At 68.1% G+C, this 111,535-nt stretch carries 103 protein-coding genes, 1 tRNA gene and 4 pseudogenes (2 of these 108 cut by a window edge); 47 read left to right on the top strand and 61 right to left on the bottom strand.

Translation table 11 applies throughout. From position 1 onward, the window contains the following. The 12 genes from CLV01_RS08465 to acs form a co-directional block, all read left to right on the top strand. A protein-coding gene (locus CLV01_RS08465; RefSeq protein WP_099734546.1) for a sigma 54-interacting transcriptional regulator crosses the window boundary here: on the top strand, nt 1–755 show its 3' portion. 394 nt of this gene lie to the left of the window's left edge; 755 of the gene's 1,149 nt are visible here — the last part of the coding sequence; its start codon lies beyond the left edge, outside the window; the stop codon is at nt 753–755. Next, nucleotides 752–1,906, top strand: coding sequence for an FMNH2-dependent alkanesulfonate monooxygenase (gene ssuD, locus CLV01_RS08460; RefSeq protein ID WP_012203698.1), 1,155 nt, complete (start codon nt 752–754; stop codon nt 1,904–1,906). Before CLV01_RS08465 ends, ssuD begins: the two co-directional genes overlap by 4 nt. Nucleotides 1,907–2,007: 101 nt before the next feature. Continuing rightward, entirely contained in the window at nt 2,008–2,922 is a 915-nt protein-coding gene (locus tag CLV01_RS08455; RefSeq protein WP_012203697.1) for a LysR family transcriptional regulator, read from the top strand. 167 nt (nt 2,923–3,089) lie between these two features. After that, complete coding sequence (locus tag CLV01_RS08450; RefSeq protein ID WP_012203696.1) at nt 3,090–4,463, top strand: SLC13 family permease; 1,374 nt, start codon at nt 3,090–3,092, stop codon at nt 4,461–4,463. Nucleotides 4,464–4,528: 65 nt separating this feature from the next. Then, nucleotides 4,529–6,211 carry a malonate decarboxylase subunit alpha gene (gene mdcA / locus CLV01_RS08445; protein ID WP_013803961.1) on the top strand — a complete coding sequence of 561 codons (1,683 nt, stop codon included), beginning with the start codon at nt 4,529–4,531 and terminating at the stop codon, nt 6,209–6,211. Nucleotides 6,212–6,221: 10 nt separating this feature from the next. Then, entirely contained in the window at nt 6,222–6,554 is a 333-nt protein-coding gene (gene mdcC / locus CLV01_RS08440; protein WP_012203694.1) for a malonate decarboxylase acyl carrier protein, read from the top strand. Then, nucleotides 6,551–7,468 carry a biotin-independent malonate decarboxylase subunit beta gene (locus CLV01_RS08435; RefSeq protein ID WP_099734547.1) on the top strand — a complete coding sequence of 306 codons (918 nt, stop codon included), beginning with the start codon at nt 6,551–6,553 and terminating at the stop codon, nt 7,466–7,468. The genes mdcC and CLV01_RS08435 overlap by 4 nt, the downstream gene beginning before the upstream one ends. A gap of 5 nt (nt 7,469–7,473) precedes the next feature. Continuing rightward, nucleotides 7,474–8,175, top strand: coding sequence for a biotin-independent malonate decarboxylase subunit gamma (locus CLV01_RS08430; RefSeq protein WP_097203377.1), 702 nt, complete (start codon nt 7,474–7,476; stop codon nt 8,173–8,175). Nucleotides 8,176–8,189: 14 nt separating this feature from the next. Next, nucleotides 8,190–8,885 (top strand): malonate decarboxylase holo-[acyl-carrier-protein] synthase, encoded by a 696-nt coding sequence (gene mdcG, locus CLV01_RS08425; RefSeq protein WP_257221237.1) that lies wholly within the window; start codon nt 8,190–8,192, stop codon nt 8,883–8,885. Beyond that, nucleotides 8,882–9,742, top strand: a complete 861-nt coding sequence (locus CLV01_RS08420) for a triphosphoribosyl-dephospho-CoA synthase (RefSeq protein ID WP_099734549.1) — start codon at nt 8,882–8,884, stop codon at nt 9,740–9,742. Before mdcG ends, CLV01_RS08420 begins: the two co-directional genes overlap by 4 nt. Beyond that, nucleotides 9,739–10,650, top strand: coding sequence for an acyltransferase domain-containing protein (locus CLV01_RS08415; RefSeq protein WP_063327119.1), 912 nt, complete (start codon nt 9,739–9,741; stop codon nt 10,648–10,650). The genes CLV01_RS08420 and CLV01_RS08415 overlap by 4 nt, the downstream gene beginning before the upstream one ends. 106 nt (nt 10,651–10,756) lie before the next feature. Further along, complete coding sequence (gene acs / locus CLV01_RS08410) at nt 10,757–12,739, top strand: acetate--CoA ligase (RefSeq protein ID WP_099734550.1); 1,983 nt, start codon at nt 10,757–10,759, stop codon at nt 12,737–12,739. Between the two features lie 35 nt (nt 12,740–12,774). Here acs and CLV01_RS08405 read toward each other — a convergent pair whose 3' ends face one another. From CLV01_RS08405 to CLV01_RS08390, 4 genes are all read right to left on the bottom strand, one after another. Continuing rightward, nucleotides 12,775–14,112 (bottom strand): MmgE/PrpD family protein, encoded by a 1,338-nt coding sequence (locus CLV01_RS08405; protein WP_099734551.1) that lies wholly within the window; start codon nt 14,110–14,112, stop codon nt 12,775–12,777. A gap of 72 nt (nt 14,113–14,184) precedes the next feature. Further along, the gene (locus tag CLV01_RS08400) at nt 14,185–16,287 is read right to left on the bottom strand and encodes an acetate--CoA ligase family protein (protein WP_099734552.1); all 2,103 of its coding nucleotides are present in this window, start codon (nt 16,285–16,287) and stop codon (nt 14,185–14,187) included. Between the two features lie 4 nt (nt 16,288–16,291). Then, nucleotides 16,292–17,083 (bottom strand): enoyl-CoA hydratase/isomerase family protein, encoded by a 792-nt coding sequence (locus CLV01_RS08395; RefSeq protein WP_099734553.1) that lies wholly within the window; start codon nt 17,081–17,083, stop codon nt 16,292–16,294. Nucleotides 17,084–17,116: 33 nt separating this feature from the next. Continuing rightward, on the bottom strand, nt 17,117–18,094 hold the full coding sequence (locus CLV01_RS08390; RefSeq protein WP_099734554.1) for a tripartite tricarboxylate transporter substrate binding protein: 978 nt from the start codon (nt 18,092–18,094) through the stop codon (nt 17,117–17,119). A gap of 276 nt (nt 18,095–18,370) precedes the next feature. Between CLV01_RS08390 and CLV01_RS08385 the strand changes: the two genes are divergently transcribed. From CLV01_RS08385 to CLV01_RS08350, 8 genes and pseudogenes are all read left to right on the top strand, one after another. Continuing rightward, complete coding sequence (locus tag CLV01_RS08385) at nt 18,371–19,159, top strand: IclR family transcriptional regulator (protein WP_099734555.1); 789 nt, start codon at nt 18,371–18,373, stop codon at nt 19,157–19,159. 186 nt (nt 19,160–19,345) lie between these two features. After that, complete coding sequence (gene rpoH, locus CLV01_RS08380; RefSeq protein WP_012203622.1) at nt 19,346–20,290, top strand: RNA polymerase sigma factor RpoH; 945 nt, start codon at nt 19,346–19,348, stop codon at nt 20,288–20,290. A gap of 89 nt (nt 20,291–20,379) precedes the next feature. Continuing rightward, nucleotides 20,380–21,371, top strand: a pseudogene (locus tag CLV01_RS08375) (Bug family tripartite tricarboxylate transporter substrate binding protein). A 19-nt stretch (nt 21,372–21,390) separates the two neighbouring features. Continuing rightward, entirely contained in the window at nt 21,391–22,137 is a 747-nt protein-coding gene (locus tag CLV01_RS08370) for a sterol desaturase family protein (protein ID WP_099734557.1), read from the top strand. Beyond that, nucleotides 22,134–23,069, top strand: a complete 936-nt coding sequence (locus CLV01_RS08365) for a fatty acid desaturase (protein WP_099734558.1) — start codon at nt 22,134–22,136, stop codon at nt 23,067–23,069. Before CLV01_RS08370 ends, CLV01_RS08365 begins: the two co-directional genes overlap by 4 nt. Before the next feature lie 15 nt (nt 23,070–23,084). Then, nucleotides 23,085–25,037 carry a StlD/DarB family beta-ketosynthase gene (locus CLV01_RS08360; RefSeq protein WP_099734559.1) on the top strand — a complete coding sequence of 651 codons (1,953 nt, stop codon included), beginning with the start codon at nt 23,085–23,087 and terminating at the stop codon, nt 25,035–25,037. Further along, complete coding sequence (locus CLV01_RS08355) at nt 25,037–26,014, top strand: DUF6999 family protein (protein ID WP_043824665.1); 978 nt, start codon at nt 25,037–25,039, stop codon at nt 26,012–26,014. Before CLV01_RS08360 ends, CLV01_RS08355 begins: the two co-directional genes overlap by 1 nt. Before the next feature lie 235 nt (nt 26,015–26,249). Beyond that, on the top strand, nt 26,250–26,915 hold the full coding sequence (locus tag CLV01_RS08350) for a Crp/Fnr family transcriptional regulator (protein ID WP_099734560.1): 666 nt from the start codon (nt 26,250–26,252) through the stop codon (nt 26,913–26,915). Between the two features lie 148 nt (nt 26,916–27,063). Here the strand turns inward: CLV01_RS08350 and CLV01_RS08345 are convergent, their stop codons facing one another. From CLV01_RS08345 to CLV01_RS08325, 5 genes are all read right to left on the bottom strand, one after another. Continuing rightward, a complete protein-coding gene (locus tag CLV01_RS08345; protein ID WP_257221236.1) occupies nt 27,064–28,824 on the bottom strand; it encodes a putative bifunctional diguanylate cyclase/phosphodiesterase in 1,761 nt (586 codons plus the stop codon). Nucleotides 28,825–28,841: 17 nt separating this feature from the next. After that, nucleotides 28,842–30,419 carry a methyl-accepting chemotaxis protein gene (locus CLV01_RS08340; protein WP_099734562.1) on the bottom strand — a complete coding sequence of 526 codons (1,578 nt, stop codon included), beginning with the start codon at nt 30,417–30,419 and terminating at the stop codon, nt 28,842–28,844. A gap of 161 nt (nt 30,420–30,580) precedes the next feature. After that, nucleotides 30,581–31,195: an SCO family protein gene (locus CLV01_RS08335; RefSeq protein ID WP_034390671.1), complete on the bottom strand. Its 615-nt coding sequence runs from the start codon at nt 31,193–31,195 to the stop codon at nt 30,581–30,583. A 178-nt stretch (nt 31,196–31,373) separates the two neighbouring features. Further along, a complete protein-coding gene (locus CLV01_RS08330) occupies nt 31,374–32,063 on the bottom strand; it encodes an SCO family protein (protein WP_063328002.1) in 690 nt (229 codons plus the stop codon). Beyond that, nucleotides 32,050–32,823 carry an SURF1 family protein gene (locus CLV01_RS08325; protein WP_099734563.1) on the bottom strand — a complete coding sequence of 258 codons (774 nt, stop codon included), beginning with the start codon at nt 32,821–32,823 and terminating at the stop codon, nt 32,050–32,052. Before CLV01_RS08325 ends, CLV01_RS08330 begins: the two co-directional genes overlap by 14 nt. A gap of 29 nt (nt 32,824–32,852) precedes the next feature. Between CLV01_RS08325 and CLV01_RS08320 the strand changes: the two genes are divergently transcribed. Further along, on the top strand, nt 32,853–33,095 hold the full coding sequence (locus CLV01_RS08320) for a twin transmembrane helix small protein (protein ID WP_013803982.1): 243 nt from the start codon (nt 32,853–32,855) through the stop codon (nt 33,093–33,095). A 70-nt stretch (nt 33,096–33,165) separates the two neighbouring features. Here the strand turns inward: CLV01_RS08320 and CLV01_RS08315 are convergent, their stop codons facing one another. From CLV01_RS08315 to CLV01_RS08285, 7 genes are all read right to left on the bottom strand, one after another. Further along, a complete protein-coding gene (locus CLV01_RS08315) occupies nt 33,166–34,047 on the bottom strand; it encodes a cytochrome c oxidase subunit 3 (protein ID WP_012203607.1) in 882 nt (293 codons plus the stop codon). A gap of 70 nt (nt 34,048–34,117) precedes the next feature. After that, nucleotides 34,118–34,330: a DUF2970 domain-containing protein gene (locus CLV01_RS08310; protein WP_013803984.1), complete on the bottom strand. Its 213-nt coding sequence runs from the start codon at nt 34,328–34,330 to the stop codon at nt 34,118–34,120. After that, nucleotides 34,327–34,947: a cytochrome c oxidase assembly protein gene (locus CLV01_RS08305; protein ID WP_013803985.1), complete on the bottom strand. Its 621-nt coding sequence runs from the start codon at nt 34,945–34,947 to the stop codon at nt 34,327–34,329. Before CLV01_RS08305 ends, CLV01_RS08310 begins: the two co-directional genes overlap by 4 nt. 24 nt (nt 34,948–34,971) lie before the next feature. Further along, a complete protein-coding gene (locus tag CLV01_RS29295) occupies nt 34,972–35,079 on the bottom strand; it encodes a cytochrome oxidase small assembly protein (RefSeq protein WP_012203604.1) in 108 nt (35 codons plus the stop codon). Nucleotides 35,080–35,102: 23 nt separating this feature from the next. Further along, nucleotides 35,103–36,773, bottom strand: coding sequence for a cytochrome c oxidase subunit I (ctaD, locus tag CLV01_RS08300; protein ID WP_012203603.1), 1,671 nt, complete (start codon nt 36,771–36,773; stop codon nt 35,103–35,105). Between the two features lie 35 nt (nt 36,774–36,808). Next, nucleotides 36,809–37,990 carry a cytochrome c oxidase subunit II gene (coxB, locus tag CLV01_RS08295; RefSeq protein ID WP_013803986.1) on the bottom strand — a complete coding sequence of 394 codons (1,182 nt, stop codon included), beginning with the start codon at nt 37,988–37,990 and terminating at the stop codon, nt 36,809–36,811. A gap of 664 nt (nt 37,991–38,654) precedes the next feature. After that, complete coding sequence (locus CLV01_RS08285; RefSeq protein ID WP_099734565.1) at nt 38,655–39,557, bottom strand: class I SAM-dependent methyltransferase; 903 nt, start codon at nt 39,555–39,557, stop codon at nt 38,655–38,657. A gap of 89 nt (nt 39,558–39,646) precedes the next feature. On the opposite strand from CLV01_RS08285, the gene CLV01_RS08280 reads away from it, so the two are divergent. The 3 genes from CLV01_RS08280 (at nt 39,647) to CLV01_RS08270 (ending at nt 41,419) form a co-directional block, all read left to right on the top strand. Further along, entirely contained in the window at nt 39,647–40,381 is a 735-nt protein-coding gene (locus tag CLV01_RS08280) for a phosphoribosyltransferase family protein (RefSeq protein ID WP_099734566.1), read from the top strand. A 51-nt stretch (nt 40,382–40,432) separates the two neighbouring features. Next, the gene (trmL, locus tag CLV01_RS08275) at nt 40,433–40,930 is read left to right on the top strand and encodes a tRNA (uridine(34)/cytosine(34)/5-carboxymethylaminomethyluridine(34)-2'-O)-methyltransferase TrmL (protein ID WP_043824427.1); all 498 of its coding nucleotides are present in this window, start codon (nt 40,433–40,435) and stop codon (nt 40,928–40,930) included. A 183-nt stretch (nt 40,931–41,113) separates the two neighbouring features. Next, nucleotides 41,114–41,419 carry a DUF4148 domain-containing protein gene (locus tag CLV01_RS08270; protein WP_013803990.1) on the top strand — a complete coding sequence of 102 codons (306 nt, stop codon included), beginning with the start codon at nt 41,114–41,116 and terminating at the stop codon, nt 41,417–41,419. Nucleotides 41,420–41,577: 158 nt separating this feature from the next. Here the strand turns inward: CLV01_RS08270 and CLV01_RS08265 are convergent, their stop codons facing one another. Continuing rightward, nucleotides 41,578–42,042, bottom strand: coding sequence for a MaoC family dehydratase (locus tag CLV01_RS08265; RefSeq protein ID WP_034390662.1), 465 nt, complete (start codon nt 42,040–42,042; stop codon nt 41,578–41,580). 76 nt (nt 42,043–42,118) lie between these two features. After that, a complete protein-coding gene (locus CLV01_RS08260) occupies nt 42,119–42,748 on the bottom strand; it encodes a LysE family transporter (RefSeq protein ID WP_012203595.1) in 630 nt (209 codons plus the stop codon). 297 nt (nt 42,749–43,045) lie between these two features. Between CLV01_RS08260 and kefC the strand changes: the two genes are divergently transcribed. Next, nucleotides 43,046–44,929 carry a glutathione-regulated potassium-efflux system protein KefC gene (gene kefC / locus CLV01_RS08255; protein ID WP_099734567.1) on the top strand — a complete coding sequence of 628 codons (1,884 nt, stop codon included), beginning with the start codon at nt 43,046–43,048 and terminating at the stop codon, nt 44,927–44,929. 10 nt (nt 44,930–44,939) lie between these two features. Here the strand turns inward: kefC and CLV01_RS08250 are convergent, their stop codons facing one another. Continuing rightward, entirely contained in the window at nt 44,940–45,830 is an 891-nt protein-coding gene (locus CLV01_RS08250) for a LysR family transcriptional regulator (protein ID WP_099734568.1), read from the bottom strand. Between the two features lie 106 nt (nt 45,831–45,936). On the opposite strand from CLV01_RS08250, the gene CLV01_RS08245 reads away from it, so the two are divergent. After that, a complete protein-coding gene (locus CLV01_RS08245; protein WP_012203592.1) occupies nt 45,937–46,536 on the top strand; it encodes a short chain dehydrogenase in 600 nt (199 codons plus the stop codon). A 77-nt stretch (nt 46,537–46,613) separates the two neighbouring features. Next, complete coding sequence (locus tag CLV01_RS08240; RefSeq protein WP_099734569.1) at nt 46,614–47,072, top strand: DUF1841 family protein; 459 nt, start codon at nt 46,614–46,616, stop codon at nt 47,070–47,072. Nucleotides 47,073–47,176: 104 nt separating this feature from the next. On the opposite strand, the gene CLV01_RS08235 is transcribed toward CLV01_RS08240, so the two are convergent. Further along, on the bottom strand, nt 47,177–47,851 hold the full coding sequence (locus CLV01_RS08235; RefSeq protein ID WP_012203590.1) for a c-type cytochrome: 675 nt from the start codon (nt 47,849–47,851) through the stop codon (nt 47,177–47,179). Nucleotides 47,852–47,967: 116 nt separating this feature from the next. Here CLV01_RS08235 and CLV01_RS08230 point away from each other — a divergent pair, with 116 nt between their 5' ends. The 6 genes from CLV01_RS08230 to CLV01_RS08205 all read left to right on the top strand — a co-directional run bounded on the left by CLV01_RS08230 (nt 47,968) and on the right by CLV01_RS08205 (nt 57,179). After that, nucleotides 47,968–48,822 (top strand): AAA family ATPase, encoded by an 855-nt coding sequence (locus tag CLV01_RS08230; RefSeq protein WP_012203589.1) that lies wholly within the window; start codon nt 47,968–47,970, stop codon nt 48,820–48,822. Between the two features lie 11 nt (nt 48,823–48,833). Beyond that, nucleotides 48,834–49,544, top strand: a complete 711-nt coding sequence (locus tag CLV01_RS08225; protein ID WP_099734570.1) for a GNAT family N-acetyltransferase — start codon at nt 48,834–48,836, stop codon at nt 49,542–49,544. 31 nt (nt 49,545–49,575) lie between these two features. Continuing rightward, nucleotides 49,576–50,763, top strand: a complete 1,188-nt coding sequence (locus CLV01_RS08220; protein ID WP_012203587.1) for a vWA domain-containing protein — start codon at nt 49,576–49,578, stop codon at nt 50,761–50,763. A gap of 75 nt (nt 50,764–50,838) precedes the next feature. Further along, the gene (locus CLV01_RS08215; protein WP_043824435.1) at nt 50,839–52,689 is read left to right on the top strand and encodes an autotransporter assembly complex protein TamA; all 1,851 of its coding nucleotides are present in this window, start codon (nt 50,839–50,841) and stop codon (nt 52,687–52,689) included. A gap of 2 nt (nt 52,690–52,691) precedes the next feature. Then, a complete protein-coding gene (locus CLV01_RS08210; protein ID WP_099734571.1) occupies nt 52,692–57,026 on the top strand; it encodes a translocation/assembly module TamB domain-containing protein in 4,335 nt (1,444 codons plus the stop codon). A gap of 78 nt (nt 57,027–57,104) precedes the next feature. Continuing rightward, nucleotides 57,105–57,179 (top strand) — tRNA-Arg (locus tag CLV01_RS08205). Nucleotides 57,180–57,467: 288 nt separating this feature from the next. On the opposite strand, the gene CLV01_RS08200 is transcribed toward CLV01_RS08205, so the two are convergent. The 3 genes from CLV01_RS08200 to CLV01_RS08190 form a co-directional block, all read right to left on the bottom strand. Then, nucleotides 57,468–57,812: a type II toxin-antitoxin system VapC family toxin gene (locus tag CLV01_RS08200; protein WP_257221235.1), complete on the bottom strand. Its 345-nt coding sequence runs from the start codon at nt 57,810–57,812 to the stop codon at nt 57,468–57,470. 52 nt (nt 57,813–57,864) lie between these two features. Continuing rightward, nucleotides 57,865–58,098, bottom strand: coding sequence for an antitoxin (locus CLV01_RS08195; RefSeq protein ID WP_043824440.1), 234 nt, complete (start codon nt 58,096–58,098; stop codon nt 57,865–57,867). Nucleotides 58,099–58,254: 156 nt separating this feature from the next. Next, entirely contained in the window at nt 58,255–58,797 is a 543-nt protein-coding gene (locus tag CLV01_RS08190) for a helix-turn-helix domain-containing protein (RefSeq protein WP_099734572.1), read from the bottom strand. Nucleotides 58,798–58,930: 133 nt separating this feature from the next. Here CLV01_RS08190 and CLV01_RS08185 point away from each other — a divergent pair, with 133 nt between their 5' ends. Then, nucleotides 58,931–59,590, top strand: coding sequence for a hypothetical protein (locus CLV01_RS08185; protein WP_099734573.1), 660 nt, complete (start codon nt 58,931–58,933; stop codon nt 59,588–59,590). Between the two features lie 12 nt (nt 59,591–59,602). Here the strand turns inward: CLV01_RS08185 and CLV01_RS08180 are convergent, their stop codons facing one another. Next, complete coding sequence (locus CLV01_RS08180; RefSeq protein ID WP_257221234.1) at nt 59,603–60,661, bottom strand: methyl-accepting chemotaxis protein; 1,059 nt, start codon at nt 60,659–60,661, stop codon at nt 59,603–59,605. Between the two features lie 11 nt (nt 60,662–60,672). Continuing rightward, nucleotides 60,673–60,939, bottom strand: a pseudogene (locus CLV01_RS29460) (PAS domain-containing protein); the annotation flags it as partial. An 813-nt stretch (nt 60,940–61,752) separates the two neighbouring features. On the opposite strand from CLV01_RS29460, the gene CLV01_RS29455 reads away from it, so the two are divergent. From CLV01_RS29455 to CLV01_RS08165, 3 genes are all read left to right on the top strand, one after another. Then, complete coding sequence (locus tag CLV01_RS29455) at nt 61,753–62,091, top strand: hypothetical protein (protein WP_017405441.1); 339 nt, start codon at nt 61,753–61,755, stop codon at nt 62,089–62,091. Between the two features lie 109 nt (nt 62,092–62,200). Next, nucleotides 62,201–62,824: a glutathione transferase gene (yfcF, locus tag CLV01_RS08170; protein WP_099735198.1), complete on the top strand. Its 624-nt coding sequence runs from the start codon at nt 62,201–62,203 to the stop codon at nt 62,822–62,824. Between the two features lie 21 nt (nt 62,825–62,845). Continuing rightward, on the top strand, nt 62,846–63,070 hold the full coding sequence (locus CLV01_RS08165; RefSeq protein WP_099734575.1) for a hypothetical protein: 225 nt from the start codon (nt 62,846–62,848) through the stop codon (nt 63,068–63,070). A gap of 33 nt (nt 63,071–63,103) precedes the next feature. Here the strand turns inward: CLV01_RS08165 and CLV01_RS29450 are convergent, their stop codons facing one another. Then, on the bottom strand, nt 63,104–63,316 hold the full coding sequence (locus tag CLV01_RS29450) for a hypothetical protein (protein WP_257221604.1): 213 nt from the start codon (nt 63,314–63,316) through the stop codon (nt 63,104–63,106). Between the two features lie 125 nt (nt 63,317–63,441). Then, nucleotides 63,442–63,636, bottom strand: a pseudogene (locus CLV01_RS29445) (DUF2939 domain-containing protein); the annotation flags it as partial. Between the two features lie 465 nt (nt 63,637–64,101). Between CLV01_RS29445 and CLV01_RS08155 the strand changes: the two are divergent. Continuing rightward, nucleotides 64,102–65,709 (top strand): methyl-accepting chemotaxis protein, encoded by a 1,608-nt coding sequence (locus tag CLV01_RS08155; protein WP_097203441.1) that lies wholly within the window; start codon nt 64,102–64,104, stop codon nt 65,707–65,709. 95 nt (nt 65,710–65,804) lie between these two features. Here CLV01_RS08155 and CLV01_RS08150 read toward each other — a convergent pair whose 3' ends face one another. The 11 genes from CLV01_RS08150 to CLV01_RS08100 all read right to left on the bottom strand — a co-directional run bounded on the left by CLV01_RS08150 (nt 65,805) and on the right by CLV01_RS08100 (nt 79,130). Further along, nucleotides 65,805–66,836: a GGDEF domain-containing protein gene (locus CLV01_RS08150; protein ID WP_088166170.1), complete on the bottom strand. Its 1,032-nt coding sequence runs from the start codon at nt 66,834–66,836 to the stop codon at nt 65,805–65,807. A gap of 170 nt (nt 66,837–67,006) precedes the next feature. Further along, on the bottom strand, nt 67,007–68,479 hold the full coding sequence (locus tag CLV01_RS08145) for an ATP-binding protein (RefSeq protein ID WP_099734576.1): 1,473 nt from the start codon (nt 68,477–68,479) through the stop codon (nt 67,007–67,009). Next, nucleotides 68,476–69,150: a response regulator gene (locus tag CLV01_RS08140; RefSeq protein WP_099734577.1), complete on the bottom strand. Its 675-nt coding sequence runs from the start codon at nt 69,148–69,150 to the stop codon at nt 68,476–68,478. Before CLV01_RS08140 ends, CLV01_RS08145 begins: the two co-directional genes overlap by 4 nt. A gap of 60 nt (nt 69,151–69,210) precedes the next feature. Beyond that, on the bottom strand, nt 69,211–69,615 hold the full coding sequence (locus CLV01_RS08135) for a hypothetical protein (RefSeq protein ID WP_012203525.1): 405 nt from the start codon (nt 69,613–69,615) through the stop codon (nt 69,211–69,213). A gap of 36 nt (nt 69,616–69,651) precedes the next feature. Beyond that, nucleotides 69,652–71,139 carry a phosphatase domain-containing putative toxin gene (locus tag CLV01_RS08130; protein WP_099734578.1) on the bottom strand — a complete coding sequence of 496 codons (1,488 nt, stop codon included), beginning with the start codon at nt 71,137–71,139 and terminating at the stop codon, nt 69,652–69,654. Nucleotides 71,140–71,447: 308 nt separating this feature from the next. Beyond that, a complete protein-coding gene (locus tag CLV01_RS08125) occupies nt 71,448–73,001 on the bottom strand; it encodes a Do family serine endopeptidase (protein WP_099734579.1) in 1,554 nt (517 codons plus the stop codon). A gap of 95 nt (nt 73,002–73,096) precedes the next feature. Then, complete coding sequence (gene arsC / locus CLV01_RS08120) at nt 73,097–73,465, bottom strand: arsenate reductase (glutaredoxin) (protein ID WP_099734580.1); 369 nt, start codon at nt 73,463–73,465, stop codon at nt 73,097–73,099. A gap of 31 nt (nt 73,466–73,496) precedes the next feature. Beyond that, on the bottom strand, nt 73,497–74,813 hold the full coding sequence (locus CLV01_RS08115) for a nucleobase:cation symporter-2 family protein (protein ID WP_099734581.1): 1,317 nt from the start codon (nt 74,811–74,813) through the stop codon (nt 73,497–73,499). 206 nt (nt 74,814–75,019) lie between these two features. Continuing rightward, nucleotides 75,020–76,405: an 8-oxoguanine deaminase gene (locus CLV01_RS08110; protein WP_013804017.1), complete on the bottom strand. Its 1,386-nt coding sequence runs from the start codon at nt 76,403–76,405 to the stop codon at nt 75,020–75,022. Between the two features lie 112 nt (nt 76,406–76,517). Continuing rightward, nucleotides 76,518–77,426, bottom strand: coding sequence for a LysR family transcriptional regulator (locus CLV01_RS08105; RefSeq protein ID WP_099734582.1), 909 nt, complete (start codon nt 77,424–77,426; stop codon nt 76,518–76,520). A gap of 57 nt (nt 77,427–77,483) precedes the next feature. Further along, entirely contained in the window at nt 77,484–79,130 is a 1,647-nt protein-coding gene (locus tag CLV01_RS08100; protein WP_099734583.1) for an ABC transporter permease, read from the bottom strand. Nucleotides 79,131–79,342: 212 nt separating this feature from the next. On the opposite strand from CLV01_RS08100, the gene CLV01_RS08095 reads away from it, so the two are divergent. From CLV01_RS08095 to CLV01_RS08080, 4 genes are all read left to right on the top strand, one after another. Continuing rightward, nucleotides 79,343–80,440: an ABC transporter ATP-binding protein gene (locus tag CLV01_RS08095; RefSeq protein WP_099735199.1), complete on the top strand. Its 1,098-nt coding sequence runs from the start codon at nt 79,343–79,345 to the stop codon at nt 80,438–80,440. Between the two features lie 97 nt (nt 80,441–80,537). Beyond that, nucleotides 80,538–81,917 (top strand): SpoIIE family protein phosphatase, encoded by a 1,380-nt coding sequence (locus tag CLV01_RS08090; RefSeq protein ID WP_099734584.1) that lies wholly within the window; start codon nt 80,538–80,540, stop codon nt 81,915–81,917. Next, complete coding sequence (locus CLV01_RS08085; RefSeq protein ID WP_034390625.1) at nt 81,914–82,546, top strand: DUF6272 family protein; 633 nt, start codon at nt 81,914–81,916, stop codon at nt 82,544–82,546. Before CLV01_RS08090 ends, CLV01_RS08085 begins: the two co-directional genes overlap by 4 nt. Before the next feature lie 37 nt (nt 82,547–82,583). Further along, nucleotides 82,584–82,970: a DUF1987 domain-containing protein gene (locus tag CLV01_RS08080; RefSeq protein ID WP_099734585.1), complete on the top strand. Its 387-nt coding sequence runs from the start codon at nt 82,584–82,586 to the stop codon at nt 82,968–82,970. A 25-nt stretch (nt 82,971–82,995) separates the two neighbouring features. Here CLV01_RS08080 and CLV01_RS08075 read toward each other — a convergent pair whose 3' ends face one another. The 7 genes and pseudogenes from CLV01_RS08075 to CLV01_RS08045 all read right to left on the bottom strand — a co-directional run bounded on the left by CLV01_RS08075 (nt 82,996) and on the right by CLV01_RS08045 (nt 88,146). Next, nucleotides 82,996–83,472 carry a GNAT family N-acetyltransferase gene (locus tag CLV01_RS08075; protein WP_099734586.1) on the bottom strand — a complete coding sequence of 159 codons (477 nt, stop codon included), beginning with the start codon at nt 83,470–83,472 and terminating at the stop codon, nt 82,996–82,998. 14 nt (nt 83,473–83,486) lie between these two features. Further along, the gene (locus CLV01_RS08070) at nt 83,487–84,236 is read right to left on the bottom strand and encodes a lysophospholipid acyltransferase family protein (protein WP_099734587.1); all 750 of its coding nucleotides are present in this window, start codon (nt 84,234–84,236) and stop codon (nt 83,487–83,489) included. 2 nt (nt 84,237–84,238) lie between these two features. After that, entirely contained in the window at nt 84,239–85,534 is a 1,296-nt protein-coding gene (locus tag CLV01_RS08065; protein WP_034390617.1) for a dihydroorotase, read from the bottom strand. 78 nt (nt 85,535–85,612) lie between these two features. Beyond that, nucleotides 85,613–86,575 carry an aspartate carbamoyltransferase catalytic subunit gene (locus tag CLV01_RS08060; protein WP_012203510.1) on the bottom strand — a complete coding sequence of 321 codons (963 nt, stop codon included), beginning with the start codon at nt 86,573–86,575 and terminating at the stop codon, nt 85,613–85,615. A gap of 2 nt (nt 86,576–86,577) precedes the next feature. Further along, nucleotides 86,578–87,096 (bottom strand): bifunctional pyr operon transcriptional regulator/uracil phosphoribosyltransferase PyrR, encoded by a 519-nt coding sequence (gene pyrR, locus CLV01_RS08055; RefSeq protein ID WP_013804027.1) that lies wholly within the window; start codon nt 87,094–87,096, stop codon nt 86,578–86,580. Then, nucleotides 87,093–87,550, bottom strand: a pseudogene (gene ruvX, locus CLV01_RS08050) (Holliday junction resolvase RuvX). The gene pyrR and the pseudogene ruvX overlap by 4 nt, the downstream one beginning before the upstream one ends. After that, nucleotides 87,547–88,146 (bottom strand): YqgE/AlgH family protein, encoded by a 600-nt coding sequence (locus CLV01_RS08045; protein WP_012203507.1) that lies wholly within the window; start codon nt 88,144–88,146, stop codon nt 87,547–87,549. The pseudogene ruvX and the gene CLV01_RS08045 overlap by 4 nt, the downstream one beginning before the upstream one ends. 24 nt (nt 88,147–88,170) lie before the next feature. Between CLV01_RS08045 and CLV01_RS08040 the strand changes: the two genes are divergently transcribed. Further along, a complete protein-coding gene (locus CLV01_RS08040) occupies nt 88,171–89,664 on the top strand; it encodes a cryptochrome/photolyase family protein (protein ID WP_099734589.1) in 1,494 nt (497 codons plus the stop codon). Between the two features lie 15 nt (nt 89,665–89,679). Here the strand turns inward: CLV01_RS08040 and CLV01_RS08035 are convergent, their stop codons facing one another. The 8 genes from CLV01_RS08035 to CLV01_RS08000 form a co-directional block, all read right to left on the bottom strand. Further along, nucleotides 89,680–90,072 (bottom strand): type II toxin-antitoxin system RelE/ParE family toxin, encoded by a 393-nt coding sequence (locus CLV01_RS08035; RefSeq protein WP_043824195.1) that lies wholly within the window; start codon nt 90,070–90,072, stop codon nt 89,680–89,682. A 32-nt stretch (nt 90,073–90,104) separates the two neighbouring features. Next, nucleotides 90,105–90,407, bottom strand: a complete 303-nt coding sequence (locus CLV01_RS08030; RefSeq protein WP_099734590.1) for a type II toxin-antitoxin system Phd/YefM family antitoxin — start codon at nt 90,405–90,407, stop codon at nt 90,105–90,107. 129 nt (nt 90,408–90,536) lie between these two features. Beyond that, a complete protein-coding gene (locus CLV01_RS08025) occupies nt 90,537–96,947 on the bottom strand; it encodes an Hpt domain-containing protein (protein WP_099734591.1) in 6,411 nt (2,136 codons plus the stop codon). 50 nt (nt 96,948–96,997) lie between these two features. Then, nucleotides 96,998–99,247 (bottom strand): methyl-accepting chemotaxis protein, encoded by a 2,250-nt coding sequence (locus CLV01_RS08020; RefSeq protein WP_012203504.1) that lies wholly within the window; start codon nt 99,245–99,247, stop codon nt 96,998–97,000. A gap of 18 nt (nt 99,248–99,265) precedes the next feature. Further along, on the bottom strand, nt 99,266–99,793 hold the full coding sequence (locus CLV01_RS08015; protein WP_012203503.1) for a chemotaxis protein CheW: 528 nt from the start codon (nt 99,791–99,793) through the stop codon (nt 99,266–99,268). A 15-nt stretch (nt 99,794–99,808) separates the two neighbouring features. Beyond that, nucleotides 99,809–100,174, bottom strand: coding sequence for a response regulator (locus CLV01_RS08010; protein WP_013804030.1), 366 nt, complete (start codon nt 100,172–100,174; stop codon nt 99,809–99,811). Beyond that, nucleotides 100,174–100,572 (bottom strand): response regulator, encoded by a 399-nt coding sequence (locus CLV01_RS08005; RefSeq protein ID WP_012203501.1) that lies wholly within the window; start codon nt 100,570–100,572, stop codon nt 100,174–100,176. Before CLV01_RS08005 ends, CLV01_RS08010 begins: the two co-directional genes overlap by 1 nt. Before the next feature lie 47 nt (nt 100,573–100,619). Then, nucleotides 100,620–100,772 carry a rubredoxin gene (locus CLV01_RS08000; RefSeq protein ID WP_013804031.1) on the bottom strand — a complete coding sequence of 51 codons (153 nt, stop codon included), beginning with the start codon at nt 100,770–100,772 and terminating at the stop codon, nt 100,620–100,622. Between the two features lie 115 nt (nt 100,773–100,887). Between CLV01_RS08000 and thiD the strand changes: the two genes are divergently transcribed. Both thiD and hemL read left to right on the top strand, forming a co-directional pair. Beyond that, nucleotides 100,888–101,844 carry a bifunctional hydroxymethylpyrimidine kinase/phosphomethylpyrimidine kinase gene (gene thiD, locus CLV01_RS07995; RefSeq protein WP_012203499.1) on the top strand — a complete coding sequence of 319 codons (957 nt, stop codon included), beginning with the start codon at nt 100,888–100,890 and terminating at the stop codon, nt 101,842–101,844. A 60-nt stretch (nt 101,845–101,904) separates the two neighbouring features. Continuing rightward, complete coding sequence (gene hemL / locus CLV01_RS07990; RefSeq protein WP_373681038.1) at nt 101,905–103,221, top strand: glutamate-1-semialdehyde 2,1-aminomutase; 1,317 nt, start codon at nt 101,905–101,907, stop codon at nt 103,219–103,221. A gap of 71 nt (nt 103,222–103,292) precedes the next feature. On the opposite strand, the gene CLV01_RS07985 is transcribed toward hemL, so the two are convergent. The 7 genes from CLV01_RS07985 to CLV01_RS07955 form a co-directional block, all read right to left on the bottom strand. Then, complete coding sequence (locus CLV01_RS07985; RefSeq protein WP_099734592.1) at nt 103,293–103,691, bottom strand: hypothetical protein; 399 nt, start codon at nt 103,689–103,691, stop codon at nt 103,293–103,295. Nucleotides 103,692–104,337: 646 nt separating this feature from the next. Continuing rightward, the gene (locus tag CLV01_RS07980; protein ID WP_099734593.1) at nt 104,338–104,940 is read right to left on the bottom strand and encodes a DNA-3-methyladenine glycosylase I; all 603 of its coding nucleotides are present in this window, start codon (nt 104,938–104,940) and stop codon (nt 104,338–104,340) included. 2 nt (nt 104,941–104,942) lie between these two features. Then, nucleotides 104,943–105,464 carry a c-type cytochrome gene (locus CLV01_RS07975; protein ID WP_099734594.1) on the bottom strand — a complete coding sequence of 174 codons (522 nt, stop codon included), beginning with the start codon at nt 105,462–105,464 and terminating at the stop codon, nt 104,943–104,945. Next, nucleotides 105,464–107,062, bottom strand: a complete 1,599-nt coding sequence (purH, locus tag CLV01_RS07970) for a bifunctional phosphoribosylaminoimidazolecarboxamide formyltransferase/IMP cyclohydrolase (RefSeq protein ID WP_034390602.1) — start codon at nt 107,060–107,062, stop codon at nt 105,464–105,466. The genes CLV01_RS07975 and purH overlap by 1 nt, the downstream gene beginning before the upstream one ends. A gap of 48 nt (nt 107,063–107,110) precedes the next feature. Next, nucleotides 107,111–107,344 (bottom strand): Fis family transcriptional regulator, encoded by a 234-nt coding sequence (locus CLV01_RS07965; protein WP_013804037.1) that lies wholly within the window; start codon nt 107,342–107,344, stop codon nt 107,111–107,113. After that, entirely contained in the window at nt 107,341–108,411 is a 1,071-nt protein-coding gene (dusB, locus tag CLV01_RS07960) for a tRNA dihydrouridine synthase DusB (RefSeq protein ID WP_013804038.1), read from the bottom strand. Before dusB ends, CLV01_RS07965 begins: the two co-directional genes overlap by 4 nt. A 143-nt stretch (nt 108,412–108,554) precedes the next feature. Next, complete coding sequence (locus CLV01_RS07955; protein WP_099734595.1) at nt 108,555–109,160, bottom strand: hypothetical protein; 606 nt, start codon at nt 109,158–109,160, stop codon at nt 108,555–108,557. Nucleotides 109,161–109,265: 105 nt separating this feature from the next. Here CLV01_RS07955 and CLV01_RS07950 point away from each other — a divergent pair, with 105 nt between their 5' ends. Next, nucleotides 109,266–109,790 carry a YqaA family protein gene (locus tag CLV01_RS07950; RefSeq protein WP_013804040.1) on the top strand — a complete coding sequence of 175 codons (525 nt, stop codon included), beginning with the start codon at nt 109,266–109,268 and terminating at the stop codon, nt 109,788–109,790. Between the two features lie 39 nt (nt 109,791–109,829). Here the strand turns inward: CLV01_RS07950 and CLV01_RS07945 are convergent, their stop codons facing one another. Next, nucleotides 109,830–110,753 (bottom strand): LysR family transcriptional regulator, encoded by a 924-nt coding sequence (locus tag CLV01_RS07945; protein WP_099734596.1) that lies wholly within the window; start codon nt 110,751–110,753, stop codon nt 109,830–109,832. 102 nt (nt 110,754–110,855) lie between these two features. Between CLV01_RS07945 and CLV01_RS07940 the strand changes: the two genes are divergently transcribed. Further along, on the top strand, nt 110,856–111,535 hold the 5' portion of the coding sequence (locus tag CLV01_RS07940) for a pirin family protein (protein WP_012203489.1). It continues 25 nt past the right edge of the window; 680 of the gene's 705 nt are visible here — the first part of the coding sequence; the start codon lies at nt 110,856–110,858; its stop codon lies off the right edge, out of view.

Genomic DNA, 111,535 nt, shown 5'->3' with positions numbered 1-111,535 from the left:
TGCTGCTGGACGAGATCGACGACCTGCCCCTGCACATCCAGAGCAAGCTGGTGCGCGTGCTGCAGGACAAGGCGGTCACCCGCATCGGCGCCAGCCAGCGCACGCCGGCCGATGTGCGCGTGCTCGCGGCCAGCAGCGCGCCGCTGCACACCAAGGTGGCGGCGCGGCGCTTTCGCGAAGACCTGTACTACCTGCTCGATGTCGTCACCCTCACCGTGCTGCCGCTGCGCCAGCGCCCGGCCGACATCCTGCCGCTGGCGCGCCACTTCATCGCAAGCTACTGCCAGCGCATGCGCTACGCGCCAATGGCACTCAGCCAGGACGCGCAGCGCAAGCTGCTGGAGCACGACTGGCCCGGCAACAGCCGCGAGCTGGAGAACGTCATCCACCGCAGCCTGCTGCTGACCCAGGGCATGCACATCGGCGCGGGCGACCTGCACATCGCCAGCAGCCAGGGCGAGCCCGATCCCGTCCCCACACGCGAGGCCGAACACGGCGCCCAGGCCGCCGCCGCCGAACTGGCCCTGGGCGAAGCGCTGGACAGCCTGTGCGACGTGCATGCCGAAGGCCTGGAGCAGCACGTGCTGGGCGCCCTGCTGCTCAAGGCCTGGCAGCGCAACCGCGGCAACCAGGTGCAGACCGCGCGCCAGCTGGGCATCAGCCGCAGCGTGGTGCGCGCGCGGCTGCAGCGCCTGGGCCAGGTGCCGGGCGAGGCCGCGCCACCGTCTTTTCCATCGTCCCCGGAGATCCCATGAGCCAAGACCCCCACGCATCGCCAGACATCTTCTGGTTCCTGCCCACCTCGGGCGACACGCGCTACCTCGGCACCTCCGACTTCGGCCGCGCCCCCACCAACGCCTACATGCGCCAGATCGCCGTCACTGCCGAGGAGCTGGGCTACGACGGCCTGCTGATCCCCACCGGCAGCTCCTGCCTGGACCCCTGGGTGGTCGCCTCCAGCCTGGTGCCCGTCACGCAGCGCATCAAGCTGCTGGTGGCCCTGCGCACCTCGCTGGGCGCGCCCGTGTCCAGCGCGCGCCAGGCCGCCACGCTGGACCAGGCCCTGGGCGGGCGCCTGCTGCTCAACGTGGTGCCCGGGGGCGATGCCACCGAGCTGGAGGCCGACGGCATCTTCCTGGCCCACGACGAACGCTATGCCTATGCCGATGAATTCCTGACCATCTGGCGCCGCCTGCTCGCCGGCGAGGCCGTGGATTTCGACGGCAAATACTTCAAGGTCAAGCAGGGCCGCAACTTCTTTCCCCCGGTGCAAAAGCCGCATCCGCCGCTGTACTTCGGCGGCTCCTCGGACGCCGCCCACGACCTGGCCGCGCGCCAGGTGGACGCCTACCTCACCTGGGGCGAGCCCCCCGCCGCCGTGGCCGAAAAGTTCGCCGACATTCGCCGCCGCGCCGCGCAGCAGGGCCGCCAGGTCCGCCTGGGCGTGCGGCTGCACGTCATCGTGCGCGAGACCAACGAGGAGGCCTGGGCCGATGCCGAGCGCCTGATCAGCAAGCTCACCGACGAGGACATCGCCCGCGCCCAGGCCGGCTATGCGCGCATGGACTCCGTGGGCCAGTCGCGCATGGCCGCGCTGCACGGCGGGCGGCGCGACCGGCTGGAGGTGGCGCCCAACCTCTGGGCCGGCGTGGGCCTGGTGCGCGGCGGCGCGGGCACGGCCCTGGTCGGCGATGCGGCCACCGTGGCCGAGCGCCTGCGCGAGTACGCCGCGCTGGGTGCGGACAGCTTCGTGCTCTCGGGCTACCCGCACCTGGAAGAATCCATCCGCTTTGCCGAGCTGGTCTTCCCCCTGCTCGGCAAGCGGGCGGTCACCACCAGCGACCAGGCCCAGACCGGCGGCGCCTTCGACATCCGCAGCATCCAGCGCAGCCAATCCGCATCGTGAGCCACCCGGGGCCCCGGCCCCCGCACAGACCGGAGTCTGTGCATGCAACGCGATCAACGCCACAATCCGCCCGTCCCCCACGATGAGAGCGTGACGTTGCCATGAGCCTGAGAATCGATGACGAAATAACCTTCCGCAGACTGGAGGTGCTGCTCGCCTTCCTGGAGACAGGCAATCTCGCCAAGACGGCGGAACGGCTGGAGACCAGCTCGGTCAGCGTGCACCGCGCCCTGCACGCGCTGGAGGCCGGCATGCGCTGCGCCCTGTTCCGGCACGAGGGGCGCAACCTCAAGCCCACCGAGGCAGCGCAGACCCTGGCCGATGTCGCCAGGGAGGTGCTGGCCACCATGTCCGAGGGCATACGCGCCACGCGCGAGGTGGCAGGCTACTCGGCGGACCGCATCCGCATCGGCTCGCTGTACTCCCTGACCAACCGCACCGTGCCGGCGCTGGTGATGGCGCTGAAGCTGCGCCGCCCCGATCTGCAGACCGAACTGGTGCTGGGCTCGAACGCCGGCCTGCTGGAGCGGCTGCGCAACGGAACGCTGGACGCGGCGCTGATGGCCATGCCGGACAACGCCGCCGACATGCAGACGCAGCTGCTGTTCGAGGACGACATTTTCTTTGCCGCGCCCGTGGGCTCGCCCTATGCGCATCTGGCCGAGGTCGATCTGGGCGCCATGGCGCGCGAGAACTTCGTGAGCCTGGGCGAAGGCTTTGCGACCTATGGCGGCTTCATCGAGTCCTTCCGGGTGGCCGGCTTCACGCCCAACGTGGTGATGAAGACGGATGACATCTTCTCGCTGATGAACCTGGTCAGCGGCGGCGTCGGCTACACGCTGCTGCCCGGGCGGGTGCGCGGCGTGATGCCGCAGAAGGTGCAGCTGATACCGCTGCAGGCCAGGTACCTGATGCGCCAGACCATCGTGCTGACCTTTTTGCGCTCCCGCGAACGCGACCCCAACCTGCTGGCCCTGCTCAGCGTGTGCCGCCTCGCGGACGGGCAGCTCGGCTGACCCGGCACGCCGGGGGAGACGGCCCCGCTTCGCCGGGTTAACCCTTCATTGTTTCTCTCTGCGTAATTGTTGGCGCTCGCGCTTTATTGATGCGCTCCGGGCTGCCGCGTACCGTGCATACCAGCATGCACACGTATTGCAGGCGCATAAAAAACCGGAGACATCGCATGAATTCCCATTGGATATCGATTGGCGCGTTGATAGGCATGTTCGTCCTGGCGACGGCACTGCCCATCAACATGGGCCTGCTGGCCTTTGTCGGGGCCTTCCTGGTCGGCACCCTGGTGGCCGGCATGGGAACCAAGGCCATCATTGGCGGTTTTCCCGCCGACCTGTTTCTGACGCTGGCGGGCATCACCTACCTGTTCGCGCTGGCGCAGAACAACGGAACCATCGACTGGCTGGTCCGCATGGCGGTGCGCGCCGTGCGCGGGCGCATTGCCGCCATACCGTGGATCATGTTCTTCATTGCGGCCCTGCTGACGGCGGTGGGCGCCGTCAGCCCTGCGGCCGTGGCCATCATCGCGCCCATTGCCCTGGGCTTTGCCGCCAAGTACGGCATCAATCCGCTGATGATGGGTCTGCTGGTGATCCATGGCGCGCAGGGCGGCGGCTTCTCGCCCATCAGCATCTACGGCGGCATCACCAACAAGATCGTGGCCAAGGCGGGCCTGCCGCTCAACGAGATGGCCACCATGCTGGCCAGCATGGGCGTCAACCTGGCCGTGGCCGTGCTGCTGTTCTTCCTGATGGGCGGCGCCCGGCTGATGCGCATGAAGGCCGATGCCGATGGCAGCGTGCCCGCCACGCCGCGCGTCTCGCATGCCCAGGGCGGCGCCCAGGTGTATGGCGACGCCGAAGGCGAGGCCCTGTCCGAGGAGCGCAACACGGCTGCACGCTCCAGCGACTCGCTGATGCGCGCCGCCCCTGAACAGGACGCCGCCCCGCAATCGCGCAGCTACCAGGTGGCCACCGTGGTCGGCCTGCTGGCGCTTGCGGTCCTCACCCTGTTCTTCAAGCAGGACATCGGCTTTGTCTCCATCACCATCGGCCTGGTGCTGACGCTGATGGCGCCCAACCTGCAAAAGCGCGCGCTGGGCCAGGTGTCCTGGCCCGAGATCATGCTCATCGTGGGTGTCAGCACCTATGTGGGCGTGATGGACAAGATGGGCACCATCGACTTCGTAGGCCACAGCGTGGCGCAGCTGACCTCGCCCCTGGTGGCGGCCTTGCTGCTGTGCTTCGTGGGCGCCGTGGTGTCGGCCTTCGCCTCCTCGACGGCGGTGCTGGGCTCGCTGATTCCGCTGGCCGTGCCCTTCCTGCAGGGCGGCTCCGATGTGAGCGCCGTCGGCTTCATCGCGGCCATGGCCGTGTCCTCGACCATCGTGGATGTCAGCCCCTTCTCGACCAACGGCGCCCTCGTCCTGGCCAATGCCAAGGGCGTGGACCGCGACCGCTTCTTCCGCCAGCTGATGGTCTACGGCGGCCTTGTCACCCTGGTGGCGCCGCTGCTCGTGTGGCTGCTGTTCGTTGTCCTCTAGCCAGGCACTTCGACCGGGACGCCCGCCCCCTGCCCCCTCCATGTCACGCCAACCCCTGATATCCCATGACTGACCCCTCCTGGAACCTCAAAGCCGGGGAGCGCGCCGCCAGGCTGGCGCGCGCCCGGGCCGCCCTCGGGCCGCGCCTGGCCGGCAAGCGCGTCGATGCCGGCGCCATCACCGAGCTGCTGCACGCCGTGCTGGCGCCCGGCGACCGCGTCTGCCTCGAAGGCAACAACCAGAAGCAGGCCGACTTCCTGGCCCGCGCCCTGGTCCAGCTCGATCCGCAGCAGGTGCACGACCTGCACATGGTGCAGTCGGTGCTGGCGCTGCCGGAGCACCTGGATGTGTTTGAAAACGGCATCGCGCGGCGGCTGGACTTCAGCTTCTCCGGCCCGCAAGGGGCGCGGCTGGCCAAGCTGGTCTCGGCCCGGCAGCTGGAGATCGGGGCCATCCACACCTACCTGGAGCTGTTCGCGCGCTACTTCGTGGACCTGACGCCCAAGGTGGCCCTGGTGGCGGCCCACGCGGCCGATGCCCAGGGCAACCTGTACACCGGCCCCAACACCGAGGACACGCCGGCCATCGTCGAGGCCACGGCCTTTTCGGGCGGCATCGTCATCGCCCAGGTCAACGAGATGGTGGATGGCACCACCACGGCGCTGCCGCGCGTGGACATTCCCTCGGACTGGGTGCATTTCGTCGTGCAGGCGCCCCGGCCCAACGTCATCGAGCCGCTGTTCACGCGCGACCCGGCCCAGATCAGCGAAATCCAGGTGCTGATGGCCATGATGGCCATCAAGGGCATCTACGCCGAGTACGAGGTCCAGCGCCTGAACCATGGCATCGGCTTCGACACGGCGGCCATCGAGCTGCTGCTGCCGACCTACGGCGAATCGCTGGGGCTGAAGGGCCGCATTGCGCGGCACTGGGCGCTGAACCCGCATCCGGCGCTGATACCGGCCATCGAGGCCGGCTGGGTGGAGTCCATCCATTCGTTCGGCTCCGAGCTGGGCATGGAGGACTACATCCGGGCGCGCTCGGACGTGTTCTTCACCGGCGCCGACGGCAGCCTGCGCAGCAACCGCGCCTTCTGCCAGGCGGCGGGCCACTATGCCTGCGACCTGTTCATCGGCTCGACGCTGCAGATCGACCTGGACGGCAACAGCTCCACCGCGACACTGGGGCGCATTGCCGGCTTCGGCGGCGCCCCCAACATGGGCGCGGACGCGCGCGGCCGGCGCCATGCCAGCGCCGCCTGGCTCAAGGCCGGGCGCGAGGCGCGGGCGGGCCGCAGCGGCGCGGCAGGCACGCCGCGCGGGCAAAAGCTGGTGGTGCAGATGGTGGAGACCTTCCGCGAGCACATGCAGCCCGCCTTCGTGGAGCGGCTCGATGCCTGGACGCTGCAGGAGCAGGCCGGCATGGACCTGCCGCCCATCATGATCTACGGCGAGGACGTGACCCACATCCTGACGGAGGAAGGCATTGCCAACCTGCTGCTGTGCCGCAGCGACGAAGAGCGCGAGCAGGCCATCCGCGGCGTGGCCGGCTACACGGCCGTGGGCCTGGCGCGCGACCGTCGCATGGTGGAGAACCTGCGCGACCGCGGGGTGATCCGCCGTCCGCAGGACCTGGGCATCGACCCGCGCCAGGCCACGCGCAATCTGCTGGCCGCGCGCAGCATGCGCGATCTGGCCCAGGCCTCGGGCGGGCTGTACCAGCCTCCCCGCCGATTCAGGAACTGGTAGGAGAGACGATATGAGCGAGATACCCGCAGGGCTGGAGTCCCTGAGCTATTGCTTCGCAGGCGGCCGGCCGGCCGGCGCCTTTGCCCCCGTCCTGGTCGGCGTGGTCGGCTCGGGCAACCTGGAGGTGATGCTGGAGAGCACGGGCGGCGATGGCTGCGAAGTGCAGGTGCAGACCTCGGCACACGGCTTCGGCGCCATCTGGCAGGCCGTGGTGGAGGATTTCCGCGAGCGCCACCCCGTGGGCGGCGTGCGCGTGTCCATCAACGACATGGGGGCCACGCCGGCCGTGGTCAGCCTGCGGCTGGACCAGGCCCTGGCCGAACTGCAGGGAGGCCAGCCATGATCAGCTACGCGGAATGCACGGCGCGCGAGCGCCTGGCGAAGTTGCTGGATGCCGGCAGCTTCCATGAATGGCTGCCGCCCTCCGAGCGTCTGACCAGCCCGCATCTGGCACAACTGGGCGTGCCCAGCGCCTTTGACGACGGCGTGGCCATCGGCCGGGGCCTGCTGGGCGGGCGCACGGTGTTCGTGGCCGCGCAGGAGGGCGAATTCATGGGCGGCGGCGTGGGCGAGGTGCATGGCGCCAAGCTCGTGGGCCTGCTGCGCCGCGCCCTGCTGGAGCGGCCCGCGGCCGTGCTGCTGCTGGCCGAGTCGGGCGGCGTTCGGCTGCATGAGGCCAATGCCGGGCTGATCGCGGTGTCGGAGGTCATGCGCGCCCTGCTGGACGTGCGCGCCTCGGGCATCCCTGTGGTGGTCCTCATCGGCGGGGCCAACGGCTGCTTCGGCGGCATGGGCATCGTGGCGCGCTGCGCCGACCAGGTGGTGATGAGCGACATCGGCCGCCTGGCCATGTCGGGACCGGAAGTGATCGAGGCCTCGCACGGCGTCGATGAATTCGATGCGCGCGACCGCGCCCTGGTCTGGCGCACCACGGGCGGCAAGCACCGCTGGCTGTGCGGCGACTGCGATGCGCTGGTGGCCGACGATGTCGAGGCCTTCCGCGCCGCCGCCATCGCCGCGCTGGACCACTCCCGTCCGGTGAGTCTTGAAGGGCTGCTGCAGGAGCATGCGCTGCTGCGCGCGCGGCTGGACACCCTGGACGCCCTCAAGGCGAGCAGCGCCATCGGCCCGCAGGACGAGGCCATGCGCCTGTGGCAGGCCCTGGGCGTGCCCGACGCCTGGCGCGTGCCCGACCTGGACACCGCCGCCGTGCGTGCCTTGCGCACGACGCCCGCCACGGGCATTTCACAGGAGTAGCCGCCATGCAATGGAACACACTTGCCGAGCACCTGTTCGGCCCGGGCCACCAGATTCACGCCAACGGCGATTTCCTCGAAGGCCACGCCGTGTTCGATGGCCAGCCCCTCACCATCGTCGGCACCACGGGCCACGCGCCCATCGGCGTGCGGCTGGCCCTGGCCCAGGCCCGGGTGGTGCTGGAGACGGTCGGCGCGCACCCTGGCCGCCCCATCGTGCTGCTGATCGACACGCAGGGCCAGCAACTGCGCCGCCATGACGAGCTGCTGGGCATCAACCGCGCCATGGCCCACCTGGGCACCTGCATCGACCTGGCACGGCGCCGGGGCCACCGCGTCATCGGCCTGGTCTATGACCAGGCGCTGTCGGGCGGCTTCATCACCTCGGGCCTGATCGCCGATGCCTGCTACGCCCTGCCCGAGGCCGAGATCCGCGTGATGCGCATCCCCGCCATGTCGCGCATCACCAAGCTGCCCGAGTCCCTGCTCAATGCCCTGTCCGAGTCCAACCCGGTGTTCGCGCCCGGCGTGGGCAACTACGTGGCCATGGGCGGCGTGCGCGGCCTGTGGCAAGGCGATCTGCAGGCGGCGCTGCGCGACGCCCTGGCCCACAGCCCGCGCGAGGACATGCGCGCTCTGGACGGCGCCGAGCGCGGCGGCCGCAAGCTGGCCGCCGAGGTGGTGCAGCGCGTCCTGGCCGCTGGATGAAGGCAGGCCGCAGCATGCTGGACACCCTGCACCGCCACCAGCTGGTGGACCTGGGCCCGCAGGCCTGGGCGGACCTGCTGGAACGCCCCTGGGATGCGCAGGCGCGCGAGATCCTCACGCACTGGCGCGACCATGCACTGCCGCTGGTGGTCGCGCGGCAGTCGGCCGACCATGCCGCCGCCGGCCTGATGGCGCTGGGCCTGCCTGCGCCCGGGCGCTGGCAGCGGCGGCGCATGGGCTTCGATGTGGCGCGCGGCGCGGCCATCGGTACCCGCGAATTTCCCTCGCTGGACGAGCTGATGGCCGCGCCCCTGGCGGTGTCCGGCGCCCTGCGGGACGCGCTGGACTCCTTGAAGCAGCGATTGCACATGGCCGGGGCGACGGGTTTTGTCTTCGGCAGCCACGGGTGGCAGTGCATCACGGGCCTGCCCTATCTGCGGCCCGGCTCGGACATCGACCTCTGGGTTCCGGTCGATGGCGCCGAACAGGGCGATCGGCTGGCCCGCCTGCTGCAGGCCGTGCCGCAGGACGGCCCGCGCGTGGATGCCGAGCTGGTGTTTCCCGGCGGCTGGGCCGTGGCCTGGCGCGAATGGGCCGCCTGGCGTGCAGGCAGGGTGCGATCGGTCCTGGTCAAGGGCCTGCACGGGGTGGCACTGCGTGAAGACCATGACTGGTGTGCGTCGGCTGCGGCGCCTGGAGTTCCTGCATGAAACCTGCCCTTCTCCGCCCGGCCCGGGCGTTGCCATCGACCGGGCATATCGGCCGCGCGGCCACGCTGGCCCTCTACGACGAACTGTCGCTGACACCCAAGCCCGGCCTGGTGACCCTGGTGGACCGCGGCAGCCATGACGACATGGATGCCCACAGCTTCATGCGCAGCCTGTTCGCGCTGCGCAGCTACTTCCCCAAAATGGCCCAGGCAGGCAGCCAGGGCGCATCGTTTCCCGTGCTGGAGCGCCTGGGCATCGAGGCGGAGCAGCGCATGCTGGCCGCCACCGGCGGCATCAACACCCACCGTGGCGCCGTCTTCATGCTGGGCCTGCTGTGCGCGGCCGGCGGCGCGGTGCTGGCCGAGCAGGCCTGCATTCCCGGCGCCGCATGGCTGCGCGAGGCCCTGTGCCGCCACTGGGGGGAAGCGCTGCAGCAGCGCAGCTTGCGGACCTCCGCCCTGCCCGGCGGCATCGCCGCGCGCCGCCACGGCCTGCGGGGCGCCTCGCAGGAGGCGGCCCTGGGTTTCCCCGTCCTGTTCGACACCGCCGTGCCGGCGCTGGCCAGAGCGCATGCCAGCGGGCTGCCCGCCCCCTTGGCGCGGCTGGAGGCCCTGTTCCACATCATGGCGGTGCTGGACGACTGCAACATGGCCCACCGCGCGGGCATGCAGGGGCTGCGCCATGGCCAGGATGCCGCGCGCCGCTTTCTCCAGGCCGGCGGATGCGCGCATCCCGAAGGCCTGTCCAGGGCGCAGGCCATTTGCGACGATTTCGTGGCGCGCCGCCTTTCGCCGGGCGGCGCGGCCGATACCCTGGCGGCGGCCTGCTGGGTGCTGCGTGTCTGCGAGCGGCCATGAGCTTTGCACTGCTGTTTTCGGGCCAGGGTACGCAGCATCCCGCCATGCTTGCCTGGCTGGCGGACGATGCATGGACACAGGCAGTCTGCGAACAGCTGCAGGTTTCGCACTGGCGCGACAGGTTGGCCGATGCGCCGTGGGCCGAGTCCAACGCCGTGGCCCAGCCCCTGCTGGCGGGCCTGGCCATGGCCGCGTGGATGCAGCTGTCCCCGCAACTGCCCGCGCCTTCGGCCGTGGCGGGCTACAGCGTGGGGGAACTGCCCGCATTCGGTGCCGCGGGCGCGCTGGATGCCTGCGACATCGTTGCCCTGGCCGCGCGCCGCGCGGCGGCCATGGACCGCTGCGCCCAGCAGATGCCCGGCGGCGGGCTGCTGGCCGTCAGCGGCCTGCCGCCCGCACGCATGGCCGCCCTGCTGGAGACGACCGGGCTGGCCGTGGCCATACGCAATGGCCCCGAGAACCTCATCCTGGGCGGCCCCCATGCGGCGCTGGAGCAGGCGCAGGCGCTGGCGGCCCGCCAGGGCGCGCATGCCACCCGGCTGCGCGTGCAGGTGGCGTCCCACACCCCGTGGATGCGACAGGCCGCACAGGCCTTCGCACAGGACCTGGGCCAGGTGGCCGTGCACGCGCCCGCCGTGGCGCTGTTCAGCAACACGGCCCGGCGGGTGCGTGACGCCGCAGGCGCCCGGACGGCGCTGTCAGAGCAGATAGCGGGCACGGTGCACTGGGACGACTGCATGGACAGCATTGCCGCACGCCAGGTGCGGTGCGTTCTGGAAATCGGCCCCGGCCAGGCGCTGGCACGCCTGTGGAACCAGCGCCATCCGGACATTCCGGCCCGCTCCTGCGACGACTTCCGCAGCGCGGCGGCCATTGCCGGCTGGATAGGCCGGCACTGCGGGGACTGACGCCCCGGGGCCTTGCGCCTGAGCCTTTGCGCCGGAGTTTTTGCGCCTGAGCTTTTTGCACCGGCTTCGTGACCCCCTTGATTTCTAGACCCTGAAGACAACCACCATGAGCCAAGACCTTGCACCGTCCCTTGCACCGTCCTATCCCCCATCTGCAGAGCTGGCCCGCAATGCGCGCGTGAGCGGGCGCGCCGCCTATGACCGGCTCGTCGCGGAGGCGGACGCCGACCCCCAGGCGTTCTGGGGCCGGCTCGCGCGCGAGTTCGTCGCGTGGAAGCGCCCGTTCACGCGCGTGCTCGATGAAAGCCGCGCCCCGTTCTACGAATGGTTCAATGACGGCACGCTCAACGCCAGCTGGAACTGCCTGGAGCGCAACATCCAGCGGGGGCTGGGCGAGCGCACGGCCCTCATCTTCGAAGCCGATGACGGCGCGGTGACGCAGGTGACCTATGCGCAGCTTCTTGTGCGGGTCAATCGCCTGGCCAACGCCCTGCGCAGCCTGGGTGTCGGCAAGGGCGACCGCGTCGTCATCTACATGGCCATGTCGATTGACGGCGTGGCCGCCATGCAGGCCTGTGCACGCATAGGTGCCATTCACTGCGTGGTGTTCGGCGGCTTCTCCGCCACGGCGCTGCGCGACCGCATCGCGGACACGGGGGCCTGCGCCGTCATCACGGCAGACCAGCAAGTGCGGGGAGGACGGCAATTGCCCCTCAAGAGCATCGTGGACGAGGCCCTGGCCCAGCCCGGCTGCGAGCAGGTCCGCCACGTGCTGGTGGCACGGCGCACGGGCGGCGCCATCGCCATGCACCCGCCCCGGGACCTGTGGCTTGAAGAAATCACCGCAGCCCAGAGCGATGTCTGCGAACCGGAATGGGTGCCGGCCGAGCATCCGCTGTTCCTGCTCTACACCTCGGGCTCCACCGGAACCCCCAAGGGCGTCCAGCACGCCACGGGAGGCTATCTGCTGCATGCGGCCGTGACCTGCGCCTGGACCTTCGACCTGCAGCCCTCCGATGTCTTCTGGTGTACGGCGGACATCGGATGGGTGACCGGCCATACCTATATCGCCTACGGCCCGCTGGCGCTGGGCGCCACGCAGGTGGTGTTCGAGGGCGTGCCCACCTACCCGGACGCGGGACGCTTCTGGAAAATGATCGAGGCCCATGGGGTGACGGTCTTCTACACGGCGCCCACGGCCATTCGCTCGCTGATCAAGGCCGCCGACGCCGATGCGCAGGTCCATCCCGCGCGCTACGACCTGGGCAGCCTGCGCATCCTGGGGTCCGTGGGCGAGCCGATCAATCCCGCCGCCTGGCACTGGTACCACGAGCAGGTGGGCGGGGGCCGCTGCCCCATCGTCGATACGTTCTGGCAGACGGAGACGGGCGGGCACATGATCACGCCGCTGCCCGGAGCCACGGACCTGGTGCCCGGCTCCTGCACGCTGGCCTTCCCGGGCATTGCCGCCGCCGTGGTGGACGAGGCCGGCAACGAGCTGCCCTGGGGCGACAGCGGCATCCTGGTGATCAAGCGCCCCTGGCCCTCCATGATCAGGAACATCTGGGGCCATCCCGAGCGGTTTGTCGCCAGCTACTTCCCCGAAGAATTCAAGGGCCGCTACTACCTGGCGGGAGACGGCGCGGTCCGCGATGCGCGCACCGGCTACTTCACCATCACCGGCCGCATCGACGATGTGCTCAACGTCAGCGGCCACCGCATGGGCACGATGGAGATCGAGTCCGCCCTGGTGGCCATGACCGACCTGGTGGCGGAGGCCGCCGTCGTGGGGCGGCCCGATGACACGACGGGAGAGGCCATATGCGCCTTCGTCGTCCTCAGGCGTTCACGGCCCAGCGGCGCCGAGGCCGCCGACATCGCCAGGCTGCTGCGGGAGTGGGTGGCCAAGGAGATCGGGCCGATCGCCAAGCCCAGGGACATCCGGTTCGGCGACAACCTGCCCAAGACCCGCAGCGGCAAGATCATGCGGCGATTGCTGCGCAGCATTGCACGCGGCGAGCCCATCGTGCAGGACACCTCCACCCTGGAGAACCCGGCGATCCTGGAGCAGCTGTCACAGGCCTGCTGAAGGCCAGGCTGCAATCCACAAGCGATGCAGCCCTGTCAGGCCGCGAGGCCTGCAAGGCAGCCCGCCCGTTCAAGCTCCCAGATGTTGGAAAGCAGCTGCCGGGCACATCCCTCGCCGGCGACGGGCGCGGCAAGCTCGATGAACTTGTCCTCCAGCTCTCCATCCGACAGAGGCAGCTCGGGATCGCCCTTGCGGTCCGGCTGGAACCAGACATGGCGGCGGCCATCCCTGGTGACGATCTCCACGCGCGCCGATCTCTTGCCAGGGAAGGCCCGGTCGATTTGCGGGTCCACGGCCACCTGGACACGCCCAAGCATTGCGCGAACGGCGGGATCGGCCAGGCGCTCCGGGGTGTACGCCGAAAGCCGCACGCTGCCATGGACCAGGGCCGTGGCCACCACGAAACGAAGACTGAAGCGGGCTTCGTTTTCCGTCGCAGGATCGGTGTAGCAGGCGATATCCAGGGCCGGGCCATAGGTGGCCACGGCCACGCTGCAGATGTCGTCCGCCCGCAGGGCATGCTGGCTGCGCAAGGCCAGCGCGGCGTCGATGGCGGCGAACGCATGGCCGCAGCCGACGTGGTTCTTGAAGGTGAGCCGGGTGATGTGGAAGTCCCTGCCCAACGTCGCACCGATGTCTGACCAGTCGGGTCCGTCGCTGACTGCGCGGCCCAGGCCCAGCTCTCCATCCAGCACGTCCAGCGATCCCGTCACCCCCTGGTGCGCAAGCTGCGCGGCCAGCAGGCCGGCCTCCGCTGCGCGCCCGGCATGCAGGGGCTTGGACATCGAATCCATGCGAAATGCCTGCTGCAACCCGGCAGAGAAGGTGGCCGCCGTGGCCAGTGCATGGGCGAATTGCCCCGCATCCAGCCGCAGCGCATACCCTGCGGCCGCCGCTGCCCCGAAGACGCCCACGGTGCCGGTGTTGTGCCAGAAGCGGTAGTGGGCCCGGCCCAGGGTCACGCCGATGCGGGTGGAGACCTCATAGCCCAGCACCACGGCACGCAGGAAGTCCAGGCCACTGGCCCCTGCCTGCTGGCTTGCCGCCAGCGCCGCCGCAATGGTTGCGGCCCCGGGGTGGTACATGGCATCGCGGAAGCTGTCGTCCACCTCGGCAGCATGGGCCGCCGAACCGTTGAACAGTGCCGCCGCCCGCGCCGTGGCCATGCGGCCGTTTCCAAGCCGGCAGGAGCCGCGGTCCAGGTCCTCGGCAAGCACCTGCTCCAACTGTGCAAGAGGGGCCGCGCCCAGCCCCGGGAACAAAGCGGCATACCAGTCGATCACGGCACGCTTGGCATGGTGGATGACGGTTTCGGGAAGCTCGGTGCGGTGGTATTGAGCGGCAAACTGCCCGAACACTTCGGTCGCATGCATGTGTGGTCTCCTTGGCTTGGCCCTCAATGAGGCCGTCTTTTTTTTGGAAGAAATGTGCAGTACCTGGCACCCTCAGGCCAGAACCAGCACACCATCGGCAGCGCACACGCCCTGGCCCTGCGGCAGCACGAACACCGGGTTGATCTCCGCTTCGATCACGCGGTCGCCCAGCCGGGCGGCCATTGCAGAGAACGCGACGATGGCATGGGCCAGCGCATCGACATCGGCCCTGGGCCGGCCGCGAAAGCCGTCCAGCAGCGGCCAGGTCTTGAGCTCCCTGGCCATCTCCAGGGCGTCAGACAGGCTCAGCACCCCCAGCTGTGAGCCGTCGTCCGGCAGCAACCGCAGCGTGGTGTCCTGGAACAGCTCGGCCGTCACGCCTCCCATGCCCAGCATCACGGCGGTGCCCAGCGCATCCTTGTGCAGGCCAAGAATCAGCTCGGTGCCACCGGCCACCATCTGCTGCACCAGGAACCGGTCCGGGCGCACGCCCGCCCTGGCCTGCACGTCGGCCACCATTGCGCCCAACCGGGCACCTATGGTTTGCGCAGTCAGGCCGACGGCGACACCGCCGACATCGCTCTTGTGCGTGATCCGGGACGAAAGGATCTTGAGCACCACCCGGCCGCCCAGTTCGCGCGCGGCGGCTTCGGCCTCTTCGGCGGTGCGCACCACACGCTCGGCCGCGCACGGCACGCCGAAACGGCGGAAAACGGCCTTGGCCTGCGCTTCATCGAGGCAGCCGACGGGCAGGTCTTGGTCATGCAGTGAGCCTTTTCCTACGACCGGCTCGGCAGGCGCACCCTGGAAGCCGTTGACGCGCAGCATGCCCGCCAGCGCGGCGGTGCAGCTTTCCGCCGCAGCGAAGGCCGGCACGCCGCGTTGCGTGAGCAGCGCGCCGATTTCCGGCGCATGCGGGCTGACGTAGGCCAGCACCGGCTTGTCGGAGTGAGGCAGGCAGTCCTGGATGGCACCGGCCAGCAGCTCGGGCATGGCCAGGCTGGAGGAGCCGACGATGATCACCAGCGCGTCGTAGCTGGGGCTTGCCAGCAAGGCATTGATGGCGCCGCGCAGCAGGTCGGGACGCAGGCCCGCAAGGGTCACGTCGATGGGGTTGCGGTCCAGCACGGCCTCGCTGCCGGTCTGCAGCGCGCGCAGTGCGTCGGCCGTCGCCTGGTCAGGGGCCGGCGTGTCGAATCCGGCCACGCCCAGATCGTCCGACACCAGGGTGCCCGCACCGCCGGTGGACGTCAGGATGGCGATGCGCCTGCCGCGCAGCCTGCGGCCCGTGGCCAGCGCAGCGGGCACGTCCAGCAGGTCGGCAAAGCTGTGCGCACGGATCACGCCGACCTGGCGGAACAGCGCGTCGTACATGCGATCGGCTCCGGCCATGGCGCCCGTGTGCGATACGGCGGCCTTGGCGCCGGCCTCGGAGCGGCCGATCTTGAAGGCCACCACGGGCTTGCCGGCACGCGCGGCCTTCAGGCAGGCGGCACGGAACCTGGCGGGATGGCGCACCGTCTCCACATACAGCGCGATCACCTTGGTGGCCGGGTCATCGGCCAGGTGGTCTATGAAGTCGGCCAGTTCCAGATCCACTTCGTTGCTGGTGGAGATGAGCTTGGACAGGCCGATGCCACGCGCGGCGGCGCGCGACAGCAGCGAACCCAGGATGCCGCCGCTTTGCGAAACGACGCCGATGCCTCCGACGGGGAACTCCTCCATCTCCAGCGCGCCCGAGGGCGACAGCACGATCCGGTCGGTCAGGTTGACCAGCCCGATGGTGTTGGGGCCCAGCAGGCGCATGCTGCCGGCCGCCTCGATCAGTTGCCGCTGGCGGTGCGCCCCGTCCTCGCCCGTTTCCGTATAGCCGCTGGCCAGCACGATGGCTGCCGCGCAGCCCAGCGCCGACAGCTCCCTGACGGCCTGGTGCGCACGCTCGGCGCCCAGCAGCACCACGGCCACATCAGGCACTTCAGGCAGCGAGGCCACATCGGGATAGCAGGCCAGATCGCCGATGCGCTCCACGCGCGGATTGACGGGAAGAATGCGGCCGGCAAACCCGTGCTTTTGCAGGTAGGCCACCGGGCGGCCCGTGGTCTTTTTCAGGTCGGCAGAGGCGCCTATGACGGCAACGCTGCGCGGCGACAGCAGCTTGGCAATGGCTTCGCTCATGGCATCACTCCTTGCCGGCCGTCTTGGCCAGGAAGGCCTCCACCGATGCGCGGTGTTCACTGCTGGTGTAGCAGATGCCCTGGGCCTGGCTGCCCTGGGCGAAGACATCGTGCGAAGACAGCTCGAAGCTCTGGTTCAGGATGGTCTTGGTCAATGCCAGCGCGGTGGAAGAAGCCGAGGACAGCTCGCGCGCCCAGGCCTGGGCGTCTGCCACCAAGGTCTCGGCACTGGCCTGGCGGTCCACGATGCCCAGGGCCAGGGCTTCCGGCAGCTTGACCTGGCGGCCCGTGAAGATCAGCTCCTTGGCCTTGGCCAGGCCCACACGGCGCGGCAGGAAGTACATGCCCCCGCCGTCCGGGATGATGCCGCGCAGCACATAGCTCCACGCGAAGGTGGCCCATTCGCTGGCGATCACGAAGTCGCAGGCCAGCGCCGTGTCTGCCCCCAGTCCCGACGCTGCGCCGTTGACGGCGGCGATCACGGGCTTGGGCATGGTGTGCAGCAGGGCCTGGACATGGTGCACGCGCTGCTGGCGTTGCCAGCCGTTGAAGCCCACCTCGCCCGCGGGAGCATTCATGCGCCTTTGCATTCCGGCAATGTCACCGCCTGCGCAAAATCCCTTGCCCGCGCCTGTCAGCACCAGGGCCTTGATGGCCTTGTCTGCCGCCACGCGCTCCAGGGCATCGATGAACTCGGTGCGCATGTCGTCACTCATGGCGTTGCGCTTGTCGGGGCGGTTCAGGGTCAGGGTCGCCACCGCATCGGAGACATTCAGTTGGATCAGTTCGTAGTTCATGGCGTGCTTTGAAAGCGATCGCAGGCCGTGCGATCAATCGGGATGGATGTTGTTTTGCCTGACGATCTGCGCCCAGCGCTTTTCCTCGGCCTGCACATAGGTGTCCAGTTCCGCCGCGGGTCCGGCATTGACCATCAGGCCCTCGTGCTCCAGCTTGCGAACGAAGTCCGGCGAGCGGGCCGCCTTGCGGGCTGCGGCGTTCAGGCGATCGATCACGGCGGCGGGTGTGGCTGCCGGCGCGTACAGGCCGTACCAGCTCTCGACGCGGTAGCCCGGGACGGTGACGGCGATGGGTGGCACGTTCTTGAAGGCCGCAGACGGCTCGGCCGTGGTGACACCCAGCACGCGCAGCTTGCCGTTGTCGATGAAGGTGGATACCGCCGCCGCCGTGGCGAACATCATGTCCACCTGCCCGCCCATGAGATCGGTGAGCGCCGGGCCTGCGCCGCGGTAGGGCACATGGGTGAGCCTGACCTTGGCAAGGTTGGCAAACAGCTCACCCGCCAGATGCGCCGAAGTCCCGGCGCCCTGCGAGGCATAGGTCAGCTTGTCGGGACTGGCCTTGGCGGCGGCCATCACGTCCGCCACCGTCTTGTAGGGGCTGGCGGCGGGCACCACCAGCACGTTGGGGCCGCGGCCGATCAGGATCACCGGGGCAAAGGCCTTGTTGCTCCCGTACGGCAGCTTGGCCTGCAACGCCGGATTGACGGCGTGCGCGAACGAAGCCACGACCACGGAGTAACCGTCCGGCGCACTCTTGGCAACGTTGTCGGTGCCGATGATCGTGCCGGCACCGGGCTTGTTGTCCACGATGACGGGCTGGCCCAGGTCCTTGGCCATCTCGGCCCCCAGCGTGCGGGCGATCAGGTCCGTTCCACCGCCTGGCGCAAAGGGCACGACGAGGCGCACGGGCTTTTCAGGGAATGCTGCAGATGCTGCGCTGCAGACAGTCGCGAGCACGGCAATGAACGCAATGGCCCTTGCACAACGGCGGGCGGCGAAACTGGGCATGGTGTGTCTCCTGGTTCTATGGACAGAGGTCTGGTCACTGCGCCAGCGTTGCGATGACGCTGGCGACTGGCTTGTGAAAGCTTAGGGAAACGCACCGCGCTTGTGACCCCCCATATTCCAACCAGTGAAATTCCAAAGCGGGCGCGCCAGAGCCTGCGGCTGCATTTCCCTTGCATTCGGTGGAATACTTGGCTTCCATCAGGCGCCCGTACCCGGGCAGTAAGAACACAGCTTTCGACACCGGGGCAAGCGCGTCCTCCCACCAGCGGCAGCAGCATGACGAACAGGCGATCCCCCATCCTCCATGACAAGCCGGGACAGTCCCCGAGCAACCGCTCCCTGGAAAGAGGCGTCGAAATACTGCGTGCGTTCAGGCCCGGCTCGGAACTGCTGGGAAACAGCGACCTGGCGGAACGCACCGGCCTGTCCAAGGCCACGGTCACCCGGCTGACGCAGACCCTGGTGGGCTGCGGCATGCTGCAGGCCGACCAACCAAGCCGGGCCTTTCGCCTGGCCCCGGCGGTCCTGAGCCTGGCGCACGCCATGCGCACGGGCTCGACGGTGCTGTCGATTGCGGCGCCCCTGATGCGCACCCTCGCCGAGACACGCCGGATCAACGTGGGCCTGGCATGTCCCGACCGGGACGAGATGGTCTACCTGGAATCCATCCGCTACAACCGCCGGATCGTGCTCAGGCATGTGGTCTCGGGCCAGCGCGTTCCCATGGAACTGACGTCGCTGGGGCGCGCCTACCTGGCAGCGGCGCCAGCGGCCAGGCGCAAGGCCTTGCTCGACAGCTTCAGGCTCAAGAGGGGCGCCCAATGGCCTGCGCTGGAGCAGCAGATCCAGGCGGCGATCAAGTCCGTGAAAAGCCAAGGCTTCTGCGCCGCATCGTGGCAGCCGGAAGTGGTTGCACTGGCCACGCCGCTGGTGACACCCGATGCCATCTATGTCCTGAACTGCAGCGTCTCCACCACGGAGCCTTTGCCGGCCATCGTGCAGGAGCTGCACCCGGCCTTGCTGCAACTGGGCCGGCAGATTGAAAGCCTGCTGGAAAAACTGTAATGCTCTCCCAGCAATATGCGCCCACCGCTGGCAAGCAGGGTTTCCAAAAATCGCTCAGACTAGGCACAAACGACTTTTGGCACTCCAAAAATGAGTGCAACCGTCTGAAAAACCCACGGAACTTTGGCTTTAGCACTCGGTCATAACGAGTGCTAATATGAAGGAATGGAAGAAAGGAACTCTGCAATGACAAACGCCTCCGGCTCCATTGCGACCACCTTGGCACCCGCTAACCCCTGGGCCCTGGTGCCGCCTCTGGGCAATTTGGATGCCTACATTTCCGCGGTCAACCGCCTGCCCATGCTCACCCTTGAGGAAGAGCAGGACTACGCCCGCAAGCTCAAAGAACACAGCGATCTGGACGCCGCAGGGCGTCTGGTGATGTCCCACCTGCGCCTGGTGGTGTCCATCTCGCGCCAGTACCTGGGTTACGGCCTGCCGCACGGCGACCTGATCCAGGAAGGCAACGTGGGCCTGATGAAGGCCGTCAAGCGCTTCGACCCCGATCAGAACGTGCGCCTGGTGAGCTACGCCATGCACTGGATCAAGGCCGAGATCCACGAGTACATCCTGAAGAACTGGCGCATGGTCAAGGTCGCCACGACCAAGGCCCAGCGCAAGCTGTTCTTCAACCTGCGTTCCATGAAGCAGGGCCTGAAGTCTGACGCCGCCATGGCCGAGGACGGCGCCATGCTGCGTGACACGCTGACCTCGGGCGAGATCGACGCCGTGGCAGAGAAGCTCAACGTCAAGCGCGAAGAAGTCATGGAGATGGAAACGCGCCTGGCCGGTGGCGACGTGCTGCTGGACCCCTCGCCCAGCGACGATGGCGAGCAGGCCTTCGGCCCCATCGCCTACCTGGCCGATGGCGCACACGAACCCACGGCCATGATCGAGTCGCGCCAGCGCGACCACCTGGCCACCGACGGCATTGCCATGGCACTGGATTCGCTGGACGACCGCAGCCGCCGCATCGTCGAGGAGCGCTGGCTCAAGGTCAACGACGACGGCTCGGGCGGCATGACGCTGCATGAGCTGGCCGCCGTGTACGGTGTCAGCGCTGAGCGCATCCGCCAGATCGAGGTGGCTGCCATGAAGAAGATGAAGAAGGCCCTGGCCGAGTTCGCCTGATGGCCTGGGCTGACAGGCCGCTTCACGACAAACCCGGATAATCTCCGGGTTTTTTATTGCCCGCAGCCTTTGCGGCCCCCACGTACCCCATGCCCGCCAGCGCCATCTCGCCACTACGCCGCCTCTTCGCCAATGCCTTGGCCACCGCCTTGGCCTCGGCCCTGCTGCCTTGCGCTGCCGTGGCGGGCGACAACTGGCCCAGCAAGCCGCTGCACCTGATCGTCGGCTTTCCCGCAGGATCTTCCCCGGACCTCACGGCGCGCGCACTGGCCGAGCCGCTGGAAAAGCGCCTGGGCCAGCCCGTCGTCGTCGAGAACAAGGTGGGCGCCGGCGGCAACATCGCAGGCGAGCAGGTGGCCCGTGCGCGCGACGGCCATACCTTCAGCGTGATGATCAACGGCAACCTGACGATTGCCCGCCTGCTCAACCCCGCCGTGCGCTACGACCCTGTGAAGGACCTGCAGCCCGTCAGCCTGATCGGCGTGGCGCCCCTGGTGCTGGTGGCTCCGGCCGGCGCGCCCGAGGGCCGCGCCTTCCTGGAGGCCGCTGCACAGGCCGGCAGCCGCTGGAGCTACGGCTCCCCTGGCGTGGGCACGGTGGGCCACCTGGGCATGGAGCTGCTCAAGAGCCGCTCCGCGCTCAGGCCCGAACACATCCCCTACCCCGGCTATCCGCAGGTGTTCAACGCCATCCAGGGGGCGACCTGCAGCTGTCCATGCTGCCGCCCGCACTGGCCATGGCCCAGGTGCAGGCCGGCAAGCTGCGCGGCGTGGCCGTGACCTCGGCCGCGCGCAGCCCGCTGGCGCCGGGACTGCCCAGCCTCAAGGAGCTGGGCGTGGGGGATTTCGATCTGGAGATCTGGAACGCCGTGGCCGCGCCCAAGGCCATGCCCGCCGCCCATGTGCAGAAGCTGGCCGAAGCGGTCAGCGAGATCGTGCGCTCGCCCGAGATGCGTGCACGCCTGGCCGCCCAGGGCTGGCAGGCTGTCGGCAGCTCGCCCGAGGGCCTGGCCCTGCGCATACGCCAGGACGTGACGGCACTGGGCCGCATCATCCGCGAACAGGGAATCCACGCGCAATGACGTGCTCGATCACACTGCCATGACCGCTGCCCAAGCCTTCACCGAACTCAACGCCTGGCAGGTCATGGCCTGGGGCCTGCTCTTCTTCGGCGTGCTGTACACGGCCGGCGGCTGGGGCATGACGGCGCTCACGCGCTGGCTGCAGCGGCGCGGCGTGGGCCGCGTGCTGGACACGCGCCCGCTCAAGCCCGACCAGTTGCGCCGCGAATGGCGCCAGTCGCTGCATTCGGTGCTGATCTTCGGCATCGGCATGATCGTGCCCTGGGGCCTTCTGCAACTGGGTTGGGCGCGGCTGGAGCCCGATGCAGGCCCCTGGCGCATTGCCATCGAAATCGCGGTGCTGCTGATCTGGAACGATGTGCATTTCTGGATCAACCACCGCCTGCTGCATACGCGGCTGCTGGGGCGCTTTCATGGCGACCACCACCGCTCCATCGTCACCACGCCGTGGTCCACCTACAGCTTCCATCCCATCGAGGCGCTGATGCTGGGCAACGTCATCCTGCTGCCCATGGTGGTGCATGACTTCAGTTTCTGGTCGCTGGCCTCGGTGCCGGTACTCAGCCTGCTGCTGAACGTCATAGGCCACTCCAACTATGACTTCTTTCCCGGGGTGTCCGACACGCATGCGCTGGCCGCCAGCCGGCGCCACCATCTGCACCATGCCCGGCCCAATGGCAACTACGGCTTTGCGCTGGCCTTCATGGACCGGCTGATGCGCACGCGCGTGGCACTGCCCGCCACGGCCCGGCCCAGGACGGAATGAGCCGACCGCCTGCTCGCCACGTCCAGCCACGGCTGCCCCGGCTGCGCCACTGGCGCGACCTGCAGTCGCTGGCCTATCTGGTGGCGCTGCCGCTGATCGTGTGGTGGCAGTGGCAGCATGGCTGGAACCTGTGGCTCTACGGGATCGAGCTGTTCCTCACGCTGGGCGTGGGCGTCATCCACCACAACCACACGCATTTGCGCATGTGGCGCGGGCGCTGGGCCAACCGCATCACCGACTACTGGCTGACCCTGCTGCAGGGCCACCCGACCTTTGTGTTCTGGCCCGCCCATGTGGCCAACCACCACCGCTTCCGCCACGGCCCGCGCGACATGGCACGCACCTACCGCTTCGGCGGCGACCACAACCATCTGCTGGGCTACCTGCTCCACCCGCTGCAGGCCGGCTGGGTGCTGTACCCGCTGTTCCTGCGCTGGCTGGGCCAGCTGCGGCGGCATTGGCCCGGCGCCTTTCGCTACTGCATGGGCCAGTACCTGCTGTGGCTGGGCAGTTGGGCACTGCTGCTGTCGCTGGATTGGCAAAAGGCCTTGCTGCTGGTGATCGTTCCCCAGCTGCATGGCCTGCACTGGCTGCTGGCCACCAACTACCTGCAGCACGCCCATGCCGATGGCCGGCCGCTGACGCGCGGCCAGCGGCTGGACAGCGCCACGCCACTGAACTACGCGCGCAATTTCGAGGGCTGGGTCAATCCGCTGCTGTTCAACATCGGCCTGCACACGGCCCACCACGAGCGGCCCCAGGCCCACTGGTCCGAGCTCACGCGCCTGCACAGCGAACACTATCGCCAGCGCGTGGCACCTGCGCTCAACGAAGGCGGACTGCTACCCTACATGGCCCGCGTCTTCGTGCTCGGCACGGTCTGGCCGCCGGCGCGCACGCGTGCGCAAATGCCTCCCGGAACATACGACTGATACGACCCTGAACCCATGCCCGTCGCCTATTCCAACGTCTATCTGCATGCCGCAGGCATGTTCCTGCCCGGTGAACCCGTGGACAACGCAGGCATGGATGCCTACGTGGCGCCGCTCAACCGCCTGTCCGAGCGCCTCAAGCGCCGCATCCTGGCCGAGAACGGCATTGTCCAGCGCCACTACGCCATAGACGCCGAAGGCCGCACCGTCCACAGCAACACGGCCATGGCCGCCCAGGCCATCCATGACTGCCTGGCGCAGGCCGGGCGTGCGCTGGGCGATGTCGGCTTCCTGGCCAGCGGCTCGTCGGGCGGCGATGCGCTCATGCCCGGCTTTGCCAACATGATCCAGGGCGAGATGGCTGCGCCGCCCATGGAGACCCTGTCCGTGCACGGCGTCTGCGCCGCCAGCGTGGGCGCGCTGCAGGCGGCGGCCCAGGCCGTGGACCGCGCGCCCGACTCGCTGGCCCTGGCCGTGGCCAGCGAAATGCCCTCGCGCCTGTTCAAGCGCTCGCGCTTCGCGGCCCAGGGATACAACACGGATTTCGACGCCCACTTCCTGCGCTGGATGCTGTCCGATGGCGCGGGCGCCGTGCTGCTGGGCGGCCCGCAGGCCCTGCCCCAGGCGCCCGGCCTGCGCCTGAAGCTGCGCTGGACGCACCTGCGCAGCTTTGCGGGCGACTACCCGGTCTGCATGCAGCTGGGCCTGACGCCCGACCGCGCCACCAGCCACCTGGACTTTGCCGCCTGGGGCGATGCCGAGGCCGCAGGCGCGCTGTCGCTGCGCCAAGACATCCGCCTGCTGCCGCATCTGTTCGATGTCTGCATCCACGAATACGCCCACCTGGCGCACACGGGCTGGGTGCCCGAGCGCGGCATCGACCATTTCCTGTGCCACTACTCGTCCGAGCGCTTCATCCCCGTGGTCGATGAGCTGCTGGGCAAGGCCCAGCTCGGCATCCCGCGCGAGCGCTGGTGGAGCAACCTGGCCTGGCGTGGCAACACGGGCGCGGCCTCCATCTTCGTGATGCTGTCCGAGTTCCTGCGCACGGAATCGGCACGCCTGAAGCACGGCGACACCGTGCTGTGCTTCATTCCCGAATCGGGCCGCTTCACGGCCGGCTACATGCTGCTGGAAGTGGAGGATGCGGCCCAGGCACCCACCGCCACCCCGGCCACGGCCGCAGCACGCAGTGCCACCGCCGAAGCTCCCGCTGCTCCGGACCTGCTGCCCGATGTCTCCACCATCGCCCCGCCCCACGACCCGAACCAGGCCCCGGCCACGCTGGCGCCGCTGCTGACCGAACTGGCCAGCCTCTGGCAGGACTACCGCTCGCGCGTGTGGCGCACGCCGCTGCTGCAGCGCATACGCACAGGCAGGCTGCAGACGGCGGACTACGTGCGGTGGATGAGCCACTGGGTTCCCCAGGTGCGCGAGGGCAGCCTGTGGATGCGCGAGGGCGCGGCCTCGCTGACCGGCGAACATGCGGCGCTGGCTGCGCTGATCGACGTGCATGCGGGCGAGGAGCAGAACGACTTCCGCATCCTGCACGAGGACTACCTCAAGGCCGGCGGCACCGAGACCGACCTCACCCGCCTGCGCCGCAACCCCGGCGGCGAGGCGCTCAACGCCTACCTGCACGGCCTGGCCGCCACGCCCAATCCGGTCGGCCTGCTGGGCGCCATCTACATCATCGAAGGCACGGGCCAGCGCATCGTGCCCAGCCTGCTGCCGCTGCTGCGCGCCAGCCTGCCGCTGCCGCCCGATGCCTTCCGCTTCCTGGAATACCACGGCGCCAACGACGAACACCACCTGGAGCGCTGGCTCATGGCCGTGCAGATGGTGATGGCGCTGGACGACACAGACAGTGCCGGGGGCACGGCGGCGCAGGCCATCGTGCGCACCGCGCGCCACACGGCGGCGCTGTACCTGATGCAGTTCGAGCATGTCCTGCCCGAGGAGCACTGATGCAACCACCAGACTTCATCGAACCGCCCCACGACGAGCGCGACCCCAGCCCCTGGCGCGCGCTGTACCTGGACCAGAGCACGCCGCTGCCCGACGACGTCAAGGCCGCCTGGCTGCGTGACTGCAGCAGCGGCTCGCGCCAGTACCTGCTGCCCTTCCTGCGGCCACTTGCACGCACCAGCATCGTGCTCATCCAGATCCTCAAGGTGCTGCTGCCGCGCAATTGGGCGCACTCCAGGCTGCTGCACCGGCTGCTGGCCTTCAGCATGAACCGCTTCGTCTCGCCCGAGGCCAACTGGCTCATCCTGCGCCATTTCCACCTGGGCTCGCAGATCCTGGCCTTTGTCGCGGCCAATGCGCCCACGCCCGTGTCCACCACACCGCTGGAGCCGGACAGCATCGACGACATCAAGGACGACCTGTTCCTCAGGCACGACCTGAACCTGTTCAACTTCGTCATCCGCCTGAACAACGCGCTGCGCGCCGCAGGCCAGGAACTGCAGCCCGTGGCCGAGCCCGACTTCGCCATGCTGCGCAACCCGCCCCTGCGCCTTGAGGACATGCCGCGCGGGCGCCTGAACCTGCTGGACCTGCAAAGCGCCATCGAGGTCTACACGCCCGTCTACCAGCTGCTGCTGACCGACAACGACTTCTGGCGCGCCAGCAACTCGCTGCAGCTGGACGAGACCGTGGCCATCTATGCGGCCAAGATCCTCGCCTCGCCCGAGCATCTGGTCATGCTCAACAACAAGCACCCGCTGGTGCCGCTGTCCACCCTGCGGGCCGGCCACCGCCTGGTGCTGCACGGCCTGTCCACCGAAATGCTGCACTGCCTGCTGATGAAGGTCGCCAGCGGCGACATCCCGCTGCCAGCCCGCGAGCTGGCACGCATGCGCGAGGCGGCCCGCGCCCACGGCAGTGGCAGCAGTGACAGCAGTGGGAGCGCCAACAACGCCGACAGCACCGCCGCCGTCTGACCCAGGTCAAGAAACAGCGGCAGATGGCCGCCATCCCGCGCGAAACGCGTTACATCGCGTTGCATTCAACGGTATAGCCCGCTAGCCTGCACGGCTTCTCCCGGGGCGCGCCGCCCGGGTCCACTGCCGGTGCCCTGGGTGGCTGTCTGCCCGTCCGGGCTGCGGCGCATCCTAGCTTGCGTGCCCCATGCCATCGTCGTCCTCCACGCCTTCAGCGGTTCGCTGCAGCGAATGCATGCGTTCGTCCCATTGCCTGCTGGGCCAATTGCCCGAGCCCGCATTCCAGCAATGGCTGCCGCACATCCGCGAACGCGGCCTGGCCAAGGGCCAGAAGCTCCAGGCGCAGGGCAGCGTCGCCCATGAATTCCAGGTGATCAAGATCGGCTTCGTCCTGGCCATCCGCCGTGGCGGCGACGGCGTGCAGCGGCCCGTGGCACTGTTCGGCAACGGCCACGCACTGGGCAGCGCGGGCTGGCTGCAGCAGCCCTCGGCCATGCACTTCGAGGCTTTGGGCCCGGGGCGCATCTGCTGCGTGGACATCGCCACCATCACGCGCCGCGGCCTGGTCGATGCCGCCTTCGTGCGCGCGCTGGCCACCAGCTACACCCGCAACAACGCCCTGCTGGCGGAATGGGCCCACATCGTCCGCATCCCCGGCGTGCTGCGCCAGTTGGCCGCCACCCTGATGCAACTGGCCGCGCTGCAGTCAAGCATGCTCGTGCGCCTGCCCAGCCAGGGCGCACTGGCCGCCCTGCTGGCCACCACGCGCGAAACCATCGCGCGCAGCCTTGTGCGCCTGGTGCAACTGGGCGCGCTGGAGCGGCCCGACCGATGGCACTGCGTGCTGCAGCCTGCGGTGTTGTTGAAGATCAGTGGGGGTGGGGTGAAGGAGGTGGAGTGAAGGAGGTGGGGTGCGAGGGGCGTGGCGGTTGATCGGGCGGACCGGAAGGCTTGCCGACCTGTTGCAACATCAAGCGCCAGGTTTGGCAGAACCGCCGCCCCTGCTCACCATCGCTGCCCTCCCATCGCCACAGTCCGCAGTTTGATGCTCAAGCGCCTCTTGCCTCTTCCTCCTGCTGCGCCAGCAAGGTCGCCACGGGCTTGTGAATCAGCGCGGGGATCTGCTCGGCCGGCATCGCGCGGGCGAAGAGCCAGCCCTGGTAGGCGTCGCAGTCCAGGATGCGCAGCAGGCGCAGCTGCTCGGCGGTTTCCACGCCTTCGGCAACCACCTGCAGGCCCAGGGTGCGGGCCAGCGCGATCACGGCCTTGACGATCTTGGCGTCGGCCGGGCTGTCGAGCATGGGGCCGATGAAGGTGCGGTCTATCTTCACGCGCGAGACGGGCAGATCGCGCAGGTGGGCCAGCGAGGAGTAGCCGGTGCCGAAATCGTCCAGCACCACGCAGACGCCGGCCGCCAGCAGGCTGCCCAGCAGCTCGCGCGCCTGCAGAGGGTCGGTCATGGCGGCGGACTCGGTGACCTCCAGCTCCAGCAGGTGCGGCGGCACGCCATGCCGGGCCAGGCTGGCCATGAGGCGCTGCTGCAGGTCGGCCTGGCGCAGTTGCTGGGCCGAGAGGTTGACCGCCACGCGCAGCGGCATGCCTGCGCGCAGCCAGTCGCCGGCCTGGCGGCAGGCAGCATCGATCACCCATTCCCCCAGGGCCAGGATCAGGCCCGTGGATTCGGCCACGGGCACGAAGCGTTCGGGCGAGACCCAGCCCATCTGCTCGTCGTTCCAGCGCAGCAGGGCTTCCACGCCCTGGACCTGGCCGCCCAGCACCTGCACCTGGGGCTGGAAGTGCAGGCTCAGCAGACCCCGGTCCAGGGCACGCTTGAGGCGTTCGTGCAGCAGCACTTTCTCGGCCATGGCCTCGCCCATGGCGCTGGCATAGCGCGCATAGGACGAGCGGCTGCGCTGCTTGGCGTCGTACATGGCCATGTCGGCATAGCGCATGAGGGTGGCCGCATCGCCCGCGTCCTGCGGATAGAAGGCTGCGCCCACGCTGGCACCGAAGTTCAGCGCGTAGTGGCCTATGGTGCAGGGCCGGCACAGCTCGTGCAGCAGCGCGTCGATGCGCTGGCGCAGATCGGGCTCGTTGCAGGGCTGCAGCAGGGCGGTGAACTCGTCACCGCCCATGCGCGCCAGCGTGGCCGAGCCGCCCAGCGCGACCTGCAGGCGGCGCGCCACCTCCTTGAGGACCTGGTCGCCCACGTCGTGGCCATAACCGTCGTTGATGGCCTTGAAGTTGTCGAGGTCGAGCAGCAGCAGCGCAAAGGACGCGGGGCCGGCGCCCGATTCAGACTGCGCCTGCGCTTGCGAGATCGCCTGTTCCACCTGCAGCCCGAACTGCCAGCGGTTGAGCAGGCCGGTCAACGTGTCGTGGGTGGCGTGGTAGTGCATGCAGGCTTCCATCTGGCGCAGCTGCGACAGGTCGCGCACGAAGGCCACGGCCACGCCGCTGCCGTGCGGCGAGTGGCCCAGGGCGATGTCCACCGACAGGCGCTTGCCGTCCTTACGCAGCAGCCACAGATCGCGCCCCTGGCCCATGGGCCGGCGCGCGGGCTGGGCGAAGTAGGACTGCAGTTGCGGCCCGTGGGCCGCCTGCGCCTCGGCCGGCAGCAGCATGTGCAGCGAGTGGCCCAGCAATTCGGCGGCGCCATAGCCGCTCATGGCCTGCATGGCGGGATTGGCCAGCAGGATGCGGCCGCTGCGGTCCACAAGCAGGATGCCGTCGGGCGCGGCCTCCATGGCCACGCGCTTGAGGTCTTCGTCCAGCGCCTCGCCCGGTGCGGCGGGATCGCAGGCAACCATGCTCCAGCCCGCCGCCATCATGCGGACGCCCCGTTGCCGTGAAAGACCGATGCCGCAGCCTCCAGCGCCTGCGCCTGTCCGGCCAGCAGCTGTGCGTGCCCGATGGTGTCGCGCGCCAGGGCGGCATTGTGCTGGGTCATCTGTTCGAGCTGCTGCACGGCGGCCTGCACCTGCTGCACGCCACCGGCCTGGGCCTGGCTGGCGGCCTGCATGCCTTCGGCCAGCACCAGTTGCTCGCGCATATCGGCCTGCACGGCCAGCATGGCCTCGCCCACTTCACGCGCCATGGCGCAGCTTTGCGCCACCTGCTGCTGCGATGCCTCGATCAACGCCTTGATCTGCCGCGCGGCGTGGGCGCTGCGCTGGGACAGGCCGCGCACCTCGTCGGCCACCACGGCAAAGCCCTTGCCGTGTTCCCCCGCGCGTGCCGCCTCCACGGCGGCGTTGAGCGCCAGCAGGTTGGTCTGGAAGGCGATACCGTCGATGAGCGAGCTGATCTGCCCCACCTGGTCGCTGGTCTGGGCCACTCCGCGCATGCCCTGGTCCAGTTGCACGACCATGCGGCTGCTCTGCCCTGCCATGTCCACGCCGTGCCGCGCGCGGGCGGCGGCCTCGCCGGCCTGGGCGCTGCTGCGCTCGATGGCGCTGGCCAGGGCCTGCATGGCCTGGGCCGACTGCTCCAGGCTTGCGGCCGCGGCCTCGGTGCGGTCGCTCAGTTCGGTACTGCCCTGCTGCACGGCCAGCGCGCAGCGGCGCACCTGGTCGCTCTTGCCCTGGATGTCGCCGACCAGGGAGACCAGGTTGAGCCCGGTCTGCCGCACGGCGCTGCCGATGGCACCGATCTCGTCCGTGCGCTGCAGGAACCGTGCATCGGTCTGCTGCCCGCTGGCCACGGCCTGGGCCTGACCGCGCAGCGCCGCCAGGGGCATGAGCAGCCGGCTGCGCAGCCATTGCCCGGCCGCCACGCAGGCCAGGCTCCAGATCAGCCAGGCCGGCCAGACCTGCGCCAGCGGCACGGCCGATGCCTGCAGCACGGAAGACCACAGCCCGGCCGACCCCAGCAGCCACAGGCCGGCCACCACGGCCTGCACGCGCCAGGCCAGTGGCCGAAAGCGCCACCACCGCTGCAGTGCGCCCACGGCGCCACGCCCCACGGGAAAGCCCCGGTGCAGGCCAAGCGAGCGCCCGCCGGCATTGATCTGTTCATAGAGCGCCGCATGCTGCTGCACCTCGCGCGGCTCGGGCCGGGTGCGCACGGACAGGTAGCCGACCACGGCGCCCGCATGGCGTATGGGACTGGCGTTGGCGCGCACCCAGTAGTGGTCGCCGTTCTTGCGCCGGTTCTTGACCAGGGCGCTCCAGGGCAGCCCGCGCTGGATGGTGGACCACATGTCGGCAAAGGCGGCGGCCGGCATGTCGGGATGGCGCACGATGCTGTGGGCCTTGCCGTAGAGCTCGGCGGCCTCGAAGCCGCTGACGCGGATGAAGGCATCGTTGGCATAGACGATGCGCCCCTTCAGGTCGGTGACGGAAAGAAGCGTCTCTCCTTCGCTCAGAGGGTACTCACGCTGGGTGACGTACACGTTTCGCCGCATGGATCAGGTCTCTCGGAGATGGGTGGGGCGTCGGCATGACACCCCCAGGCGGGGCCCACTCTAAGCAGTCCTGAGGCGATGCACATCAGGGATGGTGTGCTGCAGCGCACCTAAACGCAGTCAATGTGACGGGGGTCACATTGATTGCAGCGCGCGCAGGATCAGGAACGTTTTTCCTGCAGCAGGGCCTTGACGTCGGCGCCCAGCACCTGCGGGCCGCCGCCGTATCGCTCATACACGCGCAGGCGGCCGGCCGTGTCATAGACATAGCTGCCGGCCGAATGGTCCAGCGTGTAGGTGCCTTCGGTCTTGCCGGGCACTTTCTTGTAGAAGAGCTTGAAGTCCTTGGCCACGGCCGCCGTCTCGTCCGGCGTGCCGTGCAGGCCGACGAAGCCGGGGTCGAAGTTGCCCAGGTAGGCCTTGAGCACCTCGGGCGTGTCGCGCTCGGGATCCAGGGTGACGAAGACGCCCTGCAGCCTGTCGCCATCGGCGCCCAGTTGCTGCTTGACCTCGACCAGCTCCTGCAGGGTGGTGGGGCAGACATCGGGGCATTGCGTGTAGCCGAAGAAGACCACGACGACCTTGCCCGCAAAGTCCTTGATGCTGCGCTGCTTGCCGTCCACATCGCGCAGGGGAATGTCCTTGGCGTATTCGGCGCCCGTGACATCGACACCCTGGAAACTGGTCTTTGCCTCGCGCGAGCATCCGCTCAGCGCCAGGGCGCCCCATGCCATGGCGGTCAAGCCCAGAACGCGCAGCGCTGTCCGTTTGTTCATGCTTCCTCAACAAGGTAGTTGCCGCAGGCTGCGTGGCCGCAAAGGCTGCGCGCCGGCCCGGGCTGGAAAGGGAAAAGGCGAAAGCGTCCGCTGAAGGCGCTTTCGCACAGCCGCAAACCATAACCCATAACCGCAAGACCCCGGCGCTGCGGGGCCTGCCGGGGCCTACTGGCCAGCCTTACTCGCCATCGCCCGGGCGCCCTGCCGTGTCCCAGGAAGCCGATGCACGCAGCAGCCGGTCCAGGTCGCGCTTGGCCTTGCCGGCATCGGCCATGCCCAGGCCTGCGGGCATGCGCATCATCCAGTGGCCCTGCGGGTCCACCACGTACAGGTGGTCCTGCAGCGCATGGCCGGGCGCCGGCTGCAGCCAGCCGCGCAGCACGGCCTCGGGCACGCGCAGCACCGTGGCCTGGGCCAGCGCGGGGCGCAGGTGCGCGGGCACGGGTGCGTCGTCGGAGATGAGCCAGACCCGGTCCAGCCGGTCCTTTTCGCGGCCCAGGGTTTCGCGCAGCTGGCGCTGCAGATAGAGATGGCTTTCGCAGGCGCTGCCGCAGGCCCCGCCCGCCACGCTGAGAAGCAGCCACTGGCCCTTGAGCGACTGCAGCGGCAGCGGCGCGCCGTCCAGCGTGGTGGCCGTGGCCGAAGGCAGGGCCGGCTGGGCGGCGATCAGCTCGCCAAAGCTGCGCTGCTGGCCAGGCCGCAGCACGTAGTAGGTGAAATAGGAGGCCACCACGGGCGCGGCGCAGACCGCGAACACGGCCAGCATCTTCCAGCGGCCGCTGCGCGTGCGCTGCGCGCCTGCAAGGCCCGGCTGCAAGGGTGGCAGGCCATGGACGGTCATCTCCAGGGGAGTCTCAGGAGCGGGCATGGCGCGGGCGGACAAAGCGTCGGACGATTTGGAACCAGACATACAAAAGCGTGATCAGGGCCGCAAGTCCAAACCATTGGAACGCATAGCCATGGTGTTTCTCGACACCGGCCGTCACAACGGGCCAGTCGCGCCGCAGGCCTTCGCTGGCTTCGCCGGTCTGCAGCAGGCTCCATTCGCGCAGCGGCAGCCCGGAGGCCACGGCCCATTCGGCAATGTCCACATTCTGTCGGATGCGCGACTTTTGCCCATCAGGGTCTGCCCCTGCACGGCCGAATTCGTAGAGCCGGGACGGCGCGGCCTCCATGCGCCCCTCAACGGTCACCAGGCCTTCGGGCGTCTGCACCTCGGGCAAGGCCGTGCGGTCCAGAAAGTTGCGCGGCACCCAGCCGCGCTGCACGGCAATCACCACATCCTCATGCGGCGCGGCCAGCCGCAGCGGCGTGAGCACAAAGAAGCCCGGCTGGCCCTTCATCTGGCGGTTGTCCAGGTACAGCGACTGCCCGGCAATCCAGTGGCCCTGCAGTCGCACGGGCCGGTGCAGCCAGGGCGCCGCCTCGGTGTTCAGGGCAGCACCGGGTTGCATGGGCGCCAGTTGCGCGTTGTCCAACGGCGGCAGGCCCTGCTGGCGCTGCACGGCATCGAACAATTGCTGCTTGTAGGCCGCGCGCTGCAGTTGCCAGCGGCCCAGGGACAGTGTGATGGCCACGCCGATCAGCGCGGCCAAGGTGATCAGTACAAACCGCCAGCGGTCTGGCATTCTGGAAACACGCACCGGATAATCCACCCATGAAATTCGTGATCGTTCTCGCCCTGCTGGCCATTGTCGCCAGTCTGGGCAGCGCCTTGTTCTTCATGATGCGCCGCAATCCCGAAGACCAGGAGGGTCCGGGCGACGACAGGCGCCGCAGCCGCGCCATGTTCCGCGCACTGGCGCTGCGCGTGGGCCTGTCCATCACGCTGTTCCTGTGCGTGCTGCTGGCGGCCAAGCTGGGCTACATCCATCCCACCGGCTGGACCGCCGGGCAATAGACAAGCCCCCTGCCCCCGCAAACAAAAAGAAGCGCCCAGGCGCTTCTTTTTGCATGGGGCGGGCAGACCCTCACATCCAGTACACAAGGACGTAGAGGAACAGCCAGACCACGTCCACGAAGTGCCAGTACCAGGCCGCGCCCTCGAAGCCGAAATGCCGCTCGGAGGTGAAGTGCCCCGCATGCAGGCGCATGGTGATGAAGAACAGCATCAGCATGCCCACGAAGACGTGGAAGCCGTGGAATCCCGTGAGAAGGAAGAAGGTCGAGCCGAACACGCCCGAGGACAGCTTGAGGTTCAGCTCGGTGTACAGGTGGTAGTACTCGTAGCCCTGCACGCACAGGAAGACGAAGCCCAGGACCACCGTCATCCACATGAAGGCGATGGTGCGGGCGCGGTGGCCGGCCTGCAGCGCATGGTGGGCGATGGTCAGCGTCACGCCCGAGGTCAGCAGCAGCGCCGTGTTGATGGTGGGCAGCCAGAACGGGCCCACGGTCTGGAAGGGCTCGACGCTGTTGGCCGGCGAGGCCGTGGCACCGGCCGCCATGCTGGGCCAGACGGCCTTGAAGTCGGGCCACAGCAAGGCGTTGTCCAGGCTGCCCAGCGCGGGCACCGAATGCGAGCGCGCCCACCACAGGGCGGTGAAGAAGGCGCCGAAGAACATCACCTCGGAGAAGATGAACCAGCTCATGCTCCAGCGGAAGGACAGGTCGATCTTGCGCCCGTACTTGCCCGACTCGCTTTCATGCGCGGCTTCCCGGAACCAGAAAAAGAGCACGGCCAGCCACCAGACCAGGCCAAGGCCCAGGCTGTACATGCCCCATTCATGCCCATTGATCCAGTTGCCCGCGCCCAGGATCACGAAGAACAGCCCCGCCGCCGCCATGACGGGGTGGCTGGACTCGGCCGGCACGTAGTAGTAAGGCGTTTTGCCGTGGGTGGTTGCACTCATTGCTCAGCTCCTGAAATTCTTGGTTCTCGGTTTCCCGTCTATCACTCTCTGTCCCCGATGGCCGCGCCGCTCAGACCACGAGCTTGACCAGCGCGATCAATCCCAGCACCAGCACGAAGATGGCCGCCAGCCCCACCGCAATTACATGCAGCGGCGTGATGCGCTCCCCGTCCTGCTGGTACTCGCTTCCCCTGCGCACGCCGAAGAGCGACCAGGCCACGGCGCGCACCGTGCGCCACACGCTGGGCGGGCGGCGCGGCTCCCGTGGCTGCGGCGCATTCATGAGGCGGGCTCCTGCTTCGGCCCTGCCGCCACCGGCGCCTCGCCCGTGGGTGCGGCCGGCGTCCTGCCTCCCACCTCGAAGAAGGTATAGGACAGCGTGATCGTGGTCACATCCTTGGAGATGCGCGGATCGATCACGAAGGCCACCGGCCATTCGCGCTTTTCTCCGGGCTCCAGCGTGTACTGCGAAAAGCAAAAGCACTCCAGCTTGTTGAAATGCGCGGCCGCCTGGCGTGGCGCATAGCTCGGTATCGCCTGGGCCGCCATGCGGCGGTCCTGCACATTCTGGAACTCGTACATGACCGTGGCCAGCTCGCCCGGATGGACCTGGATGGAGCGCTGCGCCGGCTTGAAGTCCCAGGGCCCGCGCGCATTGGCGTCGAACTCCACGGTGATGGTGCGGCTCTTGTCCACCTGCGAGTTGGCGGGCAGCTTCACATCGCGCCCGGCCGTGCCGTTGCCCGGCACCTGGCGCTCGGACAGCGACAGGATGTTGATGCCCGTGAGCTCGCAGATGTGCTTGTAGATGGGAATCAGCACGTAGCCGAAGGCAAACATGCCCAGCGCCACCACGGCCAGCTTGCCCACCATCTTCGCGTTTTCACTGCGCACGCTCACGGACGTCCCTCCTGTTGCCTGCCCTCAATGGAGCACGGTGATCTTGATCACGAAGCCGGCCAGAAAGACCAGCGCCACCGATACCAGGATCAGCGCCAGCCTCAGGTTGGCTTTTCGTTGCTGTGCGTCCATGTGCATCTCCCTCGGGGCTTGCATCAACCGATGATGCGGGTGGCGGTGGCATCGAGCTTGGGCGGCGTCTCGAAGGTATGGAACGGCGCCGGCGAAGGCACTTCCCACTCCAGGCCCTCGGCGGCCTCCCAGGGCTTTTGCGGCGCCTTCTCGCCCTTGCCGCGCATGGCGGGCACGACGACGAAGAGGAAGAAATACACCTGCATCAGGCCGAAGCCCAGCGCGCCCAGCGAGGCCACCATGTTGAAGTCGGCGAACTGCATGGGGTAGTCGGCATAGCGGCGCGGCATGCCGGCCAGGCCCAGGAAGTGCATGGGGAAGAAGGTGACGTTGAAGAAGATCAGCGAGCCCCAGAAGTGGATCTGGCCGCGCGTCTCCGAATACATCACGCCGGTCCACTTGGGGGCCCAGTAGTAGTAGGCCGCGAACATGGAGAACAGCGATCCGGCCACCAGCACGTAGTGGAAGTGGGCCACCACGTAGTAGGTGTCCTGCAGCTGGATGTCGATGGGCGCCATCGACAGGATCAGGCCCGTGAAGCCGCCCATGGTGAACACGAAGATGAAGCCCACCGAGAACAGCATGGGCGTCTCGAAGGTCATGGAGCCGCGCCACATGGTGGCCACCCAGTTGAAGATCTTCACGGCCGTGGGCACCGAGATCAGCATGGTGGCGTACATGAAGAACAGCTGGCCCGTGACGGGCATGCCGGTCGTGAACATGTGGTGCGCCCACACGATGAAGGACAGGATGGCGATGGACGAGGTCGCATACACCATGGAGGCATAGCCGAACAGCTTCTTGCGGCTGAAGGCCGGCACGATCTGGCTGATGATGCCGAAGGCCGGCAAGATCATGATATAGACCTCGGGGTGGCCGAAGAACCAGAAGATGTGCTGGTACATCACCGGGTCGCCGCCGCCTGCGGGGTTGAAGAAGCTGGTGCCGAAATGGCGGTCCGTCAGCGTCATGGTGATGGCGCCGGCCAGCACGGGCATGACGGCGATCAGCAGGTAGGCCGTGATCAGCCAGGTCCAGGCGAACATGGGCATCTTCATCAGCGTCATGCCGGGCGCGCGCATGTTCAGCACGGTGACGATGATGTTGATGGCGCCCATGATGGAGCTGGCGCCCATGATGTGCATGGCCAGGATGGAGGTGTCCATGGACGGGCCCATCTGCAGCGTCAGCGGCGCATACAGCGTCCAGCCCGCGGCGGGGGCGCCGCCGGGCATGAAGAACGAGCCCACCAGCATCAGGCCGGCCGGGATCAGCAGCCAGAAGCTGAAGTTGTTCATGCGCGCGAAGGCCATGTCGGAGGCGCCGATCTGCAGCGGCAGCATCCAGTTCGCAAAGCCCACGAAGGCCGGCATGATGGCGCCGAACACCATGATCAGGCCGTGCATGGTGGTCAGCTGGTTGAACAGCTCGGGGTTGACGATCTGCAGCCCGGGCTGGAACAGCTCGGCGCGGATCAGCAGCGCCAGCACCCCGCCCACCATCAGCATGGTGAACGAGAACAGCAGGTACAGCGTGCCGATGTCCTTGTGGTTGGTGGCGAACATCCAGCGCCGCCAGCCCGTGGGCGTGGCGTGGTGGTGATGGTCGTCATGCCCGTGTCCATGCTCGTGCTCATGCGCATGTTCGTGGCCCTCGCCCGCAGGGCTGTGGATGGGGGGAAGTACGGCGCTCATGCTGTTATCTCCAATCGCTCATCTGTCTTGCGGGCTCACTGGCCGGGGAACTTGCCGGTGCGGGCGGCCACGAACTCGGCCGGCTGCACCAGCTGGCCGGTCTTGTTGGACCAGTGGTTCTTTGCAAAGGTGACCACGGCGGCCAGCTCGGTATCGCTCAGCTGTTTCCAGGCGGGCATGGCGCCGTTGGCACGGCCTTCCAGCACCACATGCATCATCTCGGCCGTGGGTCCCAGGACGATGGGACTGCCGTCCAGCGGCTTGATGGGACCGGCGCCCTTGCCGTTGGCCTGGTGGCAGGCCGCGCAGTTGGCCGCATAGACCTTCTCGCCGCGTGCCATCAGGTCGGGCAGGCTCCAGACCTTGCTGGGGTCGTCCTTCTTGGCGGCGGCGATCTTCTTTTGCTCGTCCACCCAGGCCTTGTAGCCGTCGCTCGACAGCACCTTCACGTGGATGGGCATGTAGGCATGCTCCTTGCCGCACAGCTCGGCGCACTGGCCGTAGTAGTCGCCGGTCTTTTCGGCACGGAACCAGGTGTCGCGCACAAAGCCCGGGATCGCGTCCTGCTTGATGCCGAAGGAAGGCACCATGAAGGAGTGGATCACGTCATTGGCCGTGGTGATGATGCGCACCTTGCGGTCCACGGGCACGACCAGCGGGTTGTCCACCTTGAGCAGGTAGTCGTTGGGTGCCTTGGAGACATCGCCGCTGTCGGACAGCGCGCGGTGGCTGCTGTCCAGCGTGGAGATGAAGCTCAGTCCCTCGCCTTCGCCGTTGATGTAGTCGTAGCCCCATTTCCACTGGTAGCCCGTGGCCTTGATGGTGACATCGGCGTTGGTGGTGTCCTTCTGCGCCACCAGCACCTTGGTGGCCGGCAGCGCCATGAGCACGACGATGATGAAAGGCACGATGGTCCAGACCACCTCGACCGTGGCCGATTCGTGGAAGTTCGCCGCCTTGGCGCCGCGCGATTTGCGGTGCTTCCAGATCGAATAGAACATCACTGCGAACACGCCGATGAAGATCACCGTGCAGATGATCAGCATCATCCAGTGCAGGTAATGCTGCTCATGCGCGATGCGCGTGACCGCCGGATGAAGGTTGAGCTGATTGACGGCCGGGCCGCCTGGCAGATCTGTCGTCGCATGCGCAAGGGAGCCTCCCCCTGCCACACTCATCAAGCCCCAGAGAACCAGCTTGGTGGAAATGCTTTTCATAGTTTTCACTTACATCTAAGCCTCGGGTTATCCACTCGCTCCGCTGCGCCGGCGTGGGGGCCGCGCAGCCAGACCGTTCAACGCCTGCCCAAAGGGCAACTCCCGGCCTCAACTGTCCGAGCATGCATGAAAGCGCCGCAGATGTGCCTGCGCGCAATCACCAATAGCGTGCCAGCCGGCATCAACGGCAGCTCGGACGTGGGACCAGGATTCGGGCGTACAGCCATCCCCGCCTGCGCCTGCAGGCGCATGAATTCGGAGGACAGCAGCAAGGTGGACGGAAGAATGCGCGCACGCCGGCCATTCAGGGCATGTGTGCCATGGGGGCCGGGAGCGGATTGGAAAAGGGGGCGCATGCGGCCCGGCATGCGGCACAGAAGGGGGGACAGCAGGGACAGAAAGACCAGTGCCCGCTCCCAGAGGAACAGGCACTGCTGCAGCCGGTGATGATCAAACTCGTGGGCGGGCCGCTCCTGGATGGGTCGGCCCGTTCTCGTTCCCGTGGCAAAACGAAACACCAAATCGTCTCCCCTTTCGGCCTGCGGACCGCTGGTCTTTTCCCGGCCCGGGAAAGCGAGCCCAGGGAAAAGCTGTTGTCTCTGTCAGCTCGGGAAAAGTGTAGACGTTTTTGTTTTCGATCAATGACCGGAAAGCGACATTGGGGCTATCGCAAACCCGTGTTGCGCGGCTGGCGCAGCATGCTGCGCATGTCCTCCAGCGATACGGCGCTGCTGGACTCCAGGCGCACGCGCGGCTGCGGCTTGTAGGCGTGGCCGTAGACGATCTCGAAGGTCAGCGCCAGCTGCCCGTCGGGGCCGGCCAGGCGCTCGCGCAGGGCATCGTGCAGGCGCTGCTGCCAGCGGCGGCCGCGCAGGGCGGCAAAGCGCTGCGGATGGAAGTTGCGGCCCAGCTCGCGCAGCTCCTGCAGCAGCCGCTCGGGCGTGGCAAAGGTCAGCGTGATGTGCTCCATGTCCATCACCGGCTCGCTGAAGCCTGCGTGCACCAGCATGTCGCCCCAGTCATGCATGTCGGTGAAGGCCTGGCCGGCGGGCGGCCAGCCGAGCTGGGCGTAGATGGCGTGCAGCTCGCGCAGCGTATCGGGCCCCAGGCAGGAGAACATCACATAGCCGTCCACGGACAGCGCCTGGTGCCAGCGCGTGATCAGCGTCTGCGGGTCGGCCTGCTGGTGCAGGGCCATGTTGGCCCACAGCATGTCCACGCCGGCAGGCTCGGGCTCGCCGAAGCGCGTGGCGCCCCCGGTCCAGCGCGCGGGCTGCCACCAGCGCGCGCCCAGCTGCTCGCGGGCGGCGGCCTCATGCAGCGGCGAGGCTTCATAGACCAGGCATTCGGACTGCGCATAGCGCTGGCGCAGCAGCGCATGGGCCTGCAGGCCGCCGCGCACGGGCTGCCAGTGGCACCAGCGCTGGGGCGGTTTGACGATCCAGTCCAGCCGCTCCTGCATGCGGCGCGCCACCTCCTCATGCAGCCACGGCGAGGCCGCAGGCGCGGCCTGCTGCCAGCGCAATGCGGCGGCCGGATCGATGGTGGGGGGCAATTCGTGGGACATGGCTGGGCGGGGAATCCGGGCTCCTCGAAAGACAGGCGCCCGGCCCCGGAGCAAAGGGGTGGCGGACGCGGCGCGAGTATATTGACTCCATGCCCAACCTGCCTGCGTCATGGCTTTCGCACTGGCATGCCGGCCTGCCCAGCCAGTGCGCCGTCTGCCGCCGCTGGCCGGCGCAGCGCCTGTGCCAGGACTGCCGCTTGCGCTGGGCCAGGCCGCTGGCGCGCTGCGGGCTTTGTGCCATGCCGCTGCCAGCGGGGCACGGCGCCAGCGGGGGCCAGCAGGTCTGCGGCGCCTGCCTGGTCAAGCCCCCGCCACTGACGCACTGCCTTGCCGCGCTGGACTACGCCTATCCCTGGCACACGGTGATCGGCGACTTCAAATTCCGGGGAGACACCGGCCTGGCACGCAGCCTGGCCGCCCTGCTGCTGGAGCAGCACGGGGCGCGCGAGCAGCTGGAGCAATGCGATCTGCTGCTGCCCATGCCCCTGTCTGCCCAGCGCCTGCGCGAACGCGGCTTTCACCAGGCCCTGGTGCTGGCCCGTGCGCTGTCCGGCCCATCCACCCGCGGCAAGCTGCGGCACCAGGCCGTGCAGCGCGCCCACACGGCACAGGCCCAGCACGACCTGCCGCGCGCCCTGCGCCTGCGCCAGCTGCGCGGGGTCTTCGCGGTGCCGCCGGCGCAACTGCCCCATGTGCGCGGCCGCAAGGTCCTGCTGATCGACGATGTGATGACCACGGGCGCCAGCCTGCATGCGCTGGCCACCTGCCTGCGCCGAGCAGGCGCGGCCGAGGTCAGCGCCCTGGTGCTGGCGCGCACGCCCTGATCGTGGGGTTCGGAGCCCGGGGGCATAGGCCGCCGCGAGACAATACGGGCCATGTTCCATATCGTTCTCGTCGCGCCGGAGATCCCGCCCAATACCGGCAATGTGATCCGTCTGGCCGCCAACACCGGCTGCAGCCTGCACCTGATCGAGCCGCTGGGCTTTTCCATGGAAGACCGCCTGATGCGCCGCGCCGGCCTCGACTACCACGAGTACGCGCCCGTGCGCCGCCATGCCGACTGGCAGGCCTTCCTGCAGGACTGCCAGCCGGACCGCCAGCGCATGTTCGCCATGACCACGCACAGCAGCAGCCCCGCCCACGCCATCGGCTTCCAGCCTGGCGACTGGCTGGTGTTCGGCTCCGAAAGCAAGGGCCTGCCCGCCGAGGTGCGCGAGCAGTTCCCGCCGCAGCAGCGCCTGCGCCTGCCCATGCTGCCGCAGCAGCGCAGCCTGAACCTGTCCAATGCCGTGGCCGTGACCGTGTTCGAAGCCTGGCGCCAGCAGCAATTCGTGGGCGCTGCCCTGGCCGAGGGAGCAGCCGGCGCGGCCTGAGCGATCGGCCGGACCAGGCGGAAAGTTCCCGGCCGATTGTTTCAACAGCTGAAAAAGCGCATTGCCAATCCAAGGGTTTTTCCCGATTCCAAGCCGCCCTACATTTGATTCATGGGCTCTACGTTACCAAGCGATTTCCGCAAAGAACGCCCTGTCCCAGAAACAAAACAAAGGACTTGAATCATGAAGAACACCCGCCGTTTTGCCGTCCTGGCCGCCCTCTCCATCTCCGCCATCGCCGCCCAGGCTGCCGGCTTCGACTACGCCGACAACAGCAGCTACCCGCCCGAAGTGAAGACCCAGAGCACGCTGACACGTGCCCAGGTCATGGCCGACCTCAAGGCCGCCCAGGCCAATGGCACCATGCCCTCCGTCGCCGAAGGCTACCTGCCCATCCAGAACACTGCCACCGCCACCGTGAGCCGCGATGAAGTGCGCCGCGAAGCCGCCGCCGCCGAGCGTTCGGGCCAGCTGAACTTCGGTGCCTGAGCCTCAGCCCCCCGCAACCGCTGCCACCACGCAGCCAGCCCGCAGGTGCCCCTGCGGGCTTTTTTCATCGCCGGACCGCCCCAAGATGAAAAGCGCCCCCTTGGGGGAGGGGGCAGCGGACCTTGCGTAGCAAGGGTAGCGTGGGGGTCAGTTTTGATTCAGGCCTTGGCGCCGTAGTTGCGGGCCACGGACTCGGCCACGCAGGCGGGCTTGTCCGCGCCTTCGCGCTCCACGGTCACCAGCCAGGTCATCTGCAGGCCACCGGGCTCGATGGGCTCGGCGGCCTGCAGCGTCAGGCGCGCACGTAGGCGGCTGCCCACGGGTACGGGAGAGGTGAAGCGCACGCGGTTGAGGCCGTAGTTCACGCCCATTTGCGCGCCTTCGATGTGAAAGCAGTTCTGGAAAAACTGGGGGATCAGCGACAGCGTCAGAAAGCCGTGCGCAATCGGTGCTCCGAAGGGGCCTTTGGACGCGCGCTCGGGGTCCACATGGATCCATTGCTGGTCGCCCGTGGCATCGGCGAACAGCTGCACCTGCTGCTGGGTGATGGTGATCCAGTCGCTGACGGCGACTTCCTGCCCCACGCAGGCACGCACTTCGGAATAGGAATGGAAGGTTTTCATGCCCCAAATGGTAGGGGCCGGTGCCGCGCGCTCCATGTCGGGCGCGCGACAGGCTAGGGTTAGTCCAGGGTGGATGTCACCTGGACGCGCGCTGAACAAAGAACAGGCCTGTGCCCACGGCCATCAGCAGTGCGCCGAAGACCCGGTTCTGACTGCGCACCGCACGTGCACTGCGCATGAAGCCGCGCAGCGCACTGGCGCTGGCCGCATAGCCGTGCATGACCATGGTGTCCACGGCCAGCATGGTGGCGGCCAGGATCAGCAACTGCAGCCACAGCGGGCGGCTGGTGGTCATGAACTGGGGCAGCACGGCCACCATGAAGATGATGCCCTTGGGATTGGTGGCGTTGGTCAGGAAGCCCGTGAGCACGCGGCGGCGCACGCTGAGCTCGGGCATGGATTCCTGGGTGGCCAGGGGTGCGGCACCCGAGCGCCATTGGCTGATGCCCAGGTAGATCAGATAGCAGGCGCCGACGATCTTCACGGCGTTGAACGCCCATTCGGAGGCCAGCAGCAGCGAGCCCACGCCCGCACCGGCGATCAGCAAGATGGTCAGCAGCCCCAGCTGCAGCCCGAAGATGGTGGCGCTGCTCTTGCGCACGCCATACGACAGGCCATGGCTCATGGACAGCACTGCGCCCGAGCCCGGGGAGACCGCAATGATCCAGCAGGCCACAAAGTAGGCGATCCAAGTATGCCAATCCATGCCAAACACCTTAAAAATACGGAGCAGGCCGGCATCTTAAAACTGTGCAGCCGATGTGGCGCACTGCCGCAGCAAAGCCGGATGGGGCGATGAAGCATTCGGTGGCATTTTTCATCGCCGGGCCGCCCCAAGATGAAAACGGCCCCCTCGGGGGGCGCCCGGCCAGGGGCAGCGGACCTTGCGCAGCAAGGGGAGCGTGGGGGGAATTTTCAACCCTGTCAGGAAGCTGACCCGGCTGTGAGAGTGACACAATCAATTGCCCCAGGGTAAACACCAACTCCAAGATCCCAAGCTTCCATGGAACACAGCGCCCCCATCTGGCTGACCTACGGCTTTCTCTATCTCACCGCCGCCGTGCTGGCCGTGCCCATTGCGCGTGCCCTGGGCCTGGGCGCCATCATTGGCTACCTGGGCGCCGGCATTGCCATGGGCCCCTGGGGACTGTCGCTTGTCAGCAATGTGGATGACATTCTTCATTTCGCCGAGTTCGGCGTGGTGCTGATGCTCTTCGTGATCGGGCTGGAGCTGCAGCCCAGCCGCCTGTGGGAGCTGCGCCGGCCCATCCTGGGATGGGGGCTGGCGCAGATGCTGGCCTGCACGGGCGTGCTGTTCCTGGCGGCCTGGGCCTTCGGCTTTTCCTGGCGCGTGAGCCTGATCGCGGGCATGGGCCTGGCCCTGTCGTCCACGGCCATCTGCCTGCAGGTCATGGCCGAGCGCAACCTCATGCGCACGCCCAGCGGCCAGGCCAGCTTCTCCATCCTGCTGTTCCAGGACGTGGCCGCCATTCCCATCCTGGCGCTGATCCCCATCCTGGGCGCGGTCAAGGCCGCCAATGCCACGCACACCGACAGCCACCTGTGGCTGCAGGTGCTCAAGACCGTGGGCACCATCGCCGCCGTGGTGGTGGGCGGCCGCCTGCTGCTGCGCCCCCTGCTGCGCTGGATCGCGCGCAGCCGCACGCCCGAGATCTTCACGGCCACCTCGCTGCTGCTGGTGGTGGGCATTGCCATGCTGATGGTGCAGGTGGGCCTGTCCATGGCGCTGGGAGCCTTCCTGGCCGGCGTGCTGCTGGCCGACAGCGAGTACCGCAGCGAGCTGGAGACCAACATCGAGCCCTTCAAGGGCCTGCTGCTGGGCCTGTTCTTCATGGCCGTGGGCATGAGCATCGACTTCGGCGTGCTGCTGCGCGCGCCCTGGGCCATGGCGGCCATGGTGCTGGGCTTTCTGGCGCTCAAGGGCGCCGTGCTCTACACCCTGGCCCGCGTGCTGAAGCTGCCCTGGCGCGAGCGCCCGGTGTTCGCTCTGCTGCTGGCCCAGGGCGGGGAGTTCGCCTTCGTGGTGTTCCAGACGGCGGCGCAGTACAAGGTGTTCCACCACAGCATCTCGTCCATGCTGGTGGCCGCCGTGGCCCTGTCCATGCTGATCGGCCCGCTGGTGCTGGTGCTGATGGACAAGCTGCTGCTCAAGCGCTTTGCCGACATGAAGGATTGCCAGGTCGACGGCGCGGGCCAGGCTGCCAGGCCCCATGAAATATCGGAGCCGCAGGACGCGCAAATCATCATTGCGGGCTTTGGCCGCTACGGCCAGATCGTGGCACGCGTGCTGCTGACCCAGGGCGTGCCGGCCACCATCCTCGACCACAGCGTGGAGATGCTGGAAGTGGCCCACACCTTCGGCTACCGCGTGTTCTTCGGCGATGCCACGCGCATGGACCTGCTGCGCATTGCCGGCGCGGACAAGGCGCGGGTGCTGGTCATTGCCGTGGACTCTTCCGAGCAATCGCTGAAGATCGCCGCCCGCGTGCGCAAGCGCTTTCCGCACCTGGAGATCGTGGCCCGCGCGCGCGACATGGCCCACTGGTACCAGTTGCGCGACCTGGGCGTGCACCATGTCGAGCGCGAAGTCTTCGAGTCCAGCCTGGTCTCGGCGCGAACCGTGCTGGAACTTGCGGGCCACAGCCCTGCCGAGGCCCAGCGCACCACCACGCGCTTTCGGGAGCACAACCTGGAGCTGATCGAGCGCATGTACCCCCACCACAAGGACCAGGCCCAGCTCATTGCCGTGGCCAAGCAGGGCCGCCAGCAGCTGGTCGAGCAGATGGCCAAGGAGCGGCAGGAGGCCCAGGCGCAGCAGGAGAAGGCCCAGGCGCCGCAGGAAGCCCCGCCGCCGCCCGGCCCCTGAAAACCGGGCCTCAGGCCGCGCCCAGCGCCCGCACCATGTGGTCCACGAACTGCGCCAGCTTGGGCAGCTGGCGGCGGTCCGGCAGATAGACCAGGTGCACCGGGCGCGGCAGTGGCACGCAGTCCTGCAGCACGGGCACCAGCCGGCCCGCGGCCATGTCGGCGGCCAGCAGCACCTCGGGCTGCAGGATCAGGCCCAGGCCGCGCAGCGCCGCATGGCGCAGCCCGTCGCCGCTGTTGCAGCGCAGGCGGGCGTCGTCGGGCCACTGCACCGAACCCGAGCCGTCGCCGCGCAGAATCCATTCCGAGCGTCTCTGCCAGACCGCGTAGCTCAGGCAGTCATGGCGCGCCAGATCGTCCACGCCACGCGGATGCCCGCGCCGCCGCAGGTACGAGGGCGCCGCCGCAATCACCATGCGATAGGGCTGCAGCGGCCGCGCCACCAGGCCTTCTCCGCCCACGGGGCCGATGCGCACGGCCACGTCGATGTTCTCGCCCACCAGGTCGGCCATGCTGTCGCTCAGTTGCAGATCCACGCGCACCAGCGGATTGGCCAGCTGGTAGTCGGCCACCAGCGGCGCGATCACATGGTTGCCCAGCGTGGTCGGCGCGCTGATGCGCAGCAGGCCCTGGGGTGCGCTGCGGCTGCGCTCCACGGCAGACTCGGCCCAGCGCAACTGCTCGAAGACCTGGCGGCTGTCCTCGTAGAAGCTGCGGCCCACCTCGGTCAGGCTGTGGCGCCGCGTGGTGCGCTGCAGCAGGCGCGCGCCCAGGTGGGCTTCCAGTTGCTGCACATGCTTGCCCACCATCACGGCCGAGATGTCCAGGCGCCGCGCGGCCTGGGCAAAGCTGCCGTCCTCGACCACGGCCATGAAGACCTCCATATTGCGCAGCTTGTCCATGGATTGCTAACCAATGCTTAGTAGTACAAAAAGATTTCGCTACTTTATGGCATAGGCAATTTGCAAAACACTGGAGGCCTGTTCACTCCTTCCGAAAGAAAACCGAATGAAGATCCTGCTCATCGGTGCCACCGGCACCATTGGCCGCGCTGTCCACGCCCTGCTGGCCCCGCGCCATGAGATCGTCACCGTGGGCCGCAACAGCGGCGACCTGCGCGCCGACTTCACGCAGCCCGAGACGCTGCAGAAAATGTTCGAAGCCGCCGGCCAGGTGGACGCCATCGTCAGCACGGCCGGCAAGCTGCACTTCGGCCCGCTGTCCGAGATGACGGCCGAGCAGTTCAACTCCGGCCTGCAGGACAAGCTGCTGGGCCAGGTGCGGCTCGCCCTGCTGGGTCAGCGCTGGCTGCGCGACGGCGGCTCCATCACGCTGACCAGCGGCGTCGCCGCCACCGAGCCCATCCGCCACGGCGCCAATGCATCGACGGTGAATGCCGCCCTCCACGGCTTCGTCACCGGCGCTGCGGTCGAACTGCAGCGCGGCCTGCGAATCAATGCCGTGAGCCCCACGCTGCTGACCGAATCGGCCCAGGCCTATGGCTCGGTCTTCCCCGGCTTCGAGACCGTGCCCGCCGCGCGCGTGGCCCTGGCCTACCAGCGCAGCGTGGAAGGAGCCCAGACCGGCAGGGTCTTCGAAGTGCTCTGACCTCCTCTTGCGGCGGGCCCTCGGCAAAGTCCTTGCGTGCCCGCCCAAAAGGGCTGCGTGCTACGCTGCGCGCCACCATGTTCAACCCCACCCAAGCCGATGTGCGGCGCTTTTTCTGCGGCGTGCGCACCAAGATGCTGAACGGCGCGCCGATGGAGGCCATAGAGACGCTGGCCAGCCTCTGGATTGCCGAGCATCCCGAGTATTTCGATGACCTCGCCGACGTGGACGCCGCCCTGCTGCGCGACTACGACGCCACGCCCGGTGTGACCAATCCTTTCCTGCACCTGTCCATGCACCTGTCCATCAGCGAGCAGTGCAGCATCGACCAGCCGCGCGGCATACGCCAGGCCGTGGAGCTGCTCAGCCGCCGCCTGGACTCGCTGCACGACGCCCACCACGCCACCATGGAATGCCTGGGGCAGATGCTCTGGGAAAGCCAGCGCTCGGGCCGCCCCCCGGATGGCGAGGCCTACATTGCCGCCGTGCAGCGCCGCGCCACCAGCGACGGCGCCAAGGCCACGAGCGGCGCATAGTCCCGGCCGTTCAGCGCCTCAAGACAAAGCCCGAAACAAAGCCCGAAACAAAGCCCGAAAAAAGCCCGCAATTGCGGGCTTTTGCTTTGGAGGAAAGGCGCGACCTACTGCGATTTCTGGCCGAGGCGGAAATGGGGCTGGGGCAGGGTCTGCAGCTCGCCATCGAGGCTGCCGATGTAGTTGGCCAGCGCCTTGAGTTCGCTGTTGGTGAACTGCTTGGCAATGCCGGCCATCACGCCGTTGCTGCGGCCGATGTGGGGGTTGCCTTCGGTCTTGTAGGACTTGAGGGCAGAGTACAGATAGTCCGCATACTGGCCCGCCACCTTCGGGTAGCTGGGGTCGATGGGCTTGGAAAAACCCTGGCCGTGGCAGGAGACGCAGGCCCCTTTTTGCAGCAGCGCGGCAACCTGGGTGCTGGGCTCGCGGACCTTGGCGTCGGCGGCCTTGGCCACGCCATGCTCGGCGTAGTAGGCGGCCACGTCGGCCATGTCCTGCTCGGTCAGCGGATCGGCGATGCCGCGCATGGTGGGGTGCTTGCGCTCGCCCTTCTGGTAGGCCTGCAGCGCGGCCACGATGTAGGGTGCGCCCTGTCCTGAAATCTTGGGGACCTTGTACACCTCGGGGAAGCTGGCCTGGTAGCCCTGGATGCCATGGCAGCCAATGCACATGGCGATCTTCCCCTCCCCTGCCTTTGCGTCACCTTTGCTTTGCTGGGCCTGTGCCACAGGGGTCACAGATGCGACAGTCAGCGCCAATACCGTGGTCAAAGTTTTTATCATTTTGCGCGCACAATCCTTCAAGAGTTCTGACGGATGCCTACTGCTGAGCGGGTAGCGCGAACGATTATGGCAGTCACCGTCAAGCGTCCCCATCAATACTTACGCTGATACCGCCCATGAAATTTCAAGGTTCCGAGAACTACGTCGCCACCCAGGATTTGATGCTCGCGGTGAATGCCGCAGCCACCTTGCAGCGCCCGCTGCTGGTCAAGGGAGAGCCCGGCACGGGCAAGACCATGCTGGCCGAGGAAGTGGCCGCAGCGCTGGACATGCCGCTGCTGCAGTGGCACATCAAGTCCACCACCAAGGCCCAGCAGGGCCTGTATGAATACGACGCCGTCAGCCGCCTGCGCGACTCGCAACTGTCCGACATCGACGGCGGCGAGCGCGTCAAGGACATCCACAACTACATCATCAAGGGCGTTCTGTGGCAGGCCTTCACGGCAGACCGGCCCGTGGCCCTGCTGATCGACGAAATCGACAAGGCCGATATCGAATTCCCGAACGACCTGCTGCGCGAGATCGACCGCATGGAGTTCTACTGCTACGAGACGCGCGAGATGATCCGCGCCAAGCACCGGCCGCTGGTGTTCATCACCTCCAACAACGAAAAGGAGCTGCCCGACGCCTTCCTGCGCCGCTGCTTCTTCCACTACATCAAGTTCCCCGACGCCGACACCATGCGCCAGATCGTGGCCGTGCACTTCCCCAAGCTGCAGGGCGAGCTGCTGACCGCCGCGATGAAGGTGTTCTACGACGTGCGCAACCTGCCCGGCCTCAAGAAGAAGCCCTCCACCAGCGAGTTGATCGACTGGCTCAAGCTGCTGGTGGCCGAGGACATTCCCGTGGAGTCGCTGCAGACCGCCGAGGGCAAGGTCGCCGTGCCGCCGCTGGTGGGCGCCCTGCTCAAGAACGAGCAGGATGTGAGCCTGTTCGAGAAGCTGGTCTTCATGAACCAGCGCAACCGCTGAGGCCTGCGCCCATGCCCCATCCCGAACACACCAACGACACGGGCGTGCCGGCCCTCACCGGCCAGGTGACGACCATTCCCGTGGCCGGCGCGGTGGCGCACCAGGGCTTTGTGCGACCCGTGGTCATGCGCTTCAACGGCGTGCGGCTGGAGCCCCTGGCCCTGGCCCATGAAGCCGGGCTGCGCGAGGCCGTGCAGGACGGCCAGCTGTGGCGCATCCGCGTGACCTCGGCACCCGAGCCCGGTGATGTGCGTGCCTATATCGAGGCCGCCCTGGAGCAGCGCAGCCTGGGCAAGCGCTTCGCCTTTGCCGTGCTGGACGACGACAGCGGCAAGGTGCTGGGCACCAGCAGCTACCACGACATCCTGCCCGAGGTGCGCCGCGTGGAGATCGGCTACACCTGGTACGCGCGCAGCGTGCAGCGCACCCATGTCAACACCTCGGCCAAGCTCATGCTCATGGGCCATGCGTTCGACACGCTGTCCTGCCATGTGGTGGGCTGGCGCACGGACTGCTTCAACTTCGCCAGCCAGCGCGCCATCGAGCGCCTGGGCGGCAGGAAGGACGGCGTGATCCGCGGCCACGCGCTGCGCCGCGACGGCACCATCCGCGACACCGTGATGTACAGCCTGCGCAGCGGCGAATGGCCCGAGTCGCGCGCCCAGCTGCTGGACCAGCTGCAGCGCCATTCGGACGGCAGCACCGCCGTGGCGCGCACATGAGGGCGCGTACGCCGGGCCTTCGGGAGATGCCATGCTGATCGACTTCTTCTACACCATGCGCGCGGCCAAGCTGCCCGTCTCGGTCAAGGAGTTCCTGACCCTGCTGGAGGCACTGCAGGCCGGCGTGGTCGGCCCCAAGAGCGACGACGCCTGGAGCCTGGACGACTTCTACCACCTGGGCCGCACCGTGCTGGTCAAGGACGAGAAGCACTACGACAAGTACGACCGCGCCTTTGCCGCCTACTTCAAGGGCGTGGAGATGGTGGCCGACCTCACGCGCGAAATTCCCCAGGACTGGCTGAAGAAGCTGCTGGAGCGCGAGCTCTCGCCCGAGGAAAAGGCCGCCATCGAGGCCATGGGCTGGGACGAGCTGATGGAGACGCTCAAGAAGCGGCTCGAAGAGCAAAAGGAGCGGCACGAAGGCGGCAACAAATGGATAGGCACGGGCGGCACCAGCCCCTTCGGCCACGGCGGCTACAACCCGGCCGGCGTGCGCATCGGCGGGCCGGGCCGCAACAAGAGCGCCGTCAAGGTCTGGGAGCAGCGCGCCTACCGCGACTACGACGACACGCAGGAGCTGGGCACGCGCAACATCAAGGTCGCGCTGCGCCGGCTGCGCAAGTTCGCCCGCGAAGGCGGCGAGCTGGAGCTGGACCTGCCCGACACCATCCGCAGCACGGCCGCCAACGCGGGCTACCTGGACATCAAGATGATCCCGGAGCGCCACAACAACGTGAAGGTGCTGCTGCTCATGGACGTGGGCGGCACCATGGACGAGCATGTGCAGCGCGTGGAAGAGCTGTTCTCCGCAGTCAAGAGCGAGTTCAAGCACCTGGAGTTCTACTACTTCCACAACTGCGTCTACGACTTCATGTGGAAGAACAACCGCCGCCGCTTCGCCGAGAAGTTTCCGACCTGGGACATCATCCGCAAGTACAACAAGGACTACAAGCTGATCTTCGTGGGCGACGCCACCATGAGCCCCTACGAGATCCTGCAGCCCGGCGGCAGCGTGGAGTACATGAACGAGGAGCCCGGCGCCGAATGGCTGCAGCGCCTGACGCATGCCTTCCCGCGCTTTGCCTGGATCAACCCCGAGCCGCCCGGCGTCTGGCAGTACCGCCAGAGCATCAGCATCATCCAGCAGCTCACGGGCAACCGCATGTACCCTTTGACACTCAAAGGTCTGGAAGACGCCATGCGCCTGCTGTCAAAATAGGCTGATGCCCAAGCTCCCCCCGCGACAGCGCCGGCCCGAGGGCCGGCGTTTTTGTTTCTGTTGAGTGCAGCCCTGATGCTCGGCGGCTGCAGCCTCCTGCCGTCCAAGAATGATGACAAGGACACGGACCCGTCGCTGATTGCAGCGACCGGCGACCCGGCCTTCTCGCTCGTCGTCGATGCGCCCAAGGAAGTGCGCGAGCTGCTGGAAAAGCACCTCGAACTGCGCCGCTACCGCTACCAGAGCGATCTGCAGCGGCGCGAGCTCACGCGGCTGCTGGGCGCCACCGACGCCAACGTGCGCGACCTGATCGGCACGCTGGGCTACTTCAGCCCCACGGTCACGGTGGAGATCAAGGAAACGCCCGAATCCGAAGAGGCCCCGCTGCAGGTCACCGTCAAGGTGGACCCGGGCGAGCCCGCCACCATTGCGCGCAGCCAGGTGCGCTTTGCGGGCGTCAATGCCGACGATCCCGACGGCGCCTCCCAGCGCGCCACCATCGAAGAGGACTGGCCGCTGCAGCCCGGCCAGCGCTTCAGCCAGTCCAACTGGAGCCAGGCCAAGAGCCAGGGCCTGCGCACGCTGCAGTCGCGCCGCTACCCGCTGGCGCGCATCGACTCCAGCCTGGCCGACATCGACGCCGACACGCATGAGGCCGATGTCAGCGTGGCCTATGCACCCGGCCCGGCCTACACCTTCGGCCCGCTGCGCATCGAAGGCGCCCAGCGCTACGACCCCGTGGGCACGGCCCGCATCGCACGCCTGCCCGAGGGCGAGGAATACGACCAGACCGCCCTGGTCGACGCCCAGCTGCGCCTGGCCAGCAGCGGCTACTACGACTCCGTCTTCCTCACGCTGGCCAACGTGCCCCAGCAGGGAGAAAGCGCCGCCGAGGATGAGGAGGCCCTCAAGCGCAAGGGCGCCCAGGTCACCACGCCCGTCATCGCCCAGGTGCGCGAGGCCCAGATGCAGAAATGGGTCTTCGGCGTGGGCATGAGCACCGACACCGGCCCGCGCCTGAGCGTGGACCACATCCACAACCGCCTGCCCTGGCTGGGCTGGCGTGCCGTCACGCGCATGCGTTTCGACCGCAAGAACCCGCTGATCTCCACGCAGTGGACCGCCCTGCCCGACGAAACCCTGTGGCGCTGGTTCACCACGGCCAAGGCCGAGCGCGCGCCCTCGGGCGACTTCGATGTCAACAGCCTGCAGCTGCGCGCCGGCCGCACCAAGTCCGAAGACCACATCGACCGCAACTACTACCTGCAGTACGACTACGCCAAGACCCAGGGCGAGGGCGCGCCGCCCTCCAGCTCATCGGTCACGGCCAACTACGGCTGGACGGGCCGCTACTTCGACAGCACGCTGGCGCCCTCCTCGGGCTTCGGCTTCGCCTGGGAAGTCGGCGCGGGCACCACGCTCACGCCCCAGCGCACGCCGTTCGGCCGCGTCTCGGGCCGCTGGCTCAGCCTGATTCCCATCGGCGAGGTCGATCCCGAGACCAAGCGCCGCAGCCGCCTGGCGCTGCGCGCCTCCGGCGGCGCCTTGCTGGCCCGCAAGGATGCCGACCTGCCCGTCACGCAACTGTTCATCACCGGCGGCGACAACACCGTTCGCGGCTATGGCTACCAGAGCATCGGTGCGCGCACCGACAGCGGCAAGGTCATCGGCGGGCGCTACATGGCCGTGGGCAGCATCGAATGGCAGCGGCCCATCGTCATCAAGGGCAACACGCAGGACTGGGAGCACGCCGTCTTCCTGGACGCCGGCACCGTGGGCGATGCGCCCGACTCCATGTACATGCGCGTGGGCGTGGGCACCGGCCTGCGCTGGCGCAGCCCCGTGGGCCCCGTGCAGGCCGACATCGCCTGGGGCGCCCAGGAAAAACAGCTGCGCCTGCACCTGCGCCTGGGCTTCAACTTCTGACCATGGTGGATTCCCGCTTGAATACCCCTGCCTCCTCCGCCGCGCCAGATCAAAGCCCCCAGGCGTCCCCTTCCCCGCCCGCGCCCCGGCGCCGCCGCTGGCTGCGCGCCCTGCTCTGGTTCTTCCTGGTCCTGGTCCTGCTGCTGGCCGCCCTGCTGGGCTCCGCCTGGTGGTGGAGCGGCCGTGCCGATTCGCTGGCCTACACCCTGCAGCGCGTGGCCGGCTGGCTGCCCGCAGGCCAGAGCCTGCAGGCCAAGGAAGTCACCGGCACCGTGCGCCAGGGCGGGCGCATCGGCTGGCTGCAATGGCAAAGCCCCACCATGAAGGTGGAGCTGCGCGACGCCACCATCGGCTGGCAATTGCGCCCCCTGCTGTCGCGCACCGTGCGCCTGGGCGAAGTGCGCATCGCCGAGCTGAGCATTGCCAGCACCCCCGACCCCGAGGACAAAAAGCCCGTGGAGCCACTGCAGCAACTCGTGCTGCCCGTGAAGATCGACGTGCCCTTCCATGTGGAGCGCATCGTCTGGCAAGGCCCGCCCCAGGCCGAGGTGCTGGGCCTGCAAGGCCACTACGTCTACGACGGCAGCGAGCACCAGCTGGACGTGCGCGACCTGCAATGGGCCGATGGCAACTACCAGGCCAGGCTGCGCCTGCAGGCCCGTGCGCCCATGGCCATCCAGGCCCAGCTGCAGGGCGACCTGCAGGCGCCGGCCCTGGCATCGGATGACGAGGCCTCCACGGCCAAGGCCCCCAAACCTGCACCGCTGGCCGTGCAGGCCAAGGCACAGATCGACGGCACCCTGGCCACCGCCGCTGCGCAACTGGGCATCAAGCTCCAGGTTGATGCCAAGCCCGGGACGGTGTCCGAGGAAACGCCTGCCCCTGCCGCCGTACAGAAATCCGCCAAGGCCGATGGCAAGAACGGCAAGGCCAGGGAGCGCAAGGAAGCCGCCCCCGTGTCCGAACCCATGCATGCGGACATCGAGGCCAGCATCCGGCCCTGGCAGCCCCAGCCGCTGCAGACCGCGCGCGCCCAGCTCAGCCAGATCGACATCGCTGCCTTCTGGCCCCAGGGACCGCGCACCCGCATCAGCGGCGAATTGCAGGCCGGGCCGGATGGCAAGGCAGCTGATACGGCCCAGGCACCAGCCACGACACCAGGCACGGAGCAGGCATCGGACCAGGCGCCAGGCTCGGCCATCGCCACCACCGCCTGGCAGCTGACGACACGCCTGAACAACGCCATGCCCGGTCCCTGGGACCGCCAGCGCCTGCCGCTGGACCAGATCGAGGCCGCGGTGCGCTATGACGGCCAGCAGTGGCTGCTGGAGCAGGCGCAGATCGCCATAGGCTCGGGCAGCATCGACGCCCAGGGCCGCTTCGAGCCCGCCACCAAGGTCTTCGAAGGCCAGGCCAAGGTCCAGCGCCTGGACCCCGCCGCGCTCTACAGCATCCTGGAAGCCGCACCGCTGCAGGGCGAGCTGCGCGCCAGCACCACGGCAGAGCAGCAGGTGGACTTCAGCGTGGACATCCAGGCCGCAGCCGCGTCCGCAGGCGGCAAGCGCCAGCCCCTGCGCATCGAGAAACTCGCCACCAAGGGTCGCTGGGCCCAGCCCGTGCTCTCGCTGGAGAACCTGCAGCTTGATGCGCTGCAGGCCTCGGTGCGCAGCCGCAGCCTGCAGTTCGACACCGAACAGCAAAAACTGCAGACCGTGCTGAAGGCCGAGCTGCCCGGCGCCGAGCTCTCGCTGGACGGCCACATCAGCCCCGCCGCAGGCCAGGGCAGCAGCCAGCTCAAGCTGTCGTCACTCACCGCCCTCACGCAGTGGCTGCGCAAGCTGCCCGGCATGAAGGACCCGCTGGCCGGCGCCCTGATCGAAGGCCAGGCCCAGTTGGACGCCAGCTGGCGCGGCGGATGGGGCGCACTGCAAAAGCGCATGAAGGCCGCCGTGGGCGACCCGCTGCCCGCCAGCGGCCTGCAACTGCAGGCCGACCTGCAGGCAGCCAAGCTGCGCTACCTGCCCGCCAACACGCCGCCCGAGCAGGCGCTGGAGCTGCCCGAGCTGCGCCTGGCCCTCAAGGGCTCGCCCGAGCAGGCCAGCCTGAGCCTCACCGGCCAGGCGAAGCGCGGCACGCAGACCGCGCAGATCGACACAGCCCTGCAGGCAGGCCTTGCCACGGCGCGCGGTGCCGCGCCCCTGGACTGGCAGGCCAGCATCGACAGACTGCAGGCCCGGTTGAATCCAGGCCAGGACCTGCCCGGCCCCTGGCAACTGCAACTGGCAGGCAAGCAGCCCGTGCAGATTGCCCAGCGCACCACGGGCCGTACCGTCCTGTCCACCACCTTCACGGCGTCGGCCGGCAGCCTGCAGGTCACGCCGCCCACGCTGGCCCAGCGCCGCGCCAATGCCGAGGCGCCGCAGCCCGTGCTGCTGGCCTGGGACGACACCCGCGCCACCCAGGGCGGCGACGGCCGCTGGGCCCTGCGCAGCACCGGCCGCGCCCAGGCCCTGCCGCTGGCCTGGGTCGATGCCCTGTCCATGGCCGAGGAGCCTCCGCTGGCCGCCATGGGCCTGAGCGGCGACCTGAGCTTCAACGCCCGCTGGGACCTGGACACCACCGGCCCCGCGCTCAAGGCCGAACTGCTGGTCGAGCGTGCCGCTGGCGACCTGCGCCTGGCCGTGGAAGACGGCTCGGGCACCACCGTCATCCACACCACCGGCCCGCGCTCCAGCAAACCCGGCGAAGTGCGCACGCATACCGTGCGCGGCGCCGGCATGCGCGCCCACATCAAGCAGGCACGCCTGAGCGTGCGCGCCCAGGGCGACGACGTGCAGGCCAAGCTCGACTGGGACAGCGAACGCGCCGGCACCCTGACCGCCCAGCTGGGCACGCGCCTGGCCCAGCAAAACGGCACCTGGACCTGGCCCGAGAAAGCCCCGCTGTCCGGCCAGATCGACGCCCGCATGCCCGACATCGGCATCTGGGCGCTGTTCGCCCCGCCCGGCTGGCGCGTCACCGGCTCGCTGCAGGCCAAGGCCGAGATCAGTGGCGACCGCCAGAACCCGCAGTGGCAGGGCAATCTCTCGGCCGACGGCCTGAGCATCCTGTCCGCGCTGGACGGCATCGACCTGCAAAACGGCGTGCTGCGCGCCCGCCTGCAAGGCAACCGGCTGGACCTGACCGAACTGCGCATGCAGGGCGGGCGCGGCAGCAATGCGCGCATCCTGGGCTACAGCGGCAACCTCACCACGGCCCCGCGCGAAGGCGGCGAACTCACGGGCTCGGGCTTCGTGCGCTGGGACCCGCCCAATGCCGATGGCAGCAACTCCGGCCTGAGCATGGACCTGCGCGCCCAGGCCACCAGGCTGCAGGTGCTGGTGCGCGCGGACCGCCAGGTCAGCATCTCCGGCGGCCTGCAGGCCAGGCTGGAGCAAGGCCAGTTCACGCTGCGCGGCGACCTCACCACCGACCGCGCCACCATCATCCTGCCCGAGGAATCCGCCCCCTCGCTGGACTCCGACGTGGTCGTGCACTCGGCCGCCTCGCGCAAGGCCGAGCAGGAAGCGGCGCGCAAGCAGCAGCAGGCCGACCGCAAGGCCCAGGCCCGCGCGGAAACCATCAAGCTGCCCGACATCCTCGTCAAGCTCGACCTGGGCCGCGACTTCGCGCTGCAGGGCTACGGCATCACCACCCGCCTGGAAGGCGCGCTGGAAGTGCAAGGCCCCACCGTGGCGGGCGGCCCGCCGCGCATCACCGGCGAGATCCGCACCGTGCAGGGCCGCTATCGCGCCTGGGGCCAGTCGCTGGACGTGGAGACCGGCCTCATCCGCTTCAACGGCCCCTATGCCAACCCCTCGCTGGACATCCTGGCGCTGCGCCCGAACATCGCCGTACGCGCAGGCGTGCAGGTGCAGGGCACGGCCAATGCCCCGCGCGTGCGCCTGTACTCCGACCCCGAAATGCCCGATGCCGAAAAGCTCTCCTGGGTGGTCATGGGCCGCGACCCCGCCACGGGCGGCGCCGAAAGCGCCCTGCTCCAGCAGGCCGCGCTGTCCCTGCTCAGCGGCGGGCGCAACAACAGCGGCAAGATCGCCAGCAACCTGGGCCTGGACGAAATCGGCTTCAAGGGCCCGGGCGGCGAAGGCTCCACCGGCGCCGCCCTCACCCTGGGCAAGCGCCTGTCCAGCGACCTCTACGTCACCTACGAGCAAAGCCTCTCGGGGGCCATGGGCACGCTGTACATCTTCTACGACCTCTCGCGCCGCCTCACCCTGCGCGGCCAGACCGGGGAAACCAGCGCGCTGGACCTGATCTACACCGTGCGCAAGGACTGACGCCCCAGCGCCCCGCATGCCGCCCTCCCGGCGGTGCGCGGGGCGGGTCCGGCGTGGGTTTACAATCGCCGTTTGATCCTCTCCGTAGTTCAATGGATAGAACGGGCGCCTCCTAAGCGCCAGATACAGGTTCGATTCCTGTCGGAGGGACCATTGAATTGCTTCTGTATCAATGGCTTGCGAATTGCACTTGGCCCCCGGGACATGCCTGGGCACAGGTGGCGTAGAAACAAGAAAAGCCCCTCGGCATCAGAAAGGTGCCGAGGGGCTTTTTGCGTTCGGTCCAGGGTCAGTGCGAGCCGGCCAGCCAGCATGGATGCTGGCTCTGTCCAGAGGCGCGAACTGGGTAGCCGGGTTTCGATGAAAAGATATCGATTACTTCACATTTGATATCCGCTTGCGCTCATACAGCAAGCACTAGGATCGGATTTACCCAGGGAATCAGGTAGCGACAGCCCAGTTGTCCAACTGCAGGCCGGGCACCTTGGCGAATTCGCGGGTGTTGTTGGTGACCAGCAGGGCCCGCTGACTGAGGGCGTGGGCAGCGATCATGGTGTCAAGCGCGCCTATGGGACTGCCTCGACGCTCCAGATCGGCACGCAGGTCGCCATAGGCCCACACGGCCGCCTCGTCAAACGGGAGGATGGTGAGCGGGGCAAGAAACATCTCCAGGGCCTGGCGGTTACGGACCGAGCCGCTTTTGGCCACGCCAAAGGCCAGTTCGGCAGCCACCACGCTGCACAATCCCACCTCGCCCATGCGGTACTGCTGAAAGCGCGCCAGCACCTCCGGGGCTTGGCATTGATGATGTAGATGCAGATGTTGGTGTCGAGCAGGATCATGGGCTGATCTCGTCCCGCTGCTGGGCGTCAGGCTGCTCGCGCTCGAGCACAAAGCCCGGTTCAAACTCAGCCAGCCCCGCTTGCAGTGTTTGCCAAGGGTCGTCTGCGGGCAGCAGCAACACGCCGTTGCCGAAGTGCTTCACCACGACTTCAGTGCCCGTGAAACGGTATTCCTTGGGCAGCCGCACGGCTTGACTGCGGCCGGATTGGAAAAGGCGTGCGGTGTCCATGGCGGGCCCCTTGATTGGTAGCCACCAATGGTAGCTACCGCTTTTCACTCTGTCCAGCACGGCTTGTGTGCGCTGCAATTTTGCTATTCATTCAGTAGCTATTGACGCTTTTCAGATATGTGCCGCGCAGGCCGGGAGCTTTGAAGGCCTCCAGCCTCACCCCCGCCCAGCCAGTTCCGCCACCCCTCTCACCAGCGCACGCCCAGCGTCCGTCGCCTTGCCGTAATGCTCCAGCAATGCCTGCACATCGGCGTCGGGCGGGGTGGAGCGCAGAGAGAGCAGCACGTAGCCGATATCGACGCCGGCAAGGTGCAGTTGCTTCAGCGCTGTGGCGTCGGGGACAAGGTCGCCGGACTCGAAGTGCTTCAGGGTCTGTTTGTCCAGCCCGACCTTGTGGGCCAGTTCGGCTTCGCTGAGGTTCAGGCGCTGGCGTTCCTGCTGCAGGCGGGCGGCGAGGGTCGGTTCGGAGCGCTCGTGCTGGATGGCGTTCGGGTCAAACAAACGTTGACCTGTTAGCAGGTAGGCAACGTCAACCCCTTGCTCCGCCACAGCCATGAGGTAACCCACATCAGGCTTTCTGACGCCCTTCTCATAGTTGAGTTGGGACATCTTTGACACTCCCGCGATAGCGCCAAACGCCTCTTGGCTAAGGCCCAGCCTATTTCTTTCCTCCGTCAGGCGCGCAGAGAAGTCAAACATTTTTTATATAAACTATTGACGATCAAATTTTTGTTTGATAGCCTATGGAGCATTGTCACTACAAGCGCCAAATACTACCTGACCCCTCAGGCGGCTCCTTTGCTGCGCCCTGTACGTTGCTCGGAGGAGGTCCATGAAGCACGCTGCCGCAAAACCATCGCGCAAGAAGCTAGCCAAAGCGGACCGCGCGCTGTTCCTGCAGGCCGCTGAAGCACTCAAGCAGGCCGCGATGACCGATGAGACGCACCGGCACAGCGGGGAATCCGACCGCCTGCTGCGCATTGCCAGCGATGTGGCACGCCACGCGGCGCAGCCCGGCTCGACGTGCGATCTGCAGAACACGGCGTTTGATGTGGCCGCCTGCATCAATTCGGCGCGGCTGGTGCCCGGCGATGCGGAGTCCGGCCCACGCACTCGCCTGCTGGCAGAAGCGGCCCAGGCGCTGGCGCAGATATCAGAGACGCCGGTGGACGGGATCGTGTTTCCACGCACCACGCTGCACGAATTGCAAGCCAGGCTGGACACCGGCGCAACGCCATCGCAGTGGCGCGAACTGGCCCGTGAGGCCAACTACGAGGTCCAGCAGTTGGCGCAGGTGCTGATGCAAATGGGCGACCACCAGAACACGGAGAGCCATATCGTGGCGCACGGCATGGCGGCACGCATCTCGCAGTTGTCGGAGATCGTTTACGTGGCGGCCGCCCTGCATGGCGAGCACCGTGATGAATGGGGCTCGCAGACCCTTCGTGACGTGCGCGATGTCTTTGAAGGCGGCATGGGCCGCCTGGGATGAGCGGGGCGCAGCTCAGCTCTGGACGACGACGTTCTCCAGCCTCAGCACGGCTTCGCGCACCTCGCCCAGACGCGTGTCCTGCGCCTGCGAGGCCTGGATGATGGTGTCCATGATGTCGCTGGCATTCACGGCAGCCGCGCGCATCTGCTTCATCATGTCGCCCGATTCATTCACACGCTCGAAGCCCAGTTGCACACTGGCCGCAGACGCACCGATGACGGATTTGACCTCCCTGGCGGCCTCGGCGCAGCGCTGGGCCAGGCTGCGCACTTCGCCGGCCACGACACCGAACCCACGCCCCTGCTCGCCCGCACGCGCGGCTTCGACAGCGGCGTTGAGCGCCAGCAGATTGGTCTGGAAGGCAATGCCATCGATCAGGCCCACCATCTCGCCAATGCGACGGGAGTTGCTGGAGATGCTGGACATGGCGTCGACCGCGCTGTCCAGGGCCACGTCGCCGCGCTGGGCAATGCGCGTCACGTCCCGCGCCTGTGCATGCGCGTCATGCGCCTGGGCAGCGCTGTCGCGCACCAATTGCTGCAGTTGCTCGAAAGCCGATTGCACCAGGCGCGTGGCCTCGTAGCGCTGCGTGATGTCGGTGGCGTACTTCACCACCTTGAAGGGCTGGCCGGACTGGTTGAGCACGGGGCTGTAGTTGGCCTCGATCCAGACATCGTTGCCCAGGCGCCCTATGCGCCGGAACTGTCCCCGGTAGTGCTTGCCCTGCGACAGGTGCGCCCAGAAGGCCGCGTACTCGGCCGAGCTGCGCTCCTGCGGGGCCACGAACATGCTGTGGTGCCGGCCGACCAGCTCGTCTTCGGACGCATAGCCCATGGCCTGCAGAAAATTGCGGTTGCAGCGCAGGATGCTGCCGTCCAGGCCGAACTCGATCACGGCCTGGGCCCTGCCTACCGCCGCCAGCTGGCTGCTGGCTTCGGCGTCGCGCAGCACTTCGGCCGAGATATCCATGGCGTACTTGACGACCCGCAGCACCTGTCCACGGCTGTCGAGCACGGGGCTGTAGTTGGCCTGCAGCCAGACCTCCCGCCCTGGCGGTCGATGCGCCGGCACCGGCCCACAAAGGCTTGCCCGCGCGCAAGCCGTGCCCAGAAGTCCCGATAGTCCCGAGCCTGCGCATCCGCCGGGTCCAGGAAGATACGGTGGTGCTGCCCGCGCAGCTCGTCCAGCTCATAGCCCATGAGGTCCAGAAACTGCGCGTTGGCGAAGAGGATGTGGCCCTGGGGATCGAGCTCTATGACGGCCTGGGTGCTGTACAAGGCCTTCAGTTGGGAGCTTGGGGAATCGGAACGCAGGCCGAGCCTGGACAGGATGGAGCGGATGCCGCGCATGGGAGCCCTTGTTATTCAGCGCTGAATGGGTGATTTGCGCCCGACAATGGGCTGGTCTGGCAACGATTGTATCTGTTTGCTATTTTCTGCACTCTTCACATTGACGTGCACTTTCTGTCAGAAGACGCCTACAGAAATAAAAAAATGCCTCTTCATTTCACAATTGTTTGCATTTCCTCAAGACATCCAATTCCCTTTTCCGAACCAAGCCTTTCAAGCAGCAAGAAACATATGTAACTAATTGATATAGAGTTCGCAGCATTCCGTCGCCTGGCGGCGTCCTCTGTCTTGTGTGCTTGAAAAATGTCTTGTGGCGTTCGGGTGATCGATTTGACTTCCAGCCTGGGCGGCCGCGCCCTGGCCAAGCTGGGCGTGGCCTACGCCCCCGGCAAGCCGCGGGTTGCCGTGAGGCTGGCGGACTCGGAAAGCGCCCCTGTCATCGACTGGGGCGGACCGCCGGGGCGGGATGAGCCGCTGTGCGAGCCCTCGGCGCCGAGCGCCCTGGTGCTGCTGATCGGCCCCGGCGCCGTGCATCAGGCCAGGGAGTTGTTTCAAAGAGCATTGAATGAGGCCGTGCGTTGCGTACGCATTTTTCTGATGCCAAGCGCCATCATGGAAGAAATAGCGCTCAAGCAAATGCTGATGCCGCACCATGAATCCATTCAGCTTTACCGATTACCGGACAGCAGTTCAGAAACACTTTGGTTTGTTTTGATCGAAGAGCTGCAGAAGCTCTCAGCCCGATTTTCATCCGGTGGCAACACCGATTTCAGAAAAAGAGAAGTTTCAATGTCAAGCAATCTATCCCAATCCATGCAATCCATTATTTCCATCGAAGGCGCTATGGCAGCGGCCCTGGTGGACCATCAAAGCGGGATGTGCCTGGCCCAGGCGGGCAGCGGCGTGGATCTGGAGCTTGCTGCGGCAGGCAATACCCAGGTGGTGCGGGCCAAGCTCAAGACCATGGAGTCGCTGGGACTGCGCAAGGGCATCGAAGATATTCTGATCACCCTGGGCGACCAATACCATTTGATCCGCCTCATCCCCAACAGCCCCGGGCTGTTTCTCTACCTGGTGCTGGACAAGGCCCGTGGCAACCTCGCCCTGGCCCGCTACAAGCTGACGGATATCGAGCGGTCGCTGAAGGTGTGATCCTGGGACTGCGGGGCTTGGGCCGAGGCATGGCCGGCCCGGTCATTCGGCTGCCCACTCGGCTACCATCGGTGCCCCAATCCCCATGCAGTTTCCCCGAAAGGCCCTCATGCTGCTGTACGCCGATTCGCAATTCGCCTCTCCCTATGCCATGTCCGTATTCGTTGCGCTGAAGGTCAAGGGGATTGACTTCGAGTTGCGCACGCTGGACCTTTCGGCAGGCCAGAACACCGGGGCGGACTATGTGGCCGCATCGCTGACGGCACGGGTGCCTACGCTGGTGGATGGCGATTTCAGTCTGTCGGAGTCTTCGGCGATTTGCGAGTACCTGCAGGACCGCTTTGGCGGCGCCCCGCTCTACCCCCAGGATGCGCAGGCGCGCGCCCGTGTACGCCAGGTCCAGGCCTGGCTGCGCAGCGATCTGATGGCCTTGCGCTCGGAGCGCAGCACCGAGGTGGTGTTCTACCGCCCCACGCCCACGCCGCTGTCGGATGCGGGCCAGGCGGCGGCGCGCAAGCTGTTTTCGGTGGCGGGAGCCTTCATCCGCTCGGAGAATGACCACATTGCCGGCACGTGGTCGATTGCCGATGTGGATCTGGCGCTGATGCTCAACCGCCTGGTGCTCAACGGCGATGCCGTGCCTGCGCCGCTGGCCGCCTATGCGCGCCGGCAGTGGCAGCACCCCGCCGTCCAGCAGTGGCTGGCCCTGCCCCGCCCGCCGCTGGCAGGCTGATCCGAACGGATACGGCAGGCCATGGACAGCCTTCTCTACATGGGCGTGCGGATCACGCCTGCATCACTGCCCAGCGATGTCACGCCCGGTGCCTGGCTGCCGCGCGCCACCTTGCTGGAGGTGGCCAGCGGCAAGGCCCTGGAGGCCATCACCGATGACCAGCCCTGCGATACGCAGCCAGAGGCCGATGCCCGCGCGCTGCGGCTGGGCAAGCGCCATGTGATGAAGGTGCTGCATCAAGGCTGAGGCGCCAGGGTGCTGGCGGCCTGCCCGCGCCCCTCAATCCATCTTCACGGCCACCAGCCGCCATCCCATCAGGCCTTCTCGCCGGAAGATGAAGCCGCCCGGCTCGCCGCGCGGGTGCACGAAGACCTTGGACCAGCCCTGGTACTCCACGGAGTAGTCCTTGCGCGGCGGCCCGCCCTGGGTGTCCACGCCCACGCCTGCGGCGGCCACGTCCGTAGGTTTGCCGGGCTTGCCTTTTTCCAGCATGAGCATGACGCCGTCGGGCGAGACCAGCGCCTCGGTGAACTGGCTGACCAGGCCCTGGGCCAGTTGCTGGCCAAAGCCGGCCAGGGGTTGGACGAACTGTCGCCCGAGCCGCCCATCTGGGACTGCAGCCTGGCCATCATCTGGCCCTTGATGCTTTCGCGCAGCGCGGGAAAGTCCACGTAGCCGGACAGGGCCTGGGCATCGCGGCGCTCCACGGCCTTGCCGATCTGGTGCAGGGCGATGTAGGGCGATGCGTAGAGCAGTCCGGCCGCAGCCACGCAGAGGGCGGCCAGCGCGCGGGCAAGGGTTTTGGGTTTCATGGATCTCTTTCGTGAAGGCAGGCCAGGGGCCTCGCGCAAGCGCGCATGAACGCGCATAAAGGCGGATTCTAGGCGGGCCGTTCGGCGCCGCAGCCACTGCCAGGGCCGTTGCCGCCTGTATTTTTCATAGCGAAACAATAGCGAAGCAATACGCAGAGAACCCCTATCAGGCCAAGGCCAATGCCTGAAAAACTGGTATTGCCTGGCCCATTCGATTCATACTATAGTTTGTAACAAATAGTTTACAAACCAATACAACATGGATCGCCATTGGCCACGCAGGCCATCGGCAAGCCAGCATCGCCGTTTCCGGATGCCTGTGAGCATTTGTGCAGACCGGGCATTTCCCGTTAGTGAAATCTCATTTTCATTACCGATTCCGTTATGAGAGATGCGAGTCATCACGGAGCGGCCTGACAACGCGAGTACCCACCAACCATCCGCAATGCATGCAAAGGACGCAGTATGAATAATTTCAAGTTATCGACTCGCCTGACCGCCTTGATTGGTTTTCTCTCACTGCTCATGATCGTGATCGGCGCTTTTGGGCTATATGGAATCAGCGAGTCCAACCGCCGATTCAAGGTGGTCTATGAAGAGCGCCTGGTCGCACTGGGCGATCTGCTGGAAGTGCAGCGCCTGCTGCTGCGCAACCGCAATGCGGTCTCGGGCGCCATTGCCGTGCACCTGCCCGAGTACACGCAGCAAAAGCAGCAGGAGATACAGACCAACATCAACGACGTGAACAAGTTCTGGACCTCGTTCCGCCAGACCCGGCTGACCGAGGAAGAGGCGCAGCTGGCCGACCGCTTCGAGGCCGTGCGCGCGCTGTTCCTGCAGGGCTTTCTGAAGCCGGCCCAGCAGGCGCTGCAGTCCGGGGACCTGGCGCTGGCCCGGCAGCTGCTGATCGACAAGGACGAGGCGCTGTACGCGCCGCTGCGTGATGTGATCGTGCAGTTGACCGCGCTGCAGACCCGCGTCGCCAAGGAGGAATACGACGCCGCGCAGTCGCTCTACCAGGTGATTTTTGCGGTGGCCGTGGGCTCCATCATCGCGGGCGTGCTGCTGGGGGTGCTGCTGGGCTGGTCCATCATCCGCAACATGGCGCGGTCGCTGCGCCTGGCCATTCATACGGCCGATGCCGTGGCGGCGGGCGACCTGACACGGCACATCGATGTGCGCGGCAAGGACGAGGTGTCCATGCTGCTGCGCGCGCTGCAGACCATGCAGGAGGGGCTGCGCGGCGTAGTGCGCCAGGTGCACCAGGGATCGGTCAGCGTGGCAGCGGCCAGCGGGCAAATCGCGCAGGCCAACCAGGACCTGTCCTCGCGCACCGAAAGCCAGGCCAGCGCGCTGCAGCAGACGGCCGCCTCCATGGAGCAGCTCAGCTCCACCGTGCGCCAGAACGCCGACAACGCGCAGATGGCCAACCAGCTGGCGCTGGGCGCCTCCACCGTGGCCGAGCAGGGCGGCGAGGTCGTGCGGCAGGTGGTGGACACCATGCGCGGCATCAGTGATTCCAGCCGGCAGATCGCCGACATCATCAATGTGATCGACGGCATTGCCTTCCAGACCAATATCCTCGCGCTGAACGCGGCCGTGGAAGCCGCGCGTGCGGGCGAGCAGGGCCGGGGCTTTGCCGTGGTGGCCACCGAGGTGCGCGGCCTGGCCAGCCGCAGTGCCGAGGCCGCCAAGCAGATCAAGCAACTGATCACCGACAGCGCCAGCCGCGTGCACAACGGCAGCGCGCTGGCCGACCAGGCCGGCACGACCATGGCCGAGGTGGTGGACGCCATACGCCGCGTGACGGATCTGATGGGCGAGATCAGCGCCGCCAGTTCCGAGCAAAGCTCGGGCGTGGCGCAGATCGGCCAGGCAGTCACGCAGATGGACCAGGCCACCCAGCAGAACTCGGCACTGGTGGAGGAGATGGCCGCCGCCGCCTCCAGCCTGCGCGGCCAGGCCGGCGACCTGGTGCGCACGGTGGGCGCCTTCAAGCTGGAGGCGGCAAGCGGCCATCAGCATGCCGCCGTGGAGCTGCAGCGCAGGCAGCCCATGCTGGCAGCAGGCTGAGACGGAAAGAAAAAAGAGCGCGCGCGAGAAGCAGCGAGACAGGCCAGAGCAAGGCAGCAACAGGTCTTGGCCGCCGGGCCAGGCCTGCGGCTGGCTCAATGCAGCGCGTTGCCCCTGGCTTCGCGGCTGCGCGCCATCTTGACGCGGTACATGGCCGCATCGGCCTTTTGCAGCGCGTCGTCGGCGTCAATGGAGTCCGGCCGCAGGCAGACCACGCCCACGCTGGCGCCGCCGTAGTCCAGCGTCTTGCCATCGGGCAGATCGACCTGGAAGGCCGAGGCATCCGACAGGCGCTGCTGCAGTTCACGCGCCACGGCATCGGCCTCGCTGCCGAACAAGGGCCCCACGCCGATGAAGACGAACTCGTCCCCGCCAAAGCGAGCCAGCATGTCGGCGCTGCGCAGGTGGGCGGACAGGCGTTCGCCCATGGCACGCAGCAGCGCGTCGCCGGCCTCGTGGCCGTACTCGTCGTTGACGTTCTTGAAGCGGTCCAGGTCGATGAAGCCCACCACCACGCATTCCTGGCTGCGGGCGCACCGGGCGATGAGCCGGCCCAGCTCGTCGGTGAGACAGCGCCGGTTGGGCAAGCCGGTCAGCGGGTCCAGCAAGGCCAGCGCCGCCAGCTCCCGATTGGTCCGGTTCAGGCTGGCGATGAGCTGCTCGCGCTCCACGCGCTCGGCAATCAGGTTGGCGAACAGGCGCAGCATGCCTTCGGCCTCGCTGCTCAGGGCCTGCGAGGATTTGCTGGCCGCGCACAGCGTGCCATAGAGCTGGCCATCCGAAAAACGCACGGGCGCGCTGGCGTAGGTGCGTATGCCCAGTTCACGCGCGGCCTCGGAGTCTCCCCAGCAGTCGCCCACATCGGGCGTGTACATGCGGCCCTCGTCCAGGGCGCGCTTGCACAGCGTGTCGCCCCAGGGAACGACCAGGCCCTCGGGAATCTGCATCTCGCTGGCGTTGCGCGCGTACAGCACGCGCTGCTGGCCCTGTTCTTCGTTGATGGTGGTGAGATAGGTGGACTCCAGCTGCGTGCTCTCTTCGAGCATTTGCAGCAGGGGCCGCGTCAACTCTTCCAACGAATGCGCCTGGGTCACGGACTGGGACAGGCGCTGGACAAGGGACTCCATGAAATACCTCTCGAAATAACTACGGATGCAGACTGCCCGCGCGCCTGATGAGGGAATGGCAAGGCAGGCGGGCCGGCACCAATTTGGGGATTGTGACCCGGCCGGACGCAGGCGGGAAGCATTCCCGCCGCGCGCTACACGCCGATAGGCCTGCGCGCCACGCGCCGCTGTCAGCGGCCCGACACAGGCGGCCACATCACCTGCACGCGCAGGCCGCCCAGCGTGGGCGAGCGGTCGAGCAGCAGGCGAGCACCGTGGCGCTCGGCAATGGTCTGCACGATGGCCAGGCCCAGGCCGCTGCCCTGCGCCTGCTGGCCCGCAGAAGCCGCTGAAGCCGCAGAGGGCCCACGCACAAAGCGCCGCAGCACCAGTTCGCGCTCGCTTTCGGCAATGCCGGGGCCCGAGTCCTCGACCACCAGCGCGCGGCCCTGTGCATCGCTGCGCAAGCCCACATCGACGCGGCCGCCTTGCGGAACGTACTTGACGGCGTTGTCCAGCAGGTTGCGCACCAGCATCTGCAAGGACTGTGCGTCGCCCGCCACGGCAAAGGACTGCCGCAGTTGCGGGGACTCGCTCAGCCCCATGTCCAGGCCATGCTGCTGGGCGGCCACGGCCTGGTCTGCCAGGGCCTGCTCCACCACTTCGCGCAGGTCCACGTCGGCAGGTGCGGCCGCGGCAGCGTCGTGCTGCCCCTGCATGCCTTGCACGCCTTGTGCCGTGCCTTGTACCGTGCCTTGGGCTTCCTGCCGCGCCAATGTCAACAATTGTTCGACGAGCCGTGTGGCCCGGTCTATGCCGGCTGAAAGACGCTGCACGGCCTCGTCATGCGCGGCCACATCGGGCGCGCGCTGCAAGGCCACCAGTTGCAGCTTGAGCGCGGCCAGCGGAGAGCGCAGCTCGTGCGCGGCGTCCGCCACGAAGTGCTGCTGCGCCTCGAAGGCCTGGCCCACGCGCTGCAGCAGCGCGTTGAGCTCGGCCACCAGGGGCCGCACCTCGTCGGGCAGGCCCTCGGCAGGCACGGGCGCAAGGTCCTGCGGGCGGCGCGTGGCCAGCTCGCGGCGCACGCGCTGCACGGGCGCCAGCGAACTGCGCACCACCCACCACACGGCCAGCGCCAGCACGGGCGCCAGCAGGGCAATGGGCAGCAGGCTTTGCCAGGCGGCGTCGCGCGCCAGGGTGCGGCGCACGCGCATGTCCTGCGCCACCTGGATCACCTGCGAGCGCGTCTGCAGCGAGAACACGCGGTACACCGTGCCGCGCGCAGGCACATCGGCAAAGCCCAGCACGGCCATCTGTGGCAATGCCGCACCCAGCGCGGATTCAAAAATGCGCAGGCCTTCGTTGGTCCAGACCTGGACGATGAATTCGTGGTTCTCGTCCTCGGGCGGCGTGCCCTGGGGCCTGCCGCGCGCATCCACCGGCAGGCCGGCGCGCAGCGCAAAGGCGGTCTGCTGCATCTGGTAGTCGAACAGGGTGTCGGTCTGCAGCAGCGCATTGCGGTAGGCCAGCAGGCCCTGCAGCAGCGCCGTGAGCACGATGGCCGCCCCCAGGAACATGAGCAGCCGCGTGCCCAGTGCACCGGGCAGGCGGCTGCGCGCCCGGGCGACAAGGGAGGAAACAAGGGAGGAAGCCGGCGCCGTCATGGCTTGGGCACCATGTAGCCCACGCCGCGCACATTGAGGATCAGCCCCGCGCCCAGCTTCTTGCGCAGGCCGTGGATGTAGACCTCGATGGCGTTGCTGCTGACCTCGTCGCCCCAGCCGTAGAGCTTGTCCTCGATCTGCTGGCGCGACAGCGTGCTGCCCGGGCGCGCCAGCAGCGTCTCCAGCACTGCCCATTCGCGGCCGGAGAGCACCACGTCGCGGCCATCGACACTGGCCTCGCGCGTGGCGGGGTTCAGCCGCACGCCTTCGCGCTCGTACAGCGGATCAACTGCGCCCGACGCCCGGCGCGCCAGCGCGCGCAGGCGCGCGAGCAGCTCGTCCAGGTCATAGGGCTTGACCACGTAGTCATCGGCCCCCGCATCCAGCCCGGCAATGCGGTCGCGCACGGCATCGCGCGCCGTTGCCACCAGCACCGGCGTGCGATCGCGGCGCCCGCGCAGATGGCGCAGCACCTGCAATCCGTCCTGCCCCGGCAGGCCCAGGTCCAGCAGCACCATGTCATAGCCATGGCCGCCGCCCGGGCCGGGGCACAGGGCCGCATCGGCCTGCAGGCCGTCACGGACCCAGTCCACCGCATGGCCCTCGCCGCGCAGCAGGGTCTGCACGGCCTCGCCGATCATGGCGTCATCTTCGACAAGCAGTAAGCGCATGGTTGAAGAATAGCTCCCTGGAAGGCTGGCTCAGTTGGCGACTCAGGGGGTGAGCGGCGGCTACACCGCCGCTTCAATCTTCGGCATGGCCATGCGGGCCTTGGTCAAGGCCATGCCCAGGTTGGCGGTGCGCCGGCAGACGAAGACGGCCACGTAGTCGGGCATGAGCTTGCCGCGCAGGAAGACGTGGATGAGGTTGTCGCTGTTGACGATGAGCTCCTGGAAGTAGTGGTGGCCGTCGTCCTTGAGGCCGCGCGACTTCTTGAACAGGCTCTCGATCATCGAGACATTGGGGCCGTTGAACAGGTCGGCCGTGGCCGCGGCCACCAGGTCGATGACTTCGCGCGGATGCGAGTCCACCGTGCGGATGGCCAGCAGCATGCCGGAGGCGGCATCCACGTAGCCGATGGCCAGGCACTCGGGCACGGACCCGGCCACCTCGCTCAAAACGTTATCCAGGCTCATTGCAGCTTTCCTTTTTTTGTGAATGGATGTGATCGGTCAGCCCATCTTCAGCAGCAGTGCCACTTCGTACGCGTAGAGCAGGTCCTCCTGGGCCTGGGACTGCACGTACTGGGCGTCGATGAGGCGCACGCGGCGCAGCGCCTCGTCGGCGGTGAGGCCCTCGCGCACCAGCCATGCGGCCAGCACCGTGCCCGTGCGGCCCAGGCCGGCCAGGCAGTGCACGGCCAGCACCTCGCCCGCGCGCAGCATGGCCGACATGCGCGCCAGCAGCATCTGGATCTGGGCCACCGTGGGTGATTCGTGGTCGCGCACCGGCAGGTGCAGGTTGCGCAGGCCGTGCCGCTGCAGCGGCTCTTGCGGCAGGTCGTTTTCGGTCAGCGTGATCAGCACGGTGACGCCGCAGCCGCGCAGGGCCTTCAGGTCAAAGTCCATGGACTGCACCACGCCGGGCTGCGGCGCACCGGCCAGCCGGCCCGGCACCAGCCAGGCAAAACCGTTGGGGCCGCGGCTGGCGGGCACGGCCTGCGGGTCGGCGGCCAGCGGCTGCCAGTCCACCAGCACGGCGGGATTGACGGCGCGCGGCCGGGCAGCGGGTGTCGGTGCGGGTGCAGGCACGGGTGCAGGCGCAGGCGCAGGTGCAGGTGCAGGCATGGGCTCGGATGCAGGCTCGGCGGCCACTGCATCCGACAGAAACTCGGAGATCGCGGCCACGGCCGCTGCAGGCAGCGGAGGAGGCAGGGGCACGCCCTCCTCCAGGTCTTCGGCCCGCGCATCGGGAGAAGCAACGGCACAGCTGCCGGTGCGCAGGAACTGCTGGCCCGCCAGCGACAGCGGCGCACGCTGAAAGGCTTCCATGGATTGCGCCTCGGCGATGCGGCCACCGGCCAGCAGCAGCATGTCCTGCGCCACGGCCTGTGCGTGCTGCTGCTGGTGCGTGCTCATCAGCACGGCGGTGCGCTGACCCACCTGGCGCAGCAGTTCCAGCAGCACGAAGGCCTCGTAGCCCTCCAGCTCGGCCGTGGGCTCGTCCACCATCAGCAGCGCCGGCTCGGCCAGCGCCTCGCGCAGGATGGCCACGGCCCGCTGCTGCACGGGGGACAGCTGCAGCGCCGGCTGGTCGAACATCAGCGCAAGCTCGGGAAAGCCGAAGGCCTGCACCTGGGCGCGGCCCCAGTCGCGCAGTTCATGCGGCACCAGCTTGAGACGGGGGCGCGCCAGCTCCACGATGGCATCGAAGGTGCTGGCCATCATCAGCCTGGCCTGCTGCTGCACCAGGCGCGGCGCCTGCAGGCCGCTGCGCCATGGCTGGCCCGCGTAGCGCGTGCTGCCCCAGCGGCGAAAACGCGGGTTGGCGGCATTGAGATCGGCCAGCGTGCGCAGCAGGGTGGATTTGCCCGATCCCGAAGGCCCCAGCAAAACGGTGACGCCCCGGGCGGGCAGTGCGAAGTCCACCTCAGCCAGGATGACGCGCGCACCGAACGATGCGCCCAAACCCGCCACCTGCAAGCTGTAGTCCTGATTCAAAGCCGTGCCCCTCCTGTGATGCGTTGCGCCCCCAGGGGCCGTATTCCGTGAATCAAGACGGTCAGCGCACGCCTCGATGGGCCGGCAGTCTAAGCGGTTTCCCTTACATCAATCCGTCACAAAAAGAAACATTACTAACGCAAACGGGCGTCATTTCACACGATACAACCATCACATTGGCGTACCGATCCTTGGACCGCTGGCATTTTTCTCTGGGTTTTCCCAAAGCGATAGCCCCGGCGCATTCACGCCGGGGCCGTGCGATCAATCAAGTGTGTGGATGCTTCTGGTCCCTTACCTCCTTTCACTTACCCGAGACGTACGGGGACAAAGATCCTGTTGCCATCGCGCCAGATCAGCACGGCCACGGTCTTGCCGGCCTTGGCCATGGCGGCGCGCACGGCCTCGATATCACCGGCAGGCGAGCCGTTGATGGACAGCAGCACATCGCCCTGCGTGATGCCGGCCTCGGCCGCCGGGCCTGCGGCGTCGGCCACGACCAAGCCGTCCTTCACGCCAATCTGCTGCTTTTCCTCGGGCTGCAGGGGGCGCAGGGCCAGGCCCAGCTTGCCCTTGCCGGCGTCGGGCTTGTCCTTGGCCACCTTGGCGGCCTTGTCGCTGGCATCGCCCAGCACGGCGCTGAGCGTGCGGGCCTCGCCGTTGCGCCATATCTCCAGCGTGACCTTCTGGCCCGGCAGCGCCTGGCCCACAAAGGCCGGCAGATCGCCCGAGCCCACGATGGGCTGGCCATCGATCTTGCGCACCACGTCGCCGGGCTCCAGGCCCGCCTGGGCGGCGGGGCCGCTCTTGTCCACGCTGGACACCAGGGCGCCTTCGGGACGGTCGAGCTTGAAGGAGTCGGCAAAGGCCTGGTTCACCTCCTGCACGGCCACGCCCAGCCGCGCATGCTGCACCTTGCCCGTGGCCACGATCTGCTGCTGCACACGCGTGGCCACCTCGATGGGAATGGCGAAGGACACGCCCTGGTAACCGCCCGAGCGCGAGTAGATCTGGCTGTTGATGCCCACCACCTCGCCGCGCGCATTGAACAGCGGGCCGCCCGAGTTGCCGGGGTTGATGGCCACGTCGGTCTGCAGGAAGGGCACGAAGGAGTCGTCAGGCAGGGTGCGGCCCTTGGCGCTGACCACACCGGCCGTCACGCTGCTCTCGAAGCCGAAGGGCGAGCCGATGGCCAGCACCCAGTCGCCCACGCGCAGATCGGCCGTCTTGCCCAGCGACACCGTGGGCAGGTTCTTCGCCTCGATGCGCAGCACGGCCACGTCGGTCTTGGGATCGGCGCCCAGCACCTTGGCGCTGAACTCGCGTCGGTCGGTGAGCTTGACAGTGACTTCCTTGGCGCCGCGCACCACGTGGGCGTTGGTCAGGATCAGGCCGTCGCTGGAGACGATGAAGCCCGAGCCTTCGCCGCGCGTGGGCACATCGCGCTGGGGCTGGCCCTGGCCCATGCCCGGCATGCCGGGCACGCCGAAGCGGCGGAAGAATTCAAAGAACGGATCGTTGGGGTCCATGCCCTGCAGGCCTTGACCTTGGCCCTGGCCCTGCCGTGCAGCGGCCTCGTCGCCATCCTCGCCCATGGCACGCGAACTGCCGACCACGCTGATGTTGACCACGGCCGCGCCGTTGCGCGCCGTGATGTCGGCAAAGTTGGGCGCCGCCACGGCGGCGGCGGGGGAAGCTGGAGAAGCAGGCTGTGCTGCAGGCGCAAACAGCGACGTGGCGGCACGCGCATCGCCATGCACCACACCAACCAGACCGGCGCCCGTGGCGCCCAGGGCGCCGATGGCACCTGCGGCCACCAGGGCCAGCACCAGACGGCGGGGAGTGGACAGAATCTTGTTCATCGCAGACCTTTCCTCAAAAGCAGCGTTCCTTGCTGCGTTGGGGAGAAGTCTGAAGGGGCAGACTTAGGCGAGGCTTAGAACCCTCGCCGTGCATCTCAGATCAGCGCCAGCACCTTCTCCGGCGGGCGGCACAGCGCCGCGCCCTTGGGGGTGACGACGATGGGGCGGTTGAGCAGCACGGGGTGGTCGGCCACGGCGGCGATGAGCTGCGCATCGCTGACGGATGCATCGCCCAGGCCCAGCTCGGTGTAGACGGCTTCCTTGCTGCGCAGCAGCTCGCGCACGGGCACGCCCAGCCGCCGGACCAGGGCCTGCAGTTGCGCAGCGTCCAGGGGCTGGGCGATGTAGTCGACGATGGTCGGCTCCACGCCGTTGTCGCGCAGCAGGGCCAGCGCGCCGCGCGAGTTGCTGCAGCGGTTGTTGTGGTAGATGGTGATGTCGGTGCGGGGTGCGGTGGTGTTCATGGGCCGCAGTGTAGGCCCATGAAAATGCGCATCAGGCCACGGCTTCCTCGGGATGGGCATCGACCTCGCGGCCGGGCAGCAGCAGGTTCAGCCCCACAGCGACCAGGGCGCCGACGGTGATGCCCGAGCCGAAGACTTCGCGCACGAAGGCAGGCATGCGGGACAGCAGGTCCGGACGCACCGTGACCGCCAGGCCGCAGCCCAGCGAGACCGCGATGATCAGGCTGGCGCGCCGCGAGTGCTCGGCGCCGCTGAGCATGCGGATGCCGGCCGAAATGATCATGGCAAACATCATCAGCCCCGCGCCGCCGAGCACGGGCTGCGGAATCGTCACCACCAGTGCGCCCAGCACAGGAAAGAGGCCGGCCAGCAGCAGCATGACGCCCGTCAGCATGACCACGTGGCGGCTGGCCACGCCGGTCAGCGAGACTACGCCCACGTTCTGGGCGAAGGTGGACAGCGGAGGGCTGGACATCACGGCGGCGAAGGCCGAGCCCACGCCATCGCACAGCATGCCGCTGGACAGGCACTTGCCGTCGATGCGCGTCTGCGTGGCCGCGCCCAGGGCCATGAAGGTGCCCGTGGTCTCGACGATGGTCACCAGAAAGGCGATGGACATGGCGACGATGCCGGCCACCGGGAACGTCATGCCGAAGGTCAGCGGCTGCGGGATGGCGAAGACCGCGGCCTCGCTCACCTGGGTGAAGTCGATCAGGCCCAGCGCCAGGCACAGCACATAGCCGCAGGCGATGCCCAGCACCACGGCCGAGGCAGAGACGATGCCCCTGCCCCACTGCACGAAGCCGATCACCAGCACCAGCACGAAGCCGGCGATGGCCAGGTGGCCGATCGCGCCGTAGTCGCTGCGGCCCACGCCGCCCGCAGCCCAGTCCACGGCGACGGGGGTCAGCGACAGGCCGATCATGGTCACGACCACGCTGGTCACGGTGTGCGGAAAGAAGCGGCGGATCACGGGCATGAAGTAGCTGCCCACGATCATCACCAGCGACCCTACCAGCGAGGAGCCCAGGATGCCGGCCACGCCATGCTCCAGCCCCACGCTGATGCCCGCGCCCACGAAGGCGAAGCTTGTGCCCATGACGCAGGGCAGCCGTATGCCCACGGGCCCCACCCCCCTGCACTGGACGATGGTGACCACGCCCGAGCCCAGCAGCGCTGCATTCACCAGCGCCACGATCTGGTCGGCCGGCAGCTTGAGCGCCCCGCCGAAGACCAGGGGCACGGCGATGATGCCGCCCAGCGCCGCCAGCAGGTGCTGCAGCGATAGAAGGACCGTGGTGATGAGCATTGGCGGACGGTCTTCCACCTTGTAAAGCAGTTGTTCCATTGTCTTGTCTCCTTGTGTCCTGGCCGTCGGCCTCTTCAGAGGCGCTTGTATGTATGTCGGGGCAGTGGTGCCGGAAAAGGGTGGGGGTCCTGAAAGTGCTGTCCGGGTCTTCGAGCCTCCTGGAGATGCTTCGGGGGAATGGCGCAGCGCGGCAGGTCGGCACCCGCGATGGCCTGGGTGCCGGCCTGCCGCGCTGCAGGTTTATGTCAGTGGCCCGCTGCGCGCTCGAACAGCGTGCGGGCCAGTTCGCGGTGGCGTGTCAGCACGCGCGGCAGGTCGGCCGTGAGCAGGTGGCCGTCACGGACCACGACGCGGCCGTTGATGACGCTGGTGGACACGTCGGTGGGCGTGCAGAACACCAGCGCGGCCACGGGGTCATGGCCTGCGCCCGCGTAGCCCACGCCCGACATGTCGAAGGCCACGAAGTCGGCCGACATGCCCGGCGCCAGCGCGCCGATGTCGTCGCGCCCCAGCACGCGCGCGCCGCCCAGCGTGGCGATCTCAAGCGCCTCGCGCGCGCCCATGGCGGCAGGGCCGTGGCCCACGCGCTGCAGCAGCAGGGCCTGGCGCGCCTCGCCCAGCATGTGGGCGCCGTCGTTGGAGGCGCTGCCGTCCACGCCCAGGCCCACGGGCACGCCCGCATCGCGCATGGTGCGCACGGGCGCAATGCCCGAGGCCAGGCGCATGTTGGAGCACGGGCAATGCGCCACGCCCGTGCCCGTGCGCGCGAACAGCGCAATGCCCTCGGCATCGAGCTTGACGCAGTGGGCATGCCAGACATCGGGGCCGACCCAGCCCAGGCTTTCGGCGTACTGCGCGGGGGTGAGGCCGAATTTCTCGCGCGAGAAGGCGACGTCGTTGTCGTTCTCGGCCAGGTGGGTGTGCAGCGACACGCCGTGCGCACGCGCCAGCACGGCGGACTCGCGCATCAGCTCGCGCGTCACCGAGAACGGCGAGCACGGCGCCAGCACCACGCGCAGCATGGAGTGGCGTGCGCTGTCGTGGTACTGCTGGATCAGGCGCAGGCTGTCGCGCAGGATGGCTTCCTCTTCCTCCACCACCGCGTCAGGCGGCAGGCCGCCCTTGCTGCGGCCCAGGCTCATGGAGCCGCGCGCCGCATGAAAGCGCATGCCCATCTGCTGCGCCGCGGCAATGGAGTCGTCCAGCCGAGCGCCATTCGGATACAGGTACAGGTGGTCGCTGGTGGTGGTGCAGCCCGACAGCATCAGCTCGGCCATGGCGGTCTGGGTGGAGACGTGGATCATCTCCGGCGTGAGGTGCGACCACAGCATGTACAGGTTGGTGAGCCACGAGAACAGCTCCGCATCCTGCGCGGCCGGCACGGCGCGCGTGAGGCTCTGGTACATGTGGTGGTGCGTGTTGACCAGGCCCGGCATCACCACGCGGCCGCGCATGTCCAGCACCTGGGCCGTGCCGTCGTCCACCATGCGGCGGTACTGCGGCGGCAGATCGGCCGTGGCGCCCACCCATTGCACGGCCGGGCCGTCGGCCACCAGGGCGCCGTCGCGGATCTCGCGGCGCTGCGCATCCATGGTGACGAGTACATCGGCGTTCAGTGCGATCAAGGTCATGGCGTTCTCTTCTTCGAAATGGAAAAGCCGCCAGTCTAGGAAGGACAAGCCATTGCCGATAGCGCTGAATTCCGCCCGATGTGTCCACAAAAAGTGGACAAGTGACTAAGACTCACCGCCCCCCGGCGAACAGCCTTGCCAGCGCCTGGCCGATGGACTGGGCCATCAGCTCCCCCGCCGCGCTCAACTGCCCCCTGGCCCGGCCGGTCAGCACCAGCGTCTGCCGCCGCAGATGCGCATCGCGCAAAGGCACGAAGACCAGGGCATTGCGGCTGCGTTCCTCCATCACGTCCAGCGGATTGAGCAGGGCAATGCCCTCGCCCAGCATGACCAGGCGCTGGATCAGCGCCATGGAGGTGGACTCGGCCACGGGCGTGACCTCGATGGCGTTGCGCGCAAAGGCTTCGTCCAGCAGGCTGCGGATGGACAGCGGCGGTGCGGGCAGGATGAGCGGATGGCCTATGCACTCGCTGAGCAGCACGGACGATTGGCGCGCCAGCGCATGCCGGGGCGGCACGATGGCGCCGATCTGCCATTCGCTGGTGGCCAGCGCGCGCAGCGCGGGGCGTTCGGACAGGTCGTAGGCCAGGCCCAGGTCGGCGTCGCCGCCTTCCACGGCGACCGCGATGTCGCTCAAGGGCAGGTCGATGATGCGCACCACGATGCCCGGGTGGCGCTGGCGGAATTCATGCACCAGCGAGGGCAGCAGCGAGCCGGCCAGCCCTGTGGTCGCGGCCACGGTGATCTCGCCGCTGCGCGCGCCCTGCAGTTCGGCAATGCGCTCGCGCAGCGCCGCATGCTCGCGCAGCGTGGCGCGCACATGGGCCAGCACCATCTCGCCCGTCGGGGTGAGGCGCAGGCGCTTGTGGATGCGCTCGAACAGGGGCGTGCCCAGCTCGGCCTCCAGGTCGAGGATCTGGCGGTTGACGGCCGTGGGGGCCACGTGCAGATGTTCGGCCGCCTTGCGGATGGAACCGCGGCGGACCACTTCGTCGAGATAGCGCAGGACTCTGGCGTGCATGGCGCGAGCGTAGCGGGGTTTGCCGGGCCGCGCTTTGCAGCACCCGGCAGCGCAGGCTCAGCGGGCCATGCCCGGGCGCTCGGCGCGCAGCGTGCGGCTGAGCATGATCACGGGGATCAGGCCCACCAGCACCAGGGCCAGCGACGGCAGAGCGGCCTCGCCCAGGCGTTCGTCGCGCGCGAGCTGGTAGGCCACGACGGCCAGGGTGTCGCTGTTGAAGGGGCGCAGCACCATGGTGGCGGGCAGCTCCTTCATCACATCGACGAAGACCAGCAGCGCCGCCGCCGCCGTGGAGCGCCTGAGCAGCGGCCAGTGCACGCGCGACAGCATGCCCCAGGCGCCCGTGCCCAGCATGCGGGCCGAGTCGTCCAGGCTGGGCGCGATGCGCGCATAGCCGCTTTGCATGGACTGCAGGGCCACGGCGCAAAAGCGCACCAGGTAGGCCCAGACAATGCCCACGGCGGTGGCCGTGACCAGGCCGGCAAAGCCCCATTCGGGCCGCACCTGCTGCACCCAGCCCACGGGCAGCAGCAGGCCGACGACGACGACGGCGCCCGGCACCGCATAGCCCAGGCTGGCCAGTTGCACCACGCCGCGCGTGACGGCCGACTCCTTGTGGCGGCGCACGGCAAACGCCAGGGCCACGGCGATGATCACGGCCAGCACCGAGGTGATGGTGCCCAGGCGCACGCTGTTGAGCGCCCAGTCGAGGAAGCGGTCCCAGGGCAGCACCGACCAGTCGGCCGCCAGCGGGCGCAGCATGAAGAACACGGGCGCCACAAAGCCCATGAGCACGGGCAGCAGGCACGCCAGCCAGGCCAGCGCGCAGCGCCAGCCGCGCAGGCGCAGCGGCTGCGCCTCGGCCGAGCTGGCGCGGCCCGCGCTGCCGGTGACGAAGCGCATGCGCCGCTGGGCGCGCAGCTCCAGCTGCAGCAGCAGCACTACCAGCACCAGCAGGAAGGTCGCCAGCTGCGCGGCGGCAATGCGGTTGTCCATGGACAGCCAGGCCTTGTAGATGCCCGTGGTGAAGGTCTGTATGCCGAAGTAGCTGACCACGCCGAAGTCGGCCAGCGTCTCCATCACCACCAGGGCCACGCCAGCGGCCACGGCCGGGCGCGCCAGCGGCAGCGCCACCGACCAGATGCGCCGCGACAGCGGCGCGCCCATCAGGCGCGCGGCCTCCATCAGGTGCGCGGCGCGCTCGCCCAGCGCGGTGCGCGCCAGCAGGTAGACATACGGGTAGAGCGAGAAGATGAAGACCCAGACCGCGCCGCCCAGGCTGCGCACCTCGGGCAGGAGCCGGCCTTCCAGGCCATAGGTGTCGCGCATCCAGGTCTGCAGCGGGCCGCTGAACTGCAGGAAGTCGGTATAGGCATAGGCCGTGACATAGGCCGGCATGGCCAGCGGTAGCAGCAGCAGCCATTCGAGCTGGCGCCGGCCGCGGAAGTCGAACAGCGTCACGGCCGCCGCCGTGCCCGTGCCCACGATGGCCGCGCCCAGCGCCACCAGCAGGCCCAGCCAGACCGTGGTCCACAGATAGCCGGGCAGCACGGTGGCCGCCATCTCGCGCAGGATGGAGCCGGCCAGGGCATCGCCCTGCCCCACGGGCAGCCAGGAGCCGAGCACGGCCAGCACGGGCAGCATCAGCACCAGGGCCAGCAATAGCAGGGGAAGGGAGCGGAGTACGGACAACAGACGGCGCAAAGCGGAGGTCTCGGCTAGAGGATGAGGGGGAGGATCTGGCTGCCGGGCTATGGAACGGGCCGGGATCTGCGGCTACCGCCGGCCTGTGGGCCGATGTGCCGCCGAGACCGGACGCGCCTGCGGGCTGCTGGAGTCGGCGGGCTCCGGGCATGCCCCTGGCCCGCCAATGCAAATGCGAATTCTATTCATTTGCGCGGTTCTACAATCGCCGCATGTTTTTGACCGTCTCCCAACTCGAGGTGCGCTACCCGGGCCGCGACAGGCCTGCCGTGCAGGGCGTCACGCTGAATCTGGCCGCTGGCGACATCGGCGTGCTCATCGGCCCCTCGGGCTGCGGCAAGACCACGCTGCTGCGTGCCGTGGCGGGCCTGGAGCCCGTGAGCGGCGGCGAGATCCGCATCGACGGCCAGCTCGTGGGCAGCGCGGATTTCTCGCTCCCTCCCGAGCAGCGGCGCATCGGCATGGTGTTCCAGGACTATGCACTGTTCCCCCACCTGAACGTGGGCCGCAACTTGGCCTTCGGCATCCACCATCTGCCCAAGGCACGCCAGGCCGAGCGCGTGGCCGAGGTGCTGGAGCTGGTGGGCCTGGCCGGCAGCGCAGGGAGGTTTCCGCATGAGCTGTCAGGGGGCCAGCAGCAGCGCGTGGCACTGGCGCGCGCACTGGCGCCCAGCCCGCAGCTGATGCTGCTGGACGAGCCCTTCTCCAACCTCGACGTGGACCTGCGCGAGCGCCTGGCGCATGAGGTGCGCGGCATCCTCAAGGCTGCAGGCGCCACGGCCCTGTTCGTCACGCACGACCAGCTGGAGGCCTTTGCCATCGGCGACATGATCGGCGTGGTCCACCAGGGGCAGCTGCAGCAGTGGGACGATGCCTATTCGCTGTACCACCGCCCTGCCACGCGCTTCGTGGCGGACTTCATCGGCCACGGCGTCTTCGTGCCGGCCACGCTGGCGCCTTCGGGGGCCGGCGGCGTGGTGGCGCGCACGGCGCTGGGCGATCTGGTCGATCCGGCCACCTGCCCGCTGCCTGCGCAGTTCCCGGGCGGCGAATGCGATGTGCTGCTGCGCGCCGACGATGTGGTGCACGACGATGCCTCGCCCGTGCAGGCGCGCATCCTGCGCAAGGCGTTTCGCGGCTCGGAGTTCCTCTACACGCTGGAGTTGGCCAGCGGCCACAGCGTGATGGCCCATGTGCCCAGCCACCACGACCATGCGGTGGGCGAGTGCGTGGGGATCCGGCTCGACATGAATCACGTGGTCGCCTTCCCGCGAGAAACACAGGGCGCCCCGCAGTCCGCTGCAGCCTGAACCAGCGGCGTCCGCCGCGCCGTCCGGGCTTTGTCATTCGACGGTCACGGGTGGAACCCAGAATCAGTCACATCTTGTGACAATTCAAGGCCACCCCATGTTTGCTCTGGACCCCTCCTCCACGCAGCACCCCGCAGCGGATCAGCTACCTGACCCTGCACCTGTTCCCGCGCTGGCCCCGGCGCCCGCCGCGCCGCGCCTCGTGGCCCGCGCAGGCCAGCTCAGCCAGCCCACGGCACCGATTCCCCCCGAGGCCAGCAACGAGGATGTGCACCGGCTGTTCAGCGAGCAGCCTCTGCTCGAAACCCTGGCCGTGGTGGCCGACGACCGGCCGCTGGGCCTGATCAACCGCCAGCGCTTCATGGAGCAGTACGCGCGGCCCTTTGCGCGCGACGTGTTCGGCCGCCGCAGCTGCCTGGTATTCACCGACACCGCGCCCATGGTGGTGGCGGCCGGCCTGCCCATCGACCAGCTGGTGCAGCAGGCGCTGGCCAGCGGCAGCCGCGTGCTCAAGGACGGCTTCATCACCGTGGAGGAAGGCCGCTACGCAGGCATAGGCACGGGCCACGCGCTGATGGCCGCCATGTCCGACATCGAGGCCGACAAGACGCGCCAGCTCATGGCCAGCATCGACTACGCCAGCCTGATCCAGCGCTCGCACCTGGTCGAATCCGACCGCGTGCTCGCCAGCCAGCTGGCCGACCACGGCCTGCTGTGGGAGCCTCGCGACGTGGTGGGCGGCGATGCGTATTTCTTCCGCGCCACACCGCAGGGCCTGCTGGGCTGCATGTTCGACTGCACAGGCCACGGCGTGCCGGGCGCCTTCATGACGCTGATTGCGCTGTCCTTTCTCGAACAGGCCGTGGCGCCTGCAGGTATCGGCACCGGCACCGGCGCCGTCATCGACCCCGGCGCCCTGCTGGGCCAGATGAACCGCTACATCAAGCGCGTGCTGCAGCAGCGCAGCCGCGACGTCCAGCCCGCCTGGGGCGCACCGGCAGCGCCCGCCGATGGCCTGCCCGCCGAAAAATCCTCCAGCGACGGCCTGGACGCCGCGCTGTTCCTGCAGTCGCCCTGCGGCACGCAACTGCGCTTTGCCTCGGCCCGGCTGGACCTGCTGGTGGCGCCGCCCGGCGTGCAGGAGGCGGCCCAGGTGCAGATCCATGCCGGCGACAAGCTGGGCATAGGCTATGCGACCACGCCCGACGACGCGGCCTGGAGCACGCAGGAGCTGGAGGTCGCGCCCGGCTCGCTGCTGATGGTGGCCACCGATGGCGTCATCGACCAATTGGGCGGCCCGCGCCAGATCGCCCACGGCAGAAAGCGCCTGGCGCGCTTCCTGCACGAGCAGCACGACCGCCCCGCCGCCCAGGCCTGCGCCGAATTCCGGCAGGCCTTTGCCCAGTGGCAGGGCACGCAGCGCCGCCGCGACGATGTCTCGCTGCTGGTGTGGCGCAACCAGGCCCTGCAGTCATGAGCCCGTCCGAATTCGCGCACCTGCGCGCCCAGGCCGAGCACAACGGCCTGCTGCTGTACTACGCGGGCACCTTCAACCCCAATGTGATCCAGGCGGCAGCCGACACGCTCAAGTGCCGGCTGGCCAGCGAGGACGGATCGAGCAGCGCCAAGCGCAAGCTGTTTTCCACCTTCATCGAGATGGCGCAGAACGTGCTGCACTACGCGGCGCCGCTGCCTGCCTCTGACGCCGGAGCCAGCCAGGCACTCGGCGAACCCGTGGCACAGGGCGCCATCGGCGTGGGCCGCATCGATGCACCGGCCGGTGCCCCGGACGCGGGGGCCGATCAGGCACAGGCGCGCTTTTGGATTGCCTGCAGCAACGCCGTGCGCCGCGAACATGTGCCGCGCCTGGCCGCCAAGCTGGATGCCGTGCGCGCCATGAGCCACCCCGAAATCAAGGCCGCCTACAAGGCCCAGCTGCACAACACCGACCACAGCGCCAGCGATGACATCAGCCGCGGCGCGGGCCTGGGCTGGCTGACCATTGCGCGCGACGCCTCGGCACCGCTGCAGTACCACATCGCCACGGGAGAGGACGCCGCAGATACCGCGCCCCATGCCGTGTTCCACGTCAAGGCGCTGATCTGAGCGCCGGGACCCCTTCCCGAATCCGAATGACGCCGCCATGCAAGCCCTGAAATCCGAACGCACTTCCGTCACGCCCGAAGTGGTCTTCTCGCCGGCCGAGCAGCTTTTGCGCATCGAAGGCGAGTGCTATCCCGAAAACCCGCTGCCCTTCTTCACCCCCCTGCTGGCCATGCTGGGCCAGTACTTCGAGGCCAGCCAGCCCGCACGCTTCGTGGCCGAGGTGAAGCTGCAGTACATCAACAGCGCATCGACCATGGGGCTGCGCTCGCTGTTCGAGCTGCTCGACCATGCAGGCAGCAAGGGCACGGACATCCGCGTGATCTGGGCCTTCGACGAGGAAGACGACGCCATCGAGGAACTGGGCGCCGACCTGGTGGAGGACTTCGCCAACCTGGTGCTGGAGCGACAGCCCTACAGCAACTGAGGGCGGGCCTGCTCCGCCCTGGCCTTCAGGCCAGCGGCTTGCCCATGAGCACCGTGGTCAGGCCGCAGTCCCATTCCTCGTCGGGATAGGTGTCCAGCGTGGCGTAGCCCTGCGCCGTGTAAAAGCCCAGGGCCTGGGTGTTGAAGCTGTCGGTCTCCAGGCGCACCTGGGCGTGGCCGGCGGCGCGCAGAGCCTGCTCGGCATGGGCCAGCAGGGCACGGCCCACGCCGCGCCCCTGCCAGGCCGGCAGCACATGCAGGGCGCCGATGAAGTCATCCACCCAGTCCACGAAGCCGGCGACCACGCCACCGCACTCGGCCACCCAGAACAGGTGGCCGCGCGACTGCACGTACTGCGCGGTCTTGCCGGAGGCGCAGAACTGCGCATGCTTGTCCGCCGTTAGCTGGGGCTTCCAGGTGCTCTCGTAGGTGGCCCAGAGAACGGCGTTCAGGGCGGGAAGGTCATCAGGCCGCGAGGGCCGGAGCGTGAGAGTGTCAGTCATGTCGCTGGCAGCGTTCAGGCCTGGCGCAGCCGGTCCACCTCGGCATGCAGGTCCTGCGACCAGACGCGGCGGTCGCGGCCTTCGGCCGTCTGCGGCTGCCCATAGTGGACGACGGCCACCAGGTCGTCGGCGCACAGCGTGCGCCAGATGGAGCCCAGCAGGGTTTCATCGCCCTCGTAGCTGGGTGCGTGGCTGATCTGGCCGATGGCGCCGTCGATGAAGCGCAGGCCCACGGGCAGCACGGGCGCATCGATCTGCACGGCCGCCTGCAGCAGGTTGGCATGAAAGGGCAGCAGCTTGCGGCCGTCGCCCGTCGTGCCTTCGGGGAAGATGGCCAGGATCTCGCGGCGCTGCAGGGATTCCTCCATGCTCTGCACCATGCGCCGGGCATCGCGGCGCGAGGTGCGCTCGATGTACAGCGTGCCCGCCGCCGTGGCCAGCGTGCCGATCAGCGGCCAGCCCTTGACGTCGGACTTGGAGATGAAGCGGCAGTGCCGCGCCGCATGCAGCACGGGAATGTCGAGCCAGGAAATATGGTTGCTGACCATGAGCATGGGGCCCTGGCGCGGCGGCTCGCCCTGGATCTCCAGGCGCACGCCCGCATGGGCCAGCAACTGCAGGGCCCAGGCCTGCACATGGGCGTGCTGGCGCGCCTCGGGCAGCTGCGGAAAGCGCAGGGCCACGATCCACAGCCCCTTGCACACATGGCCGAACAGGCGCGCTGCGCGCAGCGTGGCGCGCCCTCCCCTGCGCAGACGGCTCATGTTCAGCGGCGTTCGAATGCCACGCGGCCGTCGACCAGCGTGCAGCGCACGCGGGCCGGCAGCTCGTAGCCGCCGAAGGGCGTGCTCTTGCCCTGGCTGGCCAGCTCCTGGGGCTTCACGGTCCAGGCCGCCTGCGGATCGACGATGCACAGGTCGGCCACGCCGCCCTCGGCCAGACGGCCCAGTTGCTCCTGCAGCTCGCCCAGCGCCGATCCCAGCACCTGCACGGGCGATGCCGTGATGGCGGCCAGTGCGCGGTTCAGGGGCACACCGCTTTCCTGCGACCACTTGACGGCCAGCGACAGCAGCAGCTCCACGCCCGTGGCGCCGGGCTCGGCCTCGGCAAAGGGCAGGACCTTGGCGTCTTCATCGACGGGCGTGTGGTCGGAGACCAGGGCGTCGATGGTGCCATCGGCCAGCGCGGCAGACAGCGCATCGCGGTCGCGCTGCTGGCGCAGCGGGGGCGTGACGCGCGCGCTGCTGTCGAAGTAGCCGATATCGGTATCGGTCAGGTGCAGCGAGTTGATGGATACATCGGCCGTGACCTGCAGGCCTTCGGCCTTGGCACGGCGCACCAGCTCCACGCCCGCGGCGCTGGACAGGCGGCACAGGTGCACGCGCGCCTGGGTGCCGCGCATCAGCTCGAAGATGGTGTGCAGGGCAATCGTCTCGGCCGCCACGGGCACGCCGGACAGGCCCATGCGCGTGGCCAGCGGGCCGCTGGCGGCCACGCCCTTGCCCAGGTACAGCTCCTGCGGGCGCAGCCACACGGTGTAGCCGTAGGTGGCCGCATACGCCAGCGCGCGCTGCAGGGTCTGGGTGCTGGTCATGGGCACTTCGGCCTGGCTGAAGCCGATGCAGCCGGACTCGGTCAGCTCGGCCATCTCGGTCAGCACCTCGCCCTTGAGGCCCAGCGTCAGCGCGCCCAGCGGGAACAGGCGCGACTGGTGCAGCTTCTCGGCGCGGAACTTGAGCATCTCCACCAGGCCCTGCTCGTCGAGCACGGGGTCGGTGTCGGGCGGGCAGACCAGGCTGGTCACGCCCCCGGCCACCGATGCAGCCATCTCGGACTGCAGCATGCCTTCGTGCTCGTGGCCGGGCTCGCGCAGGCGCACGGCCAGATCGACCAGGCCCGGCAGCACCCAGCAGCCGGCGGCATCGATCTCGCGTTCTGCGGCAAATCCCTCGGGCGCCTTGCCGATGGCCAGCACCTTGCCGCCGTCGATGGCCACGTCGGCCTGCTGGTCCAGGCCCCGTGCCGGGTCCATCACTCGGCCGTTGCGGATGAGTATCTTCATGGTTTGCTACCCCGTAGACCGCAGGCGGCGCATGGGCTGCGGCCTGCGGCGATCAAAAACATTTGCGTGTGTGGAGGCTCAAGCCTCGTTACCGGCGACGATGGACATGACGGCCATGCGGACCGCGATGCCGAAGGACACCTGCGACAGGATCACGGCCTGCGGGCCATCGACCACTTCGGAGTCGATCTCCACGCCGCGGTTGATGGGGCCCGGGTGCATGACGATGGCGTCCGGCTTGGCCAGGCGCAGCTTCTCGGCCGTGAGGCCGAAGCTCTTGAAGTATTCCTGGCTGGACGGCAGCAGGGCGCCGCTCATGCGCTCGTTCTGCAGGCGCAGCATGATGATCACGTCGCAGTCCCGGATGCCCTCTTCCAGCGTGTGGAAGACGCGCACGCCCATCTGCGCCAGGTCCGGCGGCACCAGGGTGCGCGGGCCGACGACGCGCACTTCGGCCGCGCCCAGCGTGGTCAGCGCATGGATGTCGGAGCGCGCCACGCGCGAATGCAGCACATCGCCCACGATGGCCACGCGCAGGTTGGCGAAGTCCTTCTTGTAGTGGCGGATGGTGTACATGTCCAGCAGCCCCTGCGTGGGGTGGGCGTGGCGGCCGTCACCGGCATTGACCACGTGGACATGGGGCGCCACATGCTGGGCGATGAGGTAGGGCGCGCCCGACTCGCTGTGGCGCACGACGAAGATGTCGGCGGCCATGGCCGAGAGGTTGGCGATGGTGTCCAGCAGCGACTCGCCCTTGCTGGCCGAGCTGCGCGCGATGTCCAGGTTGAACACGTCGGCCGACAGGCGCTTGGCCGCGATCTCGAACGTGGTGCGCGTGCGCGTGCTGTTCTCGAAGAACAGGTTGAACACGCTCTTGCCGCGCAGCAGCGGCACCTTCTTGACCTCGCGGTCATTGACGCTGACGAAGTTGGCCGCCGTGTCCAGGATGTGGGTGAGGATGTCCTTGGACAGTCCTTCGGTGGACAGCAGGTGGATCAGTTCGCCGTTCTTGTTGAGCTGGGGATTGCGCTTGTACAGCACGGTCAGGCCTCTTGGATGCGGAATTGGAAGACGCCGGCGTCATCGCGCGCCAGCGACAGCAGGCGGTCGGCCGGCAGCGCGATGCGCGCGGCGGCAAAGTCGGCCTGGAAGGGCAACTCGCGCCCGCCCCGGTCCACCAGCACCGCCAGGCGCACGCAGGCCGGGCGGCCGTAGTCATAGAGTTCGTTGAGCACGGCGCGCACGGTGCGGCCGGTGTAGAGCACGTCGTCCAGCACCAGGATGTCGGCGCCGTTCACGTCAAAGTCGATCTGCGTCTGGGCGCTGGTGGCCATGCCGCGCTGCGCGAAGTCGTCGCGGTGCAAGGCCGAGGACAGCACGCTGGGGTTGCCGGGCAGGTTCAGGTCCTTGTGCAGCCGCTCCACCAGCCAGGCGCCGCCCGAGGTGATGCCGGCCAGGCGGGTTTCAGGCCCCATGAGGCTGCGCACGCCGCGCAGCAGTTCGCGGTACAGGGCCTCGGCGTCCAGCACCAGGCTGCCGGCTCCCGCAATGGATTCACTCATGGAAGACTCCTCAAAAACTGTTCAAGAATGATGCAGGCCGAGGCCGCATCGGCATCCCTTGCGCCACCGGCCAGGGCCTCGGTGGTGCTGTAGCGCTCGTCCACCTCGTAGACAGGCAGGCCGAAGCGGCTCTTGAGCTGGCGGCCGAATTTCTTCGCCCGCGCCGTGTTCTCGTGCGCATTGCCGTCGGGGTGGTAGGGCACGCCGATGACCAGCGCATCGGGCTGCCACTCCTTGATGCGCTCACCGGCCTGGGCCAGGCGGGCCTCGCCGGCCTCGGCGCGGATGGTGGGCAGCGGGTTGGCCGAGCGCAGCATGCGCGTGCCCACGGCGCAGCCCGTGCGCTTGGCCCCGAAGTCGAAGGCCACGAAACTCTGGAAATGGGGGGAACGGTGGGCGGCACGGCCGTGCCGGCTGCCGCTGCTGCCTGGGACTCGGGAGCGGGCAGGCTCATGCGCGCCCCGCTTCGGGCGAGATCATCCAGCGCTGCAGGCCCAGCAGGCCCAGGGCGCGGTCATAGCGGTCGTCGACCGGGGTGTCGAAGATGACGTTGGCGTCGGCGCCCACCGTGAGCCAGGCGTTTTCGGCCAGCTCCGACTCCAGCTGTCCCTCGCCCCAGGACGCATAGCCCAGGGTGACCAGCAGGCGCTTGGGGCCTGCGCCGTCGGACAGGGCTTCGAGCACGTCCTTGGAGGTGGTCATCTCCAGGCCACCGGGAATGGTCATGGTCGAGGCGTAGGCGGACTCGTCGTCGGGCGCGCCTTCGATGACCATGGGGTCGTGCAGCACAAAGCCGCGATCGGTCTGCACGGGCCCGCCGTTGAAGACACGGTTGCCGCGAAGGTCCTCGCGGCCCAGGGCCAGATCCACCTTTTCCAGCAAGCCTTCCAGCGTAAGCTGCGAGGGCTTGTTGATAATCAGACCGAGCGCACCGCGCTCGCTGTGTTCGCACAGGTAGATCACACTGCGCGAGAACGCTTCGTCTTCCAGGCCAGGCATGGCAATCAGGAAGTGGTGCGTCAGATTGATAGGCGCAGTTTCAGCAGACATAACCACGGATTTTACCGGCGATCCATGCCACCTTCTTACCCTGTGGGCTTGGTCTGGCTGCGGCGCGACCTGCGCCTGGCCGACCATGCTGCCCTCTACCATGCGCTGCGCCAATGTCGGCAGGTGCATTGCGTGTTCATCTTCGACGACGACATCCTCGCCCCCCTGCCCCGTGCAGACCGGCGCGTGGAGTTCATCTGCCAGAGCCTGAGCGGGCTGGACGATGCGCTGCGCCAGGCCTCGGGCCGCGCCGACACCGGCCTCATCGTGCGCCGTGGCCAGCCCGCTGAGCAGATCCCGGACCTGGCCCGGCAGCTCGGCGCCCAGGCCGTGTTCTGCAACTGGGACGACGAGCCCGACGCCCTGGCCCGCGACGCCCGCGTGCGCCAGGCCCTGGCCGCCGAGGGCGTGGCCCTGCACAGCTTCAAGGACCACATGGTCTTTGCGCGCGACGAGGTGCTGACCCAGGCCGGCGCGCCGTTCTCGGTGTTCACCCCGTACAAGAACGCCTGGCTGCGCCAGATCACGCCCTTCTTCCTGTCCGCCTATCCCAGCGAGCGCGACCTGCCCGAGCGCCTGGCCCCGCGCCCCGAAGGCGAGCGCCGCCCCGTGCCCACCGCAGCCGACCTGGGCTTCGAAGCCGGCACGCTGGACGGCCTGCGCCTGCCCACGGGCTGCGCTGGCGCCGAGGAACTGCTGGCCGACTTCCTGCCGCGCCTGCCGCGCTACAAGCAGGCGCGCGACTTTCCCGCCGTCAAGGGCCCCAGCTACCTGAGCGTGCACCTGCGCTTTGGCACGGTCTCCATCCGCCGCCTGGCAAGGCTGGCCTGGGAGCAGACGCAGAGCCAGCCCCATGATGCCGAGGGCGCCGCCACCTGGCTGTCCGAGCTGATCTGGCGCGACTTCTATTTCCAGATCCTGGCCCACCATCCGCACGTGGTGCACGCCAGCTTCAAGCACGCCTACGACGCCATCGTGTGGGATACCGGCCCCGAGGCCGATGCGCTGTATGCCGCCTGGTGCGAGGGCCGCACCGGCTATCCGCTGGTGGATGCCGCCATGCGCCAGCTCAACACCACGGGCTACATGCACAACCGGCTGCGCATGGTGGCGGCCAGCTTCCTGGTCAAGGATCTGGGCATAGACTGGCGCCGGGGCGAAGCCTGGTTTGCGCGCCAGCTCAACGACTTCGACCTGGCGGCCAACAACGGCGGCTGGCAGTGGGCGGCCTCCACGGGCTGCGACGCCCAGCCCTGGTTCCGCATCTTCAACCCCATCACGCAAAGCCAGAAGTTCGATGCCGATGCGCGCTTCATCGAGCGCTACGTGCCCGAGCTGGCCCGCCTGCCCGCCGCGCTGCGCCACGCGCCCTGGCAGGCCCGGCCGCTGGAGCTGGCCGAGGCCGGCGTGGTGCTGGGCACGGACTACCCCCATCCCGTGGTGGACCACGCAGCCGCGCGCGAGCGCACGCTGGCCCGCTACGGCGTGGTCAAGCAGGCGGCCGATGACTCCAAATGATTCCCACTGCCCACCTCATCGCTGCAGGGTCCAGTGATTCGGAAAATCGAAGGAAAGCTGCCTTTGGTGGCGGATCGAAAGCAGGTAAACCGTGCCCCTGATCCGCGCATACAGCAGCAGATAGTGGGCCATCACGTACTCACGCAGCTCGCCGTCCTTGTCGAGTGAGCCCAGTTGTTTCTTCAAACGTGCCAAGCCCCTGGCGCCCTCGACCGAGCGAGCCGGCAACTCAAGAAACGAGCGACCCATGCCAGGGAAGCTTTCCAGATTGGGGATGACGGTCTCCGTCAGTTCGTCCAGCAGCGCATCGAAGGCGTGCGGGGCCTGGGCCTCGATCAGGAAGTCCTCAAGCACTTGCAGGTTCCGCTCGAAGTTGCCCGTGAGCTTGACGGTGCTCCTGACTGCCATGCTGCGAGGCCGCGTTCAGGGCGTGCTATGCATTACCCGCCCGCCCTGGCAGCACGTCGGCGCTTGATGGCGCCCAGCGTGCTGCGCGCATCCTTGACCTCGCCCGCCGCCACATCCGCGAGGCCTTGGCTGGCATCGTCGATCAGCAGCAAATGGATTCGCTCGCGCTCCAGCTGATGGTAGTAGCCCAGCCGTTGGGCGTCGATGATGGCCACGTAGCTCTCACCGTTCTTGGTGATGATCTTCTCGGCCCCTGCCTTCACCTGGTCGGCCAGTTCAGACAGGTGTGCCCTGGCTTGCGACAGCGGAATCACGTCACCGGCAGAAATGGCCATGTTCGGCTCCCCCAGGAGTTGTACAGAATCCTGCACATCATAAGCACTTCGAAATGGGCTTCGCGCACGGGCCGTTGAAACAAAAAAGAGCAGCGGATGCTGCTCTTTTTTTGTTCAGGCCACCAGCCTTCAGGCCCCTTCGCCCAGGGGCTCGCTGTCCACCTGCAGCGACTGCGGCGCCAGCGGGCCGCCGCTGATGCTGCCGCCCTGCAGGGAGTAGTGCTGGATCAGGCCCAGCAGTTCCTCGTCCGAGTAGGGCTTGCCCAGGTAGTGGTTGGCGCCCAGCTGGCGCGCCATCTCGCGGTGCTTCTGGGCGATGCGCGAGGTGATCATGACCACGGGCAGGTCGCGCAGGGCCTCGTCGGCGCGGATGTTGCGCAGCAGGTCGAAGCCGTCCATGCGCGGCATTTCGATGTCGGACAGCACCAGGGTCGGGCGTTCCTCGGCCAGGCGCTCCATGGCCTGCAGGCCGTCGGCCGCCAGGGCCACGCGGTAGCCTTCGCGCTGCAGCAGGCGCTGGGTGACGCGGCGCACGGTGATGGAGTCGTCCACCACCAGCACCAGCGGCACCGAGGCCGGCCCTGCGCTGGCCAGCACGGCTTCGCCGTCGCCCTGGCCTGCGGCGCGCTCGGCCTCTTCGGTCCGGGCGCGCACCTCGTCGCCATAGACGTTGGCCAGCGCCACGGGGTTGTAGATCTGCACCACGGCGCCCGAGGCCAGCACCGACATGCCGGTCAGGCCGGGCAGGCGGGCCAGCTGGGGGCCGAGGTTCTTGATCACCACTTCCTGGTTGCCCAGCACTTCGTCCACGTGCAGCGCGATGCGCTGCGCCGCGCTGCGCAGGATGACCACGGGCCGGGTGCGGCCCACGGTTTCCTCGCTGCGCAGCGAGGACTGCCACAGCGCGCCGGCCCAGTAGAAAGGCAGGGTCTCGCTGCCGTCTTCGAAGCTGTGGCTGGCATAGGCCTGCTGCAGCAGCTCCAGCGGCGCGCGGCGCACGATTTCCACCAGGCTGGCGGGCACGCCGACCAGCAACTGGCCCGCGCGCAGCATGACCACCTGGGTGACGGCGGTCGTCAGCGGCAGCACGAGGCGGAAGGCACTGCCCCGGCCCGCCTCGCTGTGGGTTTCGATGCGGCCGCCCAGCGCGTTGACTTCGGAGCGCACCACGTCCATGCCGATGCCGCGCCCGGCCACGCCGGTCACCTCGGTGGCCGTGGTGAAGCCGGGCTCGAAGATCAGGCGGCCGGCGTCCTGCTCCGTCAGCGTCTGGTCCTCGGGCCACAGGCCCTGGGCCACGGCCTTGTCGCGGATGCGCTGCAGGTTCAGGCCGGCGCCATCGTCCTCCACCGACAGCGCCACGTCGTTGCGCTCCTGGCTCAGGATGATTTCAATGGTGCCCATGGCGGGCTTGCCTGCGGCGGCACGCTGCTCGGGCGACTCGATGCCGTGGGCCACGCAGTTGCGCAGCAAGTGCTCGAAGGCCGGCATCATGCGGTCCAGCATGCCCCGGTCCATTTCAATGGTGCCGCCCAGGATGTTCAGCCGCACCTGCTTGCCCATCTCCTTGGAGGTCTGGCGGACCACGGCGTACAGGCGCTCGGCCAGGGAGTCGAACTCCACCATGCGCGTGCGCAGCAGGTCGCGCTGCAACTCGCGGGCCTGGCGGCCCTGGGCGACCAGGTCGTCCTCGGCGCCGGCCATGTCGCGCTGCAGGTTGCGCTGCACGGTGGCCACGTCGTTGACCGACTCGGCCATCATGCGGGTGAGTTCCTGCACGCGCGTGAAGCGGTCGAACTCCAGCGGGTCGAAGCCCACGGCCGAGTCCTTGGACAGGGCCAGGCGCGACTGCATCTGGCTCTCGGCCTGGACCTCGATGTCGCGCAGCTGCATGCGCAGGCGCTCCAGGTTGCCGGCCAGCTCGTCCAGCGAGCCACGGGCCTGGGCCAGGCGCGCATCGACACGCGAGCGCGCAATCAGCACCTCGCCAGCCTGGCTGATCAGGCGGTCCAGCAGCTGGGCGCGCACGCGCACCGTCTGCTGGGCACCGGCGCGCAGCGGCGCAGTGACAGGCGCTGGCACAGGGGCTGCGGCCGTCGGTGATCCAGCCGCTGCCGATGCGTCGGAGGCCGCAGCCGCTGCGGGCTCGTCGAGGGAGATTTCATCGCCCAGGTCCAGCGGCGCTTCCTGCGCCTGCTCACCGGCCACGCGCAGCACGTCGAAGCCGGCCTGCAGCGCGTCGAAGCTGCCCAGCAAGGGCTCGATCTGCTCGGCGGTCGGAGATTCGCCATCGACCCGCTCCACGGCAGATTCAAGGCGGTGGGCCATCTCGCCCAGGCGCATGGCGCCCGCCAGCCGGGCACTGCCCTTGAGCGTGTGCAGGGCGCGCAGGGTTTCGTGGCGCGCCTCGTCCAGCGAGGGCCGGCCATGCCAGCGGCGCAGCGCGGCGCCCAGGCGGGGCAGCAGCTCGATGGCCTCTTCCTCGAAGATGGGGAACAGGTCGGGATCGACCTCGTCCAGCGCATCGATGTCATCGTCCAGGTCGCTGCCCACGGCCACGGCATGGGCGATGGCCTCGTCGATGCGGCGCTGCAGCTCGGCTTCGTGGCGCGCATCGTTGACCAGGGGGCGCATGGAGTAGGCCAGGGGCGCCACAGACGGTGTCTGCGCCTGGGCACCGGCGTCGAGCACGGCGTCCGTGCCATCGCTGGCGTCCTGAGGCTCCAGCTGGTCCAGCTGGTCCAGCTGGTCCAGTTGGTCCAGCTGCTCCAGCGCGTCCAGGCGGCTGTCCGGCGCGTCTGCGGCCTCGATGTCCAGCGCCAGCAGCGCCTGCAGGGCTTCTTCCACGCCCGGCTGGGGCGTCTTGAGGAAACCGGCGGCGAACTGGTGCAGCAGGCGCTGCACTTCGTCGGAGGCCGCCACGCAGGCGGCAACCTGGTCGGGCGTGCCACAGCGCTGCGGCTGCAGATGGGTCAGCGTATGTTCCAGCAGGCGCGCCAGGTCCGACAAGGCCTTGAAGCCCACGGTGGCCGAGCTTCCGGCCAGCGAATGCGCAAAGGCGACGGCGTCGTCGGGCACGGGCTCGCCGGGCTCGGTCGCCCACTGCTGCAGCGTCAGGTCCAGGCGGCGCGACCATTCGTCGGCCTCGTTGAGGTAGACGTTGTACAGCGGCGCGCTGATGCGCAGGCCATCCACGACCTTGAAGCCATCGGCGTCGATACCGGACAGATCCTCGTCGCCGGACTCTTCGGCCTGCGGGGTTTCTGCCTCGGGCACCTCGGGCGCCTTGACCGGCTCGACTGCGTCGGATGCTTCAACCGCTTCAACCGTTTCTGGCGCTTCGTCCGCTTCAACCGCCTCAACCGTTTCTGGCACCGCGATCATCTCGATCGCTTCGGCGGATGCCGATGCCGGGGTCAGGCCCAGATCCAGGTCCAGCCCCTCGAAAGGCGCCAGGGGCACGGCGGCTTGCGGTGCTTCAGTTTCAGTTCCAGCTTCGGCCTCGATGGCTTCGGCTTCGATGGCGGCGGCCTCGGGCAGCGCGGGCGGGTCGCCCGCGACGACGGCCAGGGCCTCCTGCTCGCTGTCGCGCATGGCGGCTTCGAAGGCCGCAAAGTCCAGTTCCTCGACGGCGTCGGTGGCAAGTTCGGCAGGCGCCTCGGCGGCTTGCGGCGTCAGTGCCTCCAGCGACTCCTGAGGCGCGGCGGCCGAAGGCTGGGGGTCCGGCTCCAGCAGGTCGAAGTCCAGCGCAAAGTCCAGCTCGCCAGAGCTCTGGACGGGCTGGACGGGCTGGGCGGGCGTGGCCTGCTCGGGCGCATCCAGGTGTTCTGCCTGCGGCTCCTGGGCCACGGGCGCGAATTCCTCGATTGCGGCGGGTGCGGGTGCGGGCTCGAGTTCGGGTTCGGGCTGTGCGAGGGGCTCGGCACGCGGTGTGCGCGGCACCAGGGCCACGTCGGCGCGCAGGCCTTCCAGGCGCATGGCATCGGCCGCAGCGCGGAAAGGCGTGGCCTGCCAGGCGTCGGCCTGGTGGCGCTCTATGGCCGAGGCCCAGGCGCCAAAGGCGCGCAGCGCATCGCTGGCCAGCTCCTGCATGGGCTGGGGCATGGCCTTTTGCTCGGCCAGCCAGGCGTTGAGCATCTGCTCCATGGCCCAGCCGGCTTCGCCGAATTCATCCAGGCCCACCATCCGCGAACTGCCCTTGAGCGTATGGAAGGCGCGGCGCAGCGTGGTCTGCTCGCTGAGGTTGCCCGGCTCGTCGGCCAGGGCGCGCAGGGCCTGCAGGCCGTTGTCCACCACCTCGCGGGCCTCTTCCAGGAAGATGCCCAGCAGTTCGTCGTCCGAGTCTTCTTCCGAGACCGACAGGCCGGCCGGCGGGGGCACGGGCGCGGACACGGATGCAGAGACCAATTCAGAGACGGTTTCAGGCGCAGATTCGGCTGCGGGCTCTGGCTCGGCCAGGGACTGGTCCAGCTGGAAGACCGGCTCGGCCGGTGCTTCGAGGGCCTTGGCGAATTGCGCCAGTTCCGCGGCATCGGCCAGCGCGTCCTGCTCGGCGGCGGCGGGCTGCGCCAGCGGCTCGGTCGCGATGTCCACGGGAGTCGGGGGCGGCGGGGGCGGCGTGGAGGGCGCGGAAAATTGCGGCTCGGCGATGGCGTCCTGCGGCACGGGCAGCGGCTGCGCCACGGCAACGGCTTCGCGCTGCGGCGGCACGGCGGCGGTGTCCAGGGCGGGCAGTTGCTCGGGCGCCTTGCCCGCATCATCGGCCCGGTGGCCGCGACGGCCCATGAGGATGCGCAGGCCGCCTTCGGCCTCGTCATAGACGAAGAGCTTGCGCGCCATGCTGCGCTGGTAGCTCAGCATGTCGATCAGAAAGCCCATGGCGCCCAGGCTGTTGCCCAGTTTCTCGAACACCTGGGGACGTTCTGCGTCGTCGATCTCACCCAACACCAGCCGTTCCACGGTCTCGCGCATGCGCTGCATGGCCTGCGTGGCCTGGTCCAGGCCCAGCACGGACAGCACGCCGCGCATCTGGGCCATCTGGCCCGAGACGGGTGCCAGCACGGTGGCATCGGCAGGATTGCGGAAATATTGGTCCAGGTGCCGCTCGGCCTCGGCCAGCGTGGCACGCAGCTCGCCCACGACCGAGCCCATGGTCTGGTGGTCGCTGGCCTGGCGGTACAGCTCCTCCATCCAGGGCTCCAGCGGACGCGCGGGCGCGCCCTGCAGGGATTCCTCCAGGCGCTGGACCAGGTTGGCGGACTGCTCGGCCAATTCCTCGTCGCCCATGTCCATGGTGGCAAAGGCCGCCTGCAGGTAGAGCACGGAGGTGGCCACTTCCATGGCCAGTTCGGCCGGTGGCGGCTCGCCGATGCGGGCCACGGTTTCGGCCACCTTGATCAGCATGCGCGCCAAGCCATGGCTGGCCGGGTGCAGCTTGACCAGGGATTCGGCCACCTGGGCGAACTGGTCCACCACGGTCTTGGTGCGGGCACGGTCGCCGCCGGCAAGGGCGGACCAGGTATCGGCTGCCGTGGTGATGCGCTTGCGCGCCTGCACCAGCACCGCCGGGTCGTAGCGGCCAAAGCGTGTCTGCTGGTAGTCCACCTGGGGCTGGGCCTGCATGCCGTAGGCCTGGCGCACCGCCTGCAGGGCGGCGCCAGCCTGCTCGGCAGGGCGGGCCTGGGCGCAGAAGAACAGCAGGTCCTGCAGCAGCCGCGCAGGCGGCGTGCGGTCGCCCTTGGCCATGGCCGCGTACTGCATGAGCACGCGCGAGGCCATGCGCTTGACGTACAGGTCGACCACGATCATCCCGCGCGACTGCGCGTCGAAGAAGCCGGCCGCCACCTTCCAGAAGCTGCGCGCGGTGACATCCTCGGTCTGGCCCACGGCAAAGCGCAGGCACAGGTCGCGCATCTGGGCGGCGGCCTCGCGGTCGTCGCTCTTGACCATGCGCAGCACCACGCCGTCGAGCAGGGCCCGGGCATCGGGGCCGTAGGCCAGCGGCTCGGGCTGGCGCGCCCACTCGGGCTCGCGCGCGCGGCGCTCGGCAGGCCACAGGTCGGCCGGGTGCACCTTGTCGTTGCCGGCCAGCGCCTGGGTGTCGCGGTATTGGGGAAACAGGGCCACGGCCGAGACGGTCTTGCCGGCCAGCACGGTTTCCAGGTATTCGATGAGCGCGAAGCTGGCGCGCTCCAGCGTGGCGGCAGCCTGGTCGGTGCACAGCTCGGGGCGCTGCACAAAGCGCTGCACGGCGCTTTCCATGCCGCGCAGCACCAGGGCCGGAGAGCCCAGGCCCACCATTTCGAGGGCGCCGCAGGCCTGGTGCAGTTGCTGGCGGGCGATGCGCAGGGCCGAGGTGTCAAGCTCCTCAAGGTCCGAGGCGCGTGCCGCATCGGCATCGCGCACGAAACGGGCCACCGCCTTGCTCGCCCCTTCCAGCGACTTGCGCAGCTCATCGAGCACCCAGGCCAGCGGGCCCAGGTCCTGTTCGGTGTGCGCGGCCTGCGCCGCGCCCGTTTGCGATTCGTCAACCACTGACATGGACAGTTCCCCAAGCCCCTAGGGCCTGTGCATAGCTATGTTGGACCGGGTCAGGCAATCTTGAAACGCGCCACCGACTGGCGCAGTTCCTCGGCCATGTGCGAGAGTTCGCGCACCTGCTGTGCCGTGGTGCGCGTACCTTCGCCCGTCTGCTCGGTCACCGCGAAAATGTGCTGGATGTTCTCGGCCACGTCGTTGGCCAGAACGGCTTCGCGCGAGGTGGACGAGGAGATCAGCTCGATCAGCTCGGCCAGATGGCGCGACACGGAGTCGATCTCGGTCAGCGCGGTGCCGGCGGAGTCGGACAGGCGGGCCCCCTCGACCACACCCTGGGTGGAGCGCTCCATGGCGGCCACGGCATCCTGGGTGTCGGTCTGAATCGCCTTCACCAGCGCCGCGATCTGGCGCGTCGCGTCGGCCGAGCGTTCGGCCAGGCGCTGCACTTCTTCGGCCACCACCGAGAAGCCGCGACCGGCTTCACCGGCCGATGCGGCCTGGATGGCGGCGTTCAGCGCCAGCACGTTGGTCTGCTCGGTAATGTCGGAAATCAGCTCGGTGATTTCGCCGATCTCCTGCGAGGATTCGCCCAGCCGCTTGATGCGCTTGGAGGTTTCCTGGATCTGGTCGCGGATGGAGTTCATGCCGCCGATGGCGTTCTGCACGGCCTTCAGGCCCAGGTCCGCAGCTTCCAGCGACTGGCGCGCCACCTGGGCAGATTCCTGCGCCTGGGTGGAGACCTCGTTGATGCGGCCGGCCATGTCCAGCACGGAGCGGCCGGTTTCGCGGATCTCGCGCAGCTGTTCGGTCGATGCGGCCAGCAGCTCGGTGGAGTTGGCATCCACCTCGGCCGTGGTCTGCGCCACGCGCGTTGCCGTGTTCTGCACGCTGCCCACCAGGGCGCGCAACTCTTCCACCGTGTAGTTCACCGAGTCGGCGATGGCGCCGGTGATGTCCTCGGTCACGGTGGCTTCCTGCGTCAGATCGCCCTCGGCCACCGACTGCAACTCGTTCATCAAACGCAAAATGGCGGCCTGGTTGGCGTCGTTGATGCGCTTGGCTTCATGCTCCTGCACGCGCGACTCTTCCTGGCGGCGTTCGGCAGCTTCCTGGCGCAGGCGGCTGTCGAGCAGCTGCACGCGGGACAGGCCCACGCCGCACAGCAGCACCAGCACGGTGGCCAGGGCCAGCAGGCCCATGGGCAGCGAGCCGATGCCGGCGCCGCTTTGCAGCTTGGTCTGCAGGTCTTCCAGTTGGCGGCGCAGCGGTTCGCTGTCGGCGTTGATGGCGGTCTGTGCCTCGCGGGCGGAGACCAGGCCCTGCAGGTTGCCCAGAATGGCGCTGGCCTCGGTGCGGGTCTCTTCGTAGAGCTTGATCAGTGCCTCGATCTGCTCGCGGGTCTGGGCGTCGCGCGTGGGGGGCAGGCGCAGTTCGCTGCTGCCGCCCAGCAGGCTTTCGGAGATTTCCTTGAACGAGTTCAAGTCCTTGCCCAGCAGGAACACGGCCTCGGGGCTCACGCCTTCGGCGGTCTGGAATTCGTTGGCCGACTTGCCGATACGCTGGGTCAACATCACCAGCTGGCCTGCGGCCGAGATCTCGGCGGGGCTGGCGCCCTGCTGCAGCTTGAGCGAGGAGATGGTTTCGGCGATCTCCAGCAGGTCCGAGGACTGCCGGTTGATGGTGCGCAGCGCGTCGCCGACCTGGGTCAGGATCTGCTTTTGCTCCATCACCACCTTGGCGCTTTGCTCGGCGCGCTCCATCAGCGGCATGATCTGGCCCAGCTCGTCGGCGTAGGCGCCGCCCAGCGGGCGCACGCCCATGGAGTCATCGCCCGAGGTGAGGGCGCGCACGTTGCGCGCCAGCACGCCCGCACTGTCTTGCACGTCCGCAAACGAAGGTGCCGCGCCGGTCAGCGCCTGCGACACCGACTTGGCAAGGCGCTGCGACTGCATCAGGGCCTGGCCGGTGGCGGCCAGCTGCTGTGCCGAGCCGTCCGCCTGGCGCAGAGCCCATGCCGCCGCCAGCACCAGGGCCAGCACGGAAACGCCCAGCAGCGTGGACAGCGTGCGCTGGTGGCGCGCGGCAGGCGCGCGGCCCAGCAGCGGCAGGACCACCGTTTCCTGGTCCAGGACTGCGCCGGCGTCGCCCGGCATGGCGTCAGGCGCGCCCTGCACGGTCATGGACGCATCGAGTGCGTACATATCCTGGGAGACGGTGTCTCCGAGCATGCTGTTGTCCGCGCCCGAGCCGGAGTCGGCCGGCTTGCGTTGGAAGCGATTTGCAAGACGTTGCAAGAATGACATGGGACGACCTTCAGAAACTCAGGCGCGAATGCTCAGAAACTCGGAGGTTTGGGACAGGCGCTGCAATTGCAGCTCCTGCCAGCGGTGGCCCGCTTCATCGATATGCACGGGGCCGAAAAAGGCGGGGGATTGCTCGGGCGCGGGCTCGGTGCGCACAAAGGCGTCGGCGCTGCGCAGGCCCTGCAGGCGGTCCACCAGCAGGGAGGCGTTCACCTCCAGCGCGGCATTGAAGGCCAGCAGGCTGGACTCGGCCAGCGCCGGTTCGCTGCGCGCCACGCCATGGCCCAGCAGGCTGGCCAGGTCGATCACCCCGGCCAGGGTGCCGCGCAGGTTGGCAATGCCCAGGAACCAGGGCTTTGTATAGGGCACGGGCTGTACGCCGGCCCAGGGAAAGATCTCGCCGGACTGGCCCAGCGGCATCAGGTAGTTGCGCCCGCCGGCCTGGACGGCCAGCCAGGCCGCCACCTTGACGCCTTCGCTGCGTGCGGCCTGGAGACGGCCGGCCAGACGGGATTGCAGATCGCGCAGTGCTTCACGGTTCGCCATGGCCAGCGCACCGCGTCAGTTCAGCGCCGCGATCTTGGCCTGCAGCTCGCCTGCATCCACCGGCTTGGTGATGTAGTCACGCGCGCCCTGGCGCATGCCCCAGACCCGGTCGGTTTCCTGGTTCTTGCTGGTGCACATGATGATGGGCAGGTCCGCGTACAGCGGGTCGCGCGTGATGGCGCGCGTGAGCTGAAAGCCGTTCTGGCCGGGCATGACCACGTCCATCAGGATCAGGTCGGGCCGGTCTTCGGCCAGGCTGCGCAGGGCTTCTTCGCCGTTCTCGGCCGTACGTACCTGCAGTCCCTGCTTTTGCAGCATGTCGGACAGAAACATCAGTTCGGTCTTGGAATCGTCCACGACCAGGACTTTGCGGATGGGCATCAAAGTGCTCCTATGGTTTGCTTGCCGAACTGCTCCACGGCCTGCAGCAGCTGGTCTTTGGTGAAGGGTTTCGTGAGGTAGTCCTGGCAGCCCACCATGCGCCCGCGCGCCTTGTCGAATACGCCGTCCTTGGACGAGAGCATGACCACGGGCGTATCGGAGAAGCGCGCGTTGCGCTTGATGATGGCGCAGGTCTGGTAGCCGTCCAGCTTGGGCATGAGGATGTCGCAGAAGATCAGCTGGGGCTGATAGTCGTTGACTTTGGACAGTGCGTCGAAGCCGTCGTCGGCCAGGAGCACTTCGTGCCCGCCCTGTTTGAGGAAGATTTCTGCGCTGCGGCGGATGGTATTGCTGTCATCCACCACGAGTACGCGCAAGGGTGCGCCCGATGTCGTCACTGAGAAACCTCCCGGAAATGTATGAGTCGGCGCGGGTGGTCCCGCGCTCAGATTTCGACCATCTCAAAGTCTTCTTTACGTGCACCGCATTCGGGACAGGTCCAATTCATGGGCACGTCATCCCAACGCGTCTGGGGTGCGATGCCATGCTCGGGGCAGCCTTGCGCCTCGTCATAGATCCACCCGCAGATCAAGCACATCCAAGTTTTAGGGTCGGTCACAGCTTAAAGGGCCTTCACATAGAATGCAACGATTGTATCTAGTCATAACCACCCGCCACGGCCTTCGCTGGCGGGGCGCAAACTGGGCTGAGCCATGGCATTGAACCCCTCCAACTCCCCCAGTCCCGACACCGAATTGGTGGACGAAACCGCTCCCGTATGCGTGCTGGTCTTCAACGCCAGCGACCCCAGCGGAGCAGGTGGCCTGTCGGCCGACATCGCCACCATCGCCTCGGTCGGCGGTCATCCGCTGCCCGTGGTCACGGGTGCCTACGCACGCGATTCGGCCAAGATCTTCGAGCATTTTCCCTTTGACGACGAGGCCGTGGCCGAGCAGGCGCGCGCCGTGCTGGAGGACATACCCGTGTCCGCCATCAAGGTCGGCTTCGTGGGCAGCCCGGGCAACCTGGCGGCGATCGCCGAGATAGCTTCCGACTATCCCGACATCCCCATCGTCTGCTACATGCCGGACCTGTCGTGGTGGGAGGAAGACCCGCTCGACCAGTACATGGACGCGCTCAAGGAACTTGTGCTGCCGCAAACCTCGGTGTTGGTTGGAAGCCACAGTACGCTGTGCCGCTGGCTGCTGCCCGACTGGAGCAACAGCCGCAGCCCCACGGCGCGCGACATCGCCATGGCGGCCGAGGCCCTGGAAGTGCCCTACGTGCTGGTCACCGGCATCCCCCTGCCCGACCAGTTCGTGGACAACGTGCTGGCCACGGCGCAGTCCGTGCTGGGCAACAGCAAGTACGAGATGTTCGACGCCACGTTCACCGGCTCGGGCGACACCCTGTCGGCCGCGCTGGCGGCCCTGGTGGCCAGCGGCAACGACCTGGGGCTGGCCACGCAGGAGGCGCTGGAGTACCTGGACCGCAGCCTGGACAGCGGCTTTCGCCCCGGCATGGGCCACTTCATCCCGGACCGCATGTTCTGGGCCCAGCCTGAGCCCGAGGACGAAGACGCCGAGGCCGCCGAGCCGCTCACCGAGCTTGACGCCGACACCCAGGCCATCGAAGGCTTCGTGATGCCTCCCCATGACACCAAGCATTGAGGCAGGCCACCCCCTGAGCGGCTGCGCCCTTGCTTGGCGCCTCTGGCTTGTACCCCGCACATGGCAGACTCCTGCACTATGACCACTGACCTGAATATTCCCCTGTTCGAACGCGCCAAGGCCGTGATCCCCGGCGGCGTGAATTCACCCGTGCGCGCCTTCAACGCCGTGGGCGGCACGCCGCGCTTCGTGCGCCGTGCGCAGGGCGCGCATTTCTGGGACGAGAACGCCCAGCAGTTCACCGACTACATCGGCTCCTGGGGTCCGATGATCCTGGGCCATGGCCACCCCGAGGTGATGGCCGCCGTGCAGGCCGCCGCGCTGGAAGGCTTCTCCTTCGGCGCGCCCACGGAGCGCGAGGTCGTGCTGGCCGAGAAGATCCTCTCGCTCATGCCCTCCATGGACATGGTGCGCATGGTCAGCTCGGGCACCGAGGCCGGCATGAGCGCGCTGCGCCTGGCGCGCGGCTTCACGGGCCGCAACAAGATCATCAAGTTCAACGGCTGCTACCACGGCCATGCCGACGCGCTGCTGGTCAAGGCCGGCTCGGGCCTGGCGACGTTCGGCGCCTCCTCCTCGGCCGGCGTGCCGCAGGACGTGGTCAAGGACACCGTGGTGCTGGAATACAACGACGTGGGCCAGCTCGAAGAGGCCTTCGCCCAGTTCGGCGACCAGATCGCCTGCGTGATCATGGAGCCCATTGCCGGCAACATGAACTTCGTGCGCGCCAGCGTGCCCTTCACGCGCCGCATCCGCGAACTCACGCGCGAGCATGGCGCGCTGATGGTCTACGACGAGGTGATGACGGGCTTTCGCGTGGCCCTGGGCAGCGCCCAGAGCCTGTACGCCCAGCAGATCGAAGGCTTTGCGCCCGACATCACCGTGCTGGGCAAGGTCATCGGCGGCGGCATGCCCATGGCGGCCTTCGGCGCGCGCCGCGAGATCATGGAAAAGCTCTCGCCCCTGGGCCCGGTCTACCAGGCCGGCACGCTGTCGGGCAACCCCATTGCCACGGCCTGCGGCCTCAAGACGCTGGAGCTGATCAGCGAGCCCGGCTTCCACGACGCCCTGCACGCGAAGACCGGCCGCCTGATGGCCGGCTTCAAGGCCGAGGCCGACGCCGCCGGCGTGCCCTTCAGCGTGGACCACCAGGGCGGCCTGTTCGGCTTCTACCTGCTGCCCGAGCTGCCCAGCACCTGGACCGAGGTCATGAAGACCGATGGCGCACGCTTCAACCGCTTCTTCCACGGCATGCTGGAGCGCGGCCACTACTTTGCGCCCGCCCTGTACGAGGCCGGCTTCGTGAGCGCCGCGCACACGGACGCGGACATCGACAAGACCATCGAAGCCGCGCGCGAAGTGTTCAAGACGCTCTGATATCCGCAGATATCTTCCCTTGCACGCCAACGCCACCAACGCCGTGATCCGGCGCTGGCGTGCAGGTCACATCACTCGTCGTCGCCCTGGTCCACGAACTCCACCAGCTCCGGCAGCATCTCCAGCTGCTGGATAGCGTCCTTGAGCCGCAAGCCGAAGCGTGATTCCGGCCGCCCGAAGGCGCCCTGCGCCAATCGCAGCGCCGCCGTTGCCTTGACCCATTCCACCTCGAAGGCATAGCGGTCCGCGTGCTGCTGGACACCCATGCGCTTGATGTGTTCCAGCGCCAGCTCCACGACGCAGTCCACATCGATTTCACTGTCGTCCCTGTCGGGATCGTCGGTCATCAGCTCGATCAACTGCTGCAGCGTGCTGTGCACCAGGCCCAGCGAAGCATGCATGGCCTGCTGCCAAGTGGGAAGAAGGGGTGGTTGGGGAGAGTTCGCCTGTACGGCGGTGAGAGGGTGCATGTCTTGGCTCCTGTTGGAATCAAGGAACCACCCGCGCCGCTTCGACACGGAAACAGGTGGACGGGATGTTCGAAGCACGTCAACAGCCGTGCGGACGCCCTTACGGGTAGTCCCATCCCGCCCATAACCGGCAGGACTCGCGCGCACGAACGCACCAGCCCCAAAGATCTGGACATGACAGAACCCCGCTTGTCGTTGGGGGTCACAAACGCTGTTGAAAAGGTGCTTCGACACACCGGGCCTTTCGGCCTGCCGCAAGTGTAATAGCTGAGTACTTCAAAACAAGGCCGAGCGCAGCGACGGCCCGCCCCCACTCCCCGTATGTCAGCGCCTGCGTCGGGCCGCCTGCGGGGTTGCAGTCCTGCCGAAGGACAGGACTGCCTCGTCATCTGACTCGCCGTGATTGTTTGAACGGAGCGCGCAGCGCGAAGTGAGTTTCACGGCGAACCCCGCAGGCGGCCCGACGCAGGTTGCCCCGCAGCGCAGCGAAGGGGTCGCGGACATTCGGGTCGTCTTTCTTTTGCCTCCTTTTCTTTGACGAATCAAAGAAAAGGAGGTCGGCCGCCGGGCCGAAACCCGGCCTCGAAAAACAACCACCCGGCAGGGTCAAAAACGAAACCCAGCCCTTACCAAAGCGAAGGCCCGTTCAGCCCAAGCGAAACGCCCCCCGCGCCCGCTCCACCTCACCCCTCACCACACACCCCAAAACATGGTCATTGACCAACCCCATGGCCTGCATGAACGAGTAGACAGTCGTAGGCCCCACGAACTTCCAACCGAGCTTCTTCAGCTCCTTGGACAGCGCCCGAGACTCGGCCGTCTCGGACACGGGCGCGCCACCACCGGTCACGGGTGCAGGCGCATGGCGCCAGAAGAAGGCCGACAGCGAGCCTTGCGCCTCCACCATCTCCAGCGCCCGCTGCGCGTTGTTGATCACGGCCTCGATCTTGCCGCGATGCCGCACGATGCCCGCATCGCCCAGCAGCCGCAGCACGTCGTCTTCGGTGAAGCGCGCGACCTGGTGGAAGTCGAAGCCCGCAAAGGCCGCGCGGAAGTTCTCGCGCTTGTTGAGGATGGTCAGCCAGCTCAGGCCGGACTGGAAGCCTTCGAGGCTGAGTTTCTCGAACAGGCGCCGGTCGTCGGTGACGGGAAAGCCCCATTCACGGTCGTGGTAGGCCAGGTAGCCGTCCGTGGCGGCGCACCAGTGGCAGCGCGGCCGGCCGTCGGGGGCGGTGAACAGGCGGGACATGGTCAGGACTTCCCGGGCTCGGGAGAGGGGAGGGACAGCAGCCAGGCCGCCATCTGCAGGGATTGCGCCGTATCGAGGTGCGGGTGGCGCGGCATGATGGCGCGGCCCCATTCGCCGGCCCCGCCCTCGCGGATCTTGCGCGCCAGGTAGTCGGCGGCATCTTCGCGGGCCCGGTAGCGCTCGGCGATCTGCTGGAAGGACGGGCCCACGTAGTGGCGCACCATGCCGTGGCAGCGCAGGCAGTCATTGCCCTCGACCAGGGCCTTGCCGGCAAGCAGCCGGGGGCCTGCATCTGTACCTGCACCTGCATTTGGATCTGCAGCTGCCGCCACGGCAGCCGCCGGCAGGCCCGCAGCAGGTGCAACGGGCGCAACAGCCGGCCCGCGCATGATGCGCCAGCCGATGTTGAAGACACCCAGAGCCACCAGCAGCATGAAGACCACGAGCGCCCAGCCCAGCCAGCGGGGCCGGTGGGGGGCGTCGTCGCCCTCGTCGTCTGCGTCAGGAGGCAGTTGGCCGGCCATCAGTGGCGGAAGTGGCGCACGCCGGTGAAGACCATGGCGACGCCGCGCTCGTTGGCGGCGTCAATGACTTCCTGGTCGCGCATGGAGCCACCGGGCTGGGCCACGCAGGTGGCGCCTGCGTCAACGACCACGTCCAGGCCGTCGCGGAAAGGGAAGAAGGCATCGCTGGCCACGACCGTGCCCTGCAGGCTCAGCTTGGCGGCTTCGGCCTTGATGGAGGCGATGCGCGCCGAGTCCAGGCGGCTCATCTGGCCTGCGCCCACGCCCATGGTCATGCCGTTCTTGCAGAACACGATGGCATTGCTCTTGACGTACTTGGCGACCTTCCAGGCGAACAGCAGGTCCTGCAGTTCTTCAGGAGTGGGTTGCTTGACGGTGACGACCTTGAGGTCGGCCAGGGCCAGCTCATGGTTGTCGGCGGTCTGCAGCAGCAGGCCCGAGCCGACGCGCTTGGCGTCCATGGCGTTGCGGCCCTGGTCCCAGGCGCGCTCTCCACCGGCCGGCAGGGCGATCTTCATCAGGCGCACATTGACCTTGGGCTTGAAGATTTCCAGCGCCTCGGCCGTGAAGTCGGGGGCCATCAGCACCTCGACGAACTGCTTGACCACGGCCTCGGCCGCCGCCTTGTCCACCGTGCGGTTGAAGGCGATGATGCCGCCGAAGGCGCTGGTGGGGTCGGTCTGGAAGGCCTTGGCATAGGCTTCGTGCGCGTCCTTGCCCACGGCCACGCCGCAGGGGTTGGCGTGCTTGACGATCACGCAGGCAGGCTGCTCGAAGCTCTTGACGCATTCCCAGGCAGCGTCGGCGTCGGCGATGTTGTTATACGACAGCTCCTTGCCCTGCAGCTGCTCGCCCGTGACCAGGGAGCCGGGAGCCGGATACAGGTCGCGGTACAGGGCGGCCTGCTGGTGGCTGTTTTCACCGTAGCGCAGGTCCTGCACCTTGGTGAAGTGGCCGTTGCTCTGGCCCGGGAAGGGGCTGCGCTCGGGCACGTAGGTTTCGGAGAGCTTCTCGTCCTCGAACTTCACGCTGGACAGGTAGTCGCTGATGGCGCCGTCGTACTGGGCGATGCGGTTGAAGGCGGCCACGGACAGCGCAAAGCGCAGCTTGTCGGACAGCTTTCCGTTGGCCTTCAGTTCACCCAGCACGGCCTCGTACTGGCCGGCGTCGGTGATCACGCCCACGTCGGCCCAGTTCTTGGCGGCAGAGCGAACCATGGCCGGGCCGCCGATGTCGATGTTCTCGATGGCGTCGGCCAGCGTACAGCCGGCCTTGGCCACGGTGGCCTCGAAGGGGTAGAGGTTCACCACCAGCAGGTCGATGGTGTCGATGCCGTGCTCCTTGAGGGCCGCCATGTGGGCGGGCAGCTCGCGGCGCGCCAGCAGGCCGCCGTGGACCTTGGGGTGCAGGGTCTTGACGCGGCCGTCCAGCATTTCGGGGAACTGGGTGACTTCGGCCACCTCGGTCACGGGCAGGCCGGCCTCGGCCAGCAGCTTGGCGGTGCCGCCGGTGGACAGCAGCTTGATGCCCAGGGCGTGCAGGCCTTGGGCGAATTCGACGATACCGGTCTTGTCAGAGACGGAGAGCAGGGCGTTCATGGGCGTCAGTGCAGGGAGTTTGAAGAAATGGAGATTCGTGCCTGCCGCTCAGAGCATGTCGTGCTCTAGCAGCTTCTTGCGCAGCGTGTTGCGGTTCAGGCCCAGCCAGTCGGCAGCGCGGGACTGGTTGTTGTCGGCCTGGGTCATCACCACTTCCAGCAGCGGCTTTTCGACCAGGTGGATCAGCATGTCGTACATGCCGTTGGGCTTTTCGCCGTCGAGATCGCGGAAATACCCCTCCAGGCTTTCACGCACGCATTGTTCGATGTTCTGGTTGCTCATACTGTCATTCCTGCGGGCTCTCCGAATTCGGCGCTTGTGGCGCCGGCATCGATGGCGGCCGGTATCCGGTCCATCTGTGCGCCCAGGGCGTCCAGATAGTCGGCCACGGCCTGCCATTGCACCGCGCAGTCCTCGATGGTGTTGATGTGTTGTCTGAATGCTTCACCGCCCGGCAGGCTGCGCAGGTACCAGGCGATGTGCTTGCGCGCGCTGCGCACGCCGGTGCCCTCGCCGTACAGGCTGTAGTGGTCCTGCAGGTGGTCCAGCAGCAGCCGGCGCAGTTCGGCCACCAGCGGCGGGGCCATGTGCTCGCCCGTGGCCATGAAGTGCGCGATCTCGCGGAAGATCCACGGCCGACCCTGGGCCGCGCGGCCGATCATCACGGCATCGGCGCCCGTGTAGGCGAGCACGTCGCGCGCCTTCTCGGGGCTGGTGATGTCGCCATTGGCCACCACCGGCACGCGCACCGCCGCCTTGACGGCAGCGATGGTGTCGTACTCGGCAAAGCCCTTGTAACCCTGCTCGCGCGTGCGGCCGTGCACGGTGAGCATCTGTATGCCCACCTCCTCGAAGCGGCGGGCCAGCACCACGGCGTTCCTGTGCGCGTCGCACCAGCCGGTGCGCATCTTCAGCGTGACGGGCACGCCGTGCGGGGCGCAGGCCTCTACCACAGCCTGGGCAATCTCCACGGCCAGGGCCTCGTTCTGCATCAGGGCCGAGCCGGCCCATTTGTTGCAGACCTTCTTGGCCGGGCAGCCCATGTTGATGTCGATGATCTGGGCGCCGCGGTCCAGGTTGTAGCGCGCGGCCTCGGCCATCATCTCGGCGTCCGTGCCCGCGATCTGCACCGCGATGGGGCCGGGCTCGCCTTCATGGTTGGCGCGGCGCGAGGTCTTGAGGCTGTTCCACAGGTCCTTGCGCGATGTCACCATCTCGCTGACCGCGTAGCCCGCGCCCAGGGCCTTGCACAGCTGGCGGAACGGCCGATCCGTCACCCCGGCCATGGGGGCGACGAACAGGCGATTGGCCAGGGCATGGGGGCCTATGGACAGGGGTGGGGAGGACATCGGAAAAGCCGGAGAAAACGCGCGCGCCGAGCACAAAACGGGCGGCAACAAAGGACCAAGATTGTACCTGCCCAAATTTTCAGCAGGGCTAAAACCGGGCCGTCAAGACGGCCAAGCAGCGAAAACAAGACAGTGCGCAGTTTTCATGGTGTGGGCACGAAGGTGCGCACCTGGCCCGGAACGGCCTGCAACCCGTAGGCACCGAGCCGGCCCTGCCACCAGCGGCGGTTGAATTGCACGTCGGGAGAGACCTGGTCGTCGGGCATGGGGCGCAGGCCGACCTTCTGCAGCCCGGCTTTCGGCTGCCCGGCTGCCTGCGGCCCAGCTGTCTGCAGCCCAGCCTCCAATCCCAGGTCCAGCGCCTCGCCGTCGGCCAGCGGGCCGCGCACCACGGCCATGGCCTTGCGCCCGTCGGTCACCCAGGCGTCCAGCACCAGGGCCGGGCCGGGCTCGGACCCGGCCAGGCTCACGCAGCCTTGCAGACGCGGCTCCAGGCCCAGCGGCTCCAGCTCGCGCTGCAGCTGCTCCAGCCTGTCGCCCACGGCCGGGTCTGGCAGGGTGCAGCCCTTGGCCTGCAGCGCTTTGCCCCAGGCGGAGGGCGGTGCAGCCTGGGCGGGCGGCGCCTGGACAGCGGCCTGTGCCACCACGGTGGTGTCCTTGCCTGGCGATGGCTGCAACGCAGCGCAGCCGGCCAGGCCGGCTGCTGCCATTCCCAATGCCGCCCATCCTGCAATCCGCCCTGTCTGCATGACGCCCCCTGTGCTTGTGGTTCTGGAACGGGTTCCACGATAGCTTCAGGCCGACAAGGCGTCAGCCAGCGCAGACCTACACTTACAGCACCTATGGAAGTCTGGATGCATCAACTGCTGGGCTGGTTGGCGCTGCCGCAGTTCGGCCTCAGCACCGTGTTCATCGTGGCCCTGATCTCGGCCACGCTGCTGCCGCTGGGCTCGGAGCCTGCGGTGGTGGGCCTGCTGCAGCTCAACCCCGATCTGTTCTGGCAAACGGTCTTCGTGGCCACGGCCGGCAATACGCTGGGCGGCGCCATCAGCTGGTGGATGGGGCTGGGTGCGCACAAGGCCTGGCGTGCGGCCCGCGAGCGCCGGCGCGCCGGACTGCCCGAGGATCTGCGGGCCAAGCCGCCCCGCGCCCTGTCCCGCCACGAGCGCCGCGCCCGCGTGTGGCTGCGCCGCCTGGGCGCCAAGGCCTGCCTGCTGAGCTGGCTGCCCGTGGTGGGCGATCCGCTGTGCGCCGTGGCCGGCTGGCTGCGGCTGCCGTTCTGGCCCTGCGTGTTCTACATGGCCATCGGCAAGTTCCTGCGCTATGTGGTGATGACGGTGGTGCTGCTGCAGCTGCTGCCGGCCTCCTGGGCCAGCTGAGGCCGAAGCCCTCCCACCTAAGCCCTCCCCTTTAGCGATCTACGCCTGCGGCTCGCGCGCCCAGGGCGCCAGCGCGAAGTGCGTGGCCAGGAAATCGATCAGCGCCTGCACGCGCGCCGGCCGGGCGCGCCCCGGCGGCGTGACGATGTGCAGGGCGATGGAGGGCACCTGCCAGTCATCCATGCAGGTCTGCAGCGCACCCGATTGCAAATCTTCCCAGGCCAGGAATTCGGGCTGCAGGGCCAGGCCCAGCCCGGCGCGCAGGGCCGGCGCCAGTCCCTCGGCATTGTTCACGCGCATGGCCGTGGGCACGACCTGGGCGAACTCGCCCCGGCGCGCATGCACGAAGCGCCAGGCCTCGCCCAGGCGGCTGTGCACATAGCGCAGCGCGCGGTGCTGCGCCAGCTCGCGCGGATGGGAGGGGCGGCCGTGGCGCTCGAAGTATTCGGGTGATCCCACCAGCAGCAGGCGCACCGTGCACAGGCGCCGCGCCAGCAGGCTGGAGTCGGGCAGCGAGGAGATGCGCAGCGCGATGTCGAAGCCCTGGGCCACGACGTCGATCAGCTCGTCGCTGAAGTGCAGGTCCAGCGTGACTTCCGGGTGCTCGGCCATGAAGGCGGGCACGGCCGGCGCCAGGTGCGAGATGCCGAACGACATGGGCGCCGCAATGCGGATGGGGCCGCGCAGGCTTTTGGACTGCTCGCTGATCTCGGCCTCCACGGCCTCGCCCTCGGCCAGGATGCGCGCGGCGCGCTCCAGCGAGGCCTGGCCGCTGGCCGTCAGCGACATGCGCCGCGAGGTGCGGTGGAACAGGCTGGTCTTGAGCCGCGTCTCCAGCCGCGTGATGGCCTTGGAGATGGTGGGCTGGGAGACGCCCAGGTCGGCGGCGGCCTTGGCGAAGGAGCCCGTCTCGGCCACCTTGGCGAAGACGGCCCAGGCTTCGAGGTCAGGAAGTCTTGGCATGAAAGTTTTGGAATAGATGTCTTTGCATATTTTCTATTCTCTTCTTGATCGGCAAAACATAAAGTTCATCCATCGCAACACACAACGCAGCAGGAGAACACCATGATCGAACGCCGTCCCTTCCAAGCCCTTGGCGGTGCCAACCACGGCTGGCTCGATGCCAAGCATCACTTTTCCTTCGCCGGCTACCACGATCCGGCCCGCATGGGCTGGGGCGCGCTGCGGGTGTGGAACGACGACACCATCGCCGCCGGCACGGGCTTCCCGCCCCATGCCCACGCCAACATGGAAATCATCACCTATGTCCGTGAAGGCGCCATCACCCACCAGGACAGCCTGGGCAACAAGGGCCGCACCGAAGCGGGCGATGTGCAGGTGATGAGCGCGGGCACCGGCATCCGCCACTCGGAATACAACCAGGAAAAGGACACGACGCGGATCTTCCAGATCTGGATCATGCCCGACGAGCGCGGCCAGCAGCCCCCGTCCTGGGGTGCCAAGCCCTTTCCCAAGGGCGAGCGCTCGGGCAGCTTCGTGGCCCTGGCCAGCGGCCTGCCCGGCGACGAGGACGCCCTGCCCATCCGCACCGCCGCCCGGGTGCTGGGCGCCACGCTGAAGGCCGGCGAGAGCACGGAGTACCGCATCGGCCGCGACCGCCTGGGCTACCTGGTGCCGGCCAGCGGCTCGGTGCAGATCGACGGCGTGACGCTGCAGGAGCGCGACGGCGCCGCCATCAGCGATGTGGACAGCTTCCGTGTGACGGCCCTGGCCGACACCGAGCT

Source organism: Delftia sp. 60, assembly GCF_002754395.1.
Classification (GTDB): Bacteria; Pseudomonadota; Gammaproteobacteria; order Burkholderiales; family Burkholderiaceae_C; genus Comamonas; species Comamonas acidovorans.
Note: the sequence above shows the minus strand (reverse complement) of the source record. Positions and strands in the feature narration are given on the sequence as shown.

What these genes read in the sequence shown, in the direction of transcription:
- CLV01_RS08245 (WP_012203592.1), top strand. Translation starts at nt 45,937, where the DNA reads ATGAAGATCCTGCTCATCGGTGCCACCGGCACCATTGGCCGCGCTGTC.
- CLV01_RS08075 (WP_099734586.1), bottom strand. Translation starts at nt 83,472, where the DNA reads ATGACTGACACTCTCACGCTCCGGCCCTCGCGGCCTGATGACCTTCCC.
- CLV01_RS08225 (WP_099734570.1), top strand. Translation starts at nt 48,834, where the DNA reads ATGCCCCATCCCGAACACACCAACGACACGGGCGTGCCGGCCCTCACC.
- CLV01_RS08185 (WP_099734573.1), top strand. Translation starts at nt 58,931, where the DNA reads ATGAAGCACGCTGCCGCAAAACCATCGCGCAAGAAGCTAGCCAAAGCG.
- mdcC (WP_012203694.1), top strand. Translation starts at nt 6,222, where the DNA reads ATGAGCGAGATACCCGCAGGGCTGGAGTCCCTGAGCTATTGCTTCGCA.
- CLV01_RS08165 (WP_099734575.1), top strand. Translation starts at nt 62,846, where the DNA reads ATGGACAGCCTTCTCTACATGGGCGTGCGGATCACGCCTGCATCACTG.
- CLV01_RS08350 (WP_099734560.1), top strand. Translation starts at nt 26,250, where the DNA reads ATGCGTTCGTCCCATTGCCTGCTGGGCCAATTGCCCGAGCCCGCATTC.
- CLV01_RS08265 (WP_034390662.1), bottom strand. Translation starts at nt 42,042, where the DNA reads ATGAAAACCTTCCATTCCTATTCCGAAGTGCGTGCCTGCGTGGGGCAG.
- CLV01_RS08190 (WP_099734572.1), bottom strand. Translation starts at nt 58,797, where the DNA reads ATGTTTGACTTCTCTGCGCGCCTGACGGAGGAAAGAAATAGGCTGGGC.
- CLV01_RS08145 (WP_099734576.1), bottom strand. Translation starts at nt 68,479, where the DNA reads ATGACGGCGCCGGCTTCCTCCCTTGTTTCCTCCCTTGTCGCCCGGGCG.
- CLV01_RS08150 (WP_088166170.1), bottom strand. Translation starts at nt 66,836, where the DNA reads ATGGAGTCCCTTGTCCAGCGCCTGTCCCAGTCCGTGACCCAGGCGCAT.
- CLV01_RS08095 (WP_099735199.1), top strand. Translation starts at nt 79,343, where the DNA reads ATGTTTTTGACCGTCTCCCAACTCGAGGTGCGCTACCCGGGCCGCGAC.
- CLV01_RS07965 (WP_013804037.1), bottom strand. Translation starts at nt 107,344, where the DNA reads ATGAGCAACCAGAACATCGAACAATGCGTGCGTGAAAGCCTGGAGGGG.
- CLV01_RS08335 (WP_034390671.1), bottom strand. Translation starts at nt 31,195, where the DNA reads ATGAACAAACGGACAGCGCTGCGCGTTCTGGGCTTGACCGCCATGGCA.
- CLV01_RS08310 (WP_013803984.1), bottom strand. Translation starts at nt 34,330, where the DNA reads ATGAATGCGCCGCAGCCACGGGAGCCGCGCCGCCCGCCCAGCGTGTGG.
- CLV01_RS08135 (WP_012203525.1), bottom strand. Translation starts at nt 69,615, where the DNA reads ATGAGCCTGGATAACGTTTTGAGCGAGGTGGCCGGGTCCGTGCCCGAG.
- CLV01_RS08395 (WP_099734553.1), bottom strand. Translation starts at nt 17,083, where the DNA reads ATGAACTACGAACTGATCCAACTGAATGTCTCCGATGCGGTGGCGACC.
- CLV01_RS08390 (WP_099734554.1), bottom strand. Translation starts at nt 18,094, where the DNA reads ATGCCCAGTTTCGCCGCCCGCCGTTGTGCAAGGGCCATTGCGTTCATT.
- CLV01_RS07955 (WP_099734595.1), bottom strand. Translation starts at nt 109,160, where the DNA reads ATGCAGACAGGGCGGATTGCAGGATGGGCGGCATTGGGAATGGCAGCA.
- CLV01_RS08105 (WP_099734582.1), bottom strand. Translation starts at nt 77,426, where the DNA reads ATGCACGCCAGAGTCCTGCGCTATCTCGACGAAGTGGTCCGCCGCGGT.
- CLV01_RS08070 (WP_099734587.1), bottom strand. Translation starts at nt 84,236, where the DNA reads ATGAGCCGTCTGCGCAGGGGAGGGCGCGCCACGCTGCGCGCAGCGCGC.
- CLV01_RS08450 (WP_012203696.1), top strand. Translation starts at nt 3,090, where the DNA reads ATGAATTCCCATTGGATATCGATTGGCGCGTTGATAGGCATGTTCGTC.
- mdcA (WP_013803961.1), top strand. Translation starts at nt 4,529, where the DNA reads ATGACTGACCCCTCCTGGAACCTCAAAGCCGGGGAGCGCGCCGCCAGG.
- CLV01_RS08155 (WP_097203441.1), top strand. Translation starts at nt 64,102, where the DNA reads ATGAATAATTTCAAGTTATCGACTCGCCTGACCGCCTTGATTGGTTTT.
- CLV01_RS08345 (WP_257221236.1), bottom strand. Translation starts at nt 28,824, where the DNA reads ATGGTTGCCTGCGATCCCGCCGCACCGGGCGAGGCGCTGGACGAAGAC.
- yfcF (WP_099735198.1), top strand. Translation starts at nt 62,201, where the DNA reads ATGCTGCTGTACGCCGATTCGCAATTCGCCTCTCCCTATGCCATGTCC.
- CLV01_RS29295 (WP_012203604.1), bottom strand. Translation starts at nt 35,079, where the DNA reads ATGGACGCACAGCAACGAAAAGCCAACCTGAGGCTGGCGCTGATCCTG.
- CLV01_RS08210 (WP_099734571.1), top strand. Translation starts at nt 52,692, where the DNA reads ATGGTGGATTCCCGCTTGAATACCCCTGCCTCCTCCGCCGCGCCAGAT.
- CLV01_RS08280 (WP_099734566.1), top strand. Translation starts at nt 39,647, where the DNA reads ATGCCCAACCTGCCTGCGTCATGGCTTTCGCACTGGCATGCCGGCCTG.
- kefC (WP_099734567.1), top strand. Translation starts at nt 43,046, where the DNA reads ATGGAACACAGCGCCCCCATCTGGCTGACCTACGGCTTTCTCTATCTC.
- CLV01_RS08325 (WP_099734563.1), bottom strand. Translation starts at nt 32,823, where the DNA reads ATGCCAGACCGCTGGCGGTTTGTACTGATCACCTTGGCCGCGCTGATC.
- CLV01_RS29455 (WP_017405441.1), top strand. Translation starts at nt 61,753, where the DNA reads ATGCAATCCATTATTTCCATCGAAGGCGCTATGGCAGCGGCCCTGGTG.
- CLV01_RS08320 (WP_013803982.1), top strand. Translation starts at nt 32,853, where the DNA reads ATGAAATTCGTGATCGTTCTCGCCCTGCTGGCCATTGTCGCCAGTCTG.
- CLV01_RS08340 (WP_099734562.1), bottom strand. Translation starts at nt 30,419, where the DNA reads ATGCGGCGAAACGTGTACGTCACCCAGCGTGAGTACCCTCTGAGCGAA.
- rpoH (WP_012203622.1), top strand. Translation starts at nt 19,346, where the DNA reads ATGACAAACGCCTCCGGCTCCATTGCGACCACCTTGGCACCCGCTAAC.
- CLV01_RS08260 (WP_012203595.1), bottom strand. Translation starts at nt 42,748, where the DNA reads ATGGATTGGCATACTTGGATCGCCTACTTTGTGGCCTGCTGGATCATT.
- CLV01_RS08400 (WP_099734552.1), bottom strand. Translation starts at nt 16,287, where the DNA reads ATGAGCGAAGCCATTGCCAAGCTGCTGTCGCCGCGCAGCGTTGCCGTC.
- CLV01_RS08030 (WP_099734590.1), bottom strand. Translation starts at nt 90,407, where the DNA reads ATGGCCATTTCTGCCGGTGACGTGATTCCGCTGTCGCAAGCCAGGGCA.
- CLV01_RS08385 (WP_099734555.1), top strand. Translation starts at nt 18,371, where the DNA reads ATGACGAACAGGCGATCCCCCATCCTCCATGACAAGCCGGGACAGTCC.
- hemL (WP_373681038.1), top strand. Translation starts at nt 101,905, where the DNA reads ATGGCAGACTCCTGCACTATGACCACTGACCTGAATATTCCCCTGTTC.
- ctaD (WP_012203603.1), bottom strand. Translation starts at nt 36,773, where the DNA reads ATGAGCGCCGTACTTCCCCCCATCCACAGCCCTGCGGGCGAGGGCCAC.
- CLV01_RS08040 (WP_099734589.1), top strand. Translation starts at nt 88,171, where the DNA reads ATGCCACCTTCTTACCCTGTGGGCTTGGTCTGGCTGCGGCGCGACCTG.
- CLV01_RS08235 (WP_012203590.1), bottom strand. Translation starts at nt 47,851, where the DNA reads ATGATAAAAACTTTGACCACGGTATTGGCGCTGACTGTCGCATCTGTG.
- CLV01_RS08220 (WP_012203587.1), top strand. Translation starts at nt 49,576, where the DNA reads ATGCTGATCGACTTCTTCTACACCATGCGCGCGGCCAAGCTGCCCGTC.
- CLV01_RS07945 (WP_099734596.1), bottom strand. Translation starts at nt 110,753, where the DNA reads ATGCCAAGACTTCCTGACCTCGAAGCCTGGGCCGTCTTCGCCAAGGTG.
- CLV01_RS08020 (WP_012203504.1), bottom strand. Translation starts at nt 99,247, where the DNA reads ATGTCATTCTTGCAACGTCTTGCAAATCGCTTCCAACGCAAGCCGGCC.
- CLV01_RS08215 (WP_043824435.1), top strand. Translation starts at nt 50,839, where the DNA reads ATGCTCGGCGGCTGCAGCCTCCTGCCGTCCAAGAATGATGACAAGGAC.
- CLV01_RS08025 (WP_099734591.1), bottom strand. Translation starts at nt 96,947, where the DNA reads ATGTCAGTGGTTGACGAATCGCAAACGGGCGCGGCGCAGGCCGCGCAC.
- CLV01_RS08285 (WP_099734565.1), bottom strand. Translation starts at nt 39,557, where the DNA reads ATGTCCCACGAATTGCCCCCCACCATCGATCCGGCCGCCGCATTGCGC.
- CLV01_RS07975 (WP_099734594.1), bottom strand. Translation starts at nt 105,464, where the DNA reads ATGGCCGGCCAACTGCCTCCTGACGCAGACGACGAGGGCGACGACGCC.
- CLV01_RS08365 (WP_099734558.1), top strand. Translation starts at nt 22,134, where the DNA reads ATGAGCCGACCGCCTGCTCGCCACGTCCAGCCACGGCTGCCCCGGCTG.
- CLV01_RS08435 (WP_099734547.1), top strand. Translation starts at nt 6,551, where the DNA reads ATGATCAGCTACGCGGAATGCACGGCGCGCGAGCGCCTGGCGAAGTTG.
- CLV01_RS07980 (WP_099734593.1), bottom strand. Translation starts at nt 104,940, where the DNA reads ATGTCCCGCCTGTTCACCGCCCCCGACGGCCGGCCGCGCTGCCACTGG.
- thiD (WP_012203499.1), top strand. Translation starts at nt 100,888, where the DNA reads ATGGCATTGAACCCCTCCAACTCCCCCAGTCCCGACACCGAATTGGTG.
- CLV01_RS08195 (WP_043824440.1), bottom strand. Translation starts at nt 58,098, where the DNA reads ATGGACACCGCACGCCTTTTCCAATCCGGCCGCAGTCAAGCCGTGCGG.
- CLV01_RS08000 (WP_013804031.1), bottom strand. Translation starts at nt 100,772, where the DNA reads ATGTGCTTGATCTGCGGGTGGATCTATGACGAGGCGCAAGGCTGCCCC.
- CLV01_RS08085 (WP_034390625.1), top strand. Translation starts at nt 81,914, where the DNA reads ATGAGCCCGTCCGAATTCGCGCACCTGCGCGCCCAGGCCGAGCACAAC.
- acs (WP_099734550.1), top strand. Translation starts at nt 10,757, where the DNA reads ATGAGCCAAGACCTTGCACCGTCCCTTGCACCGTCCTATCCCCCATCT.
- CLV01_RS08355 (WP_043824665.1), top strand. Translation starts at nt 25,037, where the DNA reads ATGCAACCACCAGACTTCATCGAACCGCCCCACGACGAGCGCGACCCC.
- CLV01_RS08140 (WP_099734577.1), bottom strand. Translation starts at nt 69,150, where the DNA reads ATGCGCTTACTGCTTGTCGAAGATGACGCCATGATCGGCGAGGCCGTG.
- CLV01_RS08065 (WP_034390617.1), bottom strand. Translation starts at nt 85,534, where the DNA reads ATGAAGATACTCATCCGCAACGGCCGAGTGATGGACCCGGCACGGGGC.
- arsC (WP_099734580.1), bottom strand. Translation starts at nt 73,465, where the DNA reads ATGAACACCACCGCACCCCGCACCGACATCACCATCTACCACAACAAC.
- CLV01_RS08270 (WP_013803990.1), top strand. Translation starts at nt 41,114, where the DNA reads ATGAAGAACACCCGCCGTTTTGCCGTCCTGGCCGCCCTCTCCATCTCC.
- purH (WP_034390602.1), bottom strand. Translation starts at nt 107,062, where the DNA reads ATGAACGCCCTGCTCTCCGTCTCTGACAAGACCGGTATCGTCGAATTC.
- CLV01_RS07950 (WP_013804040.1), top strand. Translation starts at nt 109,266, where the DNA reads ATGCATCAACTGCTGGGCTGGTTGGCGCTGCCGCAGTTCGGCCTCAGC.
- CLV01_RS08455 (WP_012203697.1), top strand. Translation starts at nt 2,008, where the DNA reads ATGAGCCTGAGAATCGATGACGAAATAACCTTCCGCAGACTGGAGGTG.
- pyrR (WP_013804027.1), bottom strand. Translation starts at nt 87,096, where the DNA reads ATGAGTGAATCCATTGCGGGAGCCGGCAGCCTGGTGCTGGACGCCGAG.
- CLV01_RS08405 (WP_099734551.1), bottom strand. Translation starts at nt 14,112, where the DNA reads ATGCATGCGACCGAAGTGTTCGGGCAGTTTGCCGCTCAATACCACCGC.
- CLV01_RS08010 (WP_013804030.1), bottom strand. Translation starts at nt 100,174, where the DNA reads ATGCCCATCCGCAAAGTCCTGGTCGTGGACGATTCCAAGACCGAACTG.
- ssuD (WP_012203698.1), top strand. Translation starts at nt 752, where the DNA reads ATGAGCCAAGACCCCCACGCATCGCCAGACATCTTCTGGTTCCTGCCC.
- CLV01_RS08240 (WP_099734569.1), top strand. Translation starts at nt 46,614, where the DNA reads ATGTTCAACCCCACCCAAGCCGATGTGCGGCGCTTTTTCTGCGGCGTG.
- CLV01_RS07985 (WP_099734592.1), bottom strand. Translation starts at nt 103,691, where the DNA reads ATGCACCCTCTCACCGCCGTACAGGCGAACTCTCCCCAACCACCCCTT.
- CLV01_RS08090 (WP_099734584.1), top strand. Translation starts at nt 80,538, where the DNA reads ATGTTTGCTCTGGACCCCTCCTCCACGCAGCACCCCGCAGCGGATCAG.
- CLV01_RS08370 (WP_099734557.1), top strand. Translation starts at nt 21,391, where the DNA reads ATGACCGCTGCCCAAGCCTTCACCGAACTCAACGCCTGGCAGGTCATG.
- CLV01_RS29450 (WP_257221604.1), bottom strand. Translation starts at nt 63,316, where the DNA reads ATGCTGGAAAAAGGCAAGCCCGGCAAACCTACGGACGTGGCCGCCGCA.
- coxB (WP_013803986.1), bottom strand. Translation starts at nt 37,990, where the DNA reads ATGAAAAGCATTTCCACCAAGCTGGTTCTCTGGGGCTTGATGAGTGTG.
- CLV01_RS08315 (WP_012203607.1), bottom strand. Translation starts at nt 34,047, where the DNA reads ATGAGTGCAACCACCCACGGCAAAACGCCTTACTACTACGTGCCGGCC.
- CLV01_RS08420 (WP_099734549.1), top strand. Translation starts at nt 8,882, where the DNA reads ATGAAACCTGCCCTTCTCCGCCCGGCCCGGGCGTTGCCATCGACCGGG.
- CLV01_RS08330 (WP_063328002.1), bottom strand. Translation starts at nt 32,063, where the DNA reads ATGCCCGCTCCTGAGACTCCCCTGGAGATGACCGTCCATGGCCTGCCA.
- CLV01_RS08015 (WP_012203503.1), bottom strand. Translation starts at nt 99,793, where the DNA reads ATGGCGAACCGTGAAGCACTGCGCGATCTGCAATCCCGTCTGGCCGGC.
- CLV01_RS08045 (WP_012203507.1), bottom strand. Translation starts at nt 88,146, where the DNA reads ATGTCTGCTGAAACTGCGCCTATCAATCTGACGCACCACTTCCTGATT.
- mdcG (WP_257221237.1), top strand. Translation starts at nt 8,190, where the DNA reads ATGCTGGACACCCTGCACCGCCACCAGCTGGTGGACCTGGGCCCGCAG.
- CLV01_RS08110 (WP_013804017.1), bottom strand. Translation starts at nt 76,405, where the DNA reads ATGACCTTGATCGCACTGAACGCCGATGTACTCGTCACCATGGATGCG.
- trmL (WP_043824427.1), top strand. Translation starts at nt 40,433, where the DNA reads ATGTTCCATATCGTTCTCGTCGCGCCGGAGATCCCGCCCAATACCGGC.
- CLV01_RS08035 (WP_043824195.1), bottom strand. Translation starts at nt 90,072, where the DNA reads ATGGCAGTCAGGAGCACCGTCAAGCTCACGGGCAACTTCGAGCGGAAC.
- CLV01_RS08115 (WP_099734581.1), bottom strand. Translation starts at nt 74,813, where the DNA reads ATGGAACAACTGCTTTACAAGGTGGAAGACCGTCCGCCAATGCTCATC.
- CLV01_RS08080 (WP_099734585.1), top strand. Translation starts at nt 82,584, where the DNA reads ATGCAAGCCCTGAAATCCGAACGCACTTCCGTCACGCCCGAAGTGGTC.
- dusB (WP_013804038.1), bottom strand. Translation starts at nt 108,411, where the DNA reads ATGTCCTCCCCACCCCTGTCCATAGGCCCCCATGCCCTGGCCAATCGC.
- CLV01_RS08360 (WP_099734559.1), top strand. Translation starts at nt 23,085, where the DNA reads ATGCCCGTCGCCTATTCCAACGTCTATCTGCATGCCGCAGGCATGTTC.
- CLV01_RS08430 (WP_097203377.1), top strand. Translation starts at nt 7,474, where the DNA reads ATGCAATGGAACACACTTGCCGAGCACCTGTTCGGCCCGGGCCACCAG.
- CLV01_RS08415 (WP_063327119.1), top strand. Translation starts at nt 9,739, where the DNA reads ATGAGCTTTGCACTGCTGTTTTCGGGCCAGGGTACGCAGCATCCCGCC.
- CLV01_RS08230 (WP_012203589.1), top strand. Translation starts at nt 47,968, where the DNA reads ATGAAATTTCAAGGTTCCGAGAACTACGTCGCCACCCAGGATTTGATG.
- CLV01_RS08125 (WP_099734579.1), bottom strand. Translation starts at nt 73,001, where the DNA reads ATGAACAAGATTCTGTCCACTCCCCGCCGTCTGGTGCTGGCCCTGGTG.
- CLV01_RS08250 (WP_099734568.1), bottom strand. Translation starts at nt 45,830, where the DNA reads ATGGACAAGCTGCGCAATATGGAGGTCTTCATGGCCGTGGTCGAGGAC.